112 protein-coding genes (2 of these 112 cut by a window edge) are annotated in these 111,620 nt (G+C 73.2%); 55 read left to right on the forward strand and 57 right to left on the reverse strand.

What is annotated here, in order from left to right:
- Nucleotides 1-427 carry the start of a BCCT family transporter gene (locus ACU436_RS16200; RefSeq protein WP_459026064.1) on the reverse strand. The gene continues 1,316 nt to the left of window position 1, outside the view, so the window shows 427 of its 1,743 coding nt (coding positions 1-427); the start codon lies at nucleotides 425-427; its stop codon lies off the left edge, out of view.
- A gap of 165 nt (nucleotides 428-592) precedes the next feature.
- A complete protein-coding gene (locus ACU436_RS16205; protein ID WP_459026066.1) occupies nucleotides 593-1,498 on the reverse strand; it encodes a proteasome assembly chaperone family protein in 906 nt (301 codons plus the stop codon).
- 126 nt (nucleotides 1,499-1,624) lie between these two features.
- Here ACU436_RS16205 and ACU436_RS16210 point away from each other — a divergent pair, with 126 nt between their 5' ends.
- Entirely contained in the window at nucleotides 1,625-2,926 is a 1,302-nt protein-coding gene (locus ACU436_RS16210) for an MFS transporter (protein ID WP_459026068.1), read from the forward strand.
- Nucleotides 2,927-3,004: 78 nt separating this feature from the next.
- A complete protein-coding gene (locus ACU436_RS16215; RefSeq protein ID WP_459026070.1) occupies nucleotides 3,005-3,955 on the forward strand; it encodes an ATP-binding protein in 951 nt (316 codons plus the stop codon).
- A 2-nt stretch (nucleotides 3,956-3,957) separates the two neighbouring features.
- On the opposite strand, the gene ACU436_RS16220 is transcribed toward ACU436_RS16215, so the two are convergent.
- Nucleotides 3,958-4,641 carry a PadR family transcriptional regulator gene (locus ACU436_RS16220; protein ID WP_459026072.1) on the reverse strand — a complete coding sequence of 228 codons (684 nt, stop codon included), beginning with the start codon at nucleotides 4,639-4,641 and terminating at the stop codon, nucleotides 3,958-3,960.
- Between the two features lie 148 nt (nucleotides 4,642-4,789).
- Between ACU436_RS16220 and ACU436_RS16225 the strand changes: the two genes are divergently transcribed.
- Nucleotides 4,790-4,960, forward strand: a complete 171-nt coding sequence (locus ACU436_RS16225; protein ID WP_459026074.1) for a hypothetical protein — start codon at nucleotides 4,790-4,792, stop codon at nucleotides 4,958-4,960.
- A 13-nt stretch (nucleotides 4,961-4,973) separates the two neighbouring features.
- On the opposite strand, the gene ACU436_RS16230 is transcribed toward ACU436_RS16225, so the two are convergent.
- Nucleotides 4,974-5,471 carry a hypothetical protein gene (locus ACU436_RS16230; RefSeq protein ID WP_459026076.1) on the reverse strand — a complete coding sequence of 166 codons (498 nt, stop codon included), beginning with the start codon at nucleotides 5,469-5,471 and terminating at the stop codon, nucleotides 4,974-4,976.
- Between the two features lie 231 nt (nucleotides 5,472-5,702).
- On the opposite strand from ACU436_RS16230, the gene ACU436_RS16235 reads away from it, so the two are divergent.
- Both ACU436_RS16235 and ACU436_RS16240 read left to right on the forward strand, forming a co-directional pair.
- Entirely contained in the window at nucleotides 5,703-5,981 is a 279-nt protein-coding gene (locus ACU436_RS16235; RefSeq protein WP_459026077.1) for a YkvA family protein, read from the forward strand.
- A 53-nt stretch (nucleotides 5,982-6,034) separates the two neighbouring features.
- Nucleotides 6,035-6,412: a tautomerase family protein gene (locus ACU436_RS16240; RefSeq protein ID WP_459026079.1), complete on the forward strand. Its 378-nt coding sequence runs from the start codon at nucleotides 6,035-6,037 to the stop codon at nucleotides 6,410-6,412.
- On the opposite strand, the gene ACU436_RS16245 is transcribed toward ACU436_RS16240, so the two are convergent.
- A complete protein-coding gene (locus tag ACU436_RS16245; protein ID WP_459026080.1) occupies nucleotides 6,409-8,163 on the reverse strand; it encodes a hypothetical protein in 1,755 nt (584 codons plus the stop codon). The genes ACU436_RS16240 and ACU436_RS16245 overlap by 4 nt on opposite strands.
- A 236-nt stretch (nucleotides 8,164-8,399) precedes the next feature.
- Between ACU436_RS16245 and ACU436_RS16250 the strand changes: the two genes are divergently transcribed.
- Nucleotides 8,400-9,602 (forward strand): FAD binding domain-containing protein, encoded by a 1,203-nt coding sequence (locus ACU436_RS16250; RefSeq protein WP_459026082.1) that lies wholly within the window; start codon nucleotides 8,400-8,402, stop codon nucleotides 9,600-9,602.
- Nucleotides 9,603-9,612: 10 nt separating this feature from the next.
- On the opposite strand, the gene ACU436_RS16255 is transcribed toward ACU436_RS16250, so the two are convergent.
- From ACU436_RS16255 to ACU436_RS16300, 10 genes are all read right to left on the reverse strand, one after another.
- Entirely contained in the window at nucleotides 9,613-9,960 is a 348-nt protein-coding gene (locus ACU436_RS16255; RefSeq protein WP_459026084.1) for a MerR family transcriptional regulator, read from the reverse strand.
- 30 nt (nucleotides 9,961-9,990) lie between these two features.
- A complete protein-coding gene (locus tag ACU436_RS16260; protein ID WP_459026086.1) occupies nucleotides 9,991-10,209 on the reverse strand; it encodes a hypothetical protein in 219 nt (72 codons plus the stop codon).
- Between the two features lie 113 nt (nucleotides 10,210-10,322).
- On the reverse strand, nucleotides 10,323-11,243 hold the full coding sequence (locus ACU436_RS16265; RefSeq protein ID WP_459026088.1) for a sulfite exporter TauE/SafE family protein: 921 nt from the start codon (nucleotides 11,241-11,243) through the stop codon (nucleotides 10,323-10,325).
- A 455-nt stretch (nucleotides 11,244-11,698) separates the two neighbouring features.
- Nucleotides 11,699-12,448: a sirohydrochlorin chelatase gene (locus tag ACU436_RS16270; RefSeq protein WP_459026090.1), complete on the reverse strand. Its 750-nt coding sequence runs from the start codon at nucleotides 12,446-12,448 to the stop codon at nucleotides 11,699-11,701.
- 4 nt (nucleotides 12,449-12,452) lie between these two features.
- A complete protein-coding gene (locus ACU436_RS16275; protein WP_459026092.1) occupies nucleotides 12,453-13,763 on the reverse strand; it encodes a sulfate adenylyltransferase subunit 1 in 1,311 nt (436 codons plus the stop codon).
- Nucleotides 13,764-13,765: 2 nt separating this feature from the next.
- Nucleotides 13,766-14,695 carry a sulfate adenylyltransferase subunit CysD gene (gene cysD, locus ACU436_RS16280; RefSeq protein WP_459026093.1) on the reverse strand — a complete coding sequence of 310 codons (930 nt, stop codon included), beginning with the start codon at nucleotides 14,693-14,695 and terminating at the stop codon, nucleotides 13,766-13,768.
- Complete coding sequence (locus tag ACU436_RS16285; RefSeq protein ID WP_459026095.1) at nucleotides 14,692-15,396, reverse strand: phosphoadenylyl-sulfate reductase; 705 nt, start codon at nucleotides 15,394-15,396, stop codon at nucleotides 14,692-14,694. Before ACU436_RS16285 ends, cysD begins: the two co-directional genes overlap by 4 nt.
- 73 nt (nucleotides 15,397-15,469) lie before the next feature.
- The gene (locus tag ACU436_RS16290; protein ID WP_459026097.1) at nucleotides 15,470-15,625 is read right to left on the reverse strand and encodes an Insertion element protein; all 156 of its coding nucleotides are present in this window, start codon (nucleotides 15,623-15,625) and stop codon (nucleotides 15,470-15,472) included.
- Nucleotides 15,622-17,286 carry a nitrite/sulfite reductase gene (locus tag ACU436_RS16295; RefSeq protein ID WP_459026099.1) on the reverse strand — a complete coding sequence of 555 codons (1,665 nt, stop codon included), beginning with the start codon at nucleotides 17,284-17,286 and terminating at the stop codon, nucleotides 15,622-15,624. Before ACU436_RS16295 ends, ACU436_RS16290 begins: the two co-directional genes overlap by 4 nt.
- An 89-nt stretch (nucleotides 17,287-17,375) precedes the next feature.
- Nucleotides 17,376-17,459 carry a putative leader peptide gene (locus ACU436_RS16300; protein WP_459027008.1) on the reverse strand — a complete coding sequence of 28 codons (84 nt, stop codon included), beginning with the start codon at nucleotides 17,457-17,459 and terminating at the stop codon, nucleotides 17,376-17,378.
- Nucleotides 17,460-17,587: 128 nt separating this feature from the next.
- On the opposite strand from ACU436_RS16300, the gene ACU436_RS16305 reads away from it, so the two are divergent.
- The gene (locus tag ACU436_RS16305) at nucleotides 17,588-17,725 is read left to right on the forward strand and encodes a hypothetical protein (protein ID WP_459026101.1); all 138 of its coding nucleotides are present in this window, start codon (nucleotides 17,588-17,590) and stop codon (nucleotides 17,723-17,725) included.
- 19 nt (nucleotides 17,726-17,744) lie between these two features.
- Nucleotides 17,745-18,896, forward strand: a complete 1,152-nt coding sequence (gene hemW, locus ACU436_RS16310; protein WP_459026103.1) for a radical SAM family heme chaperone HemW — start codon at nucleotides 17,745-17,747, stop codon at nucleotides 18,894-18,896.
- A gap of 18 nt (nucleotides 18,897-18,914) precedes the next feature.
- On the opposite strand, the gene ACU436_RS16315 is transcribed toward hemW, so the two are convergent.
- Nucleotides 18,915-21,044 carry an HNH endonuclease signature motif containing protein gene (locus ACU436_RS16315; RefSeq protein ID WP_459026105.1) on the reverse strand — a complete coding sequence of 710 codons (2,130 nt, stop codon included), beginning with the start codon at nucleotides 21,042-21,044 and terminating at the stop codon, nucleotides 18,915-18,917.
- Between the two features lie 287 nt (nucleotides 21,045-21,331).
- On the opposite strand from ACU436_RS16315, the gene ACU436_RS16320 reads away from it, so the two are divergent.
- Nucleotides 21,332-22,462 (forward strand): DUF1565 domain-containing protein, encoded by a 1,131-nt coding sequence (locus tag ACU436_RS16320; RefSeq protein ID WP_459026107.1) that lies wholly within the window; start codon nucleotides 21,332-21,334, stop codon nucleotides 22,460-22,462.
- On the opposite strand, the gene ACU436_RS16325 is transcribed toward ACU436_RS16320, so the two are convergent.
- Complete coding sequence (locus ACU436_RS16325) at nucleotides 22,443-22,955, reverse strand: MarR family winged helix-turn-helix transcriptional regulator (RefSeq protein WP_459026109.1); 513 nt, start codon at nucleotides 22,953-22,955, stop codon at nucleotides 22,443-22,445. The genes ACU436_RS16320 and ACU436_RS16325 overlap by 20 nt on opposite strands.
- A 47-nt stretch (nucleotides 22,956-23,002) precedes the next feature.
- Here ACU436_RS16325 and ACU436_RS16330 point away from each other — a divergent pair, with 47 nt between their 5' ends.
- Complete coding sequence (locus tag ACU436_RS16330; RefSeq protein ID WP_459026111.1) at nucleotides 23,003-23,398, forward strand: DUF5313 family protein; 396 nt, start codon at nucleotides 23,003-23,005, stop codon at nucleotides 23,396-23,398.
- 5 nt (nucleotides 23,399-23,403) lie between these two features.
- Here ACU436_RS16330 and ACU436_RS16335 read toward each other — a convergent pair whose 3' ends face one another.
- From ACU436_RS16335 to ACU436_RS16370, 8 genes are all read right to left on the reverse strand, one after another.
- Nucleotides 23,404-23,829 carry a nuclear transport factor 2 family protein gene (locus ACU436_RS16335; RefSeq protein ID WP_459026113.1) on the reverse strand — a complete coding sequence of 142 codons (426 nt, stop codon included), beginning with the start codon at nucleotides 23,827-23,829 and terminating at the stop codon, nucleotides 23,404-23,406.
- 16 nt (nucleotides 23,830-23,845) lie between these two features.
- Nucleotides 23,846-24,685: a formate dehydrogenase accessory sulfurtransferase FdhD gene (gene fdhD / locus ACU436_RS16340; RefSeq protein ID WP_459026115.1), complete on the reverse strand. Its 840-nt coding sequence runs from the start codon at nucleotides 24,683-24,685 to the stop codon at nucleotides 23,846-23,848.
- Nucleotides 24,673-25,881 (reverse strand): molybdopterin molybdotransferase MoeA, encoded by a 1,209-nt coding sequence (locus ACU436_RS16345; RefSeq protein WP_459026117.1) that lies wholly within the window; start codon nucleotides 25,879-25,881, stop codon nucleotides 24,673-24,675. The genes fdhD and ACU436_RS16345 overlap by 13 nt, the downstream gene beginning before the upstream one ends.
- The gene (locus tag ACU436_RS16350) at nucleotides 25,878-26,102 is read right to left on the reverse strand and encodes a formate dehydrogenase subunit delta (RefSeq protein ID WP_459026118.1); all 225 of its coding nucleotides are present in this window, start codon (nucleotides 26,100-26,102) and stop codon (nucleotides 25,878-25,880) included. The genes ACU436_RS16345 and ACU436_RS16350 overlap by 4 nt, the downstream gene beginning before the upstream one ends.
- Nucleotides 26,103-28,928 (reverse strand): formate dehydrogenase subunit alpha, encoded by a 2,826-nt coding sequence (gene fdhF / locus ACU436_RS16355; RefSeq protein ID WP_459026120.1) that lies wholly within the window; start codon nucleotides 28,926-28,928, stop codon nucleotides 26,103-26,105.
- Nucleotides 28,925-30,436: a formate dehydrogenase beta subunit gene (locus ACU436_RS16360; protein WP_459026122.1), complete on the reverse strand. Its 1,512-nt coding sequence runs from the start codon at nucleotides 30,434-30,436 to the stop codon at nucleotides 28,925-28,927. The genes fdhF and ACU436_RS16360 overlap by 4 nt, the downstream gene beginning before the upstream one ends.
- Nucleotides 30,433-30,921 carry a formate dehydrogenase subunit gamma gene (locus ACU436_RS16365; RefSeq protein WP_459026123.1) on the reverse strand — a complete coding sequence of 163 codons (489 nt, stop codon included), beginning with the start codon at nucleotides 30,919-30,921 and terminating at the stop codon, nucleotides 30,433-30,435. The genes ACU436_RS16360 and ACU436_RS16365 overlap by 4 nt, the downstream gene beginning before the upstream one ends.
- A gap of 72 nt (nucleotides 30,922-30,993) precedes the next feature.
- Entirely contained in the window at nucleotides 30,994-31,560 is a 567-nt protein-coding gene (locus ACU436_RS16370; protein WP_459026125.1) for an ASCH domain-containing protein, read from the reverse strand.
- A gap of 87 nt (nucleotides 31,561-31,647) precedes the next feature.
- Here ACU436_RS16370 and hrcA point away from each other — a divergent pair, with 87 nt between their 5' ends.
- From hrcA to ACU436_RS16405, 7 genes are all read left to right on the forward strand, one after another.
- Complete coding sequence (hrcA, locus tag ACU436_RS16375) at nucleotides 31,648-32,667, forward strand: heat-inducible transcriptional repressor HrcA (RefSeq protein ID WP_459026127.1); 1,020 nt, start codon at nucleotides 31,648-31,650, stop codon at nucleotides 32,665-32,667.
- Between the two features lie 61 nt (nucleotides 32,668-32,728).
- Complete coding sequence (dnaJ, locus tag ACU436_RS16380; RefSeq protein ID WP_459027010.1) at nucleotides 32,729-33,883, forward strand: molecular chaperone DnaJ; 1,155 nt, start codon at nucleotides 32,729-32,731, stop codon at nucleotides 33,881-33,883.
- 8 nt (nucleotides 33,884-33,891) lie between these two features.
- The gene (locus ACU436_RS16385) at nucleotides 33,892-34,671 is read left to right on the forward strand and encodes an alpha/beta fold hydrolase (RefSeq protein ID WP_459026129.1); all 780 of its coding nucleotides are present in this window, start codon (nucleotides 33,892-33,894) and stop codon (nucleotides 34,669-34,671) included.
- Entirely contained in the window at nucleotides 34,668-35,405 is a 738-nt protein-coding gene (locus tag ACU436_RS16390) for a 16S rRNA (uracil(1498)-N(3))-methyltransferase (protein ID WP_459026131.1), read from the forward strand. The genes ACU436_RS16385 and ACU436_RS16390 overlap by 4 nt, the downstream gene beginning before the upstream one ends.
- A gap of 197 nt (nucleotides 35,406-35,602) precedes the next feature.
- A complete protein-coding gene (locus tag ACU436_RS16395; RefSeq protein WP_459026133.1) occupies nucleotides 35,603-36,352 on the forward strand; it encodes an alpha/beta hydrolase family protein in 750 nt (249 codons plus the stop codon).
- Nucleotides 36,353-36,424: 72 nt separating this feature from the next.
- A complete protein-coding gene (locus ACU436_RS16400) occupies nucleotides 36,425-37,186 on the forward strand; it encodes a cyclase family protein (protein ID WP_459026135.1) in 762 nt (253 codons plus the stop codon).
- Nucleotides 37,183-38,808 (forward strand): thiamine pyrophosphate-binding protein, encoded by a 1,626-nt coding sequence (locus ACU436_RS16405; protein WP_459026136.1) that lies wholly within the window; start codon nucleotides 37,183-37,185, stop codon nucleotides 38,806-38,808. Before ACU436_RS16400 ends, ACU436_RS16405 begins: the two co-directional genes overlap by 4 nt.
- 221 nt (nucleotides 38,809-39,029) lie before the next feature.
- On the opposite strand, the gene ACU436_RS16410 is transcribed toward ACU436_RS16405, so the two are convergent.
- Nucleotides 39,030-39,485: a winged helix-turn-helix transcriptional regulator gene (locus ACU436_RS16410; protein ID WP_459026137.1), complete on the reverse strand. Its 456-nt coding sequence runs from the start codon at nucleotides 39,483-39,485 to the stop codon at nucleotides 39,030-39,032.
- A 59-nt stretch (nucleotides 39,486-39,544) separates the two neighbouring features.
- Between ACU436_RS16410 and ACU436_RS16415 the strand changes: the two genes are divergently transcribed.
- Nucleotides 39,545-40,762, forward strand: coding sequence for an MFS transporter (locus ACU436_RS16415; protein WP_459026139.1), 1,218 nt, complete (start codon nucleotides 39,545-39,547; stop codon nucleotides 40,760-40,762).
- Nucleotides 40,763-40,842: 80 nt separating this feature from the next.
- A complete protein-coding gene (locus tag ACU436_RS16420; RefSeq protein WP_459026141.1) occupies nucleotides 40,843-41,502 on the forward strand; it encodes a DUF4232 domain-containing protein in 660 nt (219 codons plus the stop codon).
- A 200-nt stretch (nucleotides 41,503-41,702) separates the two neighbouring features.
- On the opposite strand, the gene ACU436_RS16425 is transcribed toward ACU436_RS16420, so the two are convergent.
- The 4 genes from ACU436_RS16425 to ACU436_RS16440 all read right to left on the reverse strand — a co-directional run bounded on the left by ACU436_RS16425 (nucleotide 41,703) and on the right by ACU436_RS16440 (nucleotide 48,024).
- Complete coding sequence (locus tag ACU436_RS16425) at nucleotides 41,703-42,536, reverse strand: carbohydrate ABC transporter permease (RefSeq protein WP_459026143.1); 834 nt, start codon at nucleotides 42,534-42,536, stop codon at nucleotides 41,703-41,705.
- A gap of 10 nt (nucleotides 42,537-42,546) precedes the next feature.
- Nucleotides 42,547-43,422 carry a carbohydrate ABC transporter permease gene (locus ACU436_RS16430; RefSeq protein ID WP_459027012.1) on the reverse strand — a complete coding sequence of 292 codons (876 nt, stop codon included), beginning with the start codon at nucleotides 43,420-43,422 and terminating at the stop codon, nucleotides 42,547-42,549.
- 140 nt (nucleotides 43,423-43,562) lie between these two features.
- Nucleotides 43,563-44,852 carry an ABC transporter substrate-binding protein gene (locus ACU436_RS16435; protein WP_459026145.1) on the reverse strand — a complete coding sequence of 430 codons (1,290 nt, stop codon included), beginning with the start codon at nucleotides 44,850-44,852 and terminating at the stop codon, nucleotides 43,563-43,565.
- A 133-nt stretch (nucleotides 44,853-44,985) separates the two neighbouring features.
- Nucleotides 44,986-48,024 (reverse strand): alpha-mannosidase, encoded by a 3,039-nt coding sequence (locus ACU436_RS16440; protein WP_459026147.1) that lies wholly within the window; start codon nucleotides 48,022-48,024, stop codon nucleotides 44,986-44,988.
- A 132-nt stretch (nucleotides 48,025-48,156) separates the two neighbouring features.
- Between ACU436_RS16440 and ACU436_RS16445 the strand changes: the two genes are divergently transcribed.
- Nucleotides 48,157-49,215 carry a PhoH family protein gene (locus ACU436_RS16445; RefSeq protein ID WP_459026149.1) on the forward strand — a complete coding sequence of 353 codons (1,059 nt, stop codon included), beginning with the start codon at nucleotides 48,157-48,159 and terminating at the stop codon, nucleotides 49,213-49,215.
- 876 nt (nucleotides 49,216-50,091) lie between these two features.
- Here the strand turns inward: ACU436_RS16445 and ACU436_RS16450 are convergent.
- Nucleotides 50,092-50,976 (reverse strand): IclR family transcriptional regulator, encoded by an 885-nt coding sequence (locus tag ACU436_RS16450; RefSeq protein ID WP_459026151.1) that lies wholly within the window; start codon nucleotides 50,974-50,976, stop codon nucleotides 50,092-50,094.
- A gap of 40 nt (nucleotides 50,977-51,016) precedes the next feature.
- Here ACU436_RS16450 and ACU436_RS16455 point away from each other — a divergent pair, with 40 nt between their 5' ends.
- The 6 genes from ACU436_RS16455 to ACU436_RS16480 are packed head-to-tail and all read left to right on the forward strand — an operon-like array spanning nucleotide 51,017 to nucleotide 56,999.
- Complete coding sequence (locus ACU436_RS16455; protein WP_459026153.1) at nucleotides 51,017-52,231, forward strand: CaiB/BaiF CoA transferase family protein; 1,215 nt, start codon at nucleotides 51,017-51,019, stop codon at nucleotides 52,229-52,231.
- Nucleotides 52,232-52,234: 3 nt separating this feature from the next.
- Nucleotides 52,235-53,023 (forward strand): enoyl-CoA hydratase-related protein, encoded by a 789-nt coding sequence (locus ACU436_RS16460; protein ID WP_459026155.1) that lies wholly within the window; start codon nucleotides 52,235-52,237, stop codon nucleotides 53,021-53,023.
- Nucleotides 53,024-53,081: 58 nt separating this feature from the next.
- The gene (locus ACU436_RS16465) at nucleotides 53,082-54,050 is read left to right on the forward strand and encodes a Bug family tripartite tricarboxylate transporter substrate binding protein (RefSeq protein ID WP_459026157.1); all 969 of its coding nucleotides are present in this window, start codon (nucleotides 53,082-53,084) and stop codon (nucleotides 54,048-54,050) included.
- Nucleotides 54,047-54,571 carry a tripartite tricarboxylate transporter TctB family protein gene (locus ACU436_RS16470; protein ID WP_459026159.1) on the forward strand — a complete coding sequence of 175 codons (525 nt, stop codon included), beginning with the start codon at nucleotides 54,047-54,049 and terminating at the stop codon, nucleotides 54,569-54,571. Before ACU436_RS16465 ends, ACU436_RS16470 begins: the two co-directional genes overlap by 4 nt.
- Before the next feature lie 19 nt (nucleotides 54,572-54,590).
- A complete protein-coding gene (locus tag ACU436_RS16475) occupies nucleotides 54,591-56,138 on the forward strand; it encodes a tripartite tricarboxylate transporter permease (protein ID WP_459026161.1) in 1,548 nt (515 codons plus the stop codon).
- A 24-nt stretch (nucleotides 56,139-56,162) separates the two neighbouring features.
- On the forward strand, nucleotides 56,163-56,999 hold the full coding sequence (locus ACU436_RS16480) for a fumarylacetoacetate hydrolase family protein (RefSeq protein WP_459026162.1): 837 nt from the start codon (nucleotides 56,163-56,165) through the stop codon (nucleotides 56,997-56,999).
- Between the two features lie 81 nt (nucleotides 57,000-57,080).
- Here the strand turns inward: ACU436_RS16480 and ACU436_RS16485 are convergent, their stop codons facing one another.
- Nucleotides 57,081-58,313: a D-arabinono-1,4-lactone oxidase gene (locus ACU436_RS16485; protein ID WP_459026164.1), complete on the reverse strand. Its 1,233-nt coding sequence runs from the start codon at nucleotides 58,311-58,313 to the stop codon at nucleotides 57,081-57,083.
- Between the two features lie 73 nt (nucleotides 58,314-58,386).
- Between ACU436_RS16485 and ybeY the strand changes: the two genes are divergently transcribed.
- The 4 genes from ybeY to era all read left to right on the forward strand — a co-directional run bounded on the left by ybeY (nucleotide 58,387) and on the right by era (nucleotide 62,529).
- Nucleotides 58,387-58,923, forward strand: coding sequence for an rRNA maturation RNase YbeY (gene ybeY / locus ACU436_RS16490; protein ID WP_459026166.1), 537 nt, complete (start codon nucleotides 58,387-58,389; stop codon nucleotides 58,921-58,923).
- A gap of 5 nt (nucleotides 58,924-58,928) precedes the next feature.
- A complete protein-coding gene (locus tag ACU436_RS16495) occupies nucleotides 58,929-60,284 on the forward strand; it encodes a hemolysin family protein (RefSeq protein WP_459026168.1) in 1,356 nt (451 codons plus the stop codon).
- A gap of 36 nt (nucleotides 60,285-60,320) precedes the next feature.
- The gene (gene lhgO / locus ACU436_RS16500) at nucleotides 60,321-61,541 is read left to right on the forward strand and encodes an L-2-hydroxyglutarate oxidase (RefSeq protein WP_459026170.1); all 1,221 of its coding nucleotides are present in this window, start codon (nucleotides 60,321-60,323) and stop codon (nucleotides 61,539-61,541) included.
- A gap of 70 nt (nucleotides 61,542-61,611) precedes the next feature.
- The gene (gene era, locus ACU436_RS16505; RefSeq protein ID WP_459026171.1) at nucleotides 61,612-62,529 is read left to right on the forward strand and encodes a GTPase Era; all 918 of its coding nucleotides are present in this window, start codon (nucleotides 61,612-61,614) and stop codon (nucleotides 62,527-62,529) included.
- Nucleotides 62,530-62,592: 63 nt separating this feature from the next.
- Here the strand turns inward: era and ACU436_RS16510 are convergent, their stop codons facing one another.
- Nucleotides 62,593-63,780, reverse strand: a complete 1,188-nt coding sequence (locus ACU436_RS16510; protein ID WP_459026173.1) for a cytochrome P450 family protein — start codon at nucleotides 63,778-63,780, stop codon at nucleotides 62,593-62,595.
- 93 nt (nucleotides 63,781-63,873) lie between these two features.
- Between ACU436_RS16510 and ACU436_RS16515 the strand changes: the two genes are divergently transcribed.
- The gene (locus ACU436_RS16515) at nucleotides 63,874-64,956 is read left to right on the forward strand and encodes a TetR/AcrR family transcriptional regulator (RefSeq protein ID WP_459026174.1); all 1,083 of its coding nucleotides are present in this window, start codon (nucleotides 63,874-63,876) and stop codon (nucleotides 64,954-64,956) included.
- 11 nt (nucleotides 64,957-64,967) lie between these two features.
- On the opposite strand, the gene ACU436_RS16520 is transcribed toward ACU436_RS16515, so the two are convergent.
- Nucleotides 64,968-65,768, reverse strand: a complete 801-nt coding sequence (locus tag ACU436_RS16520) for a HugZ family pyridoxamine 5'-phosphate oxidase (protein ID WP_459026176.1) — start codon at nucleotides 65,766-65,768, stop codon at nucleotides 64,968-64,970.
- 83 nt (nucleotides 65,769-65,851) lie between these two features.
- On the opposite strand from ACU436_RS16520, the gene recO reads away from it, so the two are divergent.
- Nucleotides 65,852-66,592, forward strand: a complete 741-nt coding sequence (gene recO, locus ACU436_RS16525) for a DNA repair protein RecO (RefSeq protein WP_459026177.1) — start codon at nucleotides 65,852-65,854, stop codon at nucleotides 66,590-66,592.
- On the opposite strand, the gene ACU436_RS16530 is transcribed toward recO, so the two are convergent.
- The 4 genes from ACU436_RS16530 to ACU436_RS16545 form a co-directional block, all read right to left on the reverse strand.
- Complete coding sequence (locus ACU436_RS16530; RefSeq protein ID WP_459026178.1) at nucleotides 66,582-67,823, reverse strand: FAD-dependent oxidoreductase; 1,242 nt, start codon at nucleotides 67,821-67,823, stop codon at nucleotides 66,582-66,584. The genes recO and ACU436_RS16530 overlap by 11 nt on opposite strands.
- Nucleotides 67,824-67,905: 82 nt before the next feature.
- The gene (locus tag ACU436_RS16535; RefSeq protein WP_459026179.1) at nucleotides 67,906-68,550 is read right to left on the reverse strand and encodes a response regulator transcription factor; all 645 of its coding nucleotides are present in this window, start codon (nucleotides 68,548-68,550) and stop codon (nucleotides 67,906-67,908) included.
- Nucleotides 68,541-69,671, reverse strand: a complete 1,131-nt coding sequence (locus ACU436_RS16540) for a sensor histidine kinase (protein ID WP_459026181.1) — start codon at nucleotides 69,669-69,671, stop codon at nucleotides 68,541-68,543. The genes ACU436_RS16535 and ACU436_RS16540 overlap by 10 nt, the downstream gene beginning before the upstream one ends.
- Before the next feature lie 5 nt (nucleotides 69,672-69,676).
- Complete coding sequence (locus ACU436_RS16545; RefSeq protein WP_459026183.1) at nucleotides 69,677-70,489, reverse strand: DedA family protein; 813 nt, start codon at nucleotides 70,487-70,489, stop codon at nucleotides 69,677-69,679.
- Between the two features lie 247 nt (nucleotides 70,490-70,736).
- Here ACU436_RS16545 and ACU436_RS16550 point away from each other — a divergent pair, with 247 nt between their 5' ends.
- A complete protein-coding gene (locus tag ACU436_RS16550; RefSeq protein WP_459026185.1) occupies nucleotides 70,737-71,522 on the forward strand; it encodes an isoprenyl transferase in 786 nt (261 codons plus the stop codon).
- Between the two features lie 17 nt (nucleotides 71,523-71,539).
- Nucleotides 71,540-71,932, forward strand: a complete 393-nt coding sequence (locus ACU436_RS16555; RefSeq protein WP_459027013.1) for a hypothetical protein — start codon at nucleotides 71,540-71,542, stop codon at nucleotides 71,930-71,932.
- A 6-nt stretch (nucleotides 71,933-71,938) separates the two neighbouring features.
- On the opposite strand, the gene ACU436_RS16560 is transcribed toward ACU436_RS16555, so the two are convergent.
- The gene (locus tag ACU436_RS16560; protein ID WP_459026187.1) at nucleotides 71,939-72,124 is read right to left on the reverse strand and encodes a DUF1918 domain-containing protein; all 186 of its coding nucleotides are present in this window, start codon (nucleotides 72,122-72,124) and stop codon (nucleotides 71,939-71,941) included.
- A gap of 219 nt (nucleotides 72,125-72,343) precedes the next feature.
- On the opposite strand from ACU436_RS16560, the gene ACU436_RS16565 reads away from it, so the two are divergent.
- A complete protein-coding gene (locus ACU436_RS16565) occupies nucleotides 72,344-73,231 on the forward strand; it encodes a DUF559 domain-containing protein (RefSeq protein WP_459026189.1) in 888 nt (295 codons plus the stop codon).
- Nucleotides 73,232-73,299: 68 nt separating this feature from the next.
- On the opposite strand, the gene ACU436_RS16570 is transcribed toward ACU436_RS16565, so the two are convergent.
- Together ACU436_RS16570 and ACU436_RS16575 are read right to left on the reverse strand one after the other, a co-directional pair.
- The gene (locus ACU436_RS16570) at nucleotides 73,300-73,728 is read right to left on the reverse strand and encodes a Fur family transcriptional regulator (RefSeq protein WP_459026191.1); all 429 of its coding nucleotides are present in this window, start codon (nucleotides 73,726-73,728) and stop codon (nucleotides 73,300-73,302) included.
- Nucleotides 73,725-74,129, reverse strand: a complete 405-nt coding sequence (locus ACU436_RS16575) for an ArsR/SmtB family transcription factor (protein ID WP_459026193.1) — start codon at nucleotides 74,127-74,129, stop codon at nucleotides 73,725-73,727. The genes ACU436_RS16570 and ACU436_RS16575 overlap by 4 nt, the downstream gene beginning before the upstream one ends.
- Nucleotides 74,130-74,227: 98 nt before the next feature.
- On the opposite strand from ACU436_RS16575, the gene ACU436_RS16580 reads away from it, so the two are divergent.
- Nucleotides 74,228-74,569 (forward strand): antibiotic biosynthesis monooxygenase family protein, encoded by a 342-nt coding sequence (locus tag ACU436_RS16580; RefSeq protein WP_459026195.1) that lies wholly within the window; start codon nucleotides 74,228-74,230, stop codon nucleotides 74,567-74,569.
- A gap of 243 nt (nucleotides 74,570-74,812) precedes the next feature.
- On the opposite strand, the gene ACU436_RS16585 is transcribed toward ACU436_RS16580, so the two are convergent.
- Genes ACU436_RS16585 through ACU436_RS16595 form a run of 3 tightly spaced genes read right to left on the reverse strand, consistent with a single transcriptional unit; the run spans nucleotide 74,813 to nucleotide 77,016 of the window.
- On the reverse strand, nucleotides 74,813-75,994 hold the full coding sequence (locus tag ACU436_RS16585; RefSeq protein WP_459026197.1) for a winged helix DNA-binding domain-containing protein: 1,182 nt from the start codon (nucleotides 75,992-75,994) through the stop codon (nucleotides 74,813-74,815).
- A 38-nt stretch (nucleotides 75,995-76,032) separates the two neighbouring features.
- Complete coding sequence (locus tag ACU436_RS16590) at nucleotides 76,033-76,662, reverse strand: SRPBCC family protein (protein ID WP_459026199.1); 630 nt, start codon at nucleotides 76,660-76,662, stop codon at nucleotides 76,033-76,035.
- A 3-nt stretch (nucleotides 76,663-76,665) separates the two neighbouring features.
- The gene (locus ACU436_RS16595; RefSeq protein WP_459026200.1) at nucleotides 76,666-77,016 is read right to left on the reverse strand and encodes an ArsR/SmtB family transcription factor; all 351 of its coding nucleotides are present in this window, start codon (nucleotides 77,014-77,016) and stop codon (nucleotides 76,666-76,668) included.
- A gap of 128 nt (nucleotides 77,017-77,144) precedes the next feature.
- On the opposite strand from ACU436_RS16595, the gene ACU436_RS16600 reads away from it, so the two are divergent.
- Complete coding sequence (locus tag ACU436_RS16600; RefSeq protein WP_459026202.1) at nucleotides 77,145-78,542, forward strand: glycine--tRNA ligase; 1,398 nt, start codon at nucleotides 77,145-77,147, stop codon at nucleotides 78,540-78,542.
- Here ACU436_RS16600 and ACU436_RS16605 read toward each other — a convergent pair.
- On the reverse strand, nucleotides 78,512-79,162 hold the full coding sequence (locus ACU436_RS16605) for a TetR/AcrR family transcriptional regulator (RefSeq protein WP_459026203.1): 651 nt from the start codon (nucleotides 79,160-79,162) through the stop codon (nucleotides 78,512-78,514). The genes ACU436_RS16600 and ACU436_RS16605 overlap by 31 nt on opposite strands.
- Before the next feature lie 95 nt (nucleotides 79,163-79,257).
- Between ACU436_RS16605 and ACU436_RS16610 the strand changes: the two genes are divergently transcribed.
- The gene (locus ACU436_RS16610; protein ID WP_459026205.1) at nucleotides 79,258-80,202 is read left to right on the forward strand and encodes a quinone oxidoreductase family protein; all 945 of its coding nucleotides are present in this window, start codon (nucleotides 79,258-79,260) and stop codon (nucleotides 80,200-80,202) included.
- Between the two features lie 142 nt (nucleotides 80,203-80,344).
- Here ACU436_RS16610 and ACU436_RS16615 read toward each other — a convergent pair whose 3' ends face one another.
- Both ACU436_RS16615 and ACU436_RS16620 read right to left on the reverse strand, forming a co-directional pair.
- Entirely contained in the window at nucleotides 80,345-81,346 is a 1,002-nt protein-coding gene (locus ACU436_RS16615; RefSeq protein ID WP_459026207.1) for a hemolysin family protein, read from the reverse strand.
- Nucleotides 81,343-82,713, reverse strand: a complete 1,371-nt coding sequence (locus ACU436_RS16620) for a hemolysin family protein (RefSeq protein ID WP_459026209.1) — start codon at nucleotides 82,711-82,713, stop codon at nucleotides 81,343-81,345. Before ACU436_RS16620 ends, ACU436_RS16615 begins: the two co-directional genes overlap by 4 nt.
- A gap of 208 nt (nucleotides 82,714-82,921) precedes the next feature.
- Here ACU436_RS16620 and ACU436_RS16625 point away from each other — a divergent pair, with 208 nt between their 5' ends.
- The 4 genes from ACU436_RS16625 to ACU436_RS16640 all read left to right on the forward strand — a co-directional run bounded on the left by ACU436_RS16625 (nucleotide 82,922) and on the right by ACU436_RS16640 (nucleotide 86,637).
- Nucleotides 82,922-83,944, forward strand: a complete 1,023-nt coding sequence (locus ACU436_RS16625) for an XdhC family protein (protein ID WP_459026210.1) — start codon at nucleotides 82,922-82,924, stop codon at nucleotides 83,942-83,944.
- Nucleotides 83,945-84,108: 164 nt separating this feature from the next.
- Nucleotides 84,109-84,687: a YdcF family protein gene (locus tag ACU436_RS16630; RefSeq protein ID WP_459027015.1), complete on the forward strand. Its 579-nt coding sequence runs from the start codon at nucleotides 84,109-84,111 to the stop codon at nucleotides 84,685-84,687.
- Complete coding sequence (locus tag ACU436_RS16635) at nucleotides 84,687-85,928, forward strand: deoxyguanosinetriphosphate triphosphohydrolase (RefSeq protein WP_459026212.1); 1,242 nt, start codon at nucleotides 84,687-84,689, stop codon at nucleotides 85,926-85,928. Before ACU436_RS16630 ends, ACU436_RS16635 begins: the two co-directional genes overlap by 1 nt.
- Before the next feature lie 121 nt (nucleotides 85,929-86,049).
- Nucleotides 86,050-86,637: a carboxymuconolactone decarboxylase family protein gene (locus ACU436_RS16640; RefSeq protein ID WP_459026214.1), complete on the forward strand. Its 588-nt coding sequence runs from the start codon at nucleotides 86,050-86,052 to the stop codon at nucleotides 86,635-86,637.
- Here ACU436_RS16640 and sigJ read toward each other — a convergent pair.
- A complete protein-coding gene (sigJ, locus tag ACU436_RS16645) occupies nucleotides 86,603-87,493 on the reverse strand; it encodes an RNA polymerase sigma factor SigJ (RefSeq protein ID WP_459026216.1) in 891 nt (296 codons plus the stop codon). The genes ACU436_RS16640 and sigJ overlap by 35 nt on opposite strands.
- Before the next feature lie 224 nt (nucleotides 87,494-87,717).
- On the opposite strand from sigJ, the gene ACU436_RS16650 reads away from it, so the two are divergent.
- From ACU436_RS16650 to ACU436_RS16680, 7 genes are all read left to right on the forward strand, one after another.
- The gene (locus ACU436_RS16650) at nucleotides 87,718-87,855 is read left to right on the forward strand and encodes a hypothetical protein (RefSeq protein ID WP_459026218.1); all 138 of its coding nucleotides are present in this window, start codon (nucleotides 87,718-87,720) and stop codon (nucleotides 87,853-87,855) included.
- A gap of 39 nt (nucleotides 87,856-87,894) precedes the next feature.
- Nucleotides 87,895-89,760, forward strand: coding sequence for a DNA primase (dnaG, locus tag ACU436_RS16655; RefSeq protein ID WP_459026220.1), 1,866 nt, complete (start codon nucleotides 87,895-87,897; stop codon nucleotides 89,758-89,760).
- Entirely contained in the window at nucleotides 89,757-90,275 is a 519-nt protein-coding gene (locus tag ACU436_RS16660) for a hypothetical protein (RefSeq protein ID WP_459026222.1), read from the forward strand. The genes dnaG and ACU436_RS16660 overlap by 4 nt, the downstream gene beginning before the upstream one ends.
- Nucleotides 90,272-91,039 (forward strand): trans-aconitate 2-methyltransferase, encoded by a 768-nt coding sequence (locus tag ACU436_RS16665; protein WP_459026224.1) that lies wholly within the window; start codon nucleotides 90,272-90,274, stop codon nucleotides 91,037-91,039. The genes ACU436_RS16660 and ACU436_RS16665 overlap by 4 nt, the downstream gene beginning before the upstream one ends.
- Entirely contained in the window at nucleotides 91,036-91,518 is a 483-nt protein-coding gene (locus ACU436_RS16670) for a hypothetical protein (protein ID WP_459026225.1), read from the forward strand. The genes ACU436_RS16665 and ACU436_RS16670 overlap by 4 nt, the downstream gene beginning before the upstream one ends.
- A gap of 69 nt (nucleotides 91,519-91,587) precedes the next feature.
- Complete coding sequence (locus ACU436_RS16675; protein WP_459026227.1) at nucleotides 91,588-92,766, forward strand: RtcB family protein; 1,179 nt, start codon at nucleotides 91,588-91,590, stop codon at nucleotides 92,764-92,766.
- Nucleotides 92,767-92,813: 47 nt separating this feature from the next.
- The gene (locus ACU436_RS16680; protein WP_459026229.1) at nucleotides 92,814-93,596 is read left to right on the forward strand and encodes an aminotransferase class IV family protein; all 783 of its coding nucleotides are present in this window, start codon (nucleotides 92,814-92,816) and stop codon (nucleotides 93,594-93,596) included.
- A gap of 16 nt (nucleotides 93,597-93,612) precedes the next feature.
- Here the strand turns inward: ACU436_RS16680 and ACU436_RS16685 are convergent, their stop codons facing one another.
- Nucleotides 93,613-95,187 carry a putative glycoside hydrolase gene (locus ACU436_RS16685; RefSeq protein WP_459026230.1) on the reverse strand — a complete coding sequence of 525 codons (1,575 nt, stop codon included), beginning with the start codon at nucleotides 95,185-95,187 and terminating at the stop codon, nucleotides 93,613-93,615.
- Between the two features lie 123 nt (nucleotides 95,188-95,310).
- Here ACU436_RS16685 and ACU436_RS16690 point away from each other — a divergent pair, with 123 nt between their 5' ends.
- Nucleotides 95,311-96,297 carry a polysaccharide deacetylase family protein gene (locus ACU436_RS16690; protein ID WP_459026232.1) on the forward strand — a complete coding sequence of 329 codons (987 nt, stop codon included), beginning with the start codon at nucleotides 95,311-95,313 and terminating at the stop codon, nucleotides 96,295-96,297.
- Here ACU436_RS16690 and ACU436_RS16695 read toward each other — a convergent pair.
- Nucleotides 96,291-98,081 carry a family 20 glycosylhydrolase gene (locus ACU436_RS16695; protein ID WP_459026234.1) on the reverse strand — a complete coding sequence of 597 codons (1,791 nt, stop codon included), beginning with the start codon at nucleotides 98,079-98,081 and terminating at the stop codon, nucleotides 96,291-96,293. The genes ACU436_RS16690 and ACU436_RS16695 overlap by 7 nt on opposite strands.
- 5 nt (nucleotides 98,082-98,086) lie before the next feature.
- On the reverse strand, nucleotides 98,087-98,809 hold the full coding sequence (gene pepE, locus ACU436_RS16700; RefSeq protein WP_459026236.1) for a dipeptidase PepE: 723 nt from the start codon (nucleotides 98,807-98,809) through the stop codon (nucleotides 98,087-98,089).
- Nucleotides 98,810-98,885: 76 nt separating this feature from the next.
- On the opposite strand from pepE, the gene ACU436_RS16705 reads away from it, so the two are divergent.
- The gene (locus ACU436_RS16705; RefSeq protein WP_459027017.1) at nucleotides 98,886-99,944 is read left to right on the forward strand and encodes a tartrate dehydrogenase; all 1,059 of its coding nucleotides are present in this window, start codon (nucleotides 98,886-98,888) and stop codon (nucleotides 99,942-99,944) included.
- 65 nt (nucleotides 99,945-100,009) lie between these two features.
- On the opposite strand, the gene ACU436_RS16710 is transcribed toward ACU436_RS16705, so the two are convergent.
- Together ACU436_RS16710 and ACU436_RS16715 are read right to left on the reverse strand one after the other, a co-directional pair.
- Nucleotides 100,010-101,383: an FAD-binding oxidoreductase gene (locus tag ACU436_RS16710; RefSeq protein ID WP_459026238.1), complete on the reverse strand. Its 1,374-nt coding sequence runs from the start codon at nucleotides 101,381-101,383 to the stop codon at nucleotides 100,010-100,012.
- Between the two features lie 73 nt (nucleotides 101,384-101,456).
- On the reverse strand, nucleotides 101,457-102,125 hold the full coding sequence (locus ACU436_RS16715; protein ID WP_459026240.1) for a GntR family transcriptional regulator: 669 nt from the start codon (nucleotides 102,123-102,125) through the stop codon (nucleotides 101,457-101,459).
- A 62-nt stretch (nucleotides 102,126-102,187) separates the two neighbouring features.
- Between ACU436_RS16715 and ACU436_RS16720 the strand changes: the two genes are divergently transcribed.
- Nucleotides 102,188-103,093, forward strand: coding sequence for a fumarylacetoacetate hydrolase family protein (locus ACU436_RS16720; protein WP_459026242.1), 906 nt, complete (start codon nucleotides 102,188-102,190; stop codon nucleotides 103,091-103,093).
- A complete protein-coding gene (locus ACU436_RS16725; protein ID WP_459026244.1) occupies nucleotides 103,090-104,553 on the forward strand; it encodes an aldehyde dehydrogenase (NADP(+)) in 1,464 nt (487 codons plus the stop codon). Before ACU436_RS16720 ends, ACU436_RS16725 begins: the two co-directional genes overlap by 4 nt.
- 65 nt (nucleotides 104,554-104,618) lie before the next feature.
- On the opposite strand, the gene ACU436_RS16730 is transcribed toward ACU436_RS16725, so the two are convergent.
- The 4 genes from ACU436_RS16730 to ACU436_RS16745 form a co-directional block, all read right to left on the reverse strand.
- A complete protein-coding gene (locus ACU436_RS16730) occupies nucleotides 104,619-106,157 on the reverse strand; it encodes an AbgT family transporter (RefSeq protein ID WP_459026246.1) in 1,539 nt (512 codons plus the stop codon).
- A complete protein-coding gene (locus tag ACU436_RS16735) occupies nucleotides 106,154-107,095 on the reverse strand; it encodes a CE1 family esterase (RefSeq protein WP_459026248.1) in 942 nt (313 codons plus the stop codon). The genes ACU436_RS16730 and ACU436_RS16735 overlap by 4 nt, the downstream gene beginning before the upstream one ends.
- A gap of 111 nt (nucleotides 107,096-107,206) precedes the next feature.
- The gene (locus ACU436_RS16740) at nucleotides 107,207-107,971 is read right to left on the reverse strand and encodes a creatininase family protein (RefSeq protein ID WP_459026250.1); all 765 of its coding nucleotides are present in this window, start codon (nucleotides 107,969-107,971) and stop codon (nucleotides 107,207-107,209) included.
- Complete coding sequence (locus ACU436_RS16745; protein ID WP_459026251.1) at nucleotides 107,971-108,633, reverse strand: FadR/GntR family transcriptional regulator; 663 nt, start codon at nucleotides 108,631-108,633, stop codon at nucleotides 107,971-107,973. The genes ACU436_RS16740 and ACU436_RS16745 overlap by 1 nt, the downstream gene beginning before the upstream one ends.
- Nucleotides 108,634-108,763: 130 nt before the next feature.
- On the opposite strand from ACU436_RS16745, the gene ACU436_RS16750 reads away from it, so the two are divergent.
- Together ACU436_RS16750 and ACU436_RS16755 are read left to right on the forward strand one after the other, a co-directional pair.
- On the forward strand, nucleotides 108,764-110,437 hold the full coding sequence (locus ACU436_RS16750; RefSeq protein ID WP_459026253.1) for an FAD-dependent oxidoreductase: 1,674 nt from the start codon (nucleotides 108,764-108,766) through the stop codon (nucleotides 110,435-110,437).
- Nucleotides 110,434-111,620, forward strand: partial view of an ATP-binding protein gene (locus ACU436_RS16755; protein WP_459026255.1) — the 5' portion only. It continues 271 nt past the right edge of the window; 1,187 of the gene's 1,458 nt are visible here — the first part of the coding sequence; it begins with the start codon at nucleotides 110,434-110,436; its stop codon lies off the right edge, out of view. The genes ACU436_RS16750 and ACU436_RS16755 overlap by 4 nt, the downstream gene beginning before the upstream one ends.

Genomic DNA, 111,620 nt, shown 5'->3' on the forward strand with positions numbered 1-111,620 from the left:
GCGGCGGGCTGGCGAAGTGCGAGAGCGGCTCGCCCACGCCGTAGAACATCAGCCCGATGCCCATGCCGGCGCTGAACATCATCGCGACCCAGGAGACCGTGCGGAACTCCGGCCCCTCGTCGTCGCCCCCCAGCGGGATCTTGCCGTAGCTGCTGAAGGCGACCCACAGCGTGAACACGACGAACCCGCTGGCCACGAGCACGAATGCCCACCCACCGACGGTCATCAGGCCGGAGAGCACCGCCGAGGACACGGCGCTCAGCGAGTCCACCGACGCGAAGCCCCAGATGAGGAACGCGACGACCAGCCCGGCGGCGATCCCGAAGACCCAGCGGTCGATCGGCTGGGTGTCGTCCGCCGTCGTGGTCGCCGCCCCGGGATCTTCGAGTGCGGTCCTGGTCGTGTCCTCTTCTTTGTGAATGGTCATGCTGTATGGCTCCGGCGTGAGCCCGAGCCTGCCCCCTTCCTCCGTATCACAAACTGCGGCCACCCTCGATCTACCAGGCCCGGAACGCAACTCGTGGGGCCGAAAGGGGACCGCCTTGTTACCCGCCCGATCTGCGGGGACAGCGCCCATCCATGATCATGGGGGCTAGGAGTTGTCGCCGTCCTCCCCGCGGAGGAAACGCTCCACCTCTGCGGCGAGCTCGTCGGCGCTCGGGAGCTCGCCCGACAGCCCGGTGCTTGAGCGCTCGGCCCGGCCGGAGGCGACCATGTCGTACTGCCGTTCGAGCGCCTCGACCACCTGCCGCACCTCGTCCGATCCGGCCACCTGCTCGGCGATCTCCACCTCGGTGCGCTCGGCGGCCTTCGTGACGGTCTCGGTGGGCAGGTACAGGCCCGCGGCGAGGCCGACGTGGTCCAGCAGCACGCGCGCCGCCTGCGGGTACTCGGCGCGGGCGAGGTAGTGCGGCACGTGCACCGCGAAGCCCATGGCATCCAGCCCGGCCTCGCCGAGCCGGTACTCCATCAGCCCGACCGCGCTCCCCGGAACGTGCGCCGTGGCGAACCACGCCTCGTGCCCCTCGGTCAGCTCCGGGCGGGTGCCGTGCACCGTGACGCCGATCGGCCGGGTGTGCGGCACCGCCATCGGGATCGCGGTGAGGTTGATCACCAGTCGCACCCCGAACCGCCGCACGATCTGCTCTACGGCCGCGCAGAACCGCTCCCACTGGGTGTCCGGCTCGGGACCGGCGAGCAGCAGGTAGCCGGTGTCGCCGGTGTCGCCGAGCGCCACCACGTCCAGCTCCGGACGGCTGTAGGACGCCCAGTGGTCGGTCTCGAAGCGCAGCGGCGGGCGCCGGGAGCGGTAGTCCAGGAGCTGGTCGACGTCGAAGTTCGCCACCGCGCGCGGTTCCCGGCCCTCCACCAGGGCCTCCGCGGCCAGCCGGGCGGCGCTTCCGGCGTCCACGAAACCGTCGAGCGCCACCAGCAGCACGGGTTCGTCCAGCTGCGGCGCATCGGGCGCCACCTCGTAGAGCTCGGCCGGATCCAGCACGGCAATCACACCTCCGCCTCTCGACGGGGCCGGTGGCCCCGCCCGTCGCACATCTGTCCGGGTGCAACGTGAGTCTGCCCGCACAGCATCCCGTTTCCGCGGTTGCGGGGGCACCATGGAGCCGAGATGAAGCTGCATCATCGCCTCTGGGTTGTCTGGTCGATCGGTCTGGCCGCCTACCTGGTGGGGGTGATGCACCGCACCTCCTTCGGCGTCGCGGGTCTCGACGCGGCAGCGCGGTTCGACGCGGCACCGGCGGCGCTCGCCGGGTTCGTGGTGCTGCAGCTCCTCGTCTACGCGAGCCTGCAGGTCCCGGTGGGCGTGCTCCTCGACCGGTTCGGCGCCCGGCTGCTCATCACCGTCGGCTCCCTCACGATGGCCGCCGGCCAGCTCGTGCTCGCCCTCGCCGACTCGTTGCCGCTCGCGATCCTGGCGCGCGTGCTGGTCGGGGCCGGGGACGCGCTGACGTTCATCAGCGTCCTCTCGGTGGTCACGAGCTGGTTCCCGGCGCGGCGCGTTCCGCTGATGACACAGCTCACCGGGCTGATCGGGCAGAGCGGCCAGGTGCTGTCGGCCGTGCCGCTGGCCGCGGTGCTGCACGGCCCCGGGTGGACACCTGCCTTCGTGTCGGCGGCGGCGCTCGGCGTGGCGGTCGGCCTCGCGGCGCTGGCCGTGGTGCGCGACCGGCCGCCGGGTGCGCCGGCCCCGCCGCCCGCACCCGCCCCGCGCGAGGTGCTGCACGGGCTCGTGTGCTCGTGGCGGGAGCCGGGCACCCGGCTGGGCTTCTTCACGCACATGGCCACCCAGTTCTCCGGGATGGTGTTCTCGCTGCTGTGGGGCGTGCCTTACCTCGTGGCCGGCCAGGGTTTCACGACCGGTGAGGCGAGCGCGATGCTGACGCTGCTCGTGGTCTCCGGGATCGTCGCCGGGCCCCTGTTCGGCGAGTTCACCGCCCGGCACCCGCTGCGCCGGTCGTGGCTCGTGCTCACCGTGCTCGGCACGACGGTCTCGGCATGGACGGCCGTCCTCGCCGTGCCGCCGCCCGCGCCGCGGTGGCTGCTCGTGCTGCTCGTCATCGTGCTGGCGCTCGGCGGCCCCACGTCGATGATCGGCTTCGACTACGCCCGCACGTTCAACCCCGGCCATCGGCAGGGGGCCGCCGTCGGGATCGTCAACATGGCCGGGTTCGCCGCGTCGCTCACCGTCTCGCTCGCCGTCGGGGTGGTGCTCGGGCTCGCCGGGCCGGGCGACTACTCGCCGGAGGCGTTCCGCGTGGCCTGGACGGTGCAGTACGCCGTGTGGGCGCTCGCGCTCGGTGGTGTGCTGGTCGCGCGCAGGCGGGCGCGCCGCAAGATGGAGAGCGAGGGCGTCGTCGTGCCGTCGTTGCGGGCGGTGCTGGCGGCGCGCCGCTCGAACCCGGTGCGCTGAGGGGGCGCTGCCATCATCCGTACGTGGCAATGATTATCATCTGCGCGTCTGGAACTGGCGACGGCGGGAGGAGGCGGCGTGCGGATCGCGTTCGTCGGCAAGGGCGGCAGCGGGAAGACGACCTCGGCGGCGGTGTTCAGCCGCTACCTCGCCGAGCTCGGCAAACCGGTTCTCGCCATCGACGCGGACATCAACCAGCACCTCGGCCAGGCGCTGGGGCACGACGGCCCGCCGCCGCTCGCGCTCGGCTCCGACCTGCCGTGGCTCAAGGAGCACCTGCGGGGAACGAACCCGCGCATCGCGAGCGCCGACGCAATGATCAAGACGACGCCTCCGGGGCGCGGCTCGCGCCTGCTCGACCTCGACCCCGACGGTGAGCTGCTGGCCCGGCACTCGGCGGTGGCGGGCGGCGTGCGCCACCTCGTGACGGGCGAGTTCGACGAGGCCGACATCGGCGTCTCCTGCTACCACTCCAAGACCGGCGCGGTGGAGCTCTACCTCAACCACCTCGTCGACGGCCCCGGCGAGTACGTGGTGGTCGACATGACGGCGGGCGCCGACGCGTTCGCCTCGGGCCTGTTCACGCGCTTCGACCTCACCGTGCTCGTCAGCGAGCCCACCCGGCGCGGGATCGGCGTCTACCAGCAGTACGCCGAGCACGCCCACGGCCACGGCGTGGAGCTGCGGGTGCTGGGCAACAAGGTGACCGACGCAGAGGACGCCGCTTACCTGCGGGAACAAGTGGGTGACGCCTTGATCGGCTGGTTCGGCCAGTCCGGGTGGGTGCGGGCCGCGGAACGCGGCGCCGTCGCGCCCGTCGGCACCCTCGAACCCGAGAACCTCGCCGTGCTCGACGCCGTGCTCACCGCGCTCGACGCACGCGAGCGCGACTGGGGCGCCTACCACCGCGGCACCGTGGAGTTCCACCTGCGCAACGCGGCGGCCTGGGGCAACCGAGCAGTCGGGGCCGACCTGGCTGCCCAGATCGACCCCGACTTCTCCCCCGGAATGCCCGCGATGCGGGCATAGGACTACTCCGCCAGCAGGCGGTAGATCGCCTTGCGGGCCTCGGTGATCGTGGCGGTCGCCGAGGCGATCTGCTCCGGCGTACCTGCCGACATCACCTGCGTCGCGGCCGCGTGCAGCTGGCCCAGCTGCTCCCACAGCTCCGTGGCGCCCTCGTCGTCGGAGTCGCGTCCGACCGACGCCCAGACGGCGTCCAGCTCCTCGCGGTGCTCGTCGACGTACCGGGTGCCCTCCTCGGTGAGGTGGACGACGCGGCGGCCGTCGGCCTGCTCGACGCGGACCAGGCCCTCGTCCTCGAGCTGCGAGAGGGTGGGGTAGACCGAGCCGGGGCTCGGCCGCCACGCGCCGCTGGTGCGCTCGGCGATCTCCTGGATGATCTCGTACCCGTGCCGCGGCTGCTCCGCGACCAGTGCGAGCACCGCCGTGCGGATGTCGCCGCGCGACGTCCGGCGGCCGCGCCTGCCGCGCGGGCCGGGGAAGCCGCGCATCCCGGGTCCGAACGGCGGCCCAAAACCGGGGCCGAAGGGGTGCCGGCGGCGCCGGTGACCCCGCAGGGCGTCCTCGCCCTCGTCGTGGCCTGCGAACGGCGGCGCCGGCGGACCGTCCGGCCGGAAGGCGCCCCGGTGTGGGCCGCGCCGGCCGCGGAACCCGAACTGCGGGCCGGGCCAGGGGGTGTTCTGCTCGTTCATCTCGATCTCCTGTCGGTCTATGAGCCATCAGAGTAGCTCGTGTGCCATCACGATATATCGCGATAGTCGGGTTGACAAGTCCCGGCGTGCGGCGGGAACTTCCCGGGCGCCCCGTGCGTCGGACGGGAGAGGCGAGGAGGCGGGGCCGATGGTGCTGAAGGTTCTCGGGGGCGTGCTGCTCGTATGGCTCGCGTTCACCCTGCTCGGGGCCCTCTTCAAATTCCTCACGTGGGCGCTGGTGATCGGCGCCGTCGTGTTCGTCGGCGCGGCCGCCTACAGCGCCGTCAAGGGGCGCAACCGCCGCACGCTGGGCCGCTAGCGCTCCGGGGCCGTCAGCGGCCGGTGCTGGTGAGCGCGCCCGCCCTGCAGTTGCGCTCGACGTAGGCGCGCACGCGCTCGCCCGCCCCGGTGAACTCGGGGGAGTTGAGCCGCTTCACGAGGTCGGCGTCGCGCGAGATCGCCGTCTGGTCGCCGCCGCTCTCCACCAGCACGTCCAGCTGCATCTCGAGCGCTTGGACCGTGCGCTCCACATCGGTGCGGATGTCCTCGGGAGCCGCGAACACCATGTCCTGCCCGGCACGGCGTACGGCGCCCACCGTGGTGGCCAGCTCGTCGCGCGGAACCTGGCCCTGCGCCACGAGCCCGTTGAGGGGGCGGAGCGCCTCGAGGTTGGCCTGGGCTGCGGCGCAGAACGGGTTCTGCGGCGCGGCCGACCGGCGCGTGGGATCCGGGGCGTCGGCATCGGCCACCGAACCGCCGCACCCGAGCAGCCCCCCACCGAACACGACGACGAGGGCGGCCGACGCGCCCGCGCGCGAGATGAGGCCCATCGGATGTTCCCCCGAGACGCGAGTGGTGGTGCTCCGAACGACAGTAGCCCTTGCCCGCACCGCTCCCTGCGAGGTGGGTGGCCCATGCCCCGATCCGGGCATGCCGTACGGAACTTCGCGGCCGTCACGTGCGTTGATGGGGGCGTGGCGAAAATCGGGCCGCGGCGGATCGCGGCGTTCACCGCACTGTGGCGGGCTGTAACCAGGTCGCGGCGCCCCGGCTCACCCGGGGTGGGGGAGCGGTTCAGCGCGCTCCCGCGGATGCTGGGCGGCGCCCTCTCGGGCCGGTATCCGGCGATGTCCCGCGGCCGCGTCGGGCTGATCGTGCTCGCGCTGGCCTATCTGGTCTCGCCCCTCGACCTGGTGCCGGAGGCCTTCGTGCCGCTGCTGGGCCTCGCCGACGACGGGGTGGTCGCCCTCTGGCTGGGCGGCGCCTTCCTCGCGGAGACCGAGCGCTTCCTCGCCTGGGAGCGCGAGCAGCACGCGGTCGTCGACGCGCCGCGCGCCTGACCGACGACGTCGAGGATCTTGTTCGGGCCCTGGTCGCTCCATACGGTGTGCGCATGCCGGTCCTGGAAGTCCACCTCGTCGAGGGGCTGCACACCCCCGCTCAGCACGCGGAGCTGCTCTTCGCGATGAGCACCCGCTACGCCGAGGTCACCGGCGTGCCCCTGGACCGCGTGCGGGCCCACGTCACGCTGCACCGGCCCGAGCTGTGGGCCACCGGCGGCATCCCGGCGGACGGCCGGTCGGCGCCGTACTTCACGGCCGTGCTGTTCGCCGACCGCCCGGCCGACCTGCGGCGCAGGCTGCTGGGCGCGCTCACCGACCTGCTCGTCGACGTGCTCGGCGTCGATCGCAGGCTGGTGCACGGCGAAGTCGTCCCCGTGCAGCCCTCGGACTGGGCGGTAGGTGGGGCGACCGGCACCCTCGCGCGCTAGGTGCGAGCGAGGGTGCCGGTCGCGCTACCCGGGGAGCGGGTGAACCGGAGCCACGTCCAGAGCGCGGCGGCGCCGAGCAGGTAGACGCCGAGCAGGACGGCGAGCGCGCCCGCCCGGTCGGCGAGGACGTCGACCGCGGGCCGCACCGCCAGATGCACGAACGCGAAGCCGCCGGTGCAGGCGAAGAGCGCCCACAGCGCCGGCGACCACCGCAGCAACGCGGATCCCGGCAGGAACGAGAGCGGCACGAGCGCGAACAGCAGGTTGGCCGCGGCGCTGACCGAGGTGGCCGTCAGGGCGGCGGCGACCGCGTCGGCGAGGAACGTCCCCGGCGCACCCGCCGCGGCGACGAGTGGCTCGCGCACGATCCACGCCGTGCCGCCGAGGGCGGTCAGCGCGGTGGCGGCGAGCGCGACGGCGGGGCCCTCCTCGTCGGCGCGCAGCACGCGGGCGGTGCGGAAAGTCACCAGGGTGCCCAGTACGAGCCCCGGCTCGAGCCCGACGGCGCGCGAGAGCACGACGCCGATCGCGCCGAGCAGCAGGAACCCGGGAACCGGGCCCACGTGGCAGCGCACCCCCCACCAGCGCGCCACGTACAGCAACTGCGTTCCCTGCTGGGCCGCGGTCACCAGCACGAACGCGGTGGCGAGGCCGAGCAGCAGGGCCGGAGCCGACGCGTCGAACGGGAACTCCGGGGTGAGGAAGCCGAGCATCACGGCACCGGCCACCGCCGTGATCGCGACGGCTGTGAGGAACACGCCGGGCGCGGGACGCCCGGCGCCGGGCGGGACGCGCAGCCGCCCCAGGAGGGACTCGATCCGGTCGGGCTGGTCCGCCGCCGCCCGGTTGAGCAGTCCGACGGGGAGGGCGAGCGCGGCGAGGAGCAGCAGTGTCAGCGCCAGGCTCGGCAGGACCGCCCCCAGGCCCCAGCGGGCCTCGATCGGCGAGGGGAACGAGGTGGCGAACGAGACGGCGGCCAGGTCGGCGACGTGCTCGGATGCGGCGAGTGGCTCCGGGGCGGGCGGAGACGGAGGTGGCGGCGCAGTGGCGGCGCGGGGCGCGGGCTCGTCGGCGGGTGCGGGGAGCGGCTCGGGATCGTCGGAAGGATGGTCCCGGGTGAGGGCGCCGGTCCAGTCGAGGCCGGGGGAGCTCTCGCCGTCGACCGCGTCGCCGACGCCGGGAAGCACGGCCGCGCCGACGGCGGCACCCGCACCCGCACCGGACTCCGCGGCGGGGGCCTTCCTGGCCGGCCGGGTCGCCGAGGCTGGGGCTGCGGCGGCCTCGTCGTCGGCGGTGCCGTCGGTGCCGTCGGAGTCGTCGTCGGATCCCTCGTCGGCCGCCGAGGCGGCGGACTCGTCGGAGTCGGAGTCCTCCGACTCGTCGGAGTCGGAGTCCCCGTCGGAGTCGTCGTCGGACTCGTCGTCGGACTCGTCGTCGTCCGGGTCGTCCGCGTCGTCGTCGGGGTCGTCGTCGGGGTCGTCGTCGGGGTCGTCGTCCTCCTCGTCGTCGAGGCCGGGGAAGTCGGGGAAGTCGGGGAACTGCGGGTTGAGCAGGCTTCCCGGGGCGAGCACCCGGCCGGGCTCCTCTTCGATGCAGGCCCGGCCGTCCAGGAGCGCCTCGACCGGGCCGGCGTCCGGGCAGGCCTCGTCGCCGTCACCGGAGCCGGCGAGTGCCGGCGCCGCGACCCCGACGGCGATCAGGCATACGACCGCACCGGCCAGAGCAGCACGGACCCCCGTGGCACTGCGCACCGTCATCTCCACCCGATCGACGTTCCCTCGCCCGGTTGGCCGAGCCACCGGCGCCCGCACGGAGTGCAACGAGCGGGACCGGAAGGGGTCACGATTCACTCGAAAGAGATCTGCGGCCGTCGGCGCGTCGAGGTGTTCGCGCTGGAGGGGCGGGTGTCGCCGAGGACATCGGACCCGGGCAAACAGTGTCGTCGTGGACATCGCGGTGGGCGCGGGACGCAACCAGACTCGGCGGCATGCGCGCAGGTGATCCGACGTCCGTCCACGCCGGCGCCCGTGCCGTCGTGATCGGCGGTTCCATCGGCGGGCTGACCGCCGCGCTCCTGCTCCGTGACCTTGGTTTCGAGGTCGACGTCTTCGAGCGCACCTCCACCCTGCTGGCCAGCCACGGCGGCGGGATCGTGCTGCAACCCGACACCGTCCGCTGGTTCGCCGAGCGCAGCACGCAGAACCCCGAGGCGCTCTGCACCTCCACCGATTTCGTGCAGTACCTCGACCCGGAGGGCGGGATCGTCCACCGCGAGCGGCGCCGCTGGACCTCCACCTCCTGGGGCACGTTCTACCGGGCCCTGCTCGCCGACTTCGGGACCGCGCGCTACCACCTCGGTGAGGTGGCCAGCGGCGTCGGGCAGGACGGTGGGCGTGCCACCGTCCGGTTCGACGGCGGGCGGAGCGCCGAGGCCGAGCTCGTCGTGTTCGCCGACGGGATCACCTCGGTCGGCCGTTCATCGCTCGACCCCGACGCCCGGCTCTCCTACGCGGGCTACGTGGGCTGGCGCGGCACGGTGCCGGAGCACGAGCTGACCGTGGGCACGCGCGCGCTGCTGGGCGATGCGCTCTCCTACAGCATCGTGCCGCACTCCCAGATCACGCTCTACCCGATCCCCGGCGAGTCCGGCCCGCGCGAGCGTCTGATCAACTTCGTCTGGTACCGCAACGTCCCGGCCGGCGCCGAGCTCGCGGAGCTGCTCGTCGACAAGCGCGGCGTCGCCGGCTCGGTGTCCCTGCACCCCGGCCAGGTCCAGGACCGCTTCGTCGACGAGATGCGCGATGCGGCAGCCCGGCTGTTCGCGCCCGCCGTGGCCGAGGTCGTCCGGGCGACGGCGGACCCCTACATCCAGGTGGTGTCCGACGTCCGGTCGTCGCGGATGGCCGGCGGCCGGGTCGCCCTGATCGGCGACGCCGCGGCCGCTGCCCGTCCCCACGCCGCCGCCGGCACCGCCAAGGCCGCCGCCGACGCCTGGACCCTCGCCGGCGCGCTGGCCGCGGGCGACGGCGACATCCCCGCCGCGCTGCGCAAGTGGGAGCCCGCCCAGCTCGAGCTCAGCGCGCGCCTGCTGGCGCGGGTGGTGGAGATGGGCGAGCGCTCGCAGTTCCACAACACCTGGGTGCCCGGCGACCCGAGCCTCAGGTTCGGCCTCTACGGCCCGGGTCGCTGACCGAGCCGGGCTACCTCGCGCCCTCCAGGTAGCGCGTCAGCGCCTCCCGGTGGTGGCTCAGCCTGGCCATGCGGGACTCGATGTTCTGCAGCACCTCGCCCAGTAGGACCGACAGGCTGGGACACGGGGTGAACCGCGGGGGCTTGCCCTCCGCGCAGGGCAGCACCTCCCGGATGACCTCCGTGGGCAGCCCGGCGTCGAGCAGGGCCCGGATCTGCCCGACGATCAGCGGCGCGTCCTCGGCGTAGTCGCGGTAGCCGTTGGAGAGGCGGCTCGAGGTGAGCAGCCCCTGCTGCTCGTAGTAGCGCAGCAACCTCGGACTCACCGACGTCAGCCGTGCGAGTTCCCCGATCAGCATGGTCCCAGGTTACGGCTCACCGCAGTGACATCACCGCAGCGGTGGGTGGCGGTGCAGGGCGCTGCGCGCCACCGCCAGCTCGTGCGCGACCTCGGCCGCGATGAGCTCGGCGTGCAGCACCGATGCCTGCGGCGATTCCTCCGCGGTGTGCGGCCCGAGGGCCCGGTGGCGCCGCACCAGGTTCTCGAGGGAGGTCAGCAGGCGGTCGGCGATGGAGTGGCGGACGGACTCGCGGGTCGGGCTGGACACGGGTGCCTCCTGGGCTGGGTGGGAACGGGCGGGGCGGAGCGAGCCGCGCGACAGCGGTCGCTCGCGTCCCGGCCGTGGTCCCGGTCCCGGCGTCGGGTGAGCACCCGTCCGCCTCAGTCCTGCGCCGTGACGGTGGCCCGCTCCGCGTCGGCGGGCTCGGCGGGCTCGGCGGCGGCGTCCTGCCGCAGCTTCGCGACGGCGATGGCCACCGCCGCGACCCAGATCCCGACGATCGCCAGGTAGATCGGGGTGCGGGCCCCGTCTGCCACGTCGAGCGCGCGCAGGATCGTGCGGGTGTTGGTCAGGACGATGATGCCGCCGACCGCGGTGCCGAGCACCGAGGCGGGAATCTTGGTGACCAGCCACGCCGCCACCGGGGCGGCGAGTACACCACCGAGCAGGAGGCCGCCGATCGTCCACGGGTCGAGGACCTCCGACCCGAGCCCGATCAGGAACCCGATGCTCGCGGCGACAGCCACGAGGAACTCCGACGTGTCGACCGAACCCACTACGGTGCGCGGCGCGGTCTTACCCGCGGTGAGCAGCGCCGGGGTGGCCACCGGGCCCCAGCCGCCGCCACCGGAGGCGTCGACGAACCCGGCGACCAGCCCGAGCGGCGAGAGGAACTTCGAGCGGTGCGGCGACACGCGTGCCTTCGACGTCCGCGGCGGGCGCACGGAGAACCGCACCAGGATGTAGACGCCGAGCGCCAGCAGCACCCCCGACATGTACGGCGCGGCGTCATCGGTGGACAGCGCCGACAACGCGGTGGCGCCGAGGAAGGCGCCGACCGCGCCCGGCACGCCGAGGCGCAGCACGAGCTTCCAGTCGACGTTGCCGAAGCGCCAGTGCGACGCGCCCGCGGCGAGGGTGGTGCCGACCTCCGCGAGGTGCACCGATGCGCTGGCGGTGGCCGGGTTCGTGCCGGCGAGGAGCAGCAGCGACGTGGACGTGACGCCGTACGCCATGCCGAGGGCGCCGTCGACGAGCTGAGCGCCGAAGCCCACGAGGGCGAAGACGATGAGGGTGCGCATGCGGGGGGCTCCCGTACAGGGGTGAGGCGGAGAGTTCGGGGGAGGGCACGACCGTGTCGGCCACGTGCCTGGTCGGGCGGGAGGAGCTCAGCCGCGACAGAACTCGTCGAACGCGTGGCAGCGCCGCGATGGCCAGAACCGTTCGAGGTCCGGCAGGAGGTTGGCGGTCATCGACCTTGCACCCGCGGAGCGGGCGAGAGGCGCATCCGGCACGGTCGACGACACCACACCATCGTGCGTTGTCGTCTGATCGACTACAAGGAGGTGTCCGCGCTGCGAGATTGCCGGGTAAATGTCCGGACTTCTGTGCATCTGCAGGTCAGGCCGGGGACGAATGGATCGGCCGGCAGAAGGTGATGAGGCTCGCATTCGTGGTTGCAGCCCGAACGCACTTCCGGGGAGCCACCGCCGCGGCGAAGCAAGGCGAGGGCTCGCCGGGGAAAACAAAGCCACTTTCACGCAATGAGGTTGCGTGAAAGTGGCTTTGCTGCAATGTGGGCGTCGTATCGGGCCAGGATCGCGTGCGCCACGTCCGGGTCGGGGCCCAGAGCCGCCGCCACCGGAGCGCCCGCTGACGCGGCGTCCCGGACGATCCGGTCGGGCAGCAGCCCCGGCGCGAGGATCCACTGGGCCACGGCCACCCGGTGCGCTCCGCCGGCCCGGAGCGCGGCCACCGCGTCGGACACGGTGGGTGTCGTCGTCGCGAACGCCGCGCTGCCGCCGTGCCAGCCGAACCGGCGGGTCCAGCCCGCCACGACGTCGGCGACCGCGGCGTTGGCCGGCGCGTGAGAGGACCCGATCGCGGCGAGCACGACCCCGAGGCCGGGATCGTGCAGCGGACCGGCGACGGCGGAGAGGCGGCCCAGCGCGGCCCTCGACAGGCCCGGGTGCCCGCCGAGCACGGGGCTGACCGTGATGTCCAGGCCGGGCAGCCGGGCAGCGGCCTGCGTGACCGCGCCCGGGACGTCGACGCGCGCGTGGAAGGCGTGGCCGAGCAGCAGCGGCACGACCACCGCGGAGCGGTGCCCGTCGGCGGCCACCGCGTCGAGGACGTCGGGCAGCCGGGGCGCGGACAGGTCGAGGAACGACAGGCGCACGTCCAGCCCCGGCCGCTGCCGGCGGACCTCGTCGACGAGCGCGGCCACCGTGGCGGCCGAGCGCGGGTCGCGACTGCCGTGCGCGACGGCGACGAGTGCGGGGAACATCCTCCTACCCGGCGAGCGGCGTGCCGACCAGCCCCGCGGCGAGGGTGTTGCCGGTGGGTGGGTCGATGAGCAGGAAGCTGCCGGTGGCGCGGATGTCGGCGTACTCGTCGACGGGCAGCGGGTCGGCCGTGCGCAGCGACGCGTGCGCGATGTCGTTGATCCCCAACTCCTCGGGGGCGGGCTCCCAGGTCGGAACCTCGGAGTCGAGCGCGAGGCGTTCACCGACCGCGCCGACGATCACCGGTGTGGTGCGCGTGCCGTGCTTGAGCAGCAGCCGGGCGCCGGGGCGCAACGGCTTCTCGGCGAGCCAGCAGAGGGTGGCGTCCAGCTCGTCGGTGAGACGCGGTGGCGCGGCGGCCGAGGCGAGCACGTCACCGCGGGAGATGTCGATGTCGTCCTCGAGCAGGACGGTGACGCTGCGGCCCGCGGCGGCCCACTCCAGCGGCCCGTCGGCGGTCTCGACGGCCGCCACGGTGGTGCGCGCGCCGCTGGGGAACACGACGACCTCGTCGCCCGGCGCCACGCCGCCGGCGGCGATCTGGCCCGCGTAGCCGCGGTAGTCGTGCAGGTCGCCCCAGCGCGAAGCGTCAGCGGAGCGCTCATCGGCGCCGTTCCGCGGGCGGATCACGTACTGCACCGGCATCCGGAACGGCGCGTCCACCTCGGGGCCGGTGACGGGCACCGACTCCAGGTGGCCGAGCAGCGTGGGGCCCTCGTACCAGGGGGTGCGCTCCGAGCGCTCCACGACGTTGTCGCCGACCAGCGCGGACACCGGGATCGTGACGACCGCGTCGTCGGCGAACCCGAGCGAGCGGGCGAGGCCGGCGAACTCCTTCGCGATCGCGGCGAGCACGGCCTCGTCGTAGTCGACGAGGTCGATCTTGTTGATCGCCAGCACGAGCCGCGGGACGCGCAGCAGCGCGAGCACGGCGGCGTGCCGGCGGGTCTGCTCCACGACGCCGTTGCGGGCGTCGACGAGCAGCACGGCGAGCTCGGCGGTGGACGCGCCGGTGACGGTGTTGCGCGTGTACTGGACGTGGCCGGGGGTGTCGGCGAGCACGAACTCGCGCGTCGGAGTGCCGAAGTAGCGGTACGCGACGTCGATCGTGATGCCCTGCTCGCGCTCGGCGCGCAGCCCGTCGACCAGCAGGGACAGGTCGGGCGTGGCCAGCCCCTTGTCGACCGACGCGCGCTCGACGGCCTCGATCTGGTCGGCCAGCACCGACTTGGTGTCGTAGAGCAGCCGCCCGACCAGTGTGGACTTGCCGTCGTCCACGCTGCCGGCGGTGGCGAAGCGGAGGAGGTCCTTACTCATGATCAGAAGTAACCCTCGCGCTTCCGGTCCTCCATCGCGGCCTCCGACATCCGGTCGTCGGCGCGGGTGGCGCCGCGCTCGGTGAGCCGGGAGGCCGTGACCTCGGCGATGATCTCGTCGAGCGTGCTGGCGGTGGACTCGACCGCGCCGGTGCACGAGCCGTCGCCGACGGTGCGGTAGCGCACCGACCTCTTCTCGAGCGTCTCGGCACCGCGCGGGCCGCCCCACGGACCCTCGGCGAGCCACATCCCGTCACGGCGGAACACCTCGCGCTGGTGCGCGAAGTAGATCGGCGGCAGCTCGATGCCCTCGCGCTGGATGTAGCGCCAGACGTCCAGCTCGGTCCAGTTCGAGATCGGGAACACCCGTACGTGCTCGCCGGCGGCGTGCCGGCCGTTGTAGAGGTTCCACAGCTCCGGGCGCTGCTTGCGCGGGTCCCAGCGGCCGAACGCGTCGCGCAGCGACATGATGCGTTCCTTGGCCCGCGCCCGCTCCTCGTCGCGGCGCCCGCCGCCGAAGACGGCGTCGAAGCGGTGTTCGTTGATCGAGTCGAGCAGCGGCACGGTCTGCAGCGGGTTGCGGGTGCCGTCCGCGCGCTCGACGAGCCGGCCGTCGTCGATCCAGTCCTGGACGTGCGCGACCTCCAGGCGCAGCCCCAGCCGCTCGACGAGCCGGTCCCGGAAGTCGATGACCTCCGGGTAGTTGTGCCCGGTGTCGACGTGCAGCAGGGCGAACGGCACCGGAGCCGGGGCGAACGCCTTGGCGGCGAGGTGCACCAGCAGCGTGGAGTCCTTGCCGCCGGAGAAGAGGATCACCGGGCGGTCGAACTCGCCCGCGACCTCGCGGAAGATGTGGATGGCCTCGCTCTCCAGCGCGTCCAGGGCATCGAGCGCCGGTGCGACGGGGAGCGGTGTCGGCAGGGTCGCGGTCATGAGACGTGCAGCCCGCACTCGATCTTGCCGGTGCCCGCCCAGCGCCCGGAGCGCTTGTCGGCGCCCGGTGCCGGCTTCGCCGTGCACGGCGCGCACCCGATCGACGGGTAGCCCTCGCCGACCAGCGGGTTCACCAGCACGTTGTTCTCGGCGATGTAGGCATCCATCTCCTCGTCGCTCCACGCCGCGATCGGGTTGATCTTCACGAGGCCGAACTTCTCGTCGTAGGTGACGAGCGGTGTGTTCGCCCTCGTCGGCGCCTCGACCCGGCGGACGCCGGTGACCCACGCGTCGTAGCCGGCGAGGGTGTTCTGCAGCGGTGCGACCTTGCGCAGCGCGCAGCACTGGTTGGGGTCACGGCCGAAGAGGTCCTTGCCGAGCAGCGAGTCCTGCTCGGCGACCGTGTGCTCCGGCGTCGCGTTGACGATCCGCACGTCGTAGACGGTCTCGACGGCGTCGCGGGTGCCGATCGTCTCGGCGAAGTGGTAGCCGGTGTCGAGGAACAGGATGTCGACGCCCGGCCGGGCCTTCGCCGCCAGCTCGACGAGGACCGCGTCCTGCATGTTCGACGCGACGATCATGCGGTTGCCGAACGTCTCGGCGGCCCAGGCGAGCGCCTGCTGCGCCGTGGCGTCCGGGCCGAGCTCTCTGGCGCCGCGCTCGGCGAGCGCGCGCAAGTCGACTTCTGTCGCAAGGCTCATCGGGCTCCCTCGCTGCGCTCGGTCGCCCTCTTCGCCGGGGCGCCGTGCTTCTGGTTCGCTCCGCAAGCTCCGCTCACCGGGAGACCTCCAGGACTCCGATACCGATCATCTTCAACGAGAAGGTGCGCAGGCAGGCCGCGCAGTGCCAGGCGCCGTGCGACGCCTCCGACGGGCGCAGGTCCTCGTCGCCGCAGTACGGGCAGTAGAACGGGACGGCGCGTTCACTCATTTCAGGTCCGCCTCCTCGGCCCGCAGCACCCACTGGGCGAACCGCTCGCCCTCGGCGCGCTGGGCCACGAACCGGCGCACGACGCGCTCGACGTACTCGCCCAGCTCGGCGCTGGTGACCTTCAGGCCGCGCAGCTTGCGGCCGAACCCGGAGTCGAGGCCGAGGCCGCCACCCAGGTGCACCTGGAAGCCCTCGACCTGGTTGCCCTCGCCGTCGGTGACGATCTGGCCCTTGAGCCCGATGTCGGCCACCTGGGTGCGGGCGCAGGCGTTCGGGCAGCCGTTGAGGTGGATCGAGATCGGCACGTCCGGGCTCACGTCGGCGAGGCGCTGCTCGAGGTCCTCGACCAGGCGGATCGCCCGTTCCTTCGTCTCGACGATCGCGAGCTTGCAGAACTCGATCCCGGTGCAGGCCATCGTGGAGCGCCGCCACGGCGACGGGTCGACCTGCAGGCCCAGCGCCGCGAGCTCGGCGGACAGGGACTCGACGTTCTCGTCCGGGACGTCGAGGACGAGGACCTTCTGGTACGGCGTGAGCCGCACCCGCTGCGAACCCGCCGCCTCGGCGGCCTTCGCAAGTGCCAGCAGCGTGGAGCCGGAGACCCGGCCGGACGCGGGTGCCGCGCCGACGAAGTTGAGGCCGTCCTTCTGCTTGTACACGCCGACGTGGTCGATCGTGAGCTCGGGAGTCGCGGGCGCGGGACCGTCGGCCAGCTTCCGGCCGAGGTACTCCTCCTCCAACACCCGGCGGAACTCCTCGGCGCCCCAGTCCGCGACCAGGAACTTCAACCGGGCGCGGTGCCGCAGCCGGCGGTAGCCGTAGTCCCGGAAGATCGAGACGACGCCGGCCCACACCTCGGGGACCTCGTCGAGCGGGACCCACGCGCCGAGTCGCTGCGCGAGCTTCGGGTTGGTGGACAGGCCGCCGCCCACCCACAGGTCGAACCCGGGCCCGTGCTCCGGGTGCTCGACGCCGACGAACGAGACGTCGTTCACCTCGTGGGCGATGTCCTGCAGGCCGGAGATCGCGGTCTTGAACTTGCGCGGCAGGTTGGAGAACTCCGGACTGCCGATGTAGTTGTCGAGGATCTCCCGGACCGCCGGGTCGCCGTCGATCACCTCGTCCGCCGAGATACCGGCCACCGGGGAGCCGAGGATCACGCGCGGGGTGTCGCCACACGCCTCGGTGGTCTGCAGCCCGACCGCCTCGAGCTTCCGCCAGATCGCCGGCACGTCCTCGATCCCGATCCAGTGGTACTGGATGTTCTGCCGGTCGGTGATGTCGGCGGTGTCGCGGGCGTGGTCCTGGCTGATCTCGCCGACGACCCGCAGCTGGTCGGTGGACAGGGCCCCGCCGTCGACCCGGACACGGAGCATGAAGTAGCGGTCCTCGAGCTCCTCGGGCTCGAGAGCTGCGGTGCGGCCGCCGTCGATGCCCGCCTTCCGCTGGGTGTACAGGCCCCACCAGCGGAAACGGCCGCGCAGGTCGGCCGGGTCGATCGAGTCGAAGCCGCGCTTCGCGTAGATGTTCTCGATGCGCGCGCGGACGTTGAGACCGTCGTCATCGCGCTTGCTGCGTTCGTTGGGATTGAGCGGCTCGCGGTGGCCCAGCTTCCACTGGCCTTCGCCGCGCTTGCGCTTCACGGGCGTGGTGGGGGGCAAGGCAGTGCCTCCGGATCGCAGCACGGCCGTGCCGCGCAGAACAGGCGGCAGGGCTCAGGGCTGAAGTGGTGGGGTCGGGGCGCGCGAGATCAGCGGGACCGACAGAGCGCGCTGCTCACCCGGCGCAGATCCACGTGGCGACGAGCCACGAGTCGCAGGGCCAGCGCATGCATACCTGTAAGGGTGCCACTTGTCCGGTCCACGATCCATCGCCGTCCGCATGCTGGGAGCGGGCTCACAACGCAGGGAACGTGTGACACCTCCCATCCGACCTTGAACCCGACACGGGTGGGCGGACGCCATGGGACCGATCGCGGTGCGGGCAGCGGCGCTGTTCGACGACGCCGACCTGATGGCCGTCCCGGGTGACCCGCTCGCCGACCTCGCCGTCCTGCACCGCCCGCTCGCCGTGTTCGCCCGCGGCGAGCGCGTGCGCTGACCTGGCAGACTGGTCGTCCGTGCCGCCCTTCGGGATCTACGTCCACGTGCCGTTCTGCGCGGCGCGCTGCGGCTACTGCGACTTCAACACCTACACGGCGTCCGAGCTGGTCGGGTCGGGCGCGTCCCCGGACGGATGGCTCGCCGCCGTGCGGAAGGAGCTCGACCTCGCCGTCCGCACGGTCGGGCGGCGGCCCGTCGACACCGTCTTCGTGGGCGGTGGCACCCCGTCCCTCATCGGGGCGGCGCGGCTCGGCGAGGTGCTCGGCGCCGTCCGGGACGCGTTCGGGCTCGCGGCGGGCGCCGAGGTCACCACCGAGTCCAACCCCGAGTCGACGTCCCCCGAGTTCTTCGCGGAGCTGGTGGCGGCCGGGTTCACCCGGGTGTCCCTAGGCATGCAGTCGGCCGCGCCGCACGTGCTGCGCGTGCTGGAGCGGCGCCACACCCCGGGGCGGGCGGTGGTGGCGGCCCGGGAGGCCCGCGCGGCCGGGATCGCGCACGTGAACCTGGACCTGATCTACGCGACGCCCGGCGAGACCGACGACGACCTGCGGTCCTCCCTCGACGCCGTGCTCGACGCCGGGGTCGACCACGTCTCCGCGTACTCTCTCATCGTCGAGGACGGCACCGCGCTCGCCCGCCGCGTGGCCCGCGGCGAGCTACCCGCCCCCGACGACGACGTGGCCGCCACCCGCTACGAGCTGATCGACGACCGGCTCTCCGCGGCGGGGTTCGACTGGTACGAGGTGTCGAACTGGGCGTCGTCCCCTGAGGCGGCGTGCCGGCACAACATCGGCTACTGGCTCGACGGCGACTGGTGGGGCCTCGGCCCCGGCGCCCACTCCCACCTCGACGGCGCGCGCTGGTGGAACGTCAAGCACCCGGCGCGGTACGCGGCGCTCCTGGCCGCGGCAGAGTCGCCGGAGGCCGACCGTGAGCTCCTCACCGACGCCGACCGGCACACCGAGCGCGTGATGCTGCGGCTGCGACTCGCGACCGGCCTTCCGCTCGACCTCCTCGACGGCCCCGGTGCCGCGGCCGCCGCGCTGGCCGCGGACGACGGCCTGCTCGACCCGGCCGCGCTGGCCGCAGGCCGCGCGGTACTCACGCGGCCCGGCCGGCTGCTCGCCGACCGGGTGGTGCACCAGCTGCTGGCCGGGGCGCCCGTCTGACGCGGCCGCGCCCCGCGCCTAGAACGGTGGTTCCTCCTCGTCGTCGGGTGCTGGTGGTGGCGACGGTGGCGGGTCGCGGCCTTCTCGCCACAGGATCTGCGGGTCGATGCGGTGCCCGTCCTCGACGTCGGGGTCGGGGTCGTCACGCGGATCGGTGCCGTCGGCTGGTGGGTCCGGGTCGGGTAGGTCGGGCCGGATCGGTTCCCCGCGGGTGCGGTAGATGCGCCCGAGCGGGGAGATCCACACGAAATGCCCCGGTTCGGGCTGGTTGAGCGTCCACCCCCGGTCCTTGTCCGGATGGTGTCGCCAGCAGCATGGCCCGAGGTTGACCTCGACGGTGTGTCCGCCCCAGGCGTGTTCCCAGGTGTGGTCCAGCTGCGAGCGGCGTGCGGGGCGTTCGCAGCCGGGGCCGATGCAGGTGCGGTCGCGGACCTGCACATGCCGGCCCAACGCGGCGCGGGCGAACCGGGCCCGTGGATGCGTGGATAGTTCCCGCCACAGGCGGTGGCGGTCGGCCCACTGGTCGGCGATCTCGGCGATGACTCCGGTCCACTCGCCGGCCAGGTCGGGGTCGGCGGCGAAACGATGCAGCTCGGCCACGGTCAGGTGCAGCTCCACCACCCCACCCCGGACCCGCTCTCGGGGTGGATCGCCAACACGTGGTCGGCGCCGTAGCGGCCCGGCCAGCAGCAGATACCCCTGGGCGTCGACGATCGCGAACTGCCACTGCGCGCCGCGGCGTTGCCGGGCGACGGTGGCGCGGGCGATGTCGGCGTCGACCGGCCCCAGGCCGGGGATCTGCGCGGGGCGCTGGTCGTGGCCCAGCACGGTGGCCAGCCCGACCCGCACCTCGATGCCCTCCCGGGTCCGGACCCGCTCCCCGCGCCAGCGGTCCTCGCCGGTGCCGGGTGAGGCCGCGCCGACGGCTTCCCCGTCGATCGCGTCCGCACCAGGTTCCATCTCGCCGGTCGCCATCTCGCCGGTCGCCATCTCGGAAGAGGCTTCCGCGTTGGCGGCGTCCTGATCGGCCGCCCCTGTGGCGGCGGACCGCGCGCCAACACCGGCTTCGACACCGGCTTCGACACCGGGCTCGGTGGGGCTGGCTCCGGCGGGATCGGCCCCGTCGGCGAGGGCAGCGCCGGCCGAGTCGGTGTCGTCGCTGCCGGCGTCGTCGCTGCCGGTGTCTTCGGTGCCGGTGTCTTCGGTGCCGGTGTCTTCGGTATCGGTGTCTTCGGTATCGGTGTCGGCGCCTTCGGCGGCGTCGTCGTCGGTGACGTCGGTATCGGTGTCGGTGTCGCCGGTGTCGGTGTCGCCGGGGCGGGGCCGGTCCAGCAACCGGGCCAGGATCTGCCCCTCGGTCAACCCGTAGAAGGACCCGTCCAACATGCCCAGGAACAGATCAGCGCAGATCTGCGCCAGCCGGCCGGGATGCCCGACGCGTTTCGCCGCCTCGGCGAGCCGGTCCAACCGCGCGGCCGCCGCAGCCGCCTCATCCGGCGGCAGACCCTCCCCCGACAGGGTCGCGGTGCCATCCCGATTCAGGTACAACGCCACCCCACGCCCCCGCAGCCCACGCCGATACCGGCGCCGGTGGAACTCCGGGTCGATCGCCAGGATCGCCGCCAGCAGCCGCCGCGACAACCGCCGCGCCGTCCACCCCGGCGCCAACGGCACGAACCGCTCACACAACCGGCGGATCTGCGCCGGGGTCAGCTCCCCGCGGGCCGGATCCAGATGATCACAGAAGACCTTCGCCTTACCCCGGTCGATCAGGCCCTGTTCCAGAGCGGCGAACACCAACGGCAGACCGCGCACCAGCACCCGGGCGAAATCCAGCTCCCGATCCGCCGCGGTCGGCGTCCACGTCAGGCCGGCCGCGATCTCATGGGACGCCCACTCGAAATCATCCCCGGCCCGGGCCACCGCCCCCGCGGGTAGGCCCGCGACCGGCATCGCGCACGAGATCTCCACCATCCCCGCCAACAGCCCGGCCTGCTCGTGGGCCAACTGCCGCGACCGGGCCTGCAGGACCTCCACCAACCGCGCATTCGGCACCCGCGACCAGGGCAGCTGGCCGAGCAGCGCAGACAGCTGCGGACCGGGCGGCAGGTCCACCACCCGATCGATCAGCTCCACCACTCCCGGCACGATTCGAACATACGATCGACCCCCGACGCTTCGGGTTCTCCGGCGTGCGGCCGGTGAGAGATCACCGGAATGGCCCAACGGATAGCTCGGCGCTTCACGTCGATATCAACGGAAGGTCGCGAGACTTCGGCGCCGTGGCCGAAACCCCCACGACGAACAGTCGCCGATCGATCGCGATCGTGTTGATTGTCCTCGGAGTGATCGCCCTCGTCGTCACCTTCGTGATCGTTTCGACGACGGGGGGACCGACGGACCCGTCCCCAGGTCCCGGTGCCGAGGCGCGGCAGATGTACGTGAGCCCGACCGGGAACGACACCGGTGACGGGTCGCAGGCCGCGCCGCTGCGCACGATTCAGGCCGCCCTCGACGACGCCGAGGCGGGCACGGTGATCAACCTCGCGCCCGGCGAGTACCGCGAGCAGCCGACGACCCAGCGCGACGGCGATCCGGACGCGCCGATCACGATCAGGGGCCCGGAGAACGGCAAGGACCCGTCGGGTCGCAGCCAGGCGGTTCTGTACGGCGCGGGTCGCATCTTCAACATCGACCACAGCTACTACACGCTCGAAGGGTTCACGATCGACGGCCAGGAGGGGCTGCCCGCCGGTCGGCTGCCGGCCGACCTCGGTGCCGTCGACGCCTTCAAGGCCGGCGCTCAGCCGCAGGTCAAGGACAGCAAGCTCATCTACATCGGCTCGGCGGACACGGCCCGGGACATCACCGGCATCACGGTCCGGAACATGTTCCTCACCGAGGCGGGCACGGAATGCGTGCGCTTGCGCAACAATGCGACCGGCAACACGATCGCCGACTCGGTGATCCAGTACTGCGGCCTGTTCGGCAAGAAGGCCGAGGGCGACGACAACGACGACGACAACAAGGATGACGGCAAGGACGGGGACGGCGACGAGGGCGGCGGCGGCCGGTTCGAGTTCCACAACGGGGAGGGCGTCTACATCGGCACCAGCCCGAAGTCCGACAACCAGCCGATGGCCGAGAACGACACGAGCTCCGGCAACCAGGTCACCGGCAACACCATCCGCACGTTCGGCTCCGAGTGCTTCAACGTCAAGGAGAACGCGCACGACAACGTGTTCGAGAACAACGAGTGCTCGGGCAACACGGAGCCCCGCGAGTTCAACGGCAGCAACGTCGAGCTGCGCGGTCACGGCAACATCGTGCGGGGCAACGTGATCGCCGACAGCGCCGGCTGGAACGTGAAGATCCAGACCGACGACGAGGACGACTACGACAACGGTGGGAACGTCCTCGTGGACAACACCCTCTCCGGGTCGGCGGCCGAACCGGTGCGCATCGGCTCGGACGCCCCCCAGGGGGCGTTCTGCGGGAACCGCGTCACGGCGGCAACCCAGGTGGACGGGCCGTCGCCCGGAGACATCACGGCTCCGTGCCCGTGAGGTCGCCCTCCGGCTGACCTGGCTGGTCCGGGTCGGCGCGGGTGGCCGCGATCACGGCGGTGAGCTCGGTGTGCAGGCGCTCGAGGTCGGCCAGCGGCAGGCCGAGTCGCTCCACGACGGCCGGCGGGATCCGCTCGGCCTCGGCACGTAGGGCCCGGCCCTGATCGGTGAGGGTCACGGCCAGCGTGCGCTCGTTGCCCGGCACCCGCTGCCGGGACAGCAGGCCGGCCATCTCGAGGCGCTTGAGCAGCGGCGACAGCGTGCCGGGGTCGAGGGACAGCACCGTGGCCAGATCGGTGAGCGAGCGCGGCGAGCGCTCCCACAGCGCGAGCATCACCAGGTACTGGGGGTGGGTGAGGCCCATCGGCTCGAGGAGTGGCCGGTAGAGCGCGATCACGTTGCGCGCCGCCACCGCGAGCGCGAAGCAGACCTGGCGGTCCAGGCGCAGGAGGTCGGCCGCGTGGGGGTGCTCACGGTTGGGTTCGGCAGCCACGGGTCCAGCGTACGATACTTGGGACACCAAGAGTTGGGGTGATAAACGTGGCCCTTCGCCGGCCCGGCCCGCTGCGTTGGCTGGCCTACGCCTACGGAGCGGGACTGCCGCCGGAGTACCGCGAGTGGGTGCTGCACGACGTCACCACCCGCACCCGGTACCTGCGGCACTTCGCGCGCGCGGTCGCGCAGCTGGTGCCGCTGCTCGTGGTGATCTACCTGGTCCTGCCCGGCCCGGCGTGGGTGCGGGGCTGTGCGGCACTGAGCGGTGCCCTGATCGGTCTCTTCTACTCGATGGTCTACGTGGACGAGTCGGCCGAGCACCGCACGCTCAAGGCCGGCTACCCCCGGGGCACCACCAAGCGCGTGCGTGACGAGGCCGACGCGGAGGGGCAGGCCGAGCGTGACCGCCGCTACGCGGAGCAGTGGCGCCGGGAGGAATGAGGCGGTCAGGCCGGTGACACGCGGTTCCAGAAGTCGGTGAACTCGATCGTGTCGAAGAAGGCGATCACCTCGACGATCGCGGCCCCCGCCAGCCGCATGTACCAGGTGTAGGTGTTCTCGTACGGCATGCCGTCGCGTGCGGTGCCGGACCCGTCGAAGAGCGCGACGACCCAGTCGCCGTCGGCGTACAGCGCCCGGACGGTCGGCCGGAGCGGGACCTCCATGCGGGCGTTGAAGGGGTCGATGACGACGTCGAGGAACTCCTGACGGCTGCCGTAGGCGCGGGAGACCGGGCTGTTGCCGACGATCGTCCAGGTGGCGTCGTCGGCGAGGAGCGCGAACGGGCCGCCGGTGCCCGCGGCCCATTCGTCGAACGCCGCCCGGATGCGGTCCTTGTTCGCCTGCTCAGCGGCGAGGTCGCGCTCGCTCACCGGATCCTTCCTCCGATCACGACGCGTGGGCGACCGGCGCCAACCTGTCCCCGTGGCAGTAGACGTTCATCCGCCCGTCGCGGACGAACCCGGCCACGGTGAGGCCGCACTCGGCGGCCAGCTCGACCGCCAGTGAGGACGGGGCGGAGACGGCGGCGAGCACCGGAACCCCGGCCATCACGGCCTTCTGCGCCAGCTCGAACGACGCCCGCCCGGACACGACGAGCACCGAGCCGCGGGCCGGAACGCGGCCCTGCATGAGCGCCCAGCCCAGTACCTTGTCGACGGCGTTGTGGCGCCCGACGTCCTCACGCACCACCAGCGGCTCGCCCTCCGCGGTGAAGAGGCCGGCCGCGTGCAGGCCGCCGGTGCTGTCGAACACGCGCTGCCGCTCCCGCAGGACGTCCGGGAGGGTGGCCAGCAAGTCCGGCGCGACGCGCACCGGGTCGTCCGCGGGGGAGTACCGCGTGCGCAGCCGCACCGCGTCGAGCGACGCCTTGCCGCACACGCCGCACGAGGACGTCGTGTAGAAGTTGCGCTCCACCCCGGTGTCGGGCGGGGGGACGCCCTCCGCGAGGCCGACGTCGAGCACGTTGTAGGTGTTGCGGCCGTCCTCGTCGAGCGAGCCGCAGTACCGGGCATCACGGATGTCCGCGGCGGCGCCGATGACGCCCTCGGTGAGCAGGAAGCCGTGGGCCAGCTCGACGTCGTGGCCCGGCGTCCGCATCGTGACGGCGAGGGCGCGGCCGTCGATGCGCAGCTCGAGGGGTTCCTCGACGGCGAGGGCGTCCGGGCGCCGGATGCTGCCCTCCGGGCCGAGCCGCAGTACTGGACGGCGGGCGATCAGACGGCCCATGGGCGCGCTCCGGGGTCGAGGGGGAGGAGGCGGGCGGCGATCGCGTCCGCTGGTCCCGGGTCTACCACAGCGAAGGCGTCGGCGGCGGCCGCGCCGCGGAGCATCGCCGAGCCGCTGTGGCCCACGGGCACGGCGCCGGACGGTTCGACAGCCACCGGCACCAGGCGGGTGTGCAGGGAGTGGCGGCCGATCCCGCCGGGCACCGGCACGGCCATGAGGGCGGGGAGCGGTTCCCCGCGCAGCCCGGCCAGCACCGGGACGGCGACGGTCAGGAACGCGGCCAGCGCGGCGAGCGGGTTGCCCGGCAGGCCCACCACGAGGGTGTTGCCGACCCGGGCCAGTGCCTGCGGGTGCCCCGGCCGGCACCGGACGCCGTCGACGAGCAGGTCGGCGTGCAGCTCCGCGAGCACGGCGCGGAGGTGGTCGGCGGGGCCGGCCGCGGAGGATCCGGAGATCAGGACGAGGTCGGCCGACTCCTCCGCCGCGGTCGCGAGGGTGGTGCGCAGGAGCTCCCGGTCGTCCCGGAGCGCGACCGAGGCCGGGTCCTGCCGGGCGCCGGCGCGCTCGAGCAGCCCGGGGAGCATCGGGCCGATCGCGTCCCGGACCTTGCCCGGGCCGGGTCGCCCCGAGTGGACCAGCTCGTTCCCGGTGACGAGCGTGACGACCCGGGGCTGCGGGCGCACGAGCAGCCGGTCGTAGCCCAGCGCGGCGGCGAGCCCGAGCACCGCGGGGGTCACCCGGGTGCCGGCCGGCAGCAGCGCCTCGCCCGCCGCGCACTCCTCGGCCGCGGGCCGGATGTGGCGTCCGGGCGGTGCGGCGCCGCGCAGCAGCGCGTCGTCGCGGACCGCGTCCTCGTCGGCGAGCACGGACGTGGTGCCGGCAGGGAGCGGCGACCCGGTGACGACCGCGCACGCCTCGCCGCCGGCCAGGTGACCGCCGCCGTCCACCACGGTCCACGGGGGTGCGCCGCAGACCGCGTAGCCGTCCATCGCCGAGCGGGGCACCGGCGGGTGGTCGGCCACGGCGACGAGGGGGGCCGCGAGCACCGTGCCGTCGGCGTCGGCGATGGCGACCTCGCGGGGCGGCAGCACGGTGGTGGCCGCGTGGGCGACCTCCCGCGCCGCGTCCCAGGCGAGGCTGCCGGCCCCATCCCGACCCGCACCGACGGCCGCGTGCCGCGCGTGCGCGCTGGTCACGACACGCCCGCCGGGTCGAGCAGCTCCGCCGCCCGCAGGGCGATGGGATCGAGCCCCTCGCCCCCCGCGGCGGTGTGCTCGAGGAGCGCGGTGCGCATCCGCGGGTCCCAGAACGCGCGTATGTGGTGGGCCACGGCCCGGGCGGCCTCGTCGGGCCCCCGGTGCGCGAGGTGCAGGGCGACGTCGTTGGCCAGGCGGACGTGCGGAGGTGATCCGTCCATCTACTCGCCCGCCGCCGGCACCGGGCGGGAGCGCAGCGACTCCCGCACCGCCGTCTGTTCGGCAGTGACCGCCACCTGCACCGCCGTGACCTTGTACTCCGGGCAGTTGGTGGCCCAGTCCGAGTTCTCGGTGGTGACGACGTTCGCGCCGGTGACCGGGTGGTGGAACGTGGTGTAGCAGACCCCCACCGGCATGCGCTCCGAGACGAGCGCGCGCAGCGTGGTGCGTCCCACCCGGCTGGAGAGCACGACCATGTCGCCGTCGTTCACGCCGCGCACCTCGGCGTCGTGCGGGTGGAGCTCGAGCAGGTCCTCGGGGTGCCACGCGGAGTTGGCCGTGCGGCGCGTCTGGGCGCCGACGTTGTACTGAGTGAGGATTCGGCCCGTGGTGAGGATCAGCGGGTACTTCCGCGTGGAGCGCTCGCTCGTGGGCACGTACACGGTCTCCATGAACCTGCCTTTACCCCGCACGAAGCCGTTCATGTGCATGATCGGGGTGCCGTCCGGTGCGGCCTCGTTGCACGGCCACTGCACGCTGCCCACCCGGTCGAGCTGGTCGAACGAGACGCCGGCGAACGTCGGGGTGGTGAACGCGATCTCGTCCATGATCTGGCTCGACGAGTCGTAGTGCATCGGGTAGCCCATCGCCTGCGCTATCTCGCAGACGATCTCCCACTCCTGCTTGCCGGTCTGCGGCGCCATCACCGGGCGCACCCGGTTGATCCTGCGCTCGGCGTTGATGAAGGTGCCGTCCTTCTCCAGGAAGGACGTGCCGGGCAGCAGCACGTGCGCGAACTTCGCGGTCTCGTTGACGAACAGGTCCTGCACCACGAGCAGGTCGAGCGCGGCGAGCGCGGCGTGGACGTGCTGGGTGTTGGGGTCGGACTGGGCGATGTCCTCGCCCTGCACGAACAGGGCCCGGAAGCTGCCGTCGACGGCGGAGTCGAACATGTTCGGGATGCGCAGGCCCGGCTCGGCGAGGATCGGCGTGCCCCACAGCTGCTCGTAGATGCCGCGGACGTCGTCGTCGCCCACGTGCCGGTAGCCGGGCAGCTCGTGCGGGAACGAGCCCATGTCGCAGGACCCCTGCACGTTGTTCTGCCCGCGCAGCGGGTTGACCCCGACGCCCTCGCGCCCGATGTTGCCGGTGGCCATCGCGAGGTTGGCCATGGCCATGACGGTGGTGGAGCCCTGGCTGTGCTCGGTGACGCCCAGGCCGTAGTAGATGGCCCCGTTGCCGCCTTCCGCGTAGAGGCGGGCGGCCGCGCGCAGCTCTTCCGCGGGGACGCCGGTGATCTCGGCGACGGCGTCGGGACTGTGCTCCGGGCGGGCGACGAACGCCTCCCACTTGGCCACCTCCTCGCAGCGGTCCTCCACGAAGGTGCGGTCGACGAGGCCCTCCGTGACGATCACGTGGGCCATCGCGTTGAGGACCGCGACGTTCGTGCCGGGCGTGAGGGAGAGGTGGTGGACGGCCTCGATGTGCGGGGTGCGGACGAGGTCGATCCGCCGCGGGTCGATCACGACGAGCTTCGCGCCCTGCCGCAGCCTGCGCTTCATCCGGGACGCGAACACCGGGTGCGCGTCGGTCGGGTTCGCCCCGATCAGCAGGATGACGTCGGCCTTCTCCACGGACTTGAAGTCCTGGGTTCCGGCCGACGTGCCGAAGGTCTGGCTGAGCCCGTAGCCGGTGGGGGAGTGGCACACCCGGGCGCAGGTGTCGACGTTGTTGTTGCCGAAGACGGCCCGCACCATCTTCTGGACGGCGTAGACCTCCTCGTTCGTGGTGCGGGACGAGGTGATGGCGCCGATCGAGCCGGAGCCGTGCTCGGCCTGGATCTCGCGCAGCCTGCGCGCCGTGAAGCCGATCGCCTCCTCCCAGGAGACCTCGCGCCACTCGTCGGTGATCGACTCGCGCAGCATCGGCTTCATGACCCGGTCCGGGTGGCTCGCGTAGCCGAACGCGAACCGGCCCTTGACGCAGGAGTGGCCCTCGTTGGCGCCGCCGTCCTTGTAGGGGACCATCCGCACGAGCTCGTCGCCGCGCAGCTCGGCCTTGAACGAGCAGCCGACGCCGCAGTACGCGCAGGTGGTGATGACGCTGCGGGTGGGCATCCCGAGCTCGACCACCGACTTCTCCTGCAGGGTGGCGGTGGGGCAGGCCTGCACGCAGGCGCCGCAGGAGACGCAGTCGGACTCCATGAACGGCACGCCCGCGCCCGCGGCGACCTTGGAGTCGAACCCGCGGCCCTCGATCGTCAGCGCGATCGTGCCCTGCACCTCGTCGCAGGCCCGGACGCAGCGCGAGCAGGCGATGCACTTGGACGCGTCGAAGTCGAAGTAGGGGTTGGACGTGTCCGTGAGCAGGTCCATGTGGTTCGCGCCGGCGTCCACGCCCGAGCCGTAGCGCACCTCGCGCAGCCCGGTGACGCCGGCCATGTCCTGCAGCTCGCAGTCGCCGTTGGCCGAGCAGGTGAGGCAGTCGAGCGGGTGGTCGGAGATGTAGAGCTCCATGACCCCGCGGCGCAGCTTGCCGAGCTTCTCGGTCTGCGTGCGCACCACCATCCCCGGCGCGACGGGCGTGGTGCACGACGCGGGCGTGCCGCGGGCGCCGTCGATCTCGACGACGCAGAGCCGGCACGACCCGAACGCCTCGAGGGAGTCGGTGGCGCACAGCTTCGGGATGTCGAGGCCGGCCTGCTTGGCGGCACGCATGACGGAGGTGCCGGGCGGCACCGTGACCGCGACGCCGTCGATCGTGACCTCGACGGTGGCGGCGCCTTCGCGGGCCGGTGTGCCGTAGTCGGGTTCCTTCAGCAAACTCATTTCGCGAAGTCCTCTCCGAAGTGCTGCACCGCACTGCGCACGGGCATGGGGGTCAGCCCGCCCATGGCGCAGAGCGACCCGTCGGTCATCAGCTCGCACAGGTCCTCGAGCACCACGAGGTTGCGCTCCCGGTCCTGACCGGTGGTGATGCGGTCGATCGTCTCGACGCCCCGCACCGCGCCCACCCGGCACGGCGTGCACTTCCCGCACGACTCCTCGGCGCAGAAGGAGAAGGCGAAGCGGGCCATCGCGGCCATGTCGACGGTGTCGTCGAAGACGACGATCCCGCCGTGCCCGAGCATCGCCCCGGCCTCGGCGAACGCCTCGTAGTCCATCGGCAGGTCGAACTTCTCCACGGGCAGGTACGCCCCGAGCGGCCCGCCCACCTGCACGGCGCGGGCGGGGCGGCCGGACGCGGTGCCGCCGCCGAAGTCCGTCAGCAGCTCGCCGAGGGTGATCCCGAACGCCGTCTCGACGATCCCGCCGCGCGCGATGTTGCCGCCCAGCTGGAAGACGCTGGTGCCGCGCGAGCGCCCGACGCCCAGCGCGGCGTAGGTCGCGGCGCCGTCGGCGAGGATCGCCGGCACCGAGGCGAGCGAGAGCACGTTGTTGACGACGGTCGGGCGGCCGAACAGGCCTTCGAGCGCCGGGATGGGTGGTTTCGCCCGCACCTGGCCGCGCTTGCCCTCGAGGCTCTCCAGCATCGAGGTCTCCTCGCCGCAGATGTAGGCGCCGGCGCCCACCCGGACGTGCAGGTCGAACGTGAGGTCCGAGCCGAGGATCCGCTCGCCGAGCCAGCCGCGTTCGCGGGCGGCCTCGATGGCCGCCGTGAGGGTCTCGATCGCGTCGGGGTACTCGGAGCGCAGGTAGACGTAGCCCTCGGAGGCGCCGACGGCGTGCGCCGCGATCGTCATGCCCTCGATGAGGGTGAACGGGTCGCCCTCGATCAGCATCCGGTCGGCGAACGTTCCCGAGTCGCCCTCGTCGGCGTTGCAGCAGACGAACTTGACGTCCGCCTCGGCGCCCAGGACCGTGCGCCACTTGATCCCGGTGGGGAAGCCCGCGCCGCCGCGGCCGCGCAGCCCCGACTCGACGACGGCCTCGACCACGGCCGTCGGGCTCGTCCGCAGCGCCGCCCGCAGGCCGGCGACGCCGCCGTGGGTCAGGTAGTCGTCGGGCGAGAGGGGGTCGACGACGCCGACCCGCGCGAACGTCACGCGCTGCTGCCGGCGCATCCACGGCAGGTCCTCGACCAGGCCGAGGCTCTCGCCCCGCCCGTCCAGCAGTCCCGCGGCGACCAGCCCGTCGACGTCCTCGGGGGCCACGGGGCCGTAGCCCACCCGGCCCGCCGGGGTCTCCACCTCGACGAGGGGCTCCAGCCAGAGCATCCCGCGCGAGCCGGTCCGCACGACCTCGACGTCCCCGCCGACGGCGGCGATCCGTTCGGCCACCGCGTCGGCGCCGACGGAGCGGGCCGCGGAGTCCCGCGGCACGAACACCCTCGTCATGCGCCTGCCACCTCTCCGAGCAGCGCGTCGAGGCGCGCCGGGCTCACCCGGCCGTGCAGCCTGCCGTCGACCTGGACCGCGGGGCCGAGGGCGCAGTTGCCGAGGCAGAAGACCTCGTCGAGGGAGACCGTGCCGTCGGAGGTGGTCTCGCCGAAGCCGACACCGAGCCTGCGGCGGGCGTGTGCGCCGAGGGCCTCGGCGCCGACGGCCTGGCACGCTTCGGCCTGGCAGATCCGCACGGTGGCGCGCCCGCCGGGTTCGCGGCGGAAGTCGCGGTAGAACGTGACGACCCCGTGCACCTCGGCGACGGCGATGTTGAGCACGTCGGCGATCACCGGCACGTCCGCCGCGTCGACGTGGCCCAGTTCGTGCTGCACGGCGTGCAGGATCGGCAGCAGGGGCCCGCGCAGCTCCCGCAGGCGCGTGGCGATCGCCCGCACCCGCTCGACCCGCAGCGCCGCGGGGCCGGACACTTCGGTCTTCATACTGTAGACAATCATGCGCTGACCTGGAGCGAGTCAAAACAAACTTCGTGATCCCGTGATAGATCCCGGTTATCAAGCCCGCCGGTAGGCCCGTCCCCGCGGCGAGAGCCGGTAGCCGACCTCGAGGCTCTCGGTCAGCCCCAGCTCCTTCAGCTTGCGGACGTCGCGCTTGAACGGCAGCGTCTCGCGCCCCATCCGCAAGGCGAGGTCGGGGGCGCGCACGCCGGGGTTCTCCGCGATCAGCTCGAGCACCGCGGCGGTCCACGGGCCGTGCGGCGAGGTACGGTCCATCCGCGCGAGCCGGGTGTCGATCTCGGCGCGGTCGGTCCGCGACAGCCGCCGCCTCGCCCGCAGCGCCACCCGCGGGTCGGGCCCGGCCAGCCGCACCCCGACGCGGTAGAGCTGCCCCTCGCCGCGCTGCGCGCCCTGCAGCGCGATGAGGTCGGTGAACCCCGCCGCGCGGGCGTCCTCGGGTGTCAGGGCGGTTTCCGCGACCGGCTCCACGGAGGTGAACTCCAGGACGCCGACCGCCGTGCGCTGCGCGCCGCCGACGCGGACGCGCGGCCGGTCCCAGCGCCGGAACAGTTGCGTGACGGTGCCGGCGGCGATGGCGTCGAGGACGGGGCGGCGGATCAGCACATGCCATATCGTGCCTGCGGTCCCATCTGCGCAGAACACATAGACTGGTGGGAAGTCCACGAGAACGTCGCAGGGAGGAGCGCTGCCGTGAACGCCGACGAGCGTCGCTTCGCCGTGCTGCGGGCGATCGTCGCGGACTACGTCTCCACCCACGAGCCGGTGGGCTCCAAGATGATCGTCGACCGGCACAACCTGGGCGTCTCCAGCGCCACCGTGCGCAACGACATGGCCGTCCTCGAGGAGGACGGGCTGATCGCCCAGCCCCACACGAGCGCGGGGCGCGTGCCCACCGACAAGGGCTACCGGCTGTTCGTCGACCGGTTGGCGCAGGTCAAGCCGCTGTCGGGGGCGGAGCGGCGCGCCGTGCAGGCCTTCCTGGAGGGCGCCGTCGACCTCGACGACGTGCTGCGGCGCAGCGTGCGGCTGCTCGCCCAGCTCACCCGGCAGGTCGCGGTGGTGCAGTACCCGACGCTCACCCGCTCCACCGTGCGGCACTGCGAGATCGTCGTGCTCACGCCCGCCCGGCTGATGCTGGTGCTCATCACCGACAGCGGCCGCGTCGACCAGCGGGTCGTCGATCTGGGTGACGTGGTCACCGACGACGCGGTGGCGCAGCTCCGCGCTCTCGTGAACGGGGCGCTGGTCGGCCGCCCGCTCGCGGTGGCCTCCGCGGCGGTCGCCGAACTCCCCCACACCGCGCCCGCCGAGCTGCGTGACCTCGTCATCGCCGTCGCCACGGTGCTGATCGAGACGCTCGTCGAGCACCCGGAGGAGCGGCTGCTGCTGGGGGGGACGGCCAACCTCACCCGCAGCACCGCCGACTTCCCGCACTCGCTCCGCCAGGTCCTCGAGGCCCTCGAGGAGCAGGTGGTGGTGCTCAGGTTGCTGGCGTCGGCCCGGGAGCCGAACACGGTCACGGTGAGCATCGGCGAGGAGAACGAGGCCGAGGAGATGCGCGACACCTCGGTCGTATCCATCGGTTACGGGCCGGGCACCGTGCTCGGTGGCATGGGGGTCCTCGGACCCACGAGGATGGATTACCCCGGATCGATCGCGGCGGTGCACGCCGTGGCGCGGTACGTGGGTGAGATCCTGGCTGGACGCTGACGCGCGGCAGAGGCCGCATTCGGAGCAGTACTGATCGAGAAGGACCATGGGGAACGCGCACGTGGTACGGGACTACTACGGGACACTGGGCGTCACGCCGGACGCCGGGCCCGACGAGATCAAGCGGGCCTACCGCAAGTTGGCGCGTGAACTGCACCCCGACGTGAACCAGGACCCGTCGGCGCAGGAGCGCTTCCGAGAGGTCAGCGCGGCGTACGAGGTGCTGTCCGACCCGGAGAAGCGCCGCATCGTCGATCTCGGCGGTGACCCGCTGGGCAACGGCGGGGGCGGGGGCGGCGCGGCCGACCCGTTCAGCGCGTTCGGCTTCGGCGACATCATGGACGCGTTCTTCGGCGGTCAGGGTGGCGTCCGCGGGCGGGGCCCGCGCAGCCGGGTGCAACCGGGTGGCGACGCCCTGATCCGCATGCGGCTCACCCTCGAGGAGTGCGCGACCGGCGTCACCCGCGACCTGACGGTCGACACCGCGGTCCTCTGCGACGAGTGCACCGGTTCGGGCTGCGCGCCGGGGAGCGTGCCCACGATGTGCGACATCTGCAACGGCCGGGGCGAGGTGCAGAGCGTGCAGCGCTCGTTCCTCGGCCAGGTCGTCACGTCGCGGCCCTGCCCCAACTGCCGCGGCTTCGGAGAGGTCATCCCCGAGCCGTGCCGGCAGTGCGGCGGCGACGGTCGCGTCCGCTCGCGGCGCACCGTCGGTGTGCGCATCCCCCCGGGCGTGGCCGACGGCATGCGCGTCCGGCTGGCCGGGCAGGGCGAGGTCGGCCCCGGCGGCGGCCCTGCGGGTGACCTCTACGTGGAGGTCGAGGAGGAGCCGCACGACCTGTTCACCCGCGACGGCGCCGATCTGCACTGCACCGTGCAGCTGCCGATGACGGCCGCGGCCCTGGGCACCACGCTGCCGCTGCCCACCCTCGACGGCACCGAGGAGCTGCACCTGGAAGCGGGCACCCAGTCCGGCACCGTGCGCACGCTGCGGGGCAAGGGCATGCCGCGGCTGCGCTCCACCGGCCGGGTCGACGGCCACGGCGACCTGATGGTGCACGTCGACGTCGCCGTTCCCACCAAGCTCGACGCCAAGCAGACCGAGCTGCTGCGCGAGCTCGCGGAGCTGCGCGGTGAGGAGCAGCCCGACCTCGCGGGCGGCGCGCGCAACGGGCACGGCATATTCTCGCGGCTGCGCGACTCGTTCGGTCGCTGAGCGAATCGATGGAGCAGCCGGGCACGGTCACCACCGTCGGCGGCCACCCCACCTGGTACGCCGAGTACGGCGCCGGGGAACCGCTGGTCTACCTGCACGGTGGGTTCTCCAGCTCGCGCGAGCTCGGGCCGGTGCGGGACGCGTACGCCGGCCGGTTCCACGTCTTCACGCCCGACCGGCGCGGCCACGGGCACACCCCCGACATCCCGGGCCCGTTCACCTACGAGCTCTTCGCGCGCGACACCGTCGCGTTCCTGGACGAGGTCGTCGGCGGGCCGGCACACCTGGTGGGCTACAGCGACGGTGCCATCGCCGCGCTGCACGTGGCGCTCGCCCGGCCCGATCTCGTGCGCCGGATGGTGTTGATCAGCGGCCAGTTCCACCAGAGCGGCCTGCTTCCCGCGTTCTTCCACGGGCCGGACGCGGTGGCCGACCTGGCGGCCACCCCGCTGGCCGCCATGTACGCCGAGCAGTCCCCGGACGGCGCCGACCACTTCCCGGTGATCGCCGCGAAGGCCGTCGAGAACGCGCTCACCGGGCCGACGCTCCTCCCGGAGCAGCTCGCAGGCGTGGCGGCGCGCACCCTCGTCCTGTCCGGCGACGACGACGCCGTGGCCCTGGAGCACAGCATCGAGATGTACCGCTCGCTGCCGCAGGCCGAGCTGGCCGTCGTGCCCGGCACCTCGCACCTGCTGGTCGTGGAGAAACCCGCGCTGGTCACGCAGCTCGTGCTCGACTTCCTCATCACGGACCCGGTACCGACGATCATGCCCATCCGCCGCGCGTGACCACCGCGCCCCTCTTCCTGCTCGACCCCCTGCCGGCCGGCGGCACCGCCCGGCTGGACGGGCCCGAGGGCCGGCACGCCGCCACCGTCAAGCGGCTGCGGCCCGGTGAGGCGGTGCTCCTTTCGGACGGCCGCGGTGGGCTCGCGCACGCCGTGGTCGACGCGACCGGGCGCGACACCGTTGACCTGACGATCAGCGGGCGGGCCGACGCCGACCCGCCCGGCCCGCGCGTGCTGCTGGCGCAGGCACTCGTGAAGGGCGACCGCGGCGAGCTGGCCGTCGAGCTCGCCACCGAGGCGGGTGTGGACGGGATCCTGCCGTGGCGGGCCGCCCGCTGCGTCGCCCGCTGGGAGCAGGGGCCGCGCGGGGAGAAGGCGCTCGCGCGGTGGCGCGGCACGGTGCGCGAGGCCGCGAAGCAGGCCCGCAGGCCGTGGTTCCCGGTCGTCGAGGAGCCGGTCGGGACGGCCGCGCTCGCCCGCCGGGTCGCCGCGGTGGACCTGGCGATCGTGCTGCACGAGGCGGCCTCCGAGCGGCTCGCCGACGTGTCGTTGCCGGCCCGGGGCGAGCTGCTGCTCGTGGTCGGGCCGGAGGGTGGGGTCACCGACGACGAGGTCGATGCGCTCGTCGCGGCCGGGGCGCGGCCCGTGCGGCTGGGCCCCGAGGTGCTGCGCGCGTCCACCGCCGCCGCGGTGGCGCTGGGCGCATTGGGGGTCCTGACCACGCGCTGGGGGTGACATCCCTCGTCATCCGGGTGAGAGCGGGTTCCCCCAGGTCGTGGCGGGGGTACGGTGCCCATGTTCCGGTTGTAGTACCGCGGGTGTTCGCACCCACGGGCCGCCGGCAGATCCCCCCAGCCGGCGGAGCCACGCCGCGGTGGGTGCACCCCCCACGTCCACCGCGGCGTGGCGACCGGACGTGCCATGCTGGCCGCGTGCCGACACCGCTCCGGATCTCCTACGGCGACCACCCCAGCCAGTTCGGGGAGCTCACGCTCCCGGCAGGCGAGCCGCGCGCCGTCGTCGTCGTGGTGCACGGCGGGTTCTGGCGCCAGCGCCGCGACCTCGATCTCGGCCGGCCCCTCGCCGCCGACCTCGCCGCCGGCGGGTACGCCGCCTGGAACATCGAGTACCGGCGGGTGGGCGGCGACGGCGGTTGGACGGCGACGTTCGACGATGTCGCGGCGGCTCTCGACCTGCTCGCCGGCCGGGACCTGCCGCTGGACCGGGTCGTGGCCGTCGGGCACTCGGCGGGTGGGCACCTCGCCACCTGGCTCGCGGCGCGCCCCGGCCTGCCGGCCGGCGCCCCCGGCGCGGCTCCCGCCGTCCGCCTCTCCGGAGTGGTCAGCCAGGCCGGCGTGCTCGACCTCGTCGACGCCGAGCGGGAGGGCGTGGGCGACGGCGCGGCCTCCGACCTCCTCGGCGGCGGCCCGGACGACGTGCCCGACCGGTACGCCCTCGCCTCCCCGGTGGAGCGGCTGCCGACCGGCGTCCGCGTGGTGTGCGTGCACGGCACCGCCGACGTCAACGTGCCGATCCGGCAGAGCGAGCGGTTCGTGGCGGCCGCCGGCGACGAGGCGGAGCTGGTGACCCTGCCCGATGTCGACCACTTCGCGGTGATCGACCCGGCCGCGGAGGCGTGGAAGGCCTGCCGGGACGGGCTGGAGCGGCTGCTCGGGAACTGAGGTCGTACGGGCGGCGGTCTCGTCCAATAGGTTGGACCGGAAACGCCGTTCGTCCGAGCCCCGGGAGGCCCCGTGTCCGTGCTCTCCGATCTGCTTGCGGCGCTGCGTGAGCGCACCGTCGAGGTCGTCGACCTGACCGCGCAGCTGCAGGCCGACACCCCCGTGCTGCAGCTGCCGGCACCGTTCGCCAACGCGTCGGCGTTCGGGCTCTCCGAGATCAGCCGCTACGACGACCGCGGCCCCGCCTGGTACTGGAACGACATCCGGACCTCCGAGCACACCGGCACCCACTTCGACGCGCCGGTCCACTGGGTCACGGCGAAGGACGGCGAGGACATCGCGCAGGTCGCGCCGGAGAAGCTGCTCGCCCCGGCCGTGGTGCTGGACTTCGCGGACCAGGCTGCCGCGAACCCGAACTTCCTGCTCGAGATCGAGCACGTGCGGACCTGGGAGAAGGAGCACGGCGCGCTTCCCGAGGGCGGCTGGCTGCTCTACCGCACGGGGTGGGACGCCCGCAGCGCGGATTCCGACGCGTTCCTGAACGGGGGCGCGTCCCCGGGGATCTCGGGGGAGTGCGCGAAGTGGCTCGCCGAGGAGGCACCGATCATGGGTCTCGGCGTGGAGACGGTCGGCACCGACGCGGGCGCGGCGCACGGCTTCGACCCGCCGTTCCCGTGCCACAGCTTCCTGCTCGGCGCGGGCAAGTACGGGCTCACCCAGCTGCAGAACCTGGCCCAGCTGCCGCCCACCGGGGCCGTGGTGGTGGCCGGGCCGCTGCCGATCGTCGGCGGCTCGGGCAGCCCGGCGCGCGTGCTGGCGCTGGTGGAGCGGTGACGGTCGCCGAACTGGTCGGGCGGGCCCTCGCCGATCTGGGCGTCGGGCACGCGTTCGGGGTGGTGGGCAGCGGCAACTTCCACCTGACGAACGCGCTGCGCGACGGCGGCGTGCCCTACGTCGCGGCGCGGCACGAGGGCGGCGCCGCCACGATGGCCGACGCCTACGCCCGCACCAGCGGACGCGTCGGCGTCCTCTCGGTGCACCAGGGCTGCGGGCTCACCAACGCGCTGACGGGGATCACCGAGGCGGCGAAGAGCCGCACCCCGATGCTGGTGCTCGCCGCCGACACCGGCGCGGCGGCGGTGCGGTCGAACTTCCGGATCGACCAGGACGCGCTGGCCCGTTCGGTGGGCGCGGTGCCCGAGCGGGTGCACTCGCCCGGCTCGGCGCTCGCCGACGTCGTCCGCGCCTACCGCACCGTCGTGGAGCAGCGCCGCACCGTGGTGCTCAACGTGCCGCTCGACGTGCAGGCGGAGCCCGCGGAGGCCGGCCCGGTGCCCGCGCTGCAGTCGCTCGCGCCGGTCCGTCCGGGTGCGGACTCGGTGGCGGCGCTCGCCCGCCTGATCGCGGGGGCGCAGCGGCCCGTCTTCGTCGCGGGCCGCGGGGCCCGGGGCGCCGGTGGACAGCTGCGGGAGCTTGCGGCCGCGTCCGGGGCGTTGGTGGCCACGTCCGCGGTGGCGGCAGGGCTCTTCGCCGACGACCCGTGGGCGCTCGGGATCTCCGGCGGCTTCGCCACCCCGCTCGCCGCCGAGCTGATCTCGGGTGCCGACCTCGTCGTCGGCTGGGGCTGCACGCTCAACATGTGGACGATGCGCCACGGGGCGCTGATCGGCCCGGACGCCACGGTCGTACAGGTCGACCTGGACGCCGACGCGATCGGCGCGAACCGGCCGGTGCACCTTGGCGTGCTCGGCGACGTCGGCGCCACCGCCGCGGACGTGCGGGCCGCGCTCGACGGCTCGCGGACCGGCTACCGCACCCCGCAGGTCGAGACCGCGATCGCCGAGCGCGGCCGCTGGCGGTACGAGCCCTACAAGGACCTCACCGGGGCCGACGGCATCGACCCCCGATCACTCTCGATCGCCCTCGACGACCTGCTGCCCGCCGAGCGCACCGTGGCGGTGGACTCGGGCAACTTCATGGGCTATCCGAGCGCCTACCTGCGGGTGCCCGACGAGCACGGCTACTGCCTCACCCAGGGCTTCCAGTCGATCGGGCTGGGCCTGGCCACCGCGATCGGCGCGGCGTGCGCCCGGCCGGACCGGCTCGCGGTGGCGGCGCTGGGCGACGGCGGCGCACTCATGTCGGCGGCCGAGCTGGAGACGGTGGCGCGGCTGGGGCTCCCGATGGTGGTCGTGGTGTACGACGACCGCGGCTACGGCGCCGAGGTGCACCACTTCACCGGCGAGGACCACACGACCGTCGCCTTCCCGGACACCGACATCGCCGCCATCGGGCGGGGCTACGGCTTCGAGGCCGTCACGGTCAACGCGCAGGCCGACCTCGACGCCGTGGCGCGGTGGGTGGCCGGCCCGCGGGATCGACCGCTGCTCGTACACGCCCGGATCGCGTCCGACGGCGGCTCCTGGTGGCTGGCGGAGGCGTTCCGGGGGCATTAGGCGAGCAGGTCCGAACTCGATCATTGGTCGGGTGCGGCCAGGGACGAGCAGCGGGCGCTCCGGTGGCGCGGCCCCTGCGCCAGCGCCCAGATCAGGCGCTTGATCAGCGGAAATGGTGTGAGGGCGACAGAACTGTCGCCCTCATGGCTGCAGCGACAGCCATGGACAACCGAAACTTCGGATCATCCCCGCGTATCGACGGGCATCGGCCCCGCGCTGTGTCACCGGGCCGGCTTCTCGACGTGGGTGTTCGCGGCGGTGAGCGCGGCGCCGTCGGGCCGTTCCACGCGCAGTGTCGGAACCGGGGCGCCGGTCTCGTCGTCGACCAGCACCGAATGCGGCTCACCGGTGTCGAACGCGTGTGCCTCGCCCCACTGGCGCAAGGCCACGATCACGGTGAAGAGCTGCTCACCGGAGCCCGTGAGGGCGTACTCCTGGCGTTTCCCGGACGGAGCGGTCTGCCGGCGGAGGATGCCGTGGTCCACGAGCCGGCGTAGCCGGTCGGTCAGGATGTTCTTGGCGACGCCGAGGCCGCGCTGGAAGTCGGTGAACGACCGGGTTCCGCCGACGGCATCGCGGAGGATCAGCAGGCTCCACCGGTCACCGACGAGATCCACGGTGCGCGCGACGGGGCAGGAAGGGTCGGACCACCCACCCCCGGGCTCGATCGGTTGCATTTTACCACCTTTGCGTCTACGTTGCCGATTGGTTGCAATCTACTACCGATTGGACGGTCGTGCCGCCCTCGACACCCGCGCTTCCCACCATCGGACTCACTCCTGCGCGCCGCCTGCTGCTCGCGGTGCTGTGCGGGGTGTCGGTGGCGAACGTCTACTACGCCCAGCCCCTGCTCGAGCGGGTCGGCGCCGACATGTCGATCTCGACCGGGCAGCTGGGCTGGGTGGTGGCCGCCGGGCAGGCGGGCTACCTGGTCGGCCTCGCCGCGCTCGTCCCCCTGGGGGACTGGCTGAACCGCCGGTCGCTCATCCCGGCGCATCTGCTGCTGATCGCGGTGGGCGCCACCGTGGTGGCGACCTCGACGACCCCGTCGGCCCTCTACGCCGGGGTGGCGCTCGCAGGTGCCTTCTCGGTGGTGGTCCAGATCGCGGTCGCCTACACCGCGGCGCTGTCCCCTCCCGAGGAGCGCGGCCGGAACCTCGGGATCGTCACCTCCGGGGTGGTGGTCGGGATCATCACGGCCCGTACGGTCGCCGGGTTCGTCGGCGGCCTCGCCGGATGGCGGGCCGTCTACGCGTGCGCGGCCGCTGTGGCCGTGGCCATGGCCGTCCTGACCTGGATGGCGTTGCCCGACGACCGACCACGCCCGGCGCCGCGGTCGTACGGACGGGCGGTCGCCTCGATGCTCGTCCTCGGAGCCGCCGACCGGGTCTTCCGGACCCGGGCGCTGATCGCGTTCTTCCTGTTCGCCTCCTTCGGTGTGCTCTGGAGCGGTCTGGCCCTGCCGCTGAGCGCCGCCCCCTGGCGGCTCTCCCCGGAACGGATCGGTCTGTTCGGGTTCGCCGGCCTGGCCGGCACCCTCGGCGCGGCCCGCGCCGGTCGGTGGGCCGATCGCGGCCGGGCGGGCGCGGTCACGGTGGCGTCGCTGGCCGTCCTGATCGCCTCGTGGTGGTTCATCGGGCAGGCCGGGCACGCGTTGTGGCTCGTGGCCCTCGGCGCGGTGCTGCTCGACTTCGCCGTCCAAGCCGTGCACGTCACCAACCAGAACCTCATCGTCGCCCGGGACCCGGACTCGAGCAGCCGCATCATCGGCGCCTACATGATCTGCTACTCCCTGGGATCGGCCCTCGGCGCCGTCACGACCTCCACCCTCTACGCGCGGGCGGGGTGGCCGGCCGCGTCGATCTCGGGTGCCTGCTACGCCGCCGCCGCGCTCACGATCTGGCTCGTCGACCGGGTCGTGCCCGACCGCTCGACCGGCACCACCATCGGCTGAGGACCTCGTTCGCCATGGCAACCGTTCCCGTGCCGGCGCGTCTTTCCTGCACAGGGGAGTCGAACGGCAGGGGAACGGACATGGGCGGATCTCGGATCGCGGCGGGTGCAGGCGTTCTACTGGTGGGGATGGGGCTGCTGGTGGGCTGCGCGGGGACGGACCAGCCCACCGGCGTGGGGATCGCGACCGTCGCTCCGACGGCGACGCCGGCGGAGACGCCCGCGGCCGTGGCGCCCCCGGCGGCAGCGCCGGGCCCGCCTCCGCCCCCGGCAGCCGGTGGCGGTGGCGGGGCGGAGCGACCGCCCGACGTTCCCCCGGGGGACCCGCGGTGCGCGCCCGCCCAGCTCGCGGGGCGGATGGAGCCGGGAGAGCCGGGCGCCGGTCAGCGCGTGGCGACGCTCGTGGTGACCAACACGTCGACCAACACGTGCACGCTGTACGGCTACGGCGGCGCCGAGCTCTACACCGCGAGCGGGGTGCCGATCCCGACCCGGCTGACGCGGCTGCCCGACCCGGCGCCCGCACTCGTGCGGCTGCTGCCGGGGTCGGCCGCGCGGAAGGACCTGAAGTGGACCGTGGTGCCCACCGGCGACGAGCCGGTGGACGAGCCGTGCCAGGTGCCGGCCAGCCAGCTCCGCGTGATCCCGCCGGACGAGACCTCGCCGTTCTCCGTGATCTGGGACCTCGGGCCGGTCTGCGACGGCGGCCGGCTGGACGGCAGCGCCTTCTACCAGGCGTGACGGTCAGACGGCCAGCCGCGTCACGATCGAGGCCACCGCGAGCGCGAGGAACGCGCCCGCCAGCCCGAGCGACGGCGAGAAGTCGCGCACCCGCAGGTGGGTGAGGATCACCGGCCCTGATCGTTCCGAGATCCGGCTCGGGGCCCGCGGAGGGCGTTCGCCGCGATGCCGGAGCGATCACTCGTCCACGCCGGCGGGGATCAGCCCTTGATCCCCGACTCCGCGACGCCCTGCACGAGGTAGCGCTGCAGGAAGACGAACACCAGTACCAGCGGCACGATCGAGATCAGCGCGGCCATGAACACCTGGTGCAGGTTGATCGTCTGCGCGGTCATCAACGTCGAGAGCGAGACCTGCACCGTCCACATGTCCTGGTCCTGCCCGACGACCAGCGGCCAGAGGAACTGGTTCCACGACTGGATGACCGTGATGACCGAGATGGCGGCGAAGAAGCTCAACGAGTTGGGCACCACGATCCGCCAGAAGACGCCGAGGTAGCCGAGGCCGTCGATGCGCCCGGCCTCCTCCAGCTCGCGCGGGAAGTTGAGGAAGTACTGGCGGAAGAGGAACGCGGTGAACCCGCTGAACAGCACCGGGACGATGATCCCCTGGTAGGAGTTCACCCAGCCCAGCCGCGACACGATGATGAAGCTCGGCACGAACGTCACCGCGGGCGGCACCATCAGCGTCAGCAGCACCGCGTAGAAGATCGGGGTGGCGAACCGGAACGGGATGCGGGCCAGCGCGTACCCGGCCATCGCCGAGAGCACCACGGTGCCGACGGTCTGTGCCACCGCGATGAACGCCGAGTTGAACAGGGTGCGCGCGAAGTTCCCCGACGTCTCCTCGAAGACCTCGGCGATGTTGCCCCACTGCAGCGAGCCGGGGAAGATCGTCCAGTCGACGCCGGTGATCTCCTTGTCGGTCGCGAGCGCGTTGCGCAGCATCAGGTAGAACGGCACCAGGAACAGCACGGTCGCGACGACCAGAGCGGCGTACCGCGCCACGGTGCCGGGGACGCTCGTCTGCCTCATGTCTCGGGCCTCATGTCTCGGGCCTCCCGAACCCGTAGACGCGGTTCTGCACCAGCGTCACCAGCACGATCAGGGCGGCGAGGATCATGGCGCCCGCGCTGCCGTGGCCGTAGTCCTGGTTGCCCTGCGCGGTGTAGTAGAGGTAGACGAGTGGCGGCCGGGCGAGCGAGCTGTTGCCCAGCAGGTTGTAGAACTCGTCGAAGGCCTGGTAGGCCGCGATCAGGTTGAGCAGCAGCACCGCCACCGACGTCGTCCGCAGCTGCGGCAGGGTGATGTGGCGGAACGTCTGCCACCCCGCCTTGGCGCCGTCGACGTACGCGGCCTCGTAGAGCTCGGGCGAGATCCGCTGCAGCCCGGCGAGGAACAGGATGATGTAGAAGCCGAGCTGGAGCCACAGCCGGACGGTGGCGATCACGAGCCAGTACCACGGCGGGCTCACCGACGACAACCACGCGATGTTGTCCACACCGAACAGCGAGAGCACCTGGTTGGCCAGCCCGAAGCGGACGCCGTTGAAGATGGACAGCTTCCAGACGAGCGACGCGACGACGTAGGAGCACGCGGTGGGCAGGAAGAAGGCCGACCGGAAGAAGGCCCGCGCGACGGTGATCTGGTTCAGCAGGACCGCGAGCAGCAGCGCCAGCACGAACGTGATCGGCACGATGATCGCGGCGAAGATCGTGAACGTCCACAGGCTGTCCAGGAACGGCCCGGGCGACAGCAGGTCGATGTAGTTCTGGATGCCGATGAACTCGCGGGGCTCCACCGTGTTCTGCGCCCGGTTGAAGCTGAGGACGAAGCTCCACGCGATCGGCAGGTAGACGAACAGGACCAGCCCGGCGAGGAACGGCCCCATGAAGAGCCAGAACGCGGGCGTCGCCCCCATGCTCCCGCGGCGACGCGGCCGGGTGCCGGCCGGCCGCGCCGCCGCGGGCGGAGTCTGGACCGCTGTCACGCAACCTCCTCGCTGGTGCTCGTCGGCTGCGCTCCAGCTGCGGCTGTGCTGTGTCCGATGGTGAGCTCCGCTCACGCCGCGAGGCGGGCCAGCTCGGCCTCGACCGCCTGCTGCGCCTTGCCGAGCTCGGCGTCGATGTCGCCACCCGCACGCACGATCGCGGTGGCGGCATCGGCGAATGCCGACTTCATCTTCGGGGTCCACATCGGGTTCCGGGCCACCGCGGACTCGTTGAAGATGCGCAGCGCCTCGGCCGCCACCCCTTCCTGCAGTTTCTGGGCACGGGAGGCGAGGCTCTTGCGGGGCGGGATGTGGAAGCCGTAGTTGAGGTTGAAGTCCTCCTGAGCTTCGGCGTTGTCGATCCACAGCCACCTGGTGAAGTCCTTGGCCATGTCGACGTCCTGCGCCTTGGCGCTGACCATGGAGGTCCAGCCACCGAGGAACGTGGACGGCTTGCCGACGGTGGCGCTCAGCGCCGGCCAGGGCACGATGCCGAAGTCGTCGCCCAGCGCCTCCTGGATCTTCGGCATCGCCCACAGTCCGCACCACTGCATGGCGGTGAGCTCCTGGGTGAAGGCCGAGGGGTCCCAGTAGTCGGTGGGCGCTCCGAGCAGGAGCGACCCGCTGTCGGCGAGCTCCCGCAGCTTCCGGAAGGAGTCCTTGGCCTCGGGGGTGGTGAACCCGACCTGGTTGTCCGCGGTGAGGTTGGCCGTGCCGGCCGCCCACAGCACGGGATCGAGCATCGCGCCGCCCCCGAACGCCGGGGTGACGCCGGCGTCGTTGCCGATGAACAGGCCCTTGACGCCGCCCCGGTCGAGCGCGCGCGACGCATCGATCAGCTCGTCCATCGTCGTGGGCGGCTGCACGCCGGCCGCCGCCAGCAGGCTCTTCCGGTAGTAGATGAACCCGGTGTCGTCGACGACCTTCACGCCGTAGATGGCCCCGTCGAGCGACGTGGCCGTGATGTCGACGGCGGTGTAGTCGTCGCGCACCGGCCCGACGATGTCGTCGAGCGGGACGACCTGCCCGCTGCGGACCATGTCCACGTTGAACTCGCCGTACTCGAACACGTCGGGACCGCTGTCGGACAGCAGCCCCGAGGCGAGCTTCGAGTTGTAGTCACCCGGCGTCCACTGCACCTCGACGGTGGCCGGCTCGTAGCCCTCGGCGTACCGCTTCACGGCCTGCTCGGTGCCCGACTCGCCGTAGAGGTGGTACCACTGCTTGAGGGTCGGCCTGCCGCCACCGGACCCGCTCCCGCTGTCGAGCCCACCGCTGTCGCCGCCGCAGGCGGCCAGCGCGCCACCCAGGCCGAGGGCGCCGGCGAGCGACAGGAACGTGCGCCGAGTGGAGAGCGGCATATTCGGCAAATCGGATTTTCCCGCAGGCATGCTGGCCTCTCGTCGTCGGTGACGGGATGGACGGAAAGCCCTTACTCGGCGGACGCTATGGCCCGGATCACACGGGTGTCAATGACGGATGAGCATCAGTTGTTCATGGACGGTGGAACCGGAGCGTGGCGATCCGGAACGGGCGCAGGTCGAGCCGTGTGCCGTCGGTGGAGAGGGAGACCGGCTCCGGGAGGGGCCGCTCCAGGAGATCGGTCTCGACCACGCCCGAGTGCTCGAAGCCGGCCGTGATCCGGGCGCTCGCCCGCCCGCCGTGCGCCTCGTACAGCCGGACCACGACGTCGCCGCTGCCGTCCTCGGCCAGCTTCACGGCCTCGACGACGACCGCGGGGGAGTCGACGGTCACCAGCGGTGCGATCGGCGAGCCGCCCGGGACGGTGCGCAGCGGCAGGTTCAGGCGGTAGCCCTCGGCCACCGCGTCCCCGATCGTCGCGCCGGCGCGCAGGGACACGCGCAGCCGGTGCTCGCCCTGGTCGGCGGTGGGGTCGGGGAAGAGCGGCGCGCGCAGCAGCGACAGCCGCACGACCGTGGTCGTGCCGCCGTCCGCACGGGTCGACCTGGTGACGTCGTGGCCGTAGGTCGAGTCGTTCGCGACGGCCACCCCGTAGCCGGGCTCGCCGACGTGCACCCAGCGGTGGGCGACGGTCTCGAAACGGGCGGCGTCCCACGAGGTGTTGGTGTGGATCGGCCGGTGCAGGTGGCCGAACTGGATCTCCGACGTCGCGCGTTCCGCGTGCACGTCGACGGGGAAGGCGAGCTTGAGCAGCTTCTGCCGCTCGTGCCAGTCGACGTGCGTGTCGATGTCGATCGCCGCCGAACCGGCGTCGAGGGACACCACCTGCGTGACCGTCGACGCGCCCGCCTTGCGCACGATCCGCACGGAGGCCCGTTCCGGCCCGCGGTCGACGACCGCCAGTTCGGCGACGTCGGTGAGGTCGCGGCCGTGGCGGCGGTAGTGCTCGTCGATGTCCCACGCGTCCCACTGGGTCGGGGTGTCGCGGTGCAGCTGCAGCAGGTTCGCCGCCGCGCCGGGCGGCACGAGCTCGCGCTCGGCGGCCAGGTCGTACACCGAGGTGAGCAGGCCGCGGGCATCGATCACCGCTCGCACGATGCCGTTGTCCAGGGTCGTCCCCGCCGCTCCGGGCTCGACCACAACAGGCCGTGCGTGGATACGAGTGCCGTAGCGCTCGTTTCCACTCACGACCCCGCCGAGCGCGGGGGCGCCGTCTCGCGCGTACGGGCCCGCGTTCACGACGACCTCGCCGTGCCCGTCGCCGGCGAGCGCGGCGAGCGAGCGGGCGATGACGGTTTCGAGGTCCTCGGCGACCCGGGCGTAGTTGCGCTCGGCCTCCTGGTGCACCCAGGCGATCGAGGTGCCCGGCAGGATGTCGTGGAACTGCTGCAGCAGCACGGTGTGCCAGCAGCGCTCCAGCACGTCGGCGGGGTAGGGCAGGCCGGCCCGGACGGCCGCGGTGGTGGCCCACAGCTCCGCCTCGCGCAGCAGGTGCTCGCTGCGGCGGTTGCCGCGCTTGGTGCGGGCCTGCGACGTGTAGGTGCCGCGGTGGAACTCCAGGTACAGCTCGCCGGACCACACCGGCGGGCGCGGGTACTCCGCCTCGGCCGTGGAGAAGAACTCGGCGGGCGTCGTCATCCGGACGGCCGGCGATCCCTCCAGGGACTTCGTGCGCGCGGCCGCGGCGAGCATCTCGCGGGTGGGCCCGCCGCCGCCGTCGCCCCAGCCGAACGGCACGAGCGAGGTGTTGGCACGTCCCTTCTCGGCGTACTGGCGCTGGGCGCGGGCCAGCTCGCGCTGCGACAGCTCGGAGTTGTAGGTGTCCACGGGCGGGAAGTGCGTGAACACCTGGGTGCCGTCGATGCCCTCCCAGCGGAACGTGTGGTGGGGCATCACGTTCGTCTCGTTCCAGGAGATCTTCTGGGTGAGGAACCAGCGGGAGCCGGCGGCCGTGATGATCTGGGGGAGCGCGGCGGAGTAGCCGAAGGAGTCGGGCAGCCACACCTCGGGGGGCTCCACGCCCAGCTGCTCCATGAAGAACCGCTTGCCGGCCACGAACTGGCGGGCGAGTGCCTCGGAGCCGGGCATGTTGGTGTCGGACTCGACCCACATCCCGCCGACCGGCACGAACCGGCCCTCGGCCACCCGCTGCTTGACGCGCTCGAAGAGTTCCGGCTGGTGCTCCTGCAGCCACGCGTACTGCTGGGCCGACGACGCGGCGAACACGAACTCGTCGTCGGTGTCCATCAGGTCGAGGACGTTCGCGAACGTCCGTGCCACCTTGCGGACGGTCTCGCGCACCGGCCACAGCCACGCCGAGTCGATGTGGGCGTGCCCGACGGCGTGTACCCGGTGCGCGCTCGGCCACGCCGGGCTCGCCAGCACGCCGGCCAGCTCGGCCCGGCCCTGCCCGGCGGTGCCCGCCACGTCGTCGGGGTCGACGGCGTCGACGGCCCGCTCCAGCGCGCGCAGCACCTCGGCGCGCCGCGGCAGGTCCGCGGGCAGCTCGGTGACCAGCCCGGACAGTGTCCAGAAGTCCTGAGCCAGCTCCCAGACCGGGACGTCGAGCAGCGCGATGTCGGCGGCGACGAGCCGGTAGAGCGGGTCGTCGCCCGCCGTGGCGAGGTCGCCCATCCGCGTGGGGGCGTACGTCCAGCCGCTCGCGACGCCGGGGTTGGACGCCGCCTCCACGTACAGGTCGACCACGGATCCCGGGCCGCCCGGGAGCGGGACCTGCGCGTTGCGCGGCTCGACGGCCGCGACCACGACGCCGTCCGGGGTGTAGGCGAGCCCCTCGGACTGGAAGCCGGGCTGCACGCCGGCGAACCCGAGGTCGACGGCGAGCTCGGGACGGGTGCCCGGGTCGGTCCAGCCCGCCGGCACCGTGCCGGTGACGTGGAACCACACCGTGCCCCACGGCCGGCCCCACGGGGAGCCCACCGCGAACGGGGTGAACTCCTGCCGCACCGCCTCGGCGAACGGCACGGGTTCGCCCGGTGCCGTCCACGCGGTCACCTCGAGCGGCACCCGCTCCCGGTGCATCGCCGGGACGAGTCGCTCGCGGACGAACCGCGCGACCCGCTGCTGGACCAGCTCGGAGTCGTCGTGCATGTGTTAAATCCAATCGGTGGACTAAATGCGCTGTCAAGGGTCGCGGCCCGAAACGGCGGGCGTTTCGTCGGTCTCCCGCGGTAGCATCGACGCAGTCCCACGAGCAGAGACAGGAAGCAGGCGGCACACCCCTTGACCCATCCGGATCCCGTCCAGTCCCGCATGGCCGTTCCGGACGCCGCTCTGCTCGCGCTGCTGGGCTCGCGCGACGAGAGCCTGCGCGTCGCCGAGGACATGCTCGAGGCCGACGTCCACGTCCGTGGCAACGAGCTCACCCTCACCGGGACCCCGCCCGATGTGGCCTTCGCCGAGCGCGTCTTCACCGAGCTGATCATGCTGGCCGAGCGCGGCCAGCAGGTCTCGCCCGACGCCGTCCGGCGCACCGTCGAGATGCTCGGCGACGGACAGGCCGACGAGCGCGCCCGCATCGGGGAGTCGCCCGCCGAGGTGCTGTCGCTCGACATCCTGTCGCGGCGCGGCAAGACGATCCGGCCCAAGACGCTCAACCAGAAGCGCTACGTCGACGCGATCGACGCCCACACCATCGTCTTCGGCATCGGCCCCGCCGGCACCGGCAAGACGTACCTGGCGATGGCCAAGGCCGTGCAGGCGCTGCAGGCCAAGCTGGTCAACCGGATCATCCTCACCCGCCCGGCCGTCGAGGCGGGGGAGCGGCTGGGCTACCTGCCGGGCACGCTCTACGAGAAGATCGACCCGTACCTGCGGCCGCTGTACGACGCGCTGCACGACATGATCGACCCGGAGTCGATCCCGAAGCTGATCGCCGCCGGCACCATCGAGGTGGCGCCGCTGGCGTACATGCGCGGTCGCTCGCTCAACGACGCCTTCATCATCCTCGACGAGGCGCAGAACACCACGCCCGAGCAGATGAAGATGTTCCTCACCCGCCTCGGCTTCGGCTCGAAGATCGTCGTCACCGGCGACATCACGCAGGTCGACCTGCCCGGCGGCACCCGCTCCGGGCTCACCATCGTCCGCGACATCCTCGGCGACGTCGACGACATCCACTTCGGGCAGCTCACCAGCAAGGACGTGGTGCGCCACCGGCTGGTGTCCGACATCGTCGACGCCTACGCGAGGTGGGACGCGGCGGGCGAGCGCCCCAACCTCCGCGCGGCGGCGCCCCGCAACGGCCCGCCCCAGGACCAGCGCCGCCGGGGTCGCCGCTGACCCGTACGAACGGCACTCTCGTCCGACAAGTTCGGACGAGAGTGCCGTTCGTGCAGCGGAAGCATGCCCTGGAGTGCAGAGGGGCCGGGGCTCGCGCGGTCGGCGCCTGTGATCGATCCGAGATGTTGCAACCGGCCCTCGCGGTGGCGATCAGCGTGGTCTCGTAGCGATCAAGGTCGCTTGATCGGTCCGAGTTGCGGCGGATCGCCTTGTCCGGGGCGCTGAGCCGCATCCCACAGTGATCATGTCGACTCCTTGGGTGTTGGATCCGGGACCCCGTGGGATCTATCTGATCATGAAACGGGCGGCTTGGCGCGCCGTCCCCGACACCCCGCGCCGGACGGCCACCCCGCGGCTCCCGGCCTCCCGTGCGGTCCACCTGCCCGCAGCGACCCTCACCTCTGTGAGGTGGCCGGGTGGGCGGAACTACCGAACCCGTGGTGACGTGGACGGCCGTCCCCGACGCGGGGGCACGCCCGTCCTGGACGAGACCGTCACTGCCGGGTGCCCACGCAACTATCCGGTGGTCCCGACCCGTGACCGCAGGTGACTACGCGCAGTCGACCTGCTCCCGAGGTGAGTGCTCGTACGCTGGTCCGGGAGGTAAGACGAGCATCTCGCAGCGTGCCCACAGGATCGGTGGTTCTCCCACCTGGCCCTGTTCGTACCGCCGCGCGCAACGCGCCGCGCGCCCGCTCGTGCACCCCACGCGAATCAAACGAGGGCCACCCGGACCTACCCGATCACATCTCCGACCGGCCAACGCGAGGGCCTTCGCGAATCGCGCCAACACCACCCACTCGCGGCCGCCGCTGACCTGTACGAACGGCACTCTCGTCCAATAGGGCGGTACGAGAGTGCCGTTCGTGCAACGGGTCAGGCTCCCCCGCCCGCTGCCTCCACCGTGCGGGCCACCGCCTCCGTCGTCGCGCCCAGGGTCTCCGAGACCTCCCACGCCACCGCCTTCACGCGTTCGCCGAGCTCGGCCGCTCGGCGGTCGTCCATCCGCACCTCGGGCACCGAGGTGCCGAGGGCGCCGACCACGGCGCCGGTGTGGTCGAAGAGCGGGGCCGCGACGGCGCGGATGCCCGGGTACCGCTCCGCGTACGAGTCGGCCCAGCCGCGGGCGCGGATCGTGGCGAGCTGCGCGCGTAGCTCGTCGGGGTCGGTGATCGTCCGGGGCGTCGCGGCCGGGATCGGCTGGGAGAGCCAGCGCTCCTGCCGGTCGGGCGGCAGCATCGCGAGGATCGCCTTGCCCGGTGCGCCGTGCGGCAGGGCGAGCGGCACGCCGATGTCGGTGTAGGTGCGCCGCAGCTCCTGGTGGCTCTCCACCTGGTCGACGACGGCGCGCTCGTCGGTGGGCAGCAGCTCGTGGACGGCGACGGTCTCGTCGATCTCGTCCCGCAGCACGCGCATCAGCGGCAGCGCCGTGTCGCGCAGCGTGGTGGGGACGGCCCCGCTGCGGGCGAGCTGGACGAGCAGCGGGCCGAGCCCGTAGCGGCGGCCGGGGGCCTGGCGCACCAGGCTGTTGTTCTGCATCGCGGCGAGCAGCCGGTGGGTGGTGCTCGTCGACAGGCCGGTCATCCGGGCGATCTCGCTGATGCCCAGCTCGGGGCGGCGCGCGTCGAAGCAGCGCAGGATCGCGACGGCCCGGTCGATCGACTGGACGCCGGCCCGCGTGGGGGCTTCCGCTGCGTCCGCCACCGCTCCTCCGCTGCCCGAGCCCTTGACCAGGGCCGAGTCGAATCGTACTGTTTCCACAACGCGGGATGATATCCCGTGATACGGGAAAGGCGGTACGGTGCTCCCGCTCGACGGATTCCGCGTCCTCGACCTGACCCGGTTCCTGTCCGGGCCCTACTGCACGATGGTGTTGGCCGAGCTCGGCGCCGACGTGATCAAGGTCGAGCAGCCGGTCACCGGTGACGACTCCCGCCGGCTCGCGCCGAAGGTGGAGGGGGAGAGCTACCCCTTCGCGATGCCCAACCGGAGCAAGCGCAGCATCTCGCTCGACCTCAAGACCGACCGCGGGCGTGAGCTCTTCCTGCGCCTCGCCGCCGACGCCGACCTGGTGATCGAGAACTTCCGGCCGGGCGTGGTGCGCCGCCTCGGCATCGACTACGCGGCCGTGCGGGCCGTGCGGCCGGACATCATCTACTGCTCGATCAGCGGGTTCGGGCAGACCGGGCCGTACCGGGACCGGCCGGGCTTCGACATCATGGCCCAGGGCGCGACCGGCCTGATGCGGATGACCGGCGAGCCGGGCGGCCGCCCGGCCAAGGTCGGCATCGCGATCAACGACATCGCCGCGGGCGCCACCGCGATCTACTCCGTGCTCGCGGCGCAGATCCAGCGGGGCCAGACCGGCGAGGGGCAACACCTGGACATCTCGCTGGTCGACGCCGGCCTGGCGTGGACGGTGTGGGAGTCGGGCGCCTGGTTCGGCGGGGGAGAGGAACCCGCGGCGACGGGCACCCGGCACCGGCGCTCCACGCCGTACCAGGCGTACCGCACCGCCGACGGCTACGTCACGGTCGGCGCCAACAACGACCGGCTCTGGAAGCGCCTGGTCACCGGCGTGCTCGACCGGCCGGAGTGGCTCACCGACCCCCGGTTCGCGACGCTGACCGACCGGATGGCGCACATCGACGAGCTCGAGATCGAGATCGAGCGGCTCACCACCACCCGCACCACCGAGGAGTGGATCAAGCGCCTCGACCGGGCCGGCGTGCCGGGTGGCCCCGTGCTCACCTACGCCGAGGCGCTCGACGACCCGCACGTCATCGAGCGCGGCATGGTCGTCGAGCAGGAGCACCCGATCATGGGGCCGATGCGCACGATCGCGCCGCCCACCAAGTTCTCCGCGCTCGACTTCCGGGTCCGCGGCCCCGCGCCATGGCTCGGGCAGCACACCGCGCAGGTGCTGCGCGACAGCGGCATCGGCGACGACGAGGTGGCCGAGCTGTTCGCGAGCGGAGTCGCCTACGACGCCCACCCCGAAAGGCAGGCTTCCTGACCCATGTCCGACCAGATCCTGATCGATCGTGAGGGGCCCGACGGCGTCGCCACCGTGGTGCTCAACCGGCCGCAGAGCCACAACGCGATCACCATCGACATGTACCGGGAGCTGCCCGGCCTGCTCGCAGGGCTCGACGCCGACCCGGACGTCAAGGTCGTGGTGCTCAGGGGAGCGGGGCAGAAGTCCTTCGCCTCCGGGGCCGACATCGCGGAGTTCGAGCGGGAGCGCGGCGACGCCGAGCGCGCCCGCCGCTACAACGAGCACGTCGCCGCCGCCGAGCGCGCGCTCGACGGCATGGTGAAGCCGACGATCGCGATGGTGCACGGCTACTGCATCGGCGGCGGCGCCGGCCTGGCGCTGGCCTGTGACCTGCGCTTCGCCGACGACCGCGCCCGCTTCGCGATCACCCCGGCCAAGCTCGGCCTCGTCTACAGCCTCGAGTCCACCCGGCGGATCGTCGAGCTCGCCGGGCCGTCGCGCGCCACCTGGATCCTCGTCTCGGGCCAGCAGATCCCCGCCGATCGCGCCGTCGCGCTCGGGCTGTTCGACGAGGTCCTGCCCACCGACGAGCTCGCCGCCACGACGTACGGGTTCGCCGAGATCGTCACCACGCGCGCGCAGTACAGCGTGCGGAAGGGCAAGGAGATGGTCCGGCGGGTCGTGGCGGGCCAGCTCACCGACGACGCGGAGACCATCGCGATCCGCAGCGGGTCGTTCGACACCGGTGACTACGCCGAGGGCGTGCGCGCGTTCCTGGAGAAGCGCCCGCCCCGGTTCACGTGGACATGACGAAGCCCAGCACGTAGAGCCCCGCACTCCGGCACCGTCGCCGGGAAGGGAGACCGCCATGTTTCTCCGAAGGGCACTCGCCGCGGCCGCCGTGGTGGTCCTGGCCGGCTGCTCCGGCGCAGGGACCACCGAGTCGCCGGAGCAGTACCCGTCGCAGGACCTGGACTGGACGATCGCCTTCGGGCCGGGCGGCGGGAACGACATCATGGCCCGCGCCATCGTGGACATCCTGAAGAAGCACGAGCTCTACCCGCACGACATCGTCGTCGAGAACCGGGAGGGCGGCAGCGGAGCCACGGGGTGGGGGCACGTCCTCAGCGACGCCGGCAGCGGCTACTCGATCTCGACGACGTCCGGCTCGTTCATCACCACGCCGTTGCAGGCCGACACGGGCTGGCAGCCGCAGGACTTCACGCCGGTCGGGCTCTTCGCCACCGACGACGCGCTCTTCCTGGTGCCCGGCACGAGCCCGGTCACCGACTGGGCGGGCTGGGTGGAGCACGCGCGGGGGAAGGGGAGCGTGGTCGTCGGCGGGATCGGCACCGTCAACGTCGACTTCATCATCCAGGCGATGCTCGCCGACCAGGCCGGCTACGCGATCGAGTACGTGCCGTTCAACGACGAGGGGCAGATGCAGACGGCCATGCTGTCCGGCAGCCTCGAGGCGATCATCTCCAACCCGGGCACGGTGCTGGGGCAGGTGCAGGCCGGCCAGCTGCGGGCGCTGCTCACGACGGCGGCCGAGCCCCTGCCGGAGATCGCGAACGTGCCCACCGACGAGTCGCTCGGGTTCACCGGGCTCCCGTCGATGCCCCGCGGGCTGATCCTCCCGCCGGACGCTCCCGAGTACGCGCAGCAGTGGTGGATCACGACGATGAAGCGGGTCGTCGAGACGCAGGAGTGGAAGGACTACGTCGCCAGCAACCACCTGTCGCAGGACCTGCGCTGGGGCCCGGACTTCTCCTCGTACCTCGACAAGACGCAGGCCGACTTCAAGCGCATCCTCACCGAGCGCGGCGCGCTGTGACGGCTGTGGAGTCCGGAGCCGTCCCGGTGGCGGCGAACCGCCGGTGGAAGGTCGGCGCGCGGACGGTGTTCTTCGGGATCCTGCTCGTGGTCTTCGCCTGCTACGTCCAGCTCGCGCTCGGGATGGAGTGGCGGACCGCGGCGGGACGGATCGGGCCCGGGTTCTTCCCCCGCATCATCGGCGGGGTCGGGGTCGTCCTCACGGTCGTGGCGCTGGTGCGCAGCGTGCGCCGCGCCGAGCCCGAGACCGAGTCCGAGACGGAGACCGACGGGCCCGACCTCGGCCGGCACCCGCGGACGATGGCGATCGTCGTCGGGGCCAGCGTGGCCCTCGCCGCCGTGTTCACGGTGCTCGGGGCGGTCGTCGCCGGGGCGCTGTTCCTGCTGGGCTGCCTGTGGCTGCTCAACCGCGAGCACCCGGTGCTGAACGCCGTGCTCGGTGTCGGGCTGGCCGTCGGGCTGTACCTGCTCTTCCAGACGCTGCTGAACGCAGGACTGCCCGCCGGCGTGCTGCCGTTCTAGACCGCAGGGGGACGACACCGTGGACGTCTTCGTCGATCTCGGCCAGGGGATCCTGGCCCTGCTGACCGTGCAGAACGTGCTGCTGCTCGCGGCCGGCGTGATGATCGGGATGGTCGTCGGGGTGATCCCCGGCCTCGGTCCGTCGGCCGGCCTCGCGATCCTCCTGCCGCTCACGTTCAGCCTCGACCCGACCGGCGCCATCATCATGCTGGCCGCGGTCTACTACGGCGCGATGTACGGCGGCACGATCACGTCGGTGCTGATCAACACGCCGGGGGAGTCGGCCACCGTCGCCAGCACGTTCGACGGGTACCCGCTGGCCCGGCAGGGCCGGGCCGGCCCCGCGCTGGTGATGGCCGCCGTCGCCTCGTTCGTCGCCGGCACCGTGGGCGCGGTGCTCATCAGCATCGCCGCCCCGGTCACCGCGGCGGTGGCGAGCAGCTTCGGCCCGCCGGAGCTGTTCCTGGTGGTCATCGCCGGTCTGCTCACGCTCATCGTGGTCATCGGCCGCAACTGGCTGCTCGGGGCGCTGTCCGCGCTCATCGGGTTCGCACTCGCGACGGTAGGCGTCGACATCGGCGGCGGGGCGCAGCGCTACACGTTCGGCTCCACCGAGCTGATCAACGGGATCGACTTCATCCCGGTCGCCATCGGCCTGTTCGGCATCGGCGAGATCCTGCACACCCTCTGGCGCGGCGGGCACCTCGAGCGGCTCGGCTACTTCGCGGTGGGCGCGGGCAGCCGAGGGTTCTGGCCCGACCGGCGGGACTTCCGGGAGTCCCGCGGCCCGATCCTGCGCGGCTCGTTCCTCGGGTTCGCCGTCGGCACCGCGCCCGGAGCGGGCGCCACGGTGGCCTCGCTGATGTCCTACACACTGGAGAAGTCGGTCTCGCGCACGCCGGAGCGGTTCGGGAAGGGCGCGATGGCCGGGCTCGCCGGGCCGGAGGCGGCGAACAACGCCGCGTCCGCGGGGGCGATGGTGCCGCTGCTGACGCTGGGCATCCCGGGGTCGGCGTCCACCGCGGTGCTGATCGGCGGCTTCCTGATGTGGGGGCTGCAGCCGGGGCCGCTGCTCATGGAGCAGAACCCGGAGTTCGCCTGGGGCCTCATCGCCAGCATGTACCTGGGCAACGTGATGTTGCTGCTGGTCAACGTCTTCTGCATCCCGGTCTTCGCGAGCATCGCCCGCGTCCCGTTCCGCATGCTGGCCCCCGTGATCATCCTGCTCTGCGTCGCCGGGACGTACTCGGTGAACGGCAGCATCATCGAGGTCGGGATCATGCTGGGCTGCGGCGTGCTCGGGTTCTTCATGCGCCGGTACGGCATGTCGCCCGCGGCGCTGGTGATCGCGCTGGTGCTCGGGCCGCTCGCCGAGGAGACCCTCCGGCAGACGATGATCATCTCCGGCGGCGACTTCACGATCTTCGTGCAGCGCACGACGAGCCTGGTGCTCCTCATCGTGATCGCGGTCCTCGTGCTGCTGCCGACGGTGCTGCCCCGCATCCGGAAGGCGATCTCGGCGAGGTTGGCGGAGGTCGGCCGCCGCAAGGCCCGTACCGTGGCCTGACTACCACCGCAGGAGAGGACCAGCATGCGTCTGGCGAGCATCCGTGTCGACGGGACCGAGATCCCGGCCGTGGTCGACCCGGCCCGCGGGGTCGCCCGCGTGCCCGACCTGCTCCCGGGGTTCGACGGCGACGTCCGGGCCGTCCTCACCGGGGAACGCGTCGCCGAGCTCGCGAAGACCGTCGAGTCCGCCGCCGACGCGCAGTTCGTGCCGGAGTCGTCGGTGGCGTTCGGGGCGCCGTACCGGCACCCGCGGCTGATCTGGGGCATCGGGCTGAACTACGTCGACCACGCCGCCGACCTGTCCGAGCAGGTGCCCGAGGAGCCGGCGTCGTTCGTCAAGGGCGACCACACGGTGATCGGCCCGGGCGAGGAGATCCCGATCCCGCCGCAGAGCTCGCGCACCACCGCGGAGGGCGAGCTGGCGCTCGTGATCGGCCGCTACTGCCGCAACGTGAGCGAGGCCGACGCGCTCGACCACGTCTTCGGCGTCACCACCGTGCTCGACCAGACCGCCGAGGACATCCTGGAGCGCAACCCGCGCTTCCTCACCCGGTCCAAGAACTTCCCGGGCTTCTTCTCGTTCGGGCCGCAGATCGTGCCGCTCGCGGAGGTGGGCGACCTCGCCGACGTCGAGGTCAGCACGGTCCTGGACGGCGCCGTGCACCGCAGCAACACCGTCGCGCGGATGCGCTACTCCCCGCAGTTCCTGGTGAGCTTCCACAGCGCGGTGATGCCCCTGTACCCCGGCGACATCATCGCCACCGGCACCCCGGGTGCGGTGCAGATCCGCCCCGGCACGGTGGCGGAGTGCCGCATCCCCGGGGTGGGAATCCTGACGAACCCGGTGGTGCAGGGGTAGGCCCCGCCCCGGGTTCAGGAAAGCCACATTCATGAACCTGCAGTACAGGAATGTGGCTTTCCTGAACTTCTCCGGGGCGCGTCAGCGGGGCAGGTAGGCCTCCAGCATCGCGTTGCGGAACTTGCCCTCCGGGTCGTGCTTCAGCGTGAGGTCGGCGAAGTCGGCCAGGTGCGGCCAGAGCGACGCGACCGTGGCCGGCGTCGTCCCGAACACCTTGCCCCAGTGCGGGCGGGTGCCGAACTCGGCGAGCGCCGTCTCCAGCGCGGCCACCGCGGGCAGCACGGCCTCGGTGTCGGGCACCCAGGTGAAGTGCAGGGCCGCGGAGTCGCGACCCTGCGCGGGGGAGATCCACAGGTCGTCCGCGGCCACCGTGCGGATCTCCGAGACCTGCAGCACCGGCCGCAGGTGGTCGCGGACGCCGTCGATCGCGCGCAGGGCGTCGGCGAGGGCGGCGCGGGGCACGAAGTACTCCGACTGCAGTTCCTCCCCGCTGCTCGGGGTGAACGCGAGCCGGAAGTGCGGCAGCCGCTCGTGCCATGGCCCGGGCTCGCCCAGCTGGGCCGTGCAGTGCTGCGGGTCCACCCCGGGCACCATGTGCACCGGCGCCGCGGCCCGCGTCGCGCCGAGCCAGCGGACGGGCGGCTCGGGGTCGGTGTCGAGCTGCTTGAGCCAGACCTGCTCGACGCCCGCGCCCGCCCAGTGCGTGAACAGGCTGACGCTGTAGCCGCCCCCGAGGGCCTCCTCGGCGTCCTCGAGCGCGAGGCCCTCGTAGACCCACTGCCGGATGCCGAACGTGGGACGCAGGTCCAGCGTGAGCGCCGTGGCGATCCCGAGCGCGCCGAGCGACACGACCGAGCCGGGGAACTCCGGGTCGCCGCGGCGGACGGTGCGCAGCTCGCCGTCGACACCCACCAGCTCGACGGCGGAGACGGCCGTGGCGAGCGCGCCGTTGGCCTGCCCGGACCCGTGGGTGCCGGTGGCGCAGGCGCCGGCCACGGCGATGTGGGGGAGCGAACCCAGGTTGGGCAGGGCGAATCCCGCCTCGTGCAACCGTCCGGTGAACTCGCCGTAGCGCAGGCCCGCCGAGACGCGGGCCGTGGACGCGGCGGTGTCGATCTCGACGACGGGCGGGAGCCCGGCGAGCGTGACGTGTTCGCCGTCGGTGTCGGCGATCCGGCTGAACGAGTGCCCGGAACCGAGCGCCCGGACCCGGTCGCTCCGGGCCACCAGCTCCTGCAGCCGCGCCACCGAATCGGGGCGGTGGACCTCCCGCGAGGAGAAGACGACGTTGCCGGCCCAGTTCGCGGTCACCATGGAGGCGAACCTACCCACCCGGGTCGACGGTCTAGGCTGGTTGTCCGGTAAGCGAGTGGAGCAGGGGAAACACGTGTCGATCGAGGTGTGCAACGAGTCGGGCGTGCCCGTCGACGAGTCGCTGCTGGCCTCGGTGGCGCGCTTCTCCCTCGATGCGATGCACGTCAACCCCGCCGCGGAGCTGTCGATCCTCGTCGTGACCGAGGAGGTCATGAGCGAGCTGCACGAGCGCTGGATGGACGAGCCCGGGCCCACCGACGTCCTGTCGTTCCCGATGGACGAGCTGGCCGAGGAGTCCCGCCGCCCCGACGCCCCCGACACCGGGCCCGCGCTGCTCGGCGACATCGTGCTCTGCCCGGACTTCGCCAAGGCGCAGGCCCAGAAGGCCGGTCACCCGCTCGCCGACGAGCTGCACCTGCTCACCGTGCACGGCGTGCTGCACCTCCTCGGGTACGACCACGCCGAGCCGGAGCAGGAGCGGGAGATGTTCGGCCTGCAGGCCAAGCTGCTCTCCGACTGGCGGGCCGCGCGCGAGAAGGTCGCCGCCGAGGCCGCGCGGCAGCGGAGCGACTCCGCGGTGCTCGGCACCGCGGGCCTCGAGGATTCCTGAGCCCGGTGGACGGCACCCTGCCGCTGATCGTCACCGCGGTCCTGCTGGTCCCGCTCGCCGGGCTGTTCGCCGCCGCCGACGCGGCCCTCAACACGGTGTCGCGGGCCCGGGTCGACGCGCTCGTGCGCGCGGGCCGACCCGGCTCGCGCGCGCTCGCCGTCGTCGCCGCCGACCGCCCGCGGCACGTCAACCTGCTCCTGCTGCTGCGGCTGGCCGCCGAGACGGGCGCCACCGTGCTGCTGGCGATCGCGCTGATCCAGATCTTCGACCGCGACTGGGCGGGCGGGCTCACGGCGGCCGCGATCATGGTCGTGGTGAGCTACGTGCTCATCGGCGTCGGCCCCCGCACGCTCGGCCGCCAGCACCCGTACCGGATCGGGATGCTGGTCGCCGCCCCCGTGCGGGCGCTCGCGACGCTGCTGGGGCCGCTCACGAAGCTGCTGATCCTGGTCGGCAACGCGATCACGCCGGGGCAGGGCTTCCGCCAGGGTCCGTTCTCCTCCGAGGTGGAGCTGCGCGAGCTCGTCGACATGGCCAGCACCAGCGGCGTCGTCGACGAGGACGAGCGGCAGATGATCCACTCGGTGTTCGAGCTGGGTGACACGATCGTGCGCGAGGTGATGGTGCCGCGGCCGGACGTCGTGTGGACCCTTCGGGACACGCCGGTGGACAAGGTGCTGCGGCTCGCCCTGAAGAGCGGCTACTCGCGCATCCCGGTGCTCGGCGAGAACATCGACGACATCATCGGTGTCACCTACCTCAAGGACCTCGTGCGCGCGCAGGTCGAGCAGCCGGACGCCCCGCTGGTCGACGTCATGCGACCCGCGGCGCTCGTGCCCGACACCAAGCGCGTGGACGAGCTGCTGAAGGAGATGCAGGCCGCACGCAACCACATGGCGATCGTGGTGGACGAGTACGGCGGCACCGCGGGAGTCGTGACGATCGAGGACATCCTCGAGGAGATCGTCGGCGAGATCACCGACGAGTACGACACCGCGGAGGTGCCCGACGTCCAGGAGCTGGACGAGGGGCGCCTGCGGGTGTCGGCGCGCCTCCCGGTGGAGGACCTCCTCGAGCTCTTCGCCGGCCCCGACGGCGTCGACGGGCAGGAGGACGACCTCGGCGAGGTGTTGGCGGCCGCCGACGTCGACACGGTCGGCGGGCTGCTCGCCCAGCAGCTCGGCCGGGTTCCGCTGCCCGGCGCCGAGACCGAGGTGGCCGGCCTGCGGCTACTGGCCGAGGGTGGCAAGGACGCCCGCGGTCGCGTGCGGATCAACACGGTGCTGGTGGAGCCCGTCGAACAACCGGCGCCCGACGAGGACGGCGCCCGGCGGGAGGAGAGCGATGCCCGTTCCGGGTGACCCCGTCGTCGAGACCCTTCGTCTGGAGATCAATTCATGACCACCCCCTCGTTCGACGTCGTCGTGGTCGGCGGCGGCATCGTCGGCCTCGCCACCGCGCACGCGGTGGCCCGCACCGGGCGTTCCGTCGCCGTCGTCGAGCGCGAGCCGCAGCTCGCCCGCCACCAGACCGGCAACAACTCCAACGTCATCCACTCCGGGCTCTACTACGCCCCGGGCGGCTACAAGGCGCGCCTCGCGGTGGCCGGCTGCGCCGAGACGGTGGCGTTCTGCCGGGAGCACGACCTGCCGCACGAGGTCACGGGGAAGCTCGTGGTCGCCACCGAGCGGGAGGAGCTGCCGCGGATGGCGGAGCTCAAGCGGCGCGGCGATGCCAACGGCGTGGAGAACCACGAGCTCGACCAGGCCGGCATGCGCGAGCACGAGCCGCACGTCCGTGGGATCGCCGCGCTGTTCGTCCCGTCCACGGGCGTCACCGACTACCGCGCGGTCGCGGAGAAGATCGGCGAGCTGGTCGGCAAGGAGGGTGGCGAGATCCACCTGAACCGGCCCGTGACCGCGATCGCCCGCCGCGCGGACGACGTCGTGGTGCGCACCGAGACCGGCGACCTGCTCGGCAAGCAGGTCGTCGTCTGCGCGGGCCTGCGCTGCGACGAGGTCGCCAAGGCGGCCGGTGCCGACCCCGGTGTGCGGATCATCCCGTTCCGCGGTGAGTACTCCGGCTTCAGCGACCGGGCCGCCGGGATGGTGAAGGGCCTGATCTACCCGGTGCCCGACCCGGCGTTCCCGTTCCTCGGTGTGCACGCCACCCGCGGCGTCGACGGGCACGTGCACGCCGGCCCGAACGCGGTGCTCGCACTGGCCCGCGAGGGGTACTCCTGGGGCGTGGTCAAGCCCAAGGAGTTCCTGGCGACGGCCACCTACCCGGGCATGCTCAAGATCGCCAAGCAGCACTGGAAGTACGGGTTCGGCGAGATGCACCGGTCGCTCTCCCGCGCGGCGATGGTCAAGCAGATCCAGCGGATGCTCCCCGACGTGCGCGCGGAGGACCTGCACCGGGCGGGCGCGGGCGTGCGCGCGCAGGCCGTGAAGGCCGACGGCACGCTCGTCGACGACTTCCTGTTCGTCGAGCAGGGGTCGGGTGCGGGCTCGGTGCTGCACGTGCTGAACGCGCCCTCGCCCGCGGCCACCGCGGCGCTGCCGATCGGCCGGGAGATCCTCGAGAAGCTCACCGGCGAGAAGCTCGCGCCGCTGTGAGCGAGCGTGCGAGCGAACCAGTGTCACAGCGCCCGCGCGAAGCGCCGGCCGAGCGCAGCGAGGCCGAGCGATGAGCGGATTCGCCCAGGTCCCGGAGGGTTTCCGATCCGGCTTCGCCTGCTTCGTCGGCCGGCCGAACGCCGGCAAGTCGACGCTGACCAACGCGCTGATCGGGCAGAAGATCGCGATCACGTCGAGCCGCCCCCAGACCACCCGGCACGCGATCCGCGGCATCCTGCACCGCGCGGACGCCCAGCTCGTCGTCGTCGACACGCCGGGCCTGCACAAGCCGCGCACGCTGCTCGGCAGCCGGCTCAACGACGTCGTGCGCGAGACGTGGGCGGAGGTCGACGTGATCGGCTTCTGCGTGCCGGCCGACCAGCCCGTCGGGCGCGGCGACGAGTTCATCGTGAACGAGCTGCGCTCGGTCGCCGGCCGCACCCCGGTGCTGGGCGTCGTCACGAAGACCGACATCGCCCGGCCCGAGCAGGTCGCCGAGCGGCTCACCCAGTTGAGCGGGCTCATGGAGTTCGCCGAGGTCGTGCCCTGCTCAGCGGTCGACGGGTTCCAGGTCGATCTGCTGGCCGACCTGCTCGTCGCCCGCCTCCCCGAGGGCCCGCCGCTGTACCCGGACGGCGAGCTCACCGACGAGCCGGAGGAGACGCTCGTCGCGGAGCTGATCCGCGAGGCCGCGCTCGAGGGCGTGCGCGACGAGCTGCCGCACTCGATCGCCGTGGTGATCGAGGAGATGGTGCCGCGCGAGGGCCGCGACGATCTCCTGGACGTGCACGCCAACCTCTACGTCGAGCGGTCCAGCCAGAAGGGCATCGTGATCGGCAAGGGTGGCGCCCGGCTGCGGCAGGTGGGTGCCGACGCGCGAAGGCAGATCGAGGCGCTGCTGGGTACGAAGATCTACCTGGACCTGCACGTGAAGATCGCAAAGGACTGGCAGCGGGACCCGAGGCAGCTGCGCAAGCTGGGCTTCTGACGTCAGCATGGTGGCTTTACCGGCATAGCACCGCAGTAAAGCCACCATGCTGGCGTCCGGGGCTCAGAACGTCACCGGGAGGGCGGCCAGCCGCCAGGTGCCGCCGTCGGGGGCGCGCCGGGCCTCGCCGGCCCGCGCGAGGCCCGGGGCGCGGCGCAGGAGCGCCGTCAGGGCCACCTGGGTCTGCACCCGCGCGAACGCGGCGCCCAGGCAGAAGTGCGGGCCGTGGGCGAAGCCGAGGTGGGGCGCGGGGTGCTCGCGGGTGACGTCGAGGGTGTCGGCGTCGGGGAACGCGCGCGGGTCGCGGTTGGCGGCCGCGATCACCGCGACGACCGGTTGCCCCTGCGGGATCCGCAGCCCGGACAGCTCCACGTCCTGCGTCGTGAACCGCGGGAACGCCAGCAGTTGCGGGCCGCACCAGCGCATCAGCTCCTCGACGGCCCGCGGGGCGAGCCCGGGGTCGGCGCGGAGCGCGGCGAGCTGGTCGGGGTGGGCGAGGAGCGTCTCGACGCCGTTGGCGAGGAGGTTCGTCGGGGTCTGACCACCCAGGACGAGCTGCCAGACGAGCGCGACCAGCTCGACGTCGGCGAGCCGATCGCCGTCCTCGTCCTGGGCGCGGACCAGGTCGGAGACGAGGTCGTCACGGGGATCGGCGCGGCGGGCGGCGACCGCCGCCTTCGCCCCCTCGATGATGCCGGGCATCGCGTCGGCGAACGCGGCCCCTGCTCCGGCCGCGACCCCCTCCCCGTACTCCCGCCAGCGCGGCCGGTCCGGCCCCGGGATGCCGACGAGCTCGCAGATCACGGCCATCGGCAGCGGCCGGGCGAGGTGCGCGAGCAGGTCGGCCGGGCCGTCCGCGGCGTGCGCGTAGAGGTCGTCGAGGAGGCCCTCGACGATCGCCTCGATCCGCGGCCGGAACTCGGCGGCACGCCGCGGGGTGAACGCCGGCGCCACCAGCCGGCGCAGGCGCGCGTGCTCGGGCCCTTCCATCTCCTGCATCGACCGCAGGTAGGGCGCCAGATCCGCGGACACGTCCGGCTTGAGGGCGAACGTGGCCGGGCCGAGGGCGAACCGGGCCGGGTCGGAGAGCACCGTCCGTGCCTCGGCGTGGCGCGTGATGCCCCACATCGGCGACATGCCGGGCACGAGGAGCCGGACCAGCGGTGACCGCTCCCGTGCCCGCCCGTGAGCGGTGAAGGGGTCGCGCAGCACGGCGGGGTCGGTGAGGTCGATCTCGGGCAGGTCGGACACGGCGCCTCCTGGATGGCATAATCAGATGTTCTCGTCATCTGAATGGCGAACGTATCATCCGCCCGACGGAGATCGGCAAACGGTGGGAGGGCGATGGGCCGGCTCACGAGGGCCCAGGCGCAGGAGCGCACCCGCGAGCGGGTACTGGCGTCGGCCCGCACCGAGTTCCTGGAACGCGGCTTCCGTGACGCCAAGATCGACGTCATCGCCGAGCGCGCCGAGCTCACCCGGGGCGCGGTCTACTCCAACTTCCCGGGCAAGCGGGCCCTCTACCTCGCCGTCCTGGCCGCCGAGGCCGAGCGGGCCGCGATCCCACAGGTCGTGCCCGGCACCACGGCCCGCACCGCGCTCGGCGCGTTCGCCAGGGCCTGGGTCGGACGCCTGCCCCTCGCGACCGCGGATCCCGACCCCGACAACGGGGTGCCGCTCGGGGCCGACCTCCTGCCCGAGGTGCTGGCCGACGAGCGCACCCGCACACCGTTCGCCCAGCTCATGGCCCTGGACGCGGTCCTGCTCGGGCTCGCGTTGGAGCGGATGCACGGGCCGTCGCAGGCGGGCCGGCGGGTGCGGGCCGCCGAGGTCGCGCTCACCACGTTGCACGGGGCCGCCCAGCTCGCCGCCGCGGCGCCTGGCTTCGCCGACCCGTTCGACGTCGTCAGCGCCTGCGAAGGGCTCGCCGACCTCGAACTCGGCAGCGGGCGCAGGGACGAGTGGGCCCCGCCGCACCTGCCGTACGTGCCCCGCGCGCGCCCGGCCGGCCGGCCGTGGGACCCCCCGGCGGCGGTCGACGCCGTCCGCGGCACGCCGGCCCGCCTCGCCGACGACGGCGTCGTCGCGGTGCTCGGCCTGCACCGGCTCGTGGCCGTGGAGGAGGCGGTGCGGGCGGCCCCGCCCGGTTCGACGGTCACGGCGGTGCTGGTGTCGAGCGATCCCGGCGAGCTGGCGCCGCTCGCCCGGCTGGTGGTCGGCGACGTGTGCCGGTGCATCCGACCGGCCTTCCCCGAGTCGGCGTGGCCGGGGCTCCAGGTGGTGCACGACCCGACGGGAGCCGTTGCGGCGGCGGTCGGCGAGCGGGTGGTCAGCGACGCCACCGAGGCGGCCGTGCGCATCGCGAACGGCCGGGTGGTGGCGCACGCCGAGGGGCGGGGCGCCTGCCACGCAGCGGCGTCAGCCTGAGAGGAGGGCCCCTACGCGGCCCGCGCCCGGCGCACGAGTTCCACCATCGCCTTGCGGGCGGCGTCCGGGGTGTCGGTGCGCTCGTCGAACGGCAGGCGCACCGCGGTCTCCTGGCCGCCCGGCTCGTCGGCGGCGAGCACGGCGAAGCCGTAACGGTCGACGGCCACCATCCGGGCCGTGGTGGTGTCGGGCCGCTCGGCGAACCGGCGGCAGAACAACACCAGCGCCTCGGTGTGGTCGTCGTTCATGTGCGCGATGATCCGCTCGGCGTGCGGGCGCAGCGGGTCGGGCTCGGCTTCGGCGTAGCCCGCGGCGTCCACCCAGCTCATCCGGCCGAAGCCGCCCACGTAGCGGACGGACTCGACGTCGAGCCGGTAGAGCCGGAAGTCGGCGAACCCGGCGTAGAACGCGCCGGGCTGGGCGGCCCGGTACGTCTCGAGGGCGGCCGCGCGTTCGTCGCCCAGCAGCTCCCCGACGCGGCCGATCACGGTGACCCTCGCCAGTGCGAGCGGGTCGCCCGCTCCCACCTCCGTCGCCATCAGCGACGCCCTCGGGTCCGCGGCGAGGTTGCGGCTGTGCTCGGCCAGGTCGCTCAGCAGCAGCAACGGTCGTCCCGCCGGGTCCAGCGCGTGCGAGACGAGCGAGCCGAACGGGAAACCGCCCTCTCCGATCGTGGCCAGCGAGCCGGTGCGGACGGCGGCGATCAGCGTGCGGGAGCGCTCCGCGTCGCTCGGCTCGCCCCGCACCCCCGGTGTAGCCGCGAGGGTGCGTTCCGCCGCGGCACGCTGGTGCTCGGGCACGACGTGGGTCACCTGGCCTCCTCGGATCGAGTTAGGGTCACCTCACCCGGTGTGGGGAGGCGGTGTCAAGCGCAGGCCGGTCGTAGTCTGGTCCGGTGACCCTGTGGCGTGACACCGGCCTCGTGCTGCGGGTGCAGAAGCTGGGCGAGGCCGACCGGATCGTCACGCTGCTCACCCGCCGCCGCGGCAAGGTCCGCACGGTGGCGAAGGGCGTGCGGCGCACCAGGTCGCGCTGGGGGGCGCGGCTGGAGCCGTTCAACCACGTCGACCTCCAGTGCTACACCGGGCGTTCGCTCGACATCATCACCCAGGCCGAGACCGTCGACGCGTTCGGCGCGGGGATCATCGGCGACTACGCCCGCTACACGACCGGCTGCGCGATGCTGGAGACGGCCGACCGGCTCGTCGCCGAGGAGGGCGAGCCCGCGTTGCGGGTCTACCTGCTGCTCGTCGGGGCGGTGCGGGCGCTGGCCGGCCGGGAGCGGGACCCGTCGCTCGTGCTCGACGCGTTCCTGCTGCGCGCGATGACCCACGCCGGGTGGGCGCCCGCGATCTCCGAGTGCGCCCGCTGCGCCGAGCCCGGACCGCACGCCGCGTTCAACATCGCCGCCGGGGGAGCGGTGTGCCCGCGCTGCCGTCCACCCGGCTCGGTACGGCCGTCGCAGGAGACGTTCACGCTGCTCGACGCGCTGCTGCACGGTGACTGGGACACCGCCGACTCCGCCACCGGCGTGACCCGTCGCGACACCAGCGGGCTCGTGGCCGCCCACCTGCAGTGGCACCTGGAACGGCAGTTGCGGTCGCTGCCGCTGGTGGAACGCCGGGCTATGACGTAGGGCTCGGCGCCCGCCGGGCGAACGCCGGGGCGTGTTCCGGGCGCAGGCCCACCCCGATCAGGTACGCCGGCACGAACGACGCCGCCGGGATCGCCTTCAGCAGCGCGAGGACGGGCTTCGGCGGACCCTGCCGCTCCCCGTCGAGGATCGGTTGCAGGACGACGCGGTGCAGGGTCTGCTGCAGGGTCTGCACGGCGATCGTCGGCACCAGCCTCCGCCTCCGGATGCCGGCCAGCACGTCCGTGCCGACGTCGTTGCGCCGCAGCGGCCCGGCGAGCAGGGTGGCCGCGGCGACGGCGTCCTGAACGGCGAGGTTGATCCCGACCCCGCCGATCGGGGACATCGCGTGCGCCGCGTCCCCGATGCACAGCAGCCCGTCGACGTGCCAGCGGTTCAGCCGGTTCAACCGGACGTCGAGGTGCTTGACGTCGTCCATCGACTCCAGCTCGCCGACCCGGTCCGCGAGCCACGGGACGGTGGCGGCGATCTCCTGGCGGAACCACTCGACGCCGCGCTCGCGGAGCTGGGCGTCGCTGCCCTTCCGGCCGAAGTACGCGAGCTGGAGGAAGTCCTCCCGCGGGATCACCAGCACGAAGCGGCGGCTGCGCACGACCGGCGTCAGGGCTCCCGGGTCGTCGCCCGGCCTGCGGGGCAGCCGGAACCACCAGGTGTCGATCGGCACCGGCAGCTCCTTGGGTTGCAGCTCGGCCTGGGCGCGGGCGATCGACCAGCGGCCGTCGCAGGCCACCGTGACGTCGGCCTGCAGCTCGTGGAGCTCGCCGTCCTCCGTGCGGTAGCGCACACCGCGCACGCGCCCGCCCTCGCGGACCAGCTCGGTGACCTCGGCGCGCATCCGCAGCGTGAACGTCGGCTCCTCCGCTCCCGCCTCGGCGAGCAGGTTCAGCAGGTCCCACTGGGGGACCATCGCGATGTAGGGGTGAGCGACCCTGAGCCGCCGCAGGTCGCCGATGACGACCCGGGACCCGTCGGGGAACGGGAAGGCGATCTCGCGCACCTCGCTGTGCGGGATGTCGGCGAAGCGCCCGCCGAGCCCGAGCTCGTCGAGCAGCTGCAGCGTGGACGGGTGGACGGTGTCCCCGCGGAAGTCGCGCAGGAAGTCGCCGTGCTTCTCCAGGACCGTGACGTCGACGCCCGCCCGGGCGAGCAGGAGGCCGAGCACCATGCCGGCCGGTCCGCCGCCGACGACGGCGCAGGTCGTGCGCTCGCTCATCGTGATCCCCCTTTTTCATCGGTTGATGAATATAGGGGCGACCGTACTCCCCGCGGAGAACGGCGTCCAGGCTCGGCCGGGGTCAGGAGCCCAGGTACCGCAGCACCGCCAGCACCCGCCGGCTGTAGCCCGCCGTCTCCGGGATGCCCAGCTTCCCGAAGATCGACGCGACGTGCTTCTCCACGGCGCTGACCGACATCCGCAGCCGTTCGGCCGTCCCGGCGTTGGTGAGTCCCTCGGCCATGGCGTCGAGCACGTCGCGTTCGCGGGGGGTGAGACGGGAGAGCGGGTCGGCGCGGCGACCGGCGGCGAGCAACTGCCGCACCACCTCCGGGTCGAACGCCGCCCCGCCGGCGCCGACCCGCTCCAGCGCGTCCAGGAACTCGCCCACCTCGGCCACGCGGTCCTTGAGCAGGTACCCGACGCGGCCGCCGTCGTCGCCGATCAGCTGCGCGGTGTGCCGGCGCTCGACGTACTGCGACAGCACCAGCACCCCGACCCGCGGCCACCGCCGCCGGATCTCCAGTGCCGCGACCACGCCCTCGTCGCTGTGGCTGGGTGGCATGCGCACGTCGGCGACGACGACATCGGGCTGCTCCCGCTCGACCGCCCCCAGCAGGGCCCGGGCGTCGCCGACCGCGGCCACCACCTCGTGGCCCTCGTCGACCAGCAGGCGGACGAGCCCCTCGCGCAGCAGCGCCGAGTCCTCGGCGATCGTCACGCGCACGGCAGCTCCGCGGTGACGACGGTCGGCCCGCCCGGCGGGCTGTCCACGGTGAAGGCGCCGTCCGCGGCGGCGACCCGGCGGGCCAGACCGGCGAGGCCGCCGCCCGCCGGGTCGGCGCCCCCGCAGCCGTCGTCGCGGACCGTGGCCCGCAGCCGTCCGTCCACCGTCGCCACCTCCACGTCCACCCGCAGCGCGCCCGAGTGCTTGGCCGCGTTCGTCACCGCCTCGGAGATGACGAACCAGGCCGCCGCGCGCACGGTAGCGGGCGGCTCCGCGGGCAGGTCGCAGCGGATCCGGACCGGCAGGGGTGCCCGCTCGGCCACCGACTCCAGCGCCGTCGTGAGCCCGCCGGTGTCCAGCGCCGCCGGGTAGACGCGCCACGACACCTCGCGCAGCTCCACGAGCGCGCGCCGGGCCTCGTCGTGGGCCTGCGCGACGAGCTCGTCCGCGCGGTCGGGGTGCCGGCGGGCCCGGCCCAGCAGCATGCCGAGCGCCACCAGCCGCTGCTGCACGCCGTCGTGGAGGTCACGCTCGATGCGGCGCCGCTCGTCGTCGACGGCCGCGACGATCGCGTCCCGGGTGCGCGCGAGCTCCTCGACGCGCTGCGCGAGCCGCTCCTCGCGAGAGGGCGCGAGCAGCCGAGCGAGCAGGCTGCGTTCCCAGCGGGCCACGCCCGCCGCGCCGGCGAGCGCGAGGTAGAGCAGCACCGCGCCGGGAGCCGTGTAGTAAGCGACCAGCCCGCCACCCACGACGACGGGCTGGTCGCGCTCCAGCAACCAAGGAGTCTGCGTTGCCCACGACTGGAGGAGCGTGCCCGCGAAGATCAGGCCGGCGCCGAGCAGCGCCAGCACCGCCCCGCCCAGGAGCCCGACGGGGATCCGCGCGGCGAGGTAGCGCAGAGCCCGCCCCGGGGACGGCTCGGCGCCCGCGCCCATCCCGCCGAGCAGGGTCACGATCCTCCGGCGTTCCAGCGCGGCGAGCCGCCGGAGCGCCGCGGCCACCTGTGGCCGGAGCCCGGGCAGGAGCAGGGCCGCAGCGACCGGGAGCGCGCCGAGCAGGTGCGTCACCGCGGAACAGGCGCCGAGGGCGAGACCCGCGCCGGTGCGTGCCCACGTCCGCACGATCGCTACCGCTGTGGCCGGCGCGGTGCGTCGGGCCGGATCGCCGGGAGCCGCCGGGTGGGTTGCGCCGACCACTCCGTCGACGACGGCTGGGCCGACCACAGCCGCGCCGGCTCGGGGCGCCGGACCCGGACCACCGGGATCTGCTCGGTGGGGGCCTCGTCCGGCTCGGTCGGCGCGTCGCCCCGGCGCCGGAGCCGCAGGACCACGAAGACCACCACCGCGAGCACGACCGCCCCGAGCACGACCTTGGAGAGGATGCCCGCGTAGCTCTCGACGACGTGCCAGTTCTCGCCGAGCAGGTAGCCGGACACCACGAAGATCGAGTTCCAGATCAGGCTCCCGGCGGCGGTGAGCGTGAGGAAGAGCGGGATGCTCATGCGCTCGACCCCGGCCGGCACCGAGATCATGCTGCGGACCAGCGGCACCATCCGCCCGAAGAACACCGCCTTCGCCCCGTGCCTTGCGAACCACGCCTCCGCCTTGTCGATGTCCCCGACGTCCACGAGCGGCATCCGGTCGGCGATCGCGCGCAGCCGGTTCCGGCCGAGTGCGGCGCCGAGCCCGTACAGCGCGAGCGCGCCGACCACCGACCCGAGGGTCGTCCAGACGATCGCGGCGACGAGGCTCAGGTCGCCCCGGGACGCGGCGAACCCGGCGAGCGGCAGGAACACCTCGCTGGGCAGCGGCGGGAACAGGTTCTCGAGGGCGATCGCGAGGCCGACGCCCGGCGCGCCGAGCGTCTCCATCAGATCGACGACCCATCCGACGATGCCGTCCAGCTCCAGCGCCCCGCCAGGGGAGGTTGGTGCGTTCATCGGCGGATCCAGCCGTTCGCTGGCAAGGCGGAGGGAAGTCCTCGTACCGGGCGTACTCGGGCTTCCCGACAACGCAGCCAGCGGGCGGCTGGGCCGTCGAGGGACGCGGCGAACCTCTCCTGGCGGGGCGCTCGGGCGGGGGCGGTCATGATTCACACGGTAGAGGGATGGGCGGTTTGCCCGGACTGGGGCGCTCACCGGAGGGACCCTGAGGTCCGCCACACCCCTCGCCCTTAGGGTTTGGTTCGTGAGCCGGTTCCAGCCTCCGCCGCCGCATCCCTCCGGTGCCCGTCCGCCGGCGATCCCACGCGAGCTGGTGCCCAACCACGTCGCCCTGGTCATGGACGGCAACGGCCGGTGGGCCAACGCGCGTGGCCTGCCCCGGATCGAGGGGCACCGCCGCGGCGAGGCCGCGCTGATGGACGTGGCCCGCGGCGCGATCGACATCGGCGTCCGGTGGCTCTCGGCGTACGCGTTCTCCACGGAGAACTGGAAGCGCAGCCCCGACGAGGTGCGCTTCCTCATGGGCTTCAACCGGGACGTGATCCGCCGCCGCGTGGACGAGATGGGCGCGATGGGCGTGCGGGTGCGCTGGGCCGGGCGGCGCCCGCGGCTGTGGCGCTCGGTGATCAAGGAGCTGGAGATCGCCCAGGAGAAGACGAAGGACAACGACGTCCTGACGCTCACCATGTGCGTCAACTACGGTGGGCGCGCGGAGATCGCCGACGCCGTCAAGCAGATCGCCCGGCAGGTCGCCGAGGGCAGGCTCAAGCCGGACAAGATCGACGAGCGCACGATCGCACGGCACCTCGACGAGCCCGACATGCCCGAGGTCGACCTGTTCGTGCGATCCTCCGGCGAGCAGCGCACCTCGAACTTCCTGCTCTGGCAGTCCGCGTACGCGGAGATGGTCTTCCTGGACACGCTCTTCCCCGACTTCGACCGCCGCCACCTGTGGCAGGCGGTCGAGATCTACGCGCGGCGCGACCGGCGGTTCGGCGGCGCCCTCGACACCCCGGAGGCAGCCTCGTGACCGGTGCGATCTCGGAGATGCTGGCGGTGGCCCGCACGGCACTGGAGCGTTTCCACGACGTCACCGCCGACGACGACGGCGCGCTCACCTTCGCCCACGGTGGCGTCGTGTGCGCGCTGCAGGGCATGGACCTGGACGAGGGTCTCCCGGTCCTCAACCTCACCTGCGTGGTGGCATGGGACCTGCCGATCGAGTCCGACATCCCCGGCCAGGTGGCGCTCGGGATGGGCGAGGGCCTGTTCGGCACGGCACGCGTGATCCGCGGCAGCGCAGGCTGGGACGTCACGTGGCGCTACGCGTTCCCGGCCTCCGGCCTGGACGAGAAGGCGATGGGAACGCTGCTGATGCTCGTGGTGAGCGGGGCCTCGAGCCTCCGCGCGGCGCTGCTCCCCGAGCAGCCCGCCCAGTAGCCCGGCTCACCCCGGCGACGTGATGTGCGCGCCCGGGCCGGGCTGGAAGACGGACTCGTGGCCGTCCTGCCAGCGCACCCGGTAGCAGGTGCGTTCGCCGGCTCCGAGCACCTCGAGGACCTCGCCCTCGCGCCGCCCCTGGTCGACGACCGTGCCTTCCACCACGATGTGGTCGCCCGCTTTCGCCTCCATCGGCAGGTCAACTCCCTCCGGTCGGGGGCTATCCCCGATGCTCCCGCAGCAGGCTGCCGCGGTCCAGGGGCCGTCACGATTGGGTTGCGGCCGCGCTGATCACGGGTTCGGCGCGTTCGCGGGCTGATTTCGCCCGCGAATGCTCCGACTTCCCGATCATGACGACGAGTTCGTCGAAACGCCCACGGAGAGCTCGTAGTTCGGGTGATCCTGCCAGTCATGGTTGCGCTGCCCGACGTCCTCGCGCTCGTCGCTCGCCAGGACGGCCTGATCACCACCGCCCAAGCGGTCCAGCACGGCCTCGACGAAAGCGTGCTGCGGCGGCGGGCCCGTGACCAGGGTTGGGGTCGGGTCGCGCCGCGGGTCTACATCGCCGCTGGGCACCGACTCACCGCCCGAGCACGGGTCCGAGCGGCTGCCCTCTGGGGCGGCGAGTTCGCGACCATCTGCGGCCCGGCTGCGGCGTGGTGGCACGGGATGCTGGACACCGCGCCGGCCGAGACCGCGGTGACCGTACCGAGGCGGCTCGGACTGCGGGGCTACCCGGGCGTGCGGATTCGTCGTCGCGACCTCGCTGACCTCGACCGGGTCCGCATCGACGGCATCTGGTGTGCGGCGGCACCGCTTGCCGCACTGGAGACCGCGATCCTCCTTCCGGACGGTTCGGCGTTCCTCGACCGCGCCCTGCAGAAGCACATCCGGTTCGACCAGCTCTACCAGGCCTACTGCCGGAACATGGGCGCCTACGGCGCCGCGCGCATCGGCGCCGTCCTGGCAGCCGCCGCCGACCGCGCCGACTCGGCCGCGGAACGGCGGATGACGGGCCTTCTCCGCGGCGCCGCGCTCACGGGCTGGCAGCGCGCGGTGCCGTTCGAGCGCTGGACGATCGACTTCGCGTTCCTCGACGTGAAGTTGGCGATCGAGGTCGACGGGTGGGCCTATCACTCGGACGTCGACCGCTTCCGCGCGGACAGGCGTAAGGGGAACGCTCTGGTCCGCGCAGGCTGGAAACTCCTGCGCTTCACCTGGCACGACCTCGTCGACCGGCCGCGGTACGTCGTGGCGGAGATCCGCGCCGCGCTGCTCGCCGCCCACGCGAGTGCATGATCGAAGGTTCGGCGCAAGCCCGGGCGAATTCGACCCGGGAACGCGCCAACTCGGCGATCAACGGCTCGTCAGCGGGCGGCGCCGCAGTCCTTGCAGAGGCCGAAGACCTCGGCCGTGTGGCTCAGCTCCACGAACCCGTGGTCGTCGGCCACCCGCTGCGCCCAGGTCTCCACCGCGGGACCCTCGATCTCGACGGTGTGGCCGCACCGGCGGCAGACGAGGTGGTGGTGGTGCTCGACGGAGGCGCAGCGCCGGTAGACGGCCTCGCCCGACCCCGTGCGCAGCACGTCGACCTCGCCGCCGTCGGCGAGGGTCTGCAGCGTGCGGTACACGGTGGTGAGCCCGATGCCCTCGCCCGTGCGGCGCAGCTCCTCGTGGATCTCCTGGGCCGAGCGGAAGTCCTCGAGCCGGTCCAGCAGCGCCGACACTGCCGCCCGCTGCCGGGTGGCGCGGAGCGCTCTGGTGGTGGGCGCCTGCCCCCTCGTGTCGGTGTTCATCGCCCCTCCTCGACGTGTGCGACCGCGTCGACCACGATGTGCGCGAGGTGGTCGTCGACCAGGGAGTACACCACCTCGCGGCCGCGGCGCTCACCCCGCACGACGCCGGCCGACTTCAGCACCCGAAGGTGCTGGCTGATGAGCGGCTGGGCGACGCGCAGCGCGTCGACGAGGTCGTGCACGCAGCGGTCGGACTCGAGCAGCTGCAGCACGATCGAGATGCGGACCGGGGCGGCCAGCGCCCGCAGCAGGTCGCCGGCGGCCGCGAGGGTGCGCGTCGTGTACACCGGCGCCGGCATGGATCCCGGGCGGCCGGCCACGTGCTCCGCGTGATCGTCGGCGGCCGGCCCGGCATCGGCGGCGTCTCGGCCGGTGGGCCCCGCACCTGCGACGATCGACATCGGCGTCCCCATCCCCGGGAGCGGCGGCCGCGCTCCCCGGTGCTGAAGTGCATGCGGGCCGCGCCACCATCGTAGGCGCGTGCTGGAAGGGTGGGGGCGTGCTGCTCGTGTGCCGGTTCACCACCGCCCCCGACCTCCTCGCCCGCGCCCGCGCCGCGCTGGAGTTGCTCACCGCCGCGGACGGGTGTCTCGGCGGCGAGTTCGGGCGTTCGGTCGACGAGCCGGACCGCTGGGTGCTGACCGTCCGCTTCTCCTCGGTGGACGCCTACCGGCGCGCGCTCTCCCCGTTCCCGGTGCGCGAGCACGTGGTGCCGCTGCTCTCGGAGGCCCTGGCCGACGAGCCGGCGACGTTCGAGACGCTGGTGGCGGCCGTGTCGGGCACCGCGACCGCGCACCGGAGCCTGCTGGCTCAGGAGGGTCGTGAACCACTCCGGCCGTAGCGAGCGGCGGCCGGGTGGTCGCCTCGGAGGTGACCCTCGGCCGTGATTGCCAGGATCGGGGCATCACGCTCACATGTGCACGCCAGGTCCCGTTTCCGTGGCCGCCCTCGCGCCGAGGCCGTGATCATGCCCGCGGGACCGGCGGCCCCGCGCGATGCGCGGCGCCACCGGAGGCGCTCCGAGGCAACGCGGTGAGGGCGCCGCCTGGGCGTCGCGCAGTAGGCCGAGTTGTTCAGGGCGCTCCTAAGCCCGCAGCTCGGTCTGCAGCGGGGCGGGGAAACGCGTGGTGAAGCGGACCTCGCCCAGCAGGCGCTCCAGCTCGTGGGCCTTCCTCTCGACCTCGGCGAGCCGCTCGGCGCCGACGTCCTCCAGCACCCGCACGGCGATGATGCCGTCGGCGCGCTGCACCCAGCCGCCGACGATCCGGCCGTCGACCCAGATGGTGGGGCCGCCGTTGCCGTTGCGGTCGAACAGGATCGGGCCGTGCGCCGGGTCGAGGTGGAAGTCGCGCTGCTTCCAGCCCATCGTGGAGGGGTCGAGCCCGGGCAGCAGCGCCACGGACGGTTCGGCGGGCGCCGCCGGGTCGACGTCGTCGGGCAGCACGTAGCCGGTGCCCTCGGCCAGCTCGACCTCGACGGCGCCGACGTCGGCGAGTGCCCGCTTCGTGGTGGCGACGGTCCAGCCGGCCCACCACTGCAGGTCGAGCCGGGTGCCCGGCCCGTACGCCCGCAGCCAGGAACGGGCGAGCGCGGCGTCCGCGGTGTGCGGGTCGAGGGGCTCGGAGAACACCGGTGACCAGGCGTGCGTCGCCGCCCACCGGTACTGCCCGTTGATCCACGTGCCGGTGGGCTGGGCCCGCAGCACCCTGCCCTCGAACCCGAGCACCAGCAGGACCCGGGAGTGCGCCGCCATCTCGGCGACCTGCCGCCCGGTGCCGATCCTGATCGGCACGGCGAGGTGCGGCACCAGCTTCCCGACCTCGCGCGCGCTCAGCGGGCCCTTGCCGGCGAGCACCTCGAGGATCTCGGAGGACGCGGCGGCGACCCAGCGCTCCGGGTCGGCGCCGAGCGCGGCCCCCGCGACGGCGTCGAGGAGCAGCTTGCGCTGCCGCGCGACCAGCGTGAGCGTGGACGAGTGGTGCGCCGCCCGCGCGAGGTCGTGCCCGAACACCCACAGCGTGCGCCGCATGGCGTGGTGGCGCACCAGCGTCCGGTCCGCGTACAGCGCCTTGTCGACCGCGGGCAGCACGGGCCGTCGCATGCGTGCCGCCGCGGACATGTGCACGGTGACCGGGTCGGTGGAGTGCAGCCCGGCGAGGTCGTCGGCGATGGTGACGACGTCGTCCGTCCGGGTGGCCGGGGTGAGCCGGTGGCGGACGGCGAGGCGGGCACGGCGCTCGGCGGCGTCGATGTGGCGGGCGGGCACGCCCGGAGCCTGCCAGAGGCTTGCCGCCGCGCCCGCGGTCAGCCCGAGTAGGCGGCGATGCAGCGGTCGGCGGCGGCGCGGGCCATCTCGGCAGGCGTGCCCGCGACGACGTCCGCCCGGTACCACTGCTCGCCCGCTTCGGCGAAGAAGCGCTTGCCCTCGTCCGATGCGAACCACCCGACGGCGGTCGGGTCGTAGGCGACCGACTCCCCGGTCTCCAGGTGGCGGGCCAGTCCGGTCAGCGCCATGTCGTAGCCGAGGCCGACAGCCCCCGGCCCGAACTCGGCCCACCGCTCGTCGTCGACGTACGCGGTGTGCTCCAGCTCGAAGCGCGCTCCGCCCCCGGGTTCGGCCGAGAGCCGCACCTGCACCCAGCTCACGTCGCCGCCGTACTCCCAGGTGATGGAGAAACCCTTCGGCGGGTCGCACCGCTCGACCGTGCCGCCCGCGTTGCCCTCGATCTGGTAGCGCCCGCCGAGCCGCAGCTCCCCGGAGACCGGGGCGAACCAGCGTGGCAGCCGCTCGGGGTTGGTGCAGGCGTCCCACAGGTCGTCGACGTCGGTGTCGTAGGCCTGGCTGATCGTCACGACCGCGGTCGGGCCCTTCTCGGCCTCCCGCCTGCCCACCTCGCGGCGTACCGCGCTGATCTGGGGGTCCACGTCGAACATCGTTCACTCCTCGGGGTGGGGGTCATGTCTCCTGCGTTCGCGCTTGCCGCGCTCGATCTCGGTGGCCAGTGCGGCGAGGCGCGGGGTCCAGAACCGGCGGAACCGGTCGAGCCACGCGTCGACGTCCTGGAGCGGCTCCGCGCGCACCGCGTAGAGCCGGCGGGTGCCCTCGGGGCGGACGGTGGCGAAGCCGTTGTCGCGCAGCACCTTGAGGTGCTGGGACACCGCGGGCTGCGAGATGCCGAACTCCGCCCGTACGACCGCGGTGACCGCCCCCGAGGTCTGCTCGCCCTCGGCCAGCAGCTCGAGGATCCGGCGCCGGACCGGGTCGCCGAGGACGTCGAACGCGTGCACGGCGCCAAGCTACAGGCAGCGCTTATATAAGTCGAGCCCGGGTTTTCGGCCGCGGAGCGGGGGTGGGCAATGCGCTCGCGGTGGCCGGATACGCTGGAACCTCACCGTCCGTCCACCTGGAGTCACCCGTGGCCAGCAAGCCCTCGTCCGCCAAGATCGACACCATCGTCGCGCTCGCCAAGCGGCGCGGCTTCGTCTTCGCGTCGGGGGAGATCTACGGCGGTACCCGGTCGGCGTGGGACTACGGTCCCCTGGGCGTCGAGCTCAAGGAGAACATCAAGCGGCAGTGGTGGAAGAACGTGGTCACCGGCCGCGAGGACGTCGTCGGCCTCGACAGCTCGGTGATCCTGCCCCGCCAGGTCTGGGTGGCGTCCGGCCACGTCGGCGTGTTCACCGACCCGCTGGTGGAGTGCCTGTCGTGCCACCGCCGCTTCCGGGCCGACCAGCTCGCGGAGGAGTACTCCGAACGCACGGGCAAGGAGGTCTCGGAGGACGACCTGTCCGACGTGCCCTGCCCCAACTGCGGCACCCGCGGCCAGTACACCGAGCCGCGCGACTTCAACATGATGCTCAAGACCTACCTCGGCCCGGTGGAGTCCGAGGAGGGCCTGGCCTACCTGCGGCCCGAGACCGCGCAGGGCATCTTCGTCAACTTCCTCAACGTGCAGACCACGTCGCGCAAGAAGCCGCCGTTCGGCATCGGCCAGATGGGCAAGAGCTTCCGCAACGAGATCACGCCGGGCAACTTCATCTTCCGCACGCGCGAGTTCGAGCAGATGGAGATGGAGTACTTCGTCGAGCCGGGCTCCGACGAGGAGCTGCACCAGTACTGGATCGACGAGCGCACCAACTGGTACACCGACCTCGGCATCGCCGCCGACAACCTGCGGCACTACGAGCACCCCAAGGAGAAGCTCTCCCACTACTCGAAGCGCACCGTCGACATCGAGTACCGGTTCGGCTTCACCGGCCAGGAGTGGGGCGAGCTCGAGGGCATCGCCAACCGCACCGACTTCGACCTGTCCACCCACTCCAACCACTCCGGCGTGGACCTGTCGTTCTACGACCAGGCCTCCGGCGCGCGCTACCGGCCGTACGTGATCGAGCCGGCGGCCGGGGTGGGCCGCTCGATGATGGCCTTCCTCGTCGAGGCCTACGTCGAGGACGAGGCGCCCAACGCCAAGGGCGGCGTCGACAAGCGCGTGGTGCTGCGGCTGGACCGGCGGCTCGCGCCCGTCAAGGCCGCGGTGCTGCCGCTCTCGCGCAACGCCGACCTCTCGCCGAAGGCCCGCGACCTGGCCGCCCGGCTGCGCAAGCACTGGAACGTGGAGTTCGACGACGCGGGCGCGATCGGCCGCCGCTACCGCCGCCAGGACGAGATCGGCACGCCGTTCTGCGTCACGGTCGACTTCGACACGCTGAACGACCAGGCCGTGACGATCCGCGAGCGCGACTCGATGACGCAGGAGCGGGTGGCGCTCGACCAGGTGGAGGCCTACCTGGCCGCGCGCCTGGTCGGCTGCTGAGACGCCGTCGCGCGGATCCCGGCCAGCACGAGCGCGAGGCCATGCTCGAAGTGCGCGTCGGGGTCCGCTTCGGCGAGGTCGGATCGCGCCGCCAGGAGGTGTGGGTGCCGGGTGGGGTCGAGCCCGGCCTCGAGCCGGGCGCGGGCGGCGGCGCCGCCGTCGGGTAGCGCCGTCGCAAGCTGCTCCTCCGTGACGTGGGCGACCACGTAGAAGGTGAGGGTGTCGCTCGCCCAGGCGGCGGACCGCGGGTCCAGCCCGGCTGCGGCCAGCAGCCCCACGAGCGCCTCCCCGTAGGCGAGCGCGTTCGGTAGCGGGAAGAACCGGCCCGAGAACAGCCGGGCGCCGTCGCGGCGGGCCAGCAGGGCCCGGCGCAGCCCGCGGGCGAGCGCGGGCACGAGCTCGTCCCACGGCCGGTCCTCCGGCAGATCGGCCGCCACCCCGGCCAGCAGCGCGTCGGCCATGTGCTCGAGCAGGTCCTGCTTGCTCGGGAAGTGCCAGTACGTGGCGCCGTTCTCGACGCCGAGGGCGGTGGAAAGCCGTCGCATCGTGAGCCGGTCGAGCCCGGCCTCGTCCAGCACGTCGAGGGCCACGGCGAGTACGTGGTCCCGGGTCAGTCGCACGATGCCCTCCCGATTCCCCTTGCGGTCGGGGGCCAGTGTGCCGCATCCTTCAACGGCGTTGAACTTCAACGGTGTTGAACTCTTGGAGGTGTGGCGTGCGCGCCGTCCGAATTCATGCCCACGGCGGCCCCGAGGAGCTCGCCGTCGACGAGCTGCCCGTCCCGCGACCCGCGCCGGGGGAGCTGCTCGTCCGGACCGCGGTCGTCGGCGTCGGCCGGCCGGACGTCCGGCGCACGCACACCACCCCCGTCGAGCTCCCGTACGCCCCGGGCGGCGACGTGGCCGGCCGGGTCGAGGCGGTCGGGGACGGTGTCACCGGCTGGGAGGTGGGCGACCGGGTGGTGGCACTCGCGTTCGGCGGCGCCTACGCCGACCTCGTCACCGTGTCCCCGGCCTTCGCCGCCCCGGTGCCGGACGGCGTCGGGGACGAGGCCGCCGTGGTGCTGGTGCGCTGCGGGCAGGTCGCGCTCGGGGTGCTGCGCGCGGCCCGGGTCGACCCGGGGGAGAGCGTGCTGGTGACGGCCGCGGCGGGTGGCGTCGGCCACCTGGCGGTCCAGCTGGCGCGGGTGCTGGGCGCGAGCCGGGTGGTCGCCGCGATCGGGGCGAGCAGCCCGGCGAAGGCCGAGACCCTCCGGTCCCTCGGCGCCGACGAGGTCGTCACCTACGCCGAGCTCGCCGCCGCCGGGGTCGAACCCGTCGACGTCGTGGCGGACGGGGCGGGCGGCGACGTCCAGGCCGCGGCATTCGCGGCCCTCGCCCCGTTCGGACGGCTCGTGGCGTTCAGCGCGACGACGCCGGCCGTCGACGTCGACCGGCTGCGGCTCAACGCCCACACCGTGATCGGCTTCGCCATGGCGCACTACGCGGGCCGCCGGCCCGAGGTGTACGCGCGGCACCGCGCCGAGCTCTGGGAGCTGTACCAGGGTGGCCGGCTGCGCCCGCTCGTCGACCGCGTGCTGCCCCTCGAGAAGGCGGGCGACGCGCACCGTGCCCTCGAGGGCCGCGAGAACGTCGGCCGCGTCCTGCTGCGCAGTGTCTAGGTGGCGGGTGCGCGGCCGCCCAGGCACCTCGATCCGGCCGCGGAGGCCGTCCCCTGGCTGGTCACACACCAACGTTGGCGCCGGCACACCAACTGCAGTCACTGTGTGAGCGCCGAAGTTCGTGTGTGAGCGGGTCGGTGGGCTACCGAGCCGCCGTCGGGAGCAGGCGGTTCAGGAGGTCGTGCAGCGTCACCAGGCCCACGACGGACCCGCCCGCCTGCACCAGCGCGATCTGCGTGCGCTCGGCCTGCATGGCGCTGAGCGCGTCGTGGATCGGCAGGTCGGCGGGCAGCGTCCGGATCGGGCGCATGAGCTCGCGGGCCGTTGTCGCGACGGGGACGGCCAGCGCGTCGCGGACGTGGACCACGCCGACCGGCCGCCCGTCGGCGTCGCCGACGACGAGCCGCAGGTGGCCGCTCTCCCGGGCGGCGGCGCGGATCGCGGCGGCGTCGGCGTCGGCGGGCACGCCCGCCACCTCCGACCGCGGCCGCACGACCTCGCGCAGCGGCGCCCGGTCCAGCTCCAGCGCGGTGACGATCCGATCGCGCCGTCCGTGGTCGAGGGAGCCCGTGGTGGCCGAGTGCTCCACCAGTACGCGCAGGTCGTCCGGGTTGTGCCCGGCCCCCAGCTCGTCGACGGGCTCGACGCCCACCCGGTGCAGGCACCAGTTGGCCATGCCGTTCAGCGCGACCAGCACCGGCCGGGTGACCGCCATGAACGCCCGCATCGGCAGCGCCAGCATCGTGGCGGAGCGTTCGGGGTGGGCGATCGCCCAGGACTTCGGCGCCATCTCGCCGACGACCAGGTGCACGAACGTCACGACGATCAGCGACAGCACGAACGAGACCACGGTGGCCCACGGGTCGCCGAGCCCGCCGAAGAGCGGGTGCAGCAGTTCCTCGACGGCCGGCTTGCCGATCGCGCCGAGGCCGACGGTGCAGAGGGTGATGCCCAGCTGCGAGCCGGCCAGCAGCATCGACAGGTCCCGGGCCGAACGCAGCGCCGCCCGGGCCGACGCGCTGGTGGCGGCGGCCTCCTCCAGGCGGTAGCGGCGGGCGGCCACGAGCGCGAACTCGATCGCGACGAAGAACGCGGAGAGGGCGACCAGCAGCACCGAGACGCCGAGCGCGACCCCGACCGTCATGACGGCACCTCCGTGTCGGAACGGGTGTCGGCCCACGCCAGCCGCACCGACGACGGCACGCGCCGCTCCACGGCGAGCACGGTGATCGTCAGCGTGCGCGGCGGCTCGCCCTCCTCGGACAGCGACGGGTTCGCGAGCGTGAGCCGGACGCCGTCGCCCGGCTCGGGGAGGCGCTGCAGCTCGTGGATCACCAGGCCACCGATGGTCTGGTAGCCGCCTTCGGGAAGGTCGGCGTCGAGCAGGCGCTCCACCTCCTCGACGGAGAGCGTGCCGGGCACGGTCCACTCGCCGTCGCCCGCCGCGAGGCCGTCGGTGCCGGCGGGGTCGTGCTCGTCGGTGATCTCGCCGACGAGCTCCTCGGCGATGTCCTCGACGGTGACGACGCCCGCGAGGCCGCCGTACTCGTCGACGACGACGGCGAACTCGTCGGCGGCCGCGCGCAGCCGGTCGAGCACGGCGGGCAGCGGCAGCGACGCCGGCACGAGGACCGGCGTCCGGGCGACGTCCGAGACGCGCAGCTCGTCGAGCTGCGGGCGGCCCTCGATGGCGAGGACGTCGCGCAGGCAGATCACTCCGACGACGTCGTCCGGGCTGTCACCGATGACCGGGAGGCGCGAGTGGCCGGAGGCCATCATCTCGACGAGCTCGGCCACCGTGGCGTCGGCCGGGATCGAGGCGACCCGCGGCCGGGGGATCATCGCCGCCCGCGCGGTGCGGTCGGTGAAGTCGAGCACGCGGTCCAGCAGGGTGGACAGGTCGTCGTCGAGGTCGCCGCTGTCGCGGGACTCGTCGATGATCGCCTCCAGGTCGCGGGGCGTGGCCGAGTGCTCGACGTCGTGCACGGGTTCGATCCGCAGCGCCTTGAGCAGCACGTTGGACGCGGCGTCGAAGAGCCGGATCAGCCAGCCGAACGCGGCGAGGTAGATCGACGTCGAGAGGGCGAGGGCGCGGGCCACGGGCTCGGGGCGGGCGATCGCGAGGTTCTTCGGGAACAGCTCGCCGAACACCATCTGCACGACCGTGACCACGACCAGCGCGACCAGGGCGCCGATGGCCACCCCGAGGCCGGCCGGCACGCCGGTGACCCCGAGCAGCTCGGCCACGCCGTCGCCGATCATCGGCTCGGCCACGTAGCCGGCCAGCAGGCCGGTGACGGTGATGCCCAGCTGGGCGCCGGACAGCATGAACGAGGTGCGGCGCGTGATGGAGAGGGCGCGCCGCGCGCCCGCGTCGCCCGCGGAGGCGCGGGCCTGCAACCGGGAGCGGTCGACGGCCATGTAGCCGAACTCCTGGGCCACGAAGTAGCCGGTGAGCACGGTGAGGGCGGCGACCGCCAGCACGCCGAGGAGGATGGAGAGGATGGTCACGGGCGACCGGCCCGTGCAAGCAGCCGTCCTGCGAGGACGGCGCCGGTACTGTCTGAGGGATCCATGGTTCCTGTGCCGTGGGTACGAGTCTTCCGCCGGGGTAACGACGGAGATCGACACGAAGTTCCGCAACCGCCGACCGATCACGTCACACGATCGGCGCGTTCACGCCCGGATTCCGTCGGCACCGATCGCTACTCTGGGCCTCGTGACGGAAGCGGGCGCTGCTGCGGTGTCGGAGCTCCGGGAGCTCGGTGCGGCGTTGCGGAGGTGGGCGCCCGAGGGCGTCGGCGTGGTGCGCGTGCTCGCGCGCCACGGGTTCGGCACCGTCGAGAGCGGGCAGCTCGTCGCGAGCACGGCCGGCGGCTCCGTGGCCGGCGTGCTGTACCGCGGCGCGCTCGACGACGCGGTGCTCCCGCTGGCCGAGGCCGCCGTGTCGGGGGCGTCCACCCGGGAGGCGCACGTCGGGGAGGCTGCGGCCGTCGACGCCGGGCTCGCATGCGCCGGCGGCGCCACGCTGCTGGGCCACCCGTTGCCCGCCGCGCAGGCCGCCGCGCTGGGCGAGGCACTCGAACGCGGCGTGCCGGCCGCGCTGGTCTCCACCGTGCTGGGCGCCGGAGCGGTCGTGCTCACCGGCAGCGAGCTGGGCGCCGTGCACGGGTCGCTGGGCACGGCGGAGCTGGATGCGCAGGCCGCGGAGGTGGCCCGCGGGCTGCTGCGCCGCGGCGCCACCGCCACCGAGCGCGTGCCGGCGGGAGCCGGCGAGCTGCTGGTGGACGTCTGGGTGCCGATGCCGTCGGTGCTCGTCGCCGGGGCGGGCGCCATCGGCGAGGCGTTGCTCGCGCAGGCCGCGCTCCTCGGCTGGGAGGGCCGCGCCGAGACCGGGCTCGAGGCCGTCCACACGGCCGTCGCCGCGTTCACCGACGCCGACGTCCTCGTGCTGCTCGACCACGCGCCGGCGTTCGACGTCGTGCTGGTCGACGCGCTGCGGCGGGGCCGAGGCTTCATCGGTGCGCTCGGTTCGCGCCGCACCCAGGCCGCCCGCCGCGAGCGGCTGCTGGCGGCCGGCCTCACCGAGGCCGAGCTGGGCCGGATGCACGGGCCGGTCGGTCTCGACCTGGGCGCGCGCACCCCGGCCGAGACGGCGGTGTCGATCGTCGCGCAGGTGGTGGCGATCCGGTCCGGGCGTGCGGGCTCCGCGCTCGCCGCAGGCGACGGCCGGATCGGCTGATGACGGCCCGCCACGAGCTCACGCGCGCGCTGTCCACAGCGGACCCACCTCCCCGCGTCGCGGACCTGGTCGGGGCGGAGGCGCCCACCCTCCCGCTGCGCGATCTCCCCCCGCCGCCGCGGCGGCCGCGCTGGGTGTTCCGGCTGGTCGTCGGTGCGCTGCTGATGGTCGTGCTGGTGGTCGGGAGCACCGCGTTCCGGGTGTGGCAGGTGGCGCGCGTCGACGACCGGCAGCCGGTCGACGCCGTGATCGTGCTCGGCGCCGCGCAGTACGACGGTGAGCCCAGCTCGATCTTCGCCTTCCGGCTGCGGCACGCGGAGGCCCTGTACGAGGACGGGCTCGCCCCGCGGATCGTCACCACCGGCGGCAACCGCGCGGGCGACGAGCACACCGAGGCCGAGGCCGGGCGCCGGTACCTGATCGAGCGGGGGGTCCCGGCCGGCGACGTGATCGCCGTCGCTGAGGGGTCGGACACGCTGGGCAGCCTGCAGGCCGTCGCCGCTCGGGCCGCGCAGGACGGCTGGTCGAGCGCCCTCGTCGTGAGCGATCCGTGGCACTCGCTGCGCGCCCGCACCATGGCCCGCGACAGCGGGCTCGACGCGTGGACCTCGCCCACCCGCAGCGGCCCCGTGGTGCAGACGCGCGAGACGCAGGTGCGCTACATCGTCCGGGAGACCGCCGCGTTCCTCTACTACATGCTCACCCACGCCTCGGTGGACACGGAGTCCACGGGGCTGGGCTGATGGAGTACTCCGCGCACGACCGCGCCCGCCCGGTGCCGGAGGCCCCGAAGGGTACGGGCCCGGAACGGCGCAGCCCGTTCGCCCGCGACCGGGCCCGGGTGCTGCACTCGGCCGCCCTGCGCCGCCTCGCCGGCAAGACCCAGGTCGTCGGGCCGGGGGAGGGGGCCGAGGTCAGCGGCGTGCCGCGCACCCGGCTCACCCACTCCCTGGAGGTCGCGCAGATCGGGCGGGGGATCGCCGAGGAGCTGGGCTGCGACCCGGACGTCGTCGACACGGCCGGGCTCGCCCACGACATCGGCCATCCGCCGTTCGGGCACAACGGGGAGCGCGCGCTCGACGGGTACGCGGCCGGGTGCGGGGTCGACGGCGGCTTCGAGGGCAACGCGCAGACGCTGCGCATCCTCACCCGGCTGGAGCCCAAGATCGACGGGGTGGGCCTCAACCTCACCCGGGCCTCGCTCGACGCGTCCTGCAAGTACCCGTGGGTGCGGCGCCCCGGCGACCGCAAGTACGGCGCCTACCCCGAGGACGCCGACGTGTTCGCCTGGGTCCGCGAGGGCGCCCCGCCGGAGCGGCGCTGCCTCGAGGCGCAGGTCATGGACTGGTCGGACGACGTGGCGTACTCCGTGCACGACGTGGAGGACGGCATCCTCTCCGGCCGCATCGACCTGGCCGCGCTGGGCGCGCCGGGGGAGCGGGCCGCGCTCGTGGACCTCGCGGTGCGGCACTTCGGGGGCGAGCCGGTCGCCCTCGGCGAGGCGGCCGACGCGCTGCTCGCGCTGCCGGTCGTCGCGGCGGTGCGCGGCTTCTCGGCCGCCGGTGCGTCCGGCGGCGACCACGTGGCGCTCAAACGGCTGACGAGCGAGCTCGTGGGGCGGTTCGTGCACGCCGCCGTCAACGCGACGAACGGCGCCCACGGCGACCGCCCCCTGCTGCGTTACACCGCCGACCTCGTGGTGCCGGCCCGGGCCGCGGCCGAGGTGGCGCTGCTCAAGGCGGTGGCGCTGCGGTACGTGATGAGCGACCCCGGCCGGCTCGCCATGCAGGCCCGCCAGCGCGAGCTGCTCGTCGAGCTGGCCAGCGCACTGCGTCGCGGGGCGCCGGCGTCCCTGGACCCGGTGTTCGCCGCGCAGTGGAAGGCGGCCGCCGACGACGCGGCGCGGGTGCGGGTGGTGCTCGACCAGGTCGCGATCCTCACCGACCGGCAGGCCGTCGCCCGGCACGGTGCCATCGCTCGATGAGCGAGCGTCAGCGAGCGAATCAATGTCACAGCGCCCGCGCGAAGCGCCGGCCGAGCGATGAGTGTCACGAACTGCGGCCGCGTCTCGTCTCTCCTGCGTAGCCCACATCGAGGAGGACGACATGCCACGCATCCCCGCGGTTCCCGAGTCCGAGGCCGGCTTCTTCGGCCGGCTCGTGTACCGCTTCGCGCGCCGGAAGTTCGGCGACGTGCCGGAGCCGTTCGCGGTGATCCGCCACCACCGGCGGCTGTTCTGGGCGTCGCTGGTGGCGGAGGGCGTGCAGGAGTGGGCGCCGCGCGAGCTGCCGACCCGGGTCCGCGAGCTGGCCGTGTACCGGACGGCCACGGTGGTGGGCTGCTCGTGGTGCGTGGACTTCGGCACGATGCTCCAGCGCCTCGACGGGCTGGACGTCCAGCGGCTGGAGCACATCGACGAGTACGCCACCAGCCCGCTCTACGACCGGGCGGAGCGGCTCGCGATCGCCTACGCCGACGCGATGACCGCCCAGCCGATGACGGTGACCGACGCGCAGGTGGCCGAGCTGGAGGCCGAGTTCGGGCGGGCCGGGCTCGTGGAGCTCACCCACTCAATCGGCCTCGAGAACATGCGGGGCCGGTCCAACCACGCCCTCGGCATCGTCGACCAGGGGTTCGACGCGGCCTGCAGGGTGCGCCTCACGCCGGAAGGCGTGGCAGCTTCTCGGGGTTGACCACCTGGTAGACGGCGGCGATGCGCCCGTCGCGGACGGCGAAGACGCCGACCCCGGCGGGCGAGGTGGGGGTGGCCGGCGTCCGGATGCCGAGCTCGCCGTTGACCTGCACCGCGGACCCCTGGCGCAGCAGCGACTCCAGGCCGTACTTCTCGATCAGCCCGAGCAGCAGCCTGGCCACCTTCTCCGCGCCGACGACGGGGCGCCGGGCGGCCTTCGCCCGGCCGTCCGAGTCGCTGACCCAGACCACGTCCGGATGGAGGAGCTCCACCAGCGCGGCACCGTCGGCTCGCGCGATCGCCTCGCTGAAGCGGGCCAGCAGGGCCTCCTGGTCGGCGGTGGACGCCCGCGGCGGCGGGTCGGCGTCGGCCACGATCTTGCGGGCCCGGGCCGCGTGCTGGCGGGCCGTGGCCTCCGGGCAGCCGAGCACATCGGCGATCTGCGCGTACGGCAGCGCCAGCGCCTCGTGCAGCACGAACGCCACCCGTTGCGGTGGGGAGAGGCGCTCCAGCACGACCATGGCGGCCATCCGCACGCCCTCGTCGCGCACGACCGCGGCGAGCGGCTCGTCGGCGTCGCCGGTGGTGAGCAGCGGCTCGGGCAGCCACGGGCCGACGTAGCGCTCGCGGCGGGCGGCCGCCGATCGCAACCGGTCGAGGCAGAGCCTGCCCACCACGGTGGTGAGCCACGCCCGCTCGTCGCGGATCCCCGCGCGCGCCGCGGCGGCCAGCCCGGCGAGGCGAAGCCACGCCTCCTGCACGGCGTCCTCGGCGTCGGCGAGGCTTCCGGTGATCCGGTACCCGACCCGGACCAGGTGTGCGCGGTGCTCCTCGAACACGCGCTCGTCGGTCAGCACGGAGTCGACGCTACGCGGAGCCTCGGCCGCGCATAACCGCCACCGCACACACCGTGGTGGCACCGCACACATGCCGGGTAATGTGTGCGGACCCGACACGATGTGTGCCGCCGGTCTACGGCGCCGCGATCGCGGGTGTTGCTCGGCCGAAAGGCCGATGGTTCACGGGGAATCCATACCTCCGGCTGAGGTGGCTCTCCGCATCCCGGACGGATCGTGGAGACATGACGAACTTCGCAGACGTGATCACGGTGCTGGCCGCCGGGGGCGGGCTCGCGGTGCTGCTCGTGATGGCTTCCGTGCCGCTGATGCTCGACCACGACCGCCGCGCGGAGCGGGTCGCGTTCCGGCAGCGCCGGTAGCGCGCCGGCTCGTCGGTGGGCGCGCCTACACTCCACATCGTGGCGGGCCGGATCCGGGACAGTGACATCGCGGAGGTCCGCGACCGCGTCCGCATCGACGAGGTCGTCGGCGAGTACGTGGCCCTGCGCCGGGCCGGGGCCGGGTCGCTGAAGGGCCTGTGCCCGTTCCACGACGAGAAGTCGCCGTCGTTCAACGTCCGCCCCAGCCACGGCACGTTCCACTGCTTCGGCTGCGGTGAGGGCGGCGACGCCATCGCGTTCCTCATGAAGATGGACCACATCTCGTTCGTCGAGGCGGTGGAGCGGCTCGCCGAGCGGGTCGGCTACCGGCTCACCTACGAGGGCGGCGGCAGCTCGGTGCAGCGCGACCGGGGCACGCGCTCGCGGCTGCTGGAGGCCAACAAGAGGGCCGCCGAGTTCTACGCCGCGCAGCTCAAGACGCCCGAGGCGGCCTCGGCCGTCCAGTTCCTCACCACCCGCGGGTTCGACGTCGCGGCGGCCCAGCACTTCGGCTGCGGGTACGCGCCGGCCGGCTGGGACCTGCTCACCAAGCACCTGCTCTCGGCGGGGTTCACGTTCGACGAGCTGATGAGGGCGGGCCTGTCCAAGGAGGGCAGGCGCGGGCCGATCGACCGGTTCCACCGGCGGCTGCTGTGGTCGATCAAGGACCTCGGTGGGGACGTCGTCGGCTTCGGTGCCCGCAGGCTGTTCGACGACGACGGCATCGAGGCGAAGTACCTCAACACCACGGAGACGCCGGTCTACCGCAAGACCCACGTGCTCTTCGGGCTCGACCTCGCCAAGCGGGAGATCGCCAAGCGCCGGCAGGTCGTGGTCGTCGAGGGCTACACCGACGTGATGGCGATGCACCAGGCCGGGGTGCCCACCGCTGTCGCCTCCTGCGGCACGGCGTTCGGCTCGGAGCACATCTCGGTGATCCGCCGCCTCATCGGCGACGACTCGTTCGACCTCGGCGAGGTGATCTACACCTTCGACGGCGACGCGGCGGGGCAGGCGGCGGCGCTCAAGGCGTTCGAGGGCGAGCAGAGCTTCGCGGCGCAGACGTTCGTCGCGGTGGCGCCGGACGGGCAGGACCCGTGCGAGCTGCGCCAGTCCCACGGCGACACGGCCGTGCGTGACCTGGTGGCCCGCCGCGAGCCGCTGTTCGAGTTCGCGATCCGCAGCATGCTGCGCGATCACGACCTGGACACCGCGGAGGGCCGGGTCGCCGCGCTGCAGCGCACGGTGCCGCTGGTGGCGCGGATCAAGCGCGAGGACCTGCGCGACGAGTACGCCCGCCGCCTCGCCGGCTGGACGAGCTGGGACGACATCGCGATGGTGGTCCGGCGGGTCCGGGAGGCGGCCGGGGCGCCCGTCGATGCGGGGCGCGGTGCCCGCAACGGTCGCCGCGAGGCGCCCACGCCACCGCCCAAGGACGACCCGCGGCTGCACCTGCAGCGCGAGGCGCTCAAGGCGGCCCTGCAGATCCCGGCGGTGGCCGGTCCGAGCTACGACGAGCTGCCCGAGCAGGTGTTCGTCCACCCCGTGTTCGCCGCCGTGCACCGCGCCGTGCAGGCCGCGGGCGGGGTCTGCAGCGGCCGCGAGGGCCATGGGTGGCTGGAGGCGGTGCTCGCGGAGTGCGCGCAGGAGGCGCGCTCGCTGGTCACCGAGCTGGCCGTGGAGCCCCTCGAACTGCCCAAGCGCAACACCGACGAGGCCCGCTACGTCGGCAGCGTCATCGCCGGGGTGCGCCTGGCCCTGGTCGAGGCCCAGGTCGCGGAGCTGAAGGCGCGGCTGCAGCGCACCAACCCGGTGGAGGACCCCGACGCCTACCACGAGCTCTTCGGCGACCTCGTGCCGCTCGAGCAGTACCGGATCGCGCTGCGGGAGCAAGCGGCACGATGAGGTTTCTGCGCAGGCTGCTCGGGCGCGAGGAGGTGCCCGCCGACGTCGCGGGGCGGCTCGCCGCCGACGAGCACGTGGTCGCGGTGGCGCCGCTCGCGGACGGCGAGCGCCTGGTCGTCACCTCCCACGGGCTGTGGCTGCCCGGCGGCGCCGGTGCCCGGCTGGTGGGCTGGCACCTCGTCGGCAAGGCCACCTGGACGGGCGGCGTGCTCACCGTCGTCGAGACGGAGGAGACCGAGAGCATCGGGGCAGCCGTGCTGCTCGCCGACCTGCCGCCCCGCCGGCTGCGGCTCGTCGAACCCGGCCGCGTGCCCGAGACCGTGCACACCCGGGTGGAGGGTTCGATCCGCAGCCGCCACCACCGCGACCTCCCCGGCGGGGGCGCGTGGTTCGTGCAGCGCAAGGTGCCCGGCCGCGACGGCATCGTGTTGCAGGTCCGGCCCGATCCGGGCACCGACGTGGCGGTGGTGCGCCAGGTCGTCGCCGACGTCGAACGCACTCTAGGACGGTCATGACCGCAACCTCCTGGGATCCGGCGCTCTACCTGAACTTCGACGACCACCGCTCCCGCCCGTTCCGCGACCTGCTCGCGAGGGTGGGGGCGTCCTCGCCGCGCCGGGTCGTCGACCTGGGGTGCGGGCCCGGTCACCTCACCGAGCTGCTCACGGCGCGCTGGCCGGGCGCGGAGGTCACCGCCCTCGACTCCTCCCCGGACATGGTGGCGGCCGCGCGGGAGCGGGGGATCGAGGCGGAGCTGGCCGACGTCGTCGACTGGGTGCCGGCGCCCGACACCGACGTCGTGATCACCAACGCCGTGTTGCAGTGGGTGCCGTCGCACCCGCGGCTGCTGCCCCGCTGGCTGGAGGCGTTGCCGGCGGGGGCGTGGTTCGCGATGCAGGTGCCGGGCAACCTCGGCGCCCCGTCCCACGCGCTGATCCGGGAGCTCGTCGCCGAGCCCCGGTGGCGGGGGAGCGTGGAGCTGCGCGGCGAGCTGGCCGTGCCGGAGCCGGCCGAGTACGCGGAGCTCTTCGCCGCGCACGCGGCGGACGTCGACGTCTGGGAGACCACCTACCTGCAGCGCCTCACCGGCGAGGACCCGGTGTTGCAGTGGGTGAGCGGCACCGCGCTGCGCCCGGTGCGCGACGCCCTGGAGCCCGCCGACTACGAGGCGTTCCGCGCCGAGCTGGCGCCCCGCCTGCGGGCGGCCTACCCGGCGCGCCCCGACGGGAGCACCTGGTTCCCGTTCCGGCGCATCTTCGCGGTGGCCCACCGCAGGTGACGGTGCGGATCGGGATCACGGGGCACACGAACCTCACACCGGAGTCGGTGCCGCTCGTCGCCGACGACATCCGCACGGTCCTCGCCGAGCGCGCGGGGTCGCTCGTCGGGGTGAGCTGTCTCGCCCGTGGCGCCGACCAGGTGTTCGCCCGCGTCGTGCTCGACCTCGGAGGCCGGCTCGACGTCGTCATCCCGGCTGCCGACTACCGGGAGCGCAAGGTCGAGCCGGACAACCGAGCGGAGTTCGAGGCGCTGATCGGGCAGGCGACCGCCGTGCGGGTGCTCGGGTTCGGGACCTCGAACCGGGATGCGTACGCCGCCGCGAGCGAGGCGGTGCTCGGTGCCGTGGACGTCCTCGTCGCGGTGTGGGACGGCGCTTCGCCGGGCAGGAAGGGCGGCACCGGTGACACGGTGCAGGCCGCCCGGCAGCGTGGCCTACCGGTCCTGATCGTCTGGCCGGCCGGCGCGGCGCGCGGGTGAGTTGGAGGTGGAACGGGCCGTCCCGCGAAATCATGCGTGGACGGGACGCGTGGCTGGTAGACCTCTGGCGTGGAGCAGATCACCAAGGGCCTGCTGAGCTGGGCGTCGATCCTCGAGGACGCCACGCGTGAGCAGGCGCTCCAGACGGCCCGCATGCCGTTCGTGCGCCCGCACGTCGCGCTGATGCCCGACGCGCACCTCGGCATGGGCTCGACCGTCGGCAGTGTGATCCCCACCGTGCGGGCGGTGATGCCGGCGAGCGTGGGCGTCGACATCGGCTGCGGCATGGCGGCCGTGCGCACCCAGCTCACGAAGGACGACGTCACCGGGCGGGGCGAGCTCTCCGCGCTGCGGGAGGCGATCGAGGCGGGCGTTCCCGTGTCCATGGGCGGCTACAACCGGCGGCTGACGGACACGGCCGCGGCCCGCGTCGCCGAGCTGGAGGCGCTCGCCGAGCGGGCGGAGTTCGACCCGGCGTCGTACGCGGGGAACTGGCGGCTGCAGCTCGGCACGCTCGGCTCGGGCAACCACTTCATCGAGCTGTGCCTCGACGAGGCCGATCGGCTCTGGGTGTTCCTGCACTCCGGCTCGCGCGGTGTCGGCAACAAGATCGCGCTGCGGCACGTCCGCGTCGCGCAGCAGCTGTGCGCGAAGTGGTGGATCGAGCTGCCGCACCGGGATCTCGCCTACCTGCCGGAGGGGATCGACGAGTTCTGGCAGTACATCCGCGAGCTGCGGTGGGCCCAGCGCTTCGCGTGCGAGAACCGCGCCGAGATGCTCGACCGGATCGTCGGCTGCATCGCCGGGTGGTCGGGCCGGGAGATCGAGCGCGCCGAGGACGTCCAGTGCCACCACAACTACACCGAGCAGGAGCGGCACCTCGGCACCGACGTCTGGCTCACCCGCAAGGGCGCGATCGACGCCTCGCCCGGCCGGCGCGGGCTCATCCCGGGCTCCATGGGCACGCGCTCGTACGTGGTGACGGGCCTGGGCAACCCGGCCGCGTTCCACTCGGCGCCGCACGGGGCGGGCCGCAACTTCTCGCGGCGTGCCGCGCGGCAGCGGTTCACGGTGGAGCAGCTCGCCGAGGCCATGGCGGGCATCGAGTGGCGGGCGGCGAACGCCGAGGCGTTCCTCGACGAGATCCCGGACGCCTACAAGTCCATCGACGTCGTGATGGAGGACGCGAAGGACCTGGTGACGGTGGACCACACGCTGCGCCAGATCCTGAACGTGAAGGGTGACTGAGGGCCGCGCTTGACCTTCACACGGGTGTCAGTCCCTACCGTCGAGGCATGAGCAGTCCCGTCGTGCACCGCAACGGCCGCCCGGCCACCACCGAGGACCTGGCCCCGCTCGCCTTCGCGGGCTACGCGCACTTCACCGCCGCGCAGGTGCGCGGGGGCCGGATCCGCGGGCTCGACCTGCACCTGGCGCGGCTACGCACCCAGTCGGTGGAGCTGTTCGGCAGCGCCCTGCCCGACGAGCGGGTGCGCACCTACCTGCGCAGCGCGGTCGAGGCGAGCCCGGCGGACGCGTCGCTGATGGCCTTCGTGCACCAGGGGGTGGCGGAGGTCGGGCTCGACGTCCTGGTCCGCACCGGGCCTCCCGCGTCCGGTCCCGAGGGCCCGCTCGCGCTCACGGCCGTCGAGCACGAGCGGGACCTGCCGGCGGTCAAGCACGTCGGGGAGGTCGCCAAGACCTACCTGCTGCGCCGGGCCGTCGCGCAGGGCTTCGACGACGCCGCGTTCGTCGACCGCAAGGGCCGGATCGGCGAGGCGACGATCTGGAACCTGGCGTTCTGGGACGGCGACGCCGTCGTGTGGCCCGAGGCGGAGGTGCTCCCGGGTATCACGATGCAGATCCTGCGCCGGCAGCTGGACGGCCTCGACGTGCCGCAGCAGGAGAAGGAGATCACCCTCGCCGACCTGCCCGCGCTCTCCGGTGCCGTGGTCATGAACTCCTGGACGCCCGGGGTCGCGGTGCGCCGGATCGGCCCGGTTCCGGTGCCCGGGGCGCCCGACTTCCTCGCGCTCCTGCACCGGGCCTACGCCGCGGAACCGCTCACCGCGCCCTGACCCACCGCGCCCTGACTCACTGGGCCGCCGGGCGCAGCGCGTCGGCCTGCGAGTAGCGGCAGTTGGGGTCCCAGAGGATGAACGAGCGGATGCCGATGGACTCGGCCGCGTCGATCTGGGCGCGCACCTCGGCCGCCCCGTAGTGCACCCGGAGGCTGAACGCCTGCAGCCACGGGATCACCGTGGCGCCGGTGCCCTGCGTCAGCTTCTGGAAGTCGGCGAGCGAGCGGGCCGTGATGTCGAAGGGCGACGACTCCGGGTTCGCCACGCCGTACTCGCCGCGCCCCCAGTGCGACGGGTACACCATCGGTGCGACGTAGTCGGCGTACTTCGCCATCAGGGTGATGTCCTGTGCGATCTGGGTGGGCCGGGTCGCGGCGATACCGAACACGCACGCGCCGAGCAGCGCGCCGTGCTTGCGGACCTCCGGGCGGGTCTCCGCCATGAAGTCGGCGATCGACTGCTCCGGCGTCGTCGTGAGCCCCTCGAAATGCATTCCGGAAATTGCGCCGTCCGGCCGCCGAACATAGTCGTAGAGGATCTCGTCGAACCCGAGGGCGGCGGCCTCCTCGGCGAGCGCCACGTTGTAGGCGCGCACCTCGGGATTGGCGAAGTTCGTGAACGCGTACTGACCGTAACCACTCGTATAGGGGGTTCCGTCCGCGTTCTGCACCAGCCGTTCGTGGTGCCCGTCGCGCCACGACGCCTCGCCGAGCACCGAGTCGCGGAACGCCACGATCCGCCCGACGACGCGCAGCCCGGCCGCGTGGATCTGGTCCAGCGCGGCGCGCGCGTCGTAGTAGCCCTTGTTCGCGCCGATCTCGACGGCCAGCGGCACCTGCGAGTTGTAGCCGATCACGCCGTCCTCGTCCTTGATGTCCAGCTGGATGGTGTCGATGGCACCTTCCTTCGCCAGCTGCAGCACAGGTTCGCGCAGGGACGGCGCGGCCCACGCCTGCGCGGTCATGTGCACGGCGCGCATGCCCGGGTGCTGCACCGGGATCGGCACCTTCTGCTCGGTCGTGTTGCCGGCCTCGTCCCGAGCGAGCAGGTCGACGTCGGCGGCGCCGGCCGATTCGGTGAGGGTGAAACCGCCCTCGTCGTCGAGTTCGTAGGCCGCGCCGTTGACGAGGAGCTCGTCAGCGCCCTCGACCCGGCCCTTCACCTCGGCGGACGCCTCGAGCGCCGTCGGGGGAACGGGGTCGACGTGAAGGGCGGGCGCGGTGGCGTCGACCGTGAAGTCGATGTTCGTGCCGGAACCGGGCAGCGGCATGGCCGCGTCCGGGGAGCTGACGGCGAGGGTGTGCTCCCCCTCCGGGAGCGCGGACGCGTCGAGCACGAAGCGGGCCCCGTCGCGGCGCACCGGTGCCGGGGCGCCGTCGAGCAGGACCTCGACCTCGCTCGGGTCGGTGAGCGCGGTGATCTGGACGTCACGAAGGGCCGCGGGGGTGAAGGACCCGCCGTCGGCCACGCCGGTCACGGTGACGTCCGGCTGCAGCCATGCCACGACCAGAACCAGCATGCCGCCGACGATCAGCGCGATCGCGGCCGGCAGCAGGTACCGATGGGGTGTGGACACCGGGCGGTCCATCGGAACTCCTTCGACACGGTGGAAGGTGATCACTCTCCCAGTTCCCGGACGGTCCGTGTGCCGTAACGACACAATGGTGTGATCAAGGGATATTCCGGGTGGTCACCCGGGTAGCGTCGCCGCATGCCTCGGTTGCGTATCGTTGCGGCGGCGGTCGCCGTGTTCGTCGCCGCCGGTTGCGGATCGGATTCCGGCACCGCCGGTCCCGTTTCCGCGCCCCCGGCCCCCGCGCCCGTCGATCCCGCGCAGGTGCAGGCCAATGAGCTCGGCCGCATTCCGGTCCTCATGTACCACCGCATCGTCGACACGCCGGCATCGGTCTACGACCGCAGCCCGGACGATTTCCGGGCCGAGCTGGAACGCCTCGCGCGCGAGAACTACGTACCCGTCACCACGGCCGACTTCTCGGCCGGGCGCATCGACATCCCGGCCGGCACGCACCCCGTCGTGCTGACCTTCGACGACGGCGACCCGACCCAGATCACGCTCGGCACCGACGGCCTGCCGGCCCCGAACTCGGCGATGCGCATCCTGCTCGACGTCGCCGCGGCGCACCCCGGGTTCCGGCCGGTGGCGAGCCTGTACGTCAACGCCGACCCGTTCGGTGGTGGCCCGGGCGGCACGGCGGCCCTGCGCTGGCTGCACGACAACGGCTTCGAGGTCGGCAACCACACCTTCAGCCACCTCAACCTGCGCACCGCGTCGGCCGAGAAGGCGCAGCACGACATCGTCCGCGGTGACACGTTGATCCGCGACGCGCTGCCCGGTTACCGGCCCACCACGCTCGCGCTCCCGTTCGGCGCGCGGCCGCGGACCCCGGAGCTCGCGGCGCGCGGCGACGGGTACGACTACTCGGGCGTGCTGCTCGTGGGCGCGAACCCGGCGCCGTCACCGTTCTCCGAGGAGTTCAAGCCGCTGGCCATCCCGCGGATCCGGTCGCAGGGCCCGGACGGCAGCGAGGCCGACTACGGGTCCACGGTGTGGCTCGACAAGATGGCGGCGAGCGCCGGTACCCGCTACACGTCCGACGGCAACCCCGAGGTCATCTCGTACCCGACGGGCAAGGACGCCCCGTCCGCGCAGTACGCGGCGGCCGCGGCACCTTACTGAGCGGCCCGCCGCGCGATCGCCGAGCGCAGCGGGGCGAGCTTCGCGATGCTGTCGTCCAGGCCGCCGGCGCGGGCGCTGAGCCGCCAGCACGCCCGCTGCTCGACGAGCAGCCCGTCCAGGTCGGCCAGCAGGTCGGTGGCCGCCTCGGGGGTCAGCCGGGCCACCCCGCCCGCGGCGAGGAGCGCCACCGCGAAGCCGGCGATCGCGACGGCCTGCGCGGTCTCCCGCACCGCGACGGCGCCGTCGCCGACGGCCGGCCGGGCACGCGCGAGGGCGTCGGCCGCCGACGACAGCACGCGCTGGGCCTCGGCCAGCCGCTCCGGCGCCACGGTGGGCACGTCCCCGGTCGCGAACAGCACGGTGAAGATCGCCGAGTTGTTCAGCATCGGCGCGTCGAGCAGGTCGGCGACCGACCCGGCCGCGGTGAGCGCGGCGCCGAGGCCGGGGCCGTCGAAGACCACGCGGTCGAGCGTCGCGGCGAGATCGATGTCCCGGTTGGTGTCCAGGCACCAGCTCACGGCCGCTCCGTACAGCAGGCCGGGATAGGTCACGGGAGGGGGCTCGAGGTGGCCGTGGTCGCCCCACGTCGTCACCACGTAGCCGCCGGCCCCGTTCTCGCGGCCGATCTCCGCGGCGTCGACGAGGTTCTCCACCGCGTTGTCCAGCCGCCCGACGATCGAGTTCCACGCCCCGGTGCCCGGCGCCACCCAGAACCTGCGGCCGGCCGCGGTGAGCGGCTTCGCCCGTCGCCGGAAACCGCCGGTGAGCGCCTCCATGTCGAACCCGTCGGCCGCCCACTGTTCGCGCTCCTGCGGCCCGGCGCGGTCGATCGCCGCGCGGGCGTGCGCCGGGCCGTCGTACTGCCAGACGACCGGGATCAGCCCGCTGCTCGGCAGCGCCGCCGCGACCTCGGGGTGGTCGGCGAGGACGTCGCCCCAGAACATGACCTCGTAGCCGTCCTCGACCAACGGTCCGGCCACCCGCAGCAGGTGGTCGAGGTAGACCTGGCCGAGGCCGCGCTCGGCCGCGTCGGCGGCGCTGCGCCCCTTGCCCAGCTCCCACGGCTCGTCCGCGCCGATGTTCACCCGGCGGGCGCGCACCGTGGCGGCGAGCTCCCGCACGAGCCCGACGGCGAACGCGGCGTTCTCGGGCGTCGGCTGCAGCGTGCTGGGCCGCCGGTGCCGGCCGTGGATCGTGAAGCCCTCCGGCTTCTCGGCGCGGTCGCGGTAGCCCTCGTGGCGCAGCCATCGCTCCATGTGCCCGAGCGTGTTCTGGTTCGCGACCAGCGTGATCCCGTGGGCGGCGCACAGCGCGTCGAGCCAGCGCATGTCGTCGGCCGTGAGCGGGCTGGCCGCCGCCCACACCGCGGCGTGGTCGGCGTAGGCGAACGTGTGCTCGGTGTAGAGCTCCAGCTGGTTCATCCGGGCGGCGGCGAGGATCTCGACGTAACGGCGCAGCGTGCGCCGGGTGGGCACCCGGTCGCGGCTGATGTCGAGCATGAAGCCCCGGACGGCGAAGTCCGGCCAGTCCGCCACGCGGACCGCCCGGCCGGCGAGCCGGGGGTCGGCCCGCAGCTGGTCGAGGGTCTGGCGGGCGTAGCGGAGCCCGGCGTCGTCGCGATACCCGATCCGCGTGCCCGAGCCGTCCCGCACCACGGAGTAGCCCTGCTCGGGCAGGTCCGGCTCGTGGTGGACCACGACCGGAGCGTCGGGATCGGGGCCGGGTTCGGGGAGCAGTTCGAGCGAGCGCGGGACGGGGAAGAGGGCGGCGGTCGGCGACGGCACGGCGATCATGGTGCCTTGTCGAAGACGGCGGCGCGCTCGCCCATGACCGGAGCGAGGTCGGTGCCCGCCGCCAGCTCCTCGGGCTCCCGCCCGCGCCGGAAGAGCACCGCGTCCCGCCCGTGCAGGACGGCGACCGGCCCGTCCACCCGCAGCCACGCGCCCTCGCGCAGCCCCAGCACCGGGACGTCGTTCTCCTCCAGGAACTCCGCGATGCGCTCGGCCCGGGTCTCGCCCATGTGCGTCGGGTCCGGCGGGGCGTCGAGGTAGTGCGGGTTGATCTGGAAGCCGACCAGCCCGAGCGCGGCGAAGCCGTCGGGCTGCACGATCGGCATGTCGTTGGTGGTGCGGACGGTGGGGCACGCGAGGTTGGTTCCCGCGCTCGCCCCGCCGTAGCGGGCGCCCCGGCGGGCGGCCGCCCGCAGCGCCGCGAGGAGCCCGCCGCGTTGCAGCGCGCGCAGCAGCCGGAACGTGTTGCCACCGCCGACGAACACGGCCTCGGTGGCGGCGAGCGCGGCCACGGCGTCGGGCACCGTGTGCAGGCCGCGCACGGCCACGCCGGCGCGGGCGAACGCGTCGCCGACCGCGTCGGTGTATGCATCGTGGTCGGCCAGGGCGTACGGGACGAACAGCACCTCCCGTCGCCCGTAGAAGGACGCCAGCTCGTCCCGCACGTGCGCGAACCGTCGCCGGCCGTGGTCGGTCGAGTTCGAGAGCAGCAGCAGGTCCACGAGGTCTTCCTCTCGGTCGGCGTCCCGGGGTGATACTCGTCATCGTGTTCCACCCGCCGGCGGTCGCCGTGCTGGGATTCGGTCCGTGAGCAGAGTCGCAGTGATCCCCGGCGACGGGATCGGCACCGAGGTCGTGGAGTCCGCCCGCACCGTGCTCGACGCGGTCTCCGCGCGGCACGGGATCACGCTCGAGTACACGGAGTTCGACTGGTCCTGCCGGCGCTACGAGCGCGACGGCGCGATGATGCCGGCCGACGGCATCGACACGCTGCGCGGGTTCGATGCGATCCTGCTCGGCGCGGTCGGCTGGACGGGCGTGCCCGACCACGTGTCGCTGTGGGGCCTGCTCATCCCGATCCGGCGCGCGTTCCGGCAGTACGTCAACCTGCGCCCGATCCGCGTGTTCGAGGGCGTGCAGAGCCCGCTGCGGGCCGCGGACGGCGTCGACTTCGTGGTCGTGCGCGAGAACAACGAGGGCGAGTACTCCGAGGTCGGCGGCCGCGTCAACCGCGGCTTCCCGGACGAGGCCGCGATCCAGGAGTCGATCTTCACGCGCGTCGGGGTGAGCCGGATCGCGGACTACGCGTTCGAGCTGGCCGCCTCCCGGCGGGGCCACGTCACCTCGGCCACCAAGTCGAACGGGATCGTGCACACCCTCCCGTTCTGGGACGAGGTGGTGGCCGAGCGCGCCGCCCGCCACCCGGACGTGCGGTTCGACAGCGAGCACGTCGACGCGCTCGCGGCGAAGTTCGTGCTGCAGCCACAGGGCTTCGACGTGGTGGTCGGCTCGAACCTGTTCGGCGACATCCTCTCCGACCTCGCCGCGGCCGTCGCCGGCTCGATCGGCATCGCCCCGTCCGGCAACCTCAACCCGGAGAAGGAGTTCCCGTCGATGTTCGAGCCCGTGCACGGCTCCGCGCCGGACATCGCGGGCCAGGGCATCGCGAACCCCGTCGGCGCGGTGTGGTCGGCCGCGATGATGCTGGAGCACCTGGGCCACGGGGCGGCCGCCGCGGACATCCTCCGCGCGATGGAGACGACCCTGGCGAAGCCGGAGACCCGCACGAGGGATCTGGGCGGAACGGCGAGCACGACGGAGGCGACCGAGGCGCTGGTGGCGGCCCTGGAGGGCTGAGGCCCCGAAGTTCAGGAAAGCCACATTCATGAACCTGCAGTACAGGAATGTGGCTTTCCTGAACTTCAGCCGGCGGCCAGGACCTTCCCCGGGTTGAGGATGCCCTCCGGGTCGAAGGCTTCCTTGATCTTGCGGTGCAGGCCAAGGCTGACGTCGCCCAGCTCGGTCTCCAGCCAGCCGCGCTTGAGGACGCCCACCCCGTGCTCGCCGGTGATCGTCCCGCCCAGGGCGAGGCCGAGCTGCATGATCGCGTCGAACGCCCGCAGGGCGCGCTCGACGGCGGCGGGGTCGCCGCGGTCGAAGATCACGGTGGGGTGCATGTTGCCGTCGCCGACGTGGCCGGGGCAGGAGACGAGGACGTCGTGCTCCGCGGCGATCGTGGTGATGCCGTCGAGCAGCTCCACCAGCCTGGCGCGGGGCACGGCCACGTCGTCGATGAGCGTGGACCCGAGCTTCTCCACCGCGAAGTGGACGATCCGGCGCGCCTGCATGAGCATCTCGGACTCCGTGGCGTCGGAGGCGACGGCGACGTCGAGCGCGCCCAGCTCGGTGCAGACCGCCCCCATGGCCTCGACGTCCGCGGCGGCGCGGGGCCCGCGGTCGGACTGCGTGAGCAGCAGCGCGCCGGCGCCGGTGGGCAGGCCCATGTCGCGGTAGTCCTGGATGGCCTGCACGGTGACGCGGTCGAGGAACTCGCACAGCGACGGCTGCAGGCCGGCGGCCATGATCCGCGTGACGGCGGACAGCGCGTCGGTGGGGGAGGCGAACGCGGCGGCCATGGTCAGGGCCGCCTCGGGTGCGGGCTTCAGCCCGAGCGTGGCCCGCGTGATCACGCCGAGGGTGCCTTCGGAGCCGACGATCAGCTTGGTGAGGTCGTAGCCGGCGACGCCCTTCGCGGTGCGCCGCCCGGTGCGCAGCAGGTCCCCGTTCGCGGTGACGACCTCGAGCCCGCGGACGAAGTCGGTGGTGACGCCGTACTTCACGCAGCACAGCCCGCCCGCGTTGGTGGCGAGGTTGCCGCCGATGGTCGAGAGCTCCCACGACGACGGGTCGGGCGGGTAGTACATGCCCTGTTCCAGCACCGCGCGGGACAGCACGGCGTTGAGCACCCCGGGCTCGACGACGGCCACCTGGTCGACCGGGTCGATCTCCAGGATGCGGTCCATCCGGGTCATCGCGAGCACGATGCCGCCCTCCACCGCGTTGGCGGCTCCGGAGAGGCCCGACCGCGCGCCCTGCGGCACGACCGGCACCCGGTGCGCCGACGCCACCCGCAGGACGTGCCGCACCTGCTCGGTCTCGGTGGGACGGACGACGGCGAGCGGGGTGCCCGCGTCGCAGAAGCTGGCCTCGTCGAAGCGGTAGGCCTCGGTGCTGGCGGAATCGGTGACGAGGGCGTCGGCCGGAAGCCCTAGGGCGAGCTCATCGAGAACGGTCATGATCTCCTCCGGCCGTCGCACAGCAACTTCGGTGGTGGCACACCAACTGCAGTTGGTGTGCGGGCGCTGATGTTCATGTGTGAGCCTCCGCGGCGGTCTCGCTCGGCCCTTCCGGGCGCAGCCGGGCGTGGGACAGCTCCAGGTGTTCCCGCACCGCGTCCGCTGCGGCCGCGGGATCGCAGGCGAGCACGGCGTCGGCGATCCGCCGGTGCTCGGCGAGCGCCTGCGGGCCGATGCCGCGGTGGTAGTGCTGCCGGTAGATGTGCAGGTGCCAGTTCGTGCGCTGGAACGCCTCCCGCACCTGGTCGCTCCCGGCGAGCTCGGCCAGCAGCAGGTGGAAGCGCGCGTCGTGGGCGGAGAACGCGCGGTACGCGGCGTAGGTGTCGGCCTCGGGCGCGTCGGCGGTGGCGAGCTCGGCCTTGAGCCGGGCGCGCCCGGCGGGAGTGGCCCGCTCGGCCGCGGTGGCGGCCGCCCACGGCTCGATGAGCAACCGGAACCGGTAGAGGTCGGCCAGCTGGTCGGGGGTGAGCAGCGGCGTGGTGCGGTAGCCGCGCAGCGGCTCCTTCACGACGAGCTGCGCGGACTCCAGCCGTGCGAGGGCCTCGCGGACCGGTGTGGGGGAGACGCCCAGCTCGCGGGCGAGCCCGTCGATGGACAGCCGGGCACCCGGCGCGATCGCGTGATCCATGATCCGCGCCTTGATCGTCTCGTGGACGTCGTCGACCAGCCGCCCTGGCAACACCGGCAAGATCCTATAGGATCCGAGGGCAGCGTTGACGCGACGGACAGGAGCCGGTGGAGAGCATGGAGATCGTCCGCTACGTCGATCAAGGAGCCGCGGAGCCTCGGGTGGGGGTGCGTCGGGACGGGAAGATCGCCCCGGTCCGCTTCGGTTCGGTGGCCGAGCTCCTGCGCGAGCCGCTCGACGGCCTGCGCGCCGGGCTGGAGCCCGCCGGAGCGGAGGTGGACGCCGCCGCCGTCACCTACCTGCCGCCCGTCGACGGGCGCACCGAGGTGTGGGCCTCCGGGGTCACCTACGAGCGCTCGCGCGAGGGCCGGGTGGAGGAGAGCACCCAGGCCTCCATCTACGAGCTGGTCTACGACGCCCCGCGCCCGGAGCTGTTCCTCAAGTCGGTGGCGTGGCGGGTGGTCACCGACGGCGAGCCGGTGGCCGTGCGCGCCGACTCGGAGGTCGACGTCCCCGAGCCGGAGCTCGCGGTCGTCGCCAACAGCCGCGGCGAGATCGTCGGCTACACGGTGTGCAACGACATGAGCTCGCGCTCCATCGAGGGCGAGAACCCGCTCTACATCCCGCAAGCGAAGATCTTCAACGGTTGCTGCGCGCTGGCCACGGGTATCCGGCCGGCGTGGGAGGTCGACACCGCCGATCTCGCGATCACCATGAAGGTCGTGCGCGGCGACGCCGTCGCGTTCGAGGGCGAGACGAGCACCGCCCGCCTGCACCGCACGCTCGAGGAGCTGGTGGGGGTGCTCTACGCCCCCAGCGACTTCCCCGACGGCGCGATCCTGTCCACCGGCACGGGTATCGTCCCGGAGCTGAACTTCTCGCTCACCGAGGGCGACCGCGTCGACATCGAGATCGCGCAGGTCGGCACCCTGTCCAACCCCGTCGTTCGGGGCCGCGAACCGTTGTCCTGGCTGGTGGACGCCCTCGATCGTCCCGGGGCCAGGAGGAAGGGCCAGCAGTGACCGTCACCGATACCACCCCCGAGGAGCTCGAACGCGTCCTCGCCGCGGCGGCGCAGGCCGCCGGCCCGTTCGCCGCGCTGCGTCCCGCCGAGCGCGCCCGGCTGCTGCGTGCGGCCGCCGATGCGCTCGACGCGGCGGCCGGCGAGCTCGTGCCGATCGCGATCGAGGAGTCGTCGCTGCCGGAGGGCCGGCTCACCGGGGAGGTGGCCCGGTCCAGCGGCCAGCTGCGGCTCTTCGCCGACACCCTCGAGGAGGGCTCCTACCTCGAGGTGGCCCTCGACTCCGCCGACGCCAACGCCAAGCCGGTGCCGCGGCCGGACCTGCGCCGGATGCTCCTGCCGCTCGGCCCGGTCGCCGTGTTCGCCGCGAGCAACTTCCCGTTCGCGTTCAGCGTGCCCGGCGGCGACACCGCCTCGGCCCTCGCGGCCGGCTGCCCGGTCGTCGTCAAGGCCCACCCCGGCCACCCGCGCCTGTCCGTGCGCACCGGCGAGGTGCTCGTCGAGGCCCTGCGCGCGGCCGGCGCCCCCGACGGCACGTTCGCGGTGGTGCACGGCATGGAGGCCGGGGCGACGGTGCTCACCGACCCGCGCATCAAGGCCGGCGCCTTCACCGGCTCGGTGAAGGGCGGGCTCGCCCTGCTGGACATCGCCACCACGCGCGAGGAGCCGATCCCGTTCTACGGCGAGCTCGGCAGCCTCAACCCGGTGTTCGTCACGCCCGCGGCGATCGCGGCCCGCGGCGCTGAGATCGCCGACGGCTACGTGGGCTCGTTCACGCTGGGCACCGGGCAGTTCTGCACCAAGCCCGGCCTGCTGTTCCTCCCCGCGGGGCACGGCCTGGAGGAGCGGCTGACCGACGCCGTGCGCGGCACCGCGCCGGCCGGCATGCTCAACGAGCGCATCCGCGAGGGCCACACCCACGAGCGGGACCGGCTGGAGGGTCTCGGCCCGCTGCGCACCCTCGTGCACGGCGCCGAGAGCGACTCCGGCGTGGCGCCCACGCTGCTCGCCACCACGGCCAAGGAGCTCCTCGCCGACCCGGACCCGATCCTGCAGGAGTGCTTCGGGCCCACGTCGATCATCGTCGAGTACGCCGACGGCGACGAGGCGCTCGCCGCCGCCGAGGCGTTCGGTGGCAACCTCACCGCCACCGTCCAGGCCGAGGACGCCGACGCCGCCACGCTGCCGCCCCTGCTGGACGCGCTGCGCGACCGCGCCGGGCGGCTGGTCTACAACGGCTGGCCCACCGGGGTGGCCGTGTCGTGGGCGATGCACCACGGCGGGCCGTTCCCGTCGACCACGGCGTCGATCCACACGAGCGTCGGCACCACGGCGCTCCGGAGGTTCCTGCGCCCGGTCTGCTACCAGAACACCCCGCAGGCCCTGCTGCCCGAGGCGCTGCAGGACGCGAACCCGCTGGGCCTGCCGAGGCGCCTGGACGGAGTGCTCACGGGAGCCTGATCCGCTGCACGTACGGCACCCTCGTCCGATAGAGCGGTACGAGGGTGCCGTTCGTGCAATCGGAATCAGCGCACCGGGGCGCCGGGGCCCAGCGGGATGCCCAGGGCCCACCACGCCAGGAAGAGCAGCGTCCACACCGTCGTCATCGCGATGGCCAGGGGCAACGTGTAGGACGCCAGGGTGCCGATCCCGGCGTCCTTGCGGTACCGCTGCAGGAACCCCAGCGCCATGATGAAGTACGGGCTCATCGGGGTGATGGCGGTGGAGCCGGAGTCGGCGATGCGGAACAGCGCCTGGGTGGTCTCCGGCGGCACCGCGACGAGCATCAGCATCGGCACGAGCACCGGTGCGGCGATCGACCACATCGCCGAGCCGCTGGTCACCATGATGTTCACCAGGGTGAGCAGGACGAGCACGAGCAGGAACACCACGACGGTCGGGGTTCCCGTGGTCTGCAGCGCCCCGGCCGCGACGACGGCGAGCACGTCACCGACGTGCGTCCAGTCGAAGTAGGCGAGGAACTGGGCGATCGCGAAGAACAGCACCAGCACGGGGGCCATCTGCTTGAGCCCCTCGACCATCAGCTTCGGCACGTCGGCGGCCTTCGCGATCGTGCCGACGCGCAGGCCGTAGACGATCCCCACCAGCCCGAACAGCAACGCGACGATGGCCGCGATGCCCTCGAGCAGCGGTGAGTCGACGATGCTGCCGCCCGCACCGCGCAGCGGCGACGACGCGGGCGCCACGACGGCCACGAGCGCGATCAGCGCCACCACCAGCGCGAGCCCGGCCAGCCGGACGGCCGAGCGCTCGCGCGCGCTGAGCTGCAGCTGGTCGATGTCGTCGGCGGGCGCGTCCGGGTCGGGGTCCAGGTCGGGTCGCTTGCTCAGGACGAGCCGGGTGACGATCGTGATCACCAGGGCCAGCACGAGCGACGAGGCGATGTTGAAGAACCAGTTGCTGATCGGCGAGACGTAGGCGTCCGGGTCGATGATCTGCGCCGCCGCCGTCGTGATCCCCGCGAAGATCGCGTCGTTGGGGGTGGGCACCGGGCTCGCGTCGTAGCCCGAGGCGATCGCCGTGTACGCGACGACGATGCCGAGGATCGGGGAGCGGCCCACCGCGCGGAAGGCCAGGCCGCCCAGCGGCACCAGGATGATGTACGCGGCCGCCGACGCCACGTGCGACACGGTGCCGGCGAACGCCACGGCGAACACGACGAGCGAGGCCGGCACGCGCGAGACGCCCACCCGCATGACGGCGGCGAGGAACCCGGAGCGCTCGGCCACCGCGACGCCCATGATCACCACGACGATCGTGGCCATCGGCGGGAACGTGGCGAAGTTGTCGATCATCGTGGAGACGGCCATCGCGAGGCCGTCCCCGGAGAGCAGGCTCTGCACGGTCACGGTCTCGCCGTCGCTCGGCGACACCACCGAGACCCCGGCCGCGGCGAGTCCGGCGCTGACGACGGCGAGGATGGCGGAGAGGGCCCAGAACAGCCAGAACGGGTGTGGCAGCGCGTTCCCGACCCGTTCCACCACGGCCATCGCGCGCACGATGCGCGGCAGCTCCTGGGGGGTCGGTGTGCTCGTCGTCGTCATGACGCCTCCTGCAGCCGGTGGTGCCGCAGGAACTCCCACAGCACCTCGTGCGCCTCGATCGTCTGGGTCGTGTGCCCGCCGCCCGAGTAGCTGTCGGCGCCCGGCCAGGTGTGCCCGCCGCCGTCGACGGCGACGTGCTCGACCCGGGCGCCGCCGTCGCAGCCGGTCCAGCGCCCGACGGTGACATCAGGCCCGACCGCCTCGTGCTGCGGCCCGGCGTGGCAGCCGTCGCGCTGCGCCCAGGCCGCGACCCAGTCGGTGATCGCGGGCAGCCCGCGCTCGGCGTCACCGCCGTAGGGGATGGTGGCGTCCGCGGTGCCGTGGAACTCGATCACCGGCACGGCGCGTGCAGGCTCGCACGGCGGTTCCCCGGTGCCGTAGAACGCGCCCGCCACCGGCGCGATGGCGGCGACCCGGTCCGCCGCGCGGCAGGCCAGGACCCCGGTGAACCCGGCGCCGTTGGACTTGCCGGTGGCGTAGACCCGGCGCTCGTCCACGCAGAGGCCGGCCTCCAGGTGGTCGATCAGGTCGTTCGTGAACGCGACGTCGTCCACGCCAGGGGCGGAGTAGGGCGCGCCCTGCCACGCCTGCCGGTCGCCGTCACCCGTCCCGATCACCCCGTTCGGGTACGCGACGATCGCGGGCAGCGTGGAGAGCTTCGAGAACTCCTCGGTGCCCGCTCCCGTGTTGCCGCGGCCGTGGTAGACGAGCACGAGCGGCCACGCGCGGGCCGCGTCGTAGTCCGGCGGCAGGTGCAGCTGGTAGGTGCGGTCGCGGCCGCCGCTCTCGATCGTGTTCAGCTCGCTGGTGCCGGGCTGTTGGGTTGCGGCCCGGCCGCAGCCCCCGGGTTGCGCGAGGGCGGGCGTACTGCCGCTCAGCGTCGCGACCAGCGCGATCGCGGCGGCGACGCCAGGCGCCCACCTGCGGGTGGTGGTCATCGTGTTCCCTTCGGTCGGCGTCCTCGACGGCCGGCGGAGCGCTGCATCAGGGCGCGGGGGATCGGCGGCGGTACCAGCGGGTGCCGTCGTGATGCGGTGTTCAGGTGTGGGTCAGGCCTTCAGCCACTCCGTGACGAACTCGGCGATGCGCGCGACGATCGCGTCGACGAGCGCGGTGCCGTCCTCGGGTGTGGCCCGGCGCGGGTCACCGAGCACGCCGTTCGGCGAGAGCCGGTCGTAGCGCACGGTGAGGGTGGGGGCGCCCGGGCGGCGGTTGACGGCGCCGAGGGCGTCGAGCTCGGCGAGCCGGGTGGTGCCGGGGACCAGGCGGTCGCGGCGCACCAGGTGCGGGGCGACGGCGAGCACCTGCGCCGTCTCGGCCTCGCCGCTGTGCCCGTGCACCTCGCTGACCCCCATCCCCGCGACGACGTCGGCGGCGAGCGCGGTGAGGGGGGTCCAGGCGAACTGCAGGTCGGGGTGGGTGGCGAGCAGGTCCTGCGCGACGGTCGAGAGGGCGGCCCCGTTCCCGCCGTGCCCGGTGACCACAAGGATCTTGCGCCAGCCGTGGCGGTACAGGCCGTCGGCGTACTCGCGCACGACCGCGGCGAACGTCGTGGTGGTGAGCGTGACGGTGCCGGCGAAGGCCATGTGGTGCGGCGACACCCCGACGGGAACGGCGGGCCCGATCACGGCGGGCCCGGCCAGCACGTCGGCGACGCGCTCGGCGACGTGTTCGGCGCGCAGCAGGTCGGTGGCGAGCGGGAGGCCCGGCCCGTGCTGCTCGAAGGCCCCGGCGGGGAGGATCACGACCGGGCTGGCGATCACCGCGTCAGCCGCCTCCGCCGTGGTCATCTCGCCGAGCCTGCGGGTGCTCATCACGCCCGGACCGCCTCGCGGATGGAGCCGAGGTGCTCCTCGACGAGACGCTGGGCGAGGTCGGCGTCGCCGCCGCGCACGGCGTCGAGGATCCGGACGTGCTCGGCGTGGTCGCGCTCGCGGTCGTCGTAGCGGTACCGGATCTCGATCTGCTCCCGGACGCGCACGTGCAGCAGGGCCTCAACGGTCTCGCGCAGCAGCGCGTTGCCGGTGGTGGCGGCGAGCGCCGCGTGGAAGTGCACCGCGGGGCGCAGGTCGCCCCTGGGCGGGTGCAGCGCGTTCGTGACGCTGTCCTCGAGCCGGCGCAGGCCGTCGGAGTCGCGGGTGCGGGCCGCGGCGGCGGCGATCGAGGGCTCCAGGACGAGCCGGGCCTCGACGAGCTCCAGCACGGCCGTGGGGGAGGGGCTCGGCCGGTGCGGGTTGGCGAGCAGCCTGCGGTCGACCCCGCTGCCGACGTAGGTGCCCGAGCCGTGCCGGAACTCGACGGCGCCGGTGGCCTCGAGGCGGCGTAGCGCCTCGCGGACGGTGGGCGTGGTGACCTCGAAGCGGCGTGCGAGGTCGCGCGAGGACGACAGCTGGTCGCCGGGTGCCAGGTTCTCGGTCCGGATGATGTCCACGATCTCGTCGGCCAGGCGCTCCGACAACGTCTCACCTCTGGTCACCAAGTGACTAAATCACTTGGTCTCTCGGTCCGTCAAGCGCGACGCTCGCCGTCCGCCCCGCACGGCGCTAGGTTCGACGAGGGATTCCGCCCCTCACCGGGGCGGGACCGTACGTCCCGCTGGAGCCTGCATGACCACGATCGAGCCGCGCTCGACGAAGTCCGTCCTGATGACCGTGGACGACGATCCCGGGGTGAGCCGCGCCGTGGCTCGCGACCTGCGTCGGCGCTACGGGCAGGACCACCGGATCGTCCGCGCCGAGTCCGGCCGCGACGCGCTCGACGCGCTGCGCGAGCTCACGCTGCGCGGCGAGCCGGTGGCGGCGATCCTCGCCGACTACCGGATGCCGGAGATGAACGGCATCGAGTTCCTCGAGCAGGCCATGGACATCGCCCCGCACGCGCGCCGGGCCCTGCTCACCGCCTACGCCGACACCGACGCGGCGATCCAGGCGATCAACCTGGTCGACGTCGACCACTACCTGCTCAAGCCGTGGGACCCGCCGGAGGAGAAGCTCTACCCCGTCGTCGACGCGCTGGTCGAGACGTGGCGGGCGGTCGGTCAGCGTCCGGTGGACGAGATTCGGATCGTCGGCCACCGCTGGTCGGCCGAGTGCTTCTCGGCCCGCGACTTCCTGGCCCGCAACTCCGTGCCCTACCGCTACTACTCGATCGACGAGCCGGAGGGCGCCCGGCTGCTGGAGGCCGCGGGCGCCGGGCCGGAGGACGTCCCGGTGCTGATCACCACCGACGGCACGGCGCTGCGCTCGCCCACGGACGCCGAGATCGCCACCGCCGTCGGGCTCACCACCGAGCCGGCCACGGACTTCTACGACCTGATCGTGGTGGGCGGCGGGCCGGCCGGGCTCGGCTCGGCCGTGTACGGCGCGTCCGAGGGCCTGCGCACGGTGCTCGTCGAGCGCCAGGCCACCGGCGGGCAGGCCGGCCAGAGCTCGCGCATCGAGAACTACCTGGGCTTCCCCGACGGCGTGTCCGGCGCGCAGCTCACCGACCGCGCGCGCCGGCAGGCCGCCAAGTTCGGCGCCGAGGTGCTCACGGCCCGCGACGTCGTCTCCCTGGAGGCCCGCGGCTCGGCCCGGGTCGTGCGGTTCGGCGACGGCAGCGAGATCGCCGCGCACGCCGTGGTGCTGGCCACCGGCGTCTCCTACCGCAGCCTGGACGCCCCCGGCGTCGCCGAGCTCACCGGCCGCGGCGTGTTCTACGGCTCGGCGGCCACCGAGGCGCCGGCCTGCCGAGGCGAGGACGTCTACATCGTCGGCGGGGCCAACTCCGCGGGCCAGGCGGCGGTGTTCTTCAGCCGGCACGCCGCCACCGTCACGCTGGTCGTGCGCGGGGCGAGCCTCGAGACGTCGATGTCGACGTACCTGATCAAGCAGATCGAGGCGATCGACAACATCACCGTGCGCACGGCCACCCAGGTCGTGGAAGCGCACGGCGACGACCACCTGCAGTCCGTCTGCCTCCGCGAGGGCGACCGGACGGACTCGGTCAAGGCCGGCTCGATGTTCGTGTTCATCGGGGCGGCACCGCGCACGGAGTGGCTCGACGGCTTCGTCCAGCGCGACGAGCGCGGCTTCGTCCCCACCGGACCGGACCTCGTGGTCGACGGGCAACGGCCACCGGGCTGGACGCTGGATCGGGACCCCTACCACCTGGAGGCGAGCGTGCCCGGGGTGTTCGTGGCAGGAGATGTGCGGGCCGACTCCGTGAAGCGGGTCGCGTCCGCGGTCGGGGAGGGCGCGATGGCCGTCACGCTCGTGCACCGCTACCTGGCGGAACAGTGACGGCCCCGGAGACGGCGAGCCTGACGCCGGAGGAGCTGCGCACCCTGTTCCTGTTCGCCGAGCTCGAGGACGACCAGGCCGCATGGGTGATCGAGAACGGTGACGTCGTCGCCTTCCCGGCAGGGGAGTACGTCGTCGGCGAGGGCGAGCCCGCGCGCTGCTTCTACGTGCTGCTGTCCGGCACGATCTCGATGAGCAAGCTGGTGAGCGGCGACCCCGTCGAGACCACGCGCACCGAGCAGCGCGGCGTGTACTTCGGCGCCACGCAGTTCTACCTCGACGACGACACGGCCCTGGCCTACCCGGCGTCCGTGCGGGCGATCACCGACTGCTCGGTGCTCGCGTTGCCCGCGAAGGACTTCGCGCAGGCGTTCGCCTCCTGGTTCCCGATGGCGGTGCACCTGCTCGAGGGCATGCTGATGGGGCTGCGCAAGAACAACTCGCAGGTGGCCGAGCGGGAGCGGTTGCTGGCGCTCGGCAAGCTGTCCGCCGGGCTCACCCACGAGCTGAACAACCCGGCAGCCGCCGCGGGCCGGGCGGCCGACGCGCTGCGCGACAAGGTGGCCGGCATGCGGGCGAAGCTCGCGATGATCGCCGACGGGAAGATCGCGGGCGACCAGCTGAAGAAGCTGGTGATGGCGCAGGACGAGTTCGTCAAGAAGGTCCGCCACGCGCCCACGCTCTCGCCGCTGGAGGCCACCGACCGCGAGGACGAGCTCGGCGACTGGCTCGACGACCACGGCATCGAGGGCGGCTGGGACCTCGCCCCGGTGTTCGTCGCAGGCGGGCTCGGCGTGGAGGACCTCGACGCGGTGGACGCGGCGGCGGGCGAGACCACGCTGGAGGGCGCGGTCCGCTGGCTCGCCTACACGGTGGAGACCGAGAGCCTGCTGCGCGAGATCCTCGACGCCACCACCCGGATCTCCGACCTGGTGCTCGCCGCGAAGCAGTACTCGCAGCTCGACCGGGCGCCGCACCGGTTCATCGACGTGCACGAGGGCCTCGACGCCACGCTCGTGATGTTCGGGCGCAAGCTCGCGCCCCCGGAGTCGGGCGCGTCGGCGGGCATCAGGATGCTCAAGGAGTACGACCGGACGCTGCCGTTGGTCCCGGCCTACCCGGCCGAGCTCAACCAGGTCTGGACCAACATCATCGACAACGCGATCGACGCCATGGGCGGCAC

The organism is Pseudonocardia wallangbongensis (assembly GCF_054486945.1).

Bases quoted from the DNA above. Each gene is read 5' to 3' on its own strand.
- ACU436_RS16210 (WP_459026068.1), top strand. From the start codon at position 1,625: ATGAAGCTGCATCATCGCCTCTGGGTTGTCTGGTCGATCGGTCTGGCC.
- ACU436_RS16220 (WP_459026072.1), bottom strand. From the start codon at position 4,641: ATGAACGAGCAGAACACCCCCTGGCCCGGCCCGCAGTTCGGGTTCCGC.
- ACU436_RS16225 (WP_459026074.1), top strand. From the start codon at position 4,790: ATGGTGCTGAAGGTTCTCGGGGGCGTGCTGCTCGTATGGCTCGCGTTC.
- ACU436_RS16230 (WP_459026076.1), bottom strand. From the start codon at position 5,471: ATGGGCCTCATCTCGCGCGCGGGCGCGTCGGCCGCCCTCGTCGTCGTG.
- ACU436_RS16240 (WP_459026079.1), top strand. From the start codon at position 6,035: ATGCCGGTCCTGGAAGTCCACCTCGTCGAGGGGCTGCACACCCCCGCT.
- ACU436_RS16250 (WP_459026082.1), top strand. From the start codon at position 8,400: ATGCGCGCAGGTGATCCGACGTCCGTCCACGCCGGCGCCCGTGCCGTC.
- ACU436_RS16255 (WP_459026084.1), bottom strand. From the start codon at position 9,960: ATGCTGATCGGGGAACTCGCACGGCTGACGTCGGTGAGTCCGAGGTTG.
- ACU436_RS16265 (WP_459026088.1), bottom strand. From the start codon at position 11,243: ATGCGCACCCTCATCGTCTTCGCCCTCGTGGGCTTCGGCGCTCAGCTC.
- ACU436_RS16270 (WP_459026090.1), bottom strand. From the start codon at position 12,448: ATGTTCCCCGCACTCGTCGCCGTCGCGCACGGCAGTCGCGACCCGCGC.
- ACU436_RS16275 (WP_459026092.1), bottom strand. From the start codon at position 13,763: ATGAGTAAGGACCTCCTCCGCTTCGCCACCGCCGGCAGCGTGGACGAC.
- cysD (WP_459026093.1), bottom strand. From the start codon at position 14,695: ATGACCGCGACCCTGCCGACACCGCTCCCCGTCGCACCGGCGCTCGAT.
- ACU436_RS16285 (WP_459026095.1), bottom strand. From the start codon at position 15,396: ATGAGCCTTGCGACAGAAGTCGACTTGCGCGCGCTCGCCGAGCGCGGC.
- ACU436_RS16290 (WP_459026097.1), bottom strand. From the start codon at position 15,625: ATGAGTGAACGCGCCGTCCCGTTCTACTGCCCGTACTGCGGCGACGAG.
- ACU436_RS16300 (WP_459027008.1), bottom strand. From the start codon at position 17,459: ATGCATGCGCTGGCCCTGCGACTCGTGGCTCGTCGCCACGTGGATCTG.
- ACU436_RS16305 (WP_459026101.1), top strand. From the start codon at position 17,588: ATGGGACCGATCGCGGTGCGGGCAGCGGCGCTGTTCGACGACGCCGAC.
- ACU436_RS16320 (WP_459026107.1), top strand. From the start codon at position 21,332: ATGTACGTGAGCCCGACCGGGAACGACACCGGTGACGGGTCGCAGGCC.
- fdhD (WP_459026115.1), bottom strand. From the start codon at position 24,685: ATGGGCCGTCTGATCGCCCGCCGTCCAGTACTGCGGCTCGGCCCGGAG.
- ACU436_RS16350 (WP_459026118.1), bottom strand. From the start codon at position 26,102: ATGGACGGATCACCTCCGCACGTCCGCCTGGCCAACGACGTCGCCCTG.
- fdhF (WP_459026120.1), bottom strand. From the start codon at position 28,928: ATGAGTTTGCTGAAGGAACCCGACTACGGCACACCGGCCCGCGAAGGC.
- ACU436_RS16360 (WP_459026122.1), bottom strand. From the start codon at position 30,436: ATGACGAGGGTGTTCGTGCCGCGGGACTCCGCGGCCCGCTCCGTCGGC.
- ACU436_RS16365 (WP_459026123.1), bottom strand. From the start codon at position 30,921: ATGAAGACCGAAGTGTCCGGCCCCGCGGCGCTGCGGGTCGAGCGGGTG.
- ACU436_RS16385 (WP_459026129.1), top strand. From the start codon at position 33,892: ATGGAGCAGCCGGGCACGGTCACCACCGTCGGCGGCCACCCCACCTGG.
- ACU436_RS16410 (WP_459026137.1), bottom strand. From the start codon at position 39,485: ATGCAACCGATCGAGCCCGGGGGTGGGTGGTCCGACCCTTCCTGCCCC.
- ACU436_RS16420 (WP_459026141.1), top strand. From the start codon at position 40,843: ATGGGCGGATCTCGGATCGCGGCGGGTGCAGGCGTTCTACTGGTGGGG.
- ACU436_RS16425 (WP_459026143.1), bottom strand. From the start codon at position 42,536: ATGAGGCAGACGAGCGTCCCCGGCACCGTGGCGCGGTACGCCGCTCTG.
- ACU436_RS16430 (WP_459027012.1), bottom strand. From the start codon at position 43,422: ATGGGGGCGACGCCCGCGTTCTGGCTCTTCATGGGGCCGTTCCTCGCC.
- ACU436_RS16435 (WP_459026145.1), bottom strand. From the start codon at position 44,852: ATGCCGCTCTCCACTCGGCGCACGTTCCTGTCGCTCGCCGGCGCCCTC.
- ACU436_RS16440 (WP_459026147.1), bottom strand. From the start codon at position 48,024: ATGCACGACGACTCCGAGCTGGTCCAGCAGCGGGTCGCGCGGTTCGTC.
- ACU436_RS16460 (WP_459026155.1), top strand. From the start codon at position 52,235: ATGTCCGACCAGATCCTGATCGATCGTGAGGGGCCCGACGGCGTCGCC.
- ACU436_RS16465 (WP_459026157.1), top strand. From the start codon at position 53,082: ATGTTTCTCCGAAGGGCACTCGCCGCGGCCGCCGTGGTGGTCCTGGCC.
- ACU436_RS16480 (WP_459026162.1), top strand. From the start codon at position 56,163: ATGCGTCTGGCGAGCATCCGTGTCGACGGGACCGAGATCCCGGCCGTG.
- ACU436_RS16485 (WP_459026164.1), bottom strand. From the start codon at position 58,313: ATGGTGACCGCGAACTGGGCCGGCAACGTCGTCTTCTCCTCGCGGGAG.
- lhgO (WP_459026170.1), top strand. From the start codon at position 60,321: ATGACCACCCCCTCGTTCGACGTCGTCGTGGTCGGCGGCGGCATCGTC.
- era (WP_459026171.1), top strand. From the start codon at position 61,612: ATGAGCGGATTCGCCCAGGTCCCGGAGGGTTTCCGATCCGGCTTCGCC.
- ACU436_RS16515 (WP_459026174.1), top strand. From the start codon at position 63,874: ATGGGCCGGCTCACGAGGGCCCAGGCGCAGGAGCGCACCCGCGAGCGG.
- ACU436_RS16530 (WP_459026178.1), bottom strand. From the start codon at position 67,823: ATGAGCGAGCGCACGACCTGCGCCGTCGTCGGCGGCGGACCGGCCGGC.
- ACU436_RS16545 (WP_459026183.1), bottom strand. From the start codon at position 70,489: ATGAACGCACCAACCTCCCCTGGCGGGGCGCTGGAGCTGGACGGCATC.
- ACU436_RS16555 (WP_459027013.1), top strand. From the start codon at position 71,540: ATGCTGGCGGTGGCCCGCACGGCACTGGAGCGTTTCCACGACGTCACC.
- ACU436_RS16560 (WP_459026187.1), bottom strand. From the start codon at position 72,124: ATGGAGGCGAAAGCGGGCGACCACATCGTGGTGGAAGGCACGGTCGTC.
- ACU436_RS16565 (WP_459026189.1), top strand. From the start codon at position 72,344: ATGGTTGCGCTGCCCGACGTCCTCGCGCTCGTCGCTCGCCAGGACGGC.
- ACU436_RS16570 (WP_459026191.1), bottom strand. From the start codon at position 73,728: ATGAACACCGACACGAGGGGGCAGGCGCCCACCACCAGAGCGCTCCGC.
- ACU436_RS16575 (WP_459026193.1), bottom strand. From the start codon at position 74,129: ATGTCGATCGTCGCAGGTGCGGGGCCCACCGGCCGAGACGCCGCCGAT.
- ACU436_RS16590 (WP_459026199.1), bottom strand. From the start codon at position 76,662: ATGTTCGACGTGGACCCCCAGATCAGCGCGGTACGCCGCGAGGTGGGC.
- ACU436_RS16615 (WP_459026207.1), bottom strand. From the start codon at position 81,346: ATGACGGTCGGGGTCGCGCTCGGCGTCTCGGTGCTGCTGGTCGCCCTC.
- ACU436_RS16630 (WP_459027015.1), top strand. From the start codon at position 84,109: ATGGTCGTGCTGGTGGTCGGGAGCACCGCGTTCCGGGTGTGGCAGGTG.
- ACU436_RS16635 (WP_459026212.1), top strand. From the start codon at position 84,687: ATGGAGTACTCCGCGCACGACCGCGCCCGCCCGGTGCCGGAGGCCCCG.
- ACU436_RS16640 (WP_459026214.1), top strand. From the start codon at position 86,050: ATGCCACGCATCCCCGCGGTTCCCGAGTCCGAGGCCGGCTTCTTCGGC.
- ACU436_RS16650 (WP_459026218.1), top strand. From the start codon at position 87,718: ATGACGAACTTCGCAGACGTGATCACGGTGCTGGCCGCCGGGGGCGGG.
- ACU436_RS16660 (WP_459026222.1), top strand. From the start codon at position 89,757: ATGAGGTTTCTGCGCAGGCTGCTCGGGCGCGAGGAGGTGCCCGCCGAC.
- ACU436_RS16665 (WP_459026224.1), top strand. From the start codon at position 90,272: ATGACCGCAACCTCCTGGGATCCGGCGCTCTACCTGAACTTCGACGAC.
- ACU436_RS16680 (WP_459026229.1), top strand. From the start codon at position 92,814: ATGAGCAGTCCCGTCGTGCACCGCAACGGCCGCCCGGCCACCACCGAG.
- ACU436_RS16685 (WP_459026230.1), bottom strand. From the start codon at position 95,187: ATGGACCGCCCGGTGTCCACACCCCATCGGTACCTGCTGCCGGCCGCG.
- ACU436_RS16690 (WP_459026232.1), top strand. From the start codon at position 95,311: ATGCCTCGGTTGCGTATCGTTGCGGCGGCGGTCGCCGTGTTCGTCGCC.
- ACU436_RS16710 (WP_459026238.1), bottom strand. From the start codon at position 101,383: ATGACCGTTCTCGATGAGCTCGCCCTAGGGCTTCCGGCCGACGCCCTC.
- ACU436_RS16720 (WP_459026242.1), top strand. From the start codon at position 102,188: ATGGAGATCGTCCGCTACGTCGATCAAGGAGCCGCGGAGCCTCGGGTG.
- ACU436_RS16730 (WP_459026246.1), bottom strand. From the start codon at position 106,157: ATGACGACGACGAGCACACCGACCCCCCAGGAGCTGCCGCGCATCGTG.
- ACU436_RS16735 (WP_459026248.1), bottom strand. From the start codon at position 107,095: ATGACCACCACCCGCAGGTGGGCGCCTGGCGTCGCCGCCGCGATCGCG.
- ACU436_RS16740 (WP_459026250.1), bottom strand. From the start codon at position 107,971: ATGAGCACCCGCAGGCTCGGCGAGATGACCACGGCGGAGGCGGCTGAC.
- ACU436_RS16750 (WP_459026253.1), top strand. From the start codon at position 108,764: ATGACCACGATCGAGCCGCGCTCGACGAAGTCCGTCCTGATGACCGTG.